This window comes from Vibrio ziniensis, from assembly GCF_011064285.1.
Classification (GTDB): domain Bacteria; phylum Pseudomonadota; class Gammaproteobacteria; order Enterobacterales; family Vibrionaceae; genus Vibrio; species Vibrio ziniensis.
Map to the genome: position 1 here is coordinate 57672 of NZ_CP049332.1, position 115343 is coordinate 173014.

The following is a 115343-nucleotide window of genomic DNA, read 5'->3' on the forward strand; positions in this document are numbered from 1 at the left end:
CACGAAGATCTTTATTGGTCGCGGCAATCACTCGGATATCCAGTTTGATCGCTTTATGGCTTCCCACTCGTTCCACTTCACGTTCCTGAAGAACACGCAGTAGCTTCGCTTGAACGGCTGGTGACATTTCACCGATTTCATCTAGCAAAATCGTGCCACCATTCGCTTCTTCAAATTTACCGCTTTGAGAAGCTAACGCTCCGGTAAAAGCTCCTTTGACATGACCAAATAACACAGCTTCTAACATCGACTCCGGAATTGCTGCACAGTTAACAGCAACAAATGGGCCGCTAGAGCGTTGAGATTGTTCGTGAACATAGCGAGCCAAAACTTCTTTACCCGTTCCAGATTCACCGGTAATTAGCACGCTAGCGCTAGTACACGCTGCGCGGTGAGCCAATTGCAGAACTTGTTTACTACGCCATGATTCCGCAACGATGTTAGCCATAGGCTTTTCAAGAGCTTCCACACGACGAATCAAATTTAATAGCTGGCTCGATTCAAAAGGACGTAATAAATAATCTGTTGCGCCAGCTTTCATTGTTTCTGCAGCGATAATGCCTTGGTCTTGCTCGACTATCGCAATAGCCACACCGGAACCAACCTGCTTTTGGTGACAAGCGACCCAATCGTGTACAGAAATATCACTCAAGTTTGAACTTACAATTGTAATCGCTGCTGGGCTCTGCAACAGAGCACTACGACCTGTGCGTTCATGGCGCACCTGATAACCAGCTATCGTCAAAACTTCAATGACAGATTGAGCTAACAGTTCATTAGGCTCTACTAATAAGATATCTAATCTAGACATTACTTGACCTTCACTGATTAATTGGTGCTGGAGGAGAAGCTTGAACAACACTTTCGTCATTTTTAACGATACGAATCACTACGCGGCGATTTTTTGAGCGTCCTTGCTCTGTGTCATTACTAGTCATCGGATATCGGGAACCATGTGCTCGAATCTGCATTTTATCTTTACCTATTCCTAGTTTATCCAAATATTGTGCCACTTCTTCAGCACGCTGCTTAGAAACGTTAATATTCATCAGCCTTGAACCAGTACTATCGGTGTGGCCATCAATTAATACTTGTGAGATTTGATCATCCCATCGGATGTAACTTACAAGATTATTTAAAATTAGAAGCTGGTCTGTACTCAGCGTTTTTTGACCACTTGCGTAATACACATAGGTGTCTTTTGCTTCAGCGTAAGTGATTGAAGGAAGCTTCTTCTTACATTCAAGAAACTCAGAGATCGCTTGTTGAACACGAATCGACGGTAATATCAAATCTACTGATTGAGAGCCCGAGCTATCTTTCAACGAAAGTTTGAGCCACTTACCTTCTTCAATAGATTTCAATAATTTGTCTATATTTGAACGAAATGAAAAATGCGTAGGCGAACTCGCGTAGCCCTGGCTCATTAAAGTGACTTGCTCTGGTTCAATCCAAGGGGGAGTCAACGTAGAAAGGCTTGCATATTTCCACGACTCCGATTTATTGGAAGACTTGAAGTCAAATGTAATCTGGTGATTTCGTTCAGAGCGGAAATAAAACTTCCCATGCGGAACTTCCGTATGGATTAAATTACAAGCAGCTCGTTCCTCTTTATAATTCCACGCAGACAAATCCATAGGCACATCTATTACTTCATCAGCATAAGATACAAAAGAAGAAGCCATCATCAGTAAAGAAAAAACGACAACAAACATTTTATTTACATTTAACAAGCTAAGCATCTCAACTTTTATTGACATTAATCTGACACAGGAAAATATCAGAAGAACAACATGAATAAAACGATTTATATATTTCAACACTGATTAAATATATAAATCAATACAAACTAATAGTTAGAATAAAAACACTATTAAAGGTATGTAATGCAAACAGCAATAGTTGAAGGTTAAAAACGAGATTTTCGTTCACAAACCATCACCAAAAGAAATTCAATTGAGCCACAAATAACCTAACACAATGAATCGGCATGAATCACAAAAACATTAGGGGACTCATTTAAAACCTGTATTAACAGCATGTTATAAAAATAAACACGACACGAGCCAGATTAAAATTCACTCAAACTGCATAAATTTTGCGCAATCATATCCAGTCTTACCCCACAAAAAAAGGTGAATTTGATCACAAATCTTATTTTGCGATCAGCTTCACATAATCAATTTTTTTGAGTAAAAATATATCTTTTTTAATGATTAGAATGCGCCATTAAACCACCCTGTTAAATTGTCATGGAACGGTAAAATATAAATGTCAAAAAAAAATCATAATATAAATTCAGAAGTAAAAACTCTAAATGTAGAATTATTAGGCAAACCAATTCATATCATTCGTGACAGGTTAGAAAAAATCATTAATGACTCTAGTAATGGATTAATATCTGAATTGCAAAATTGGCTTAATAGCCAATTTATTGATATCAATACTAAATCATTAGAAATATTTGAATTGCAAGCCACAAGCTTTAATATGAGAGCGGTTTCACAGTACAGTCATGAAGCAAGTGGCTCTTTATTTATTCATTTCGATGAAAAAACACTAATTAAATTTTCAGATCGTTTTTATGGCACGGATATTGTACGTAAACACAGCGTAATAACTAGCAGTGACAAACGTCTGCAAGATAGAGTTGGAAAACTCATATGTCAGTGGATTGCACCAAAAGAAATGTGGCAAGCCAAAGATGAGGACATTTCTTGTGGGATTGGACTAAAAGCTGAGCTGAATGTATCCATCGGCACGGAACATTGTGGTGAGTTGACACTTATTTTTGATAACCAACTGGTACAAACACTGATTGCTCAACTTGACTTACAGCCGAACGAAGATCTGAAACCTCAGTTTCAACGCTCACTAAAAAATACACCAGTAAAACTGAATGTGTTGTTAAGCAAGAAATCGATGCCTCTTAGTGACGTACTGAGTCTTTCACCACAAGACATTCTTCCAATTGAGCTACTGTCTACTGCCCCCGTCAGTATCGGTAACGCACCACTGTTTACAGGTAGAGTTGCTGAACAAGATGGTCAACTCGTTTTAATTTTGAACTAAGATAAGGACTCCTTAAATGAGCGACTCTTTAGACTCTTTGAACTTTGATGACGATGAACTGAACTTTGCTCAGTTTCACCTTGATGAATCCAACGAGGATATCGTGATCAAAGATGCCCCAAAAACAGAAAGAGACTTAAGCTTTTTCAAAAATATTCCTGTCACAGTAACACTTGAAGTTGCCAGTAAAGAACTTTCTCTGGGCGAGTTGATGAAGGCGGGTGAAGGTTCAGTAATTGAACTGGATAAGCTTAACGGTGAACCGCTAGATGTTAAGGTCAATGGTTCATTATTAGGCCATGCTGAAGTTGTTATCGTAAACGAAAAGTACGGTTTACGCCTGATTGACATTATCGACTCAGCTTTGACAACTGTCGGCTAATCACAGGTCTTCTCGATGAATAAGCCGCTTTCTTTATTTAGGTTAGGTGTACTGGCGTTAGTATTGTCGTTGTTTTCTCTACCAACACTGGCTGTAGAAAATGGTTTGACAATTTTCAGTGTTACTGACGGTAACACTCAGGAAGAGTACAGTGTAAAACTGCAAATACTGTTACTTATGACAGCATTAAGTTTTATACCTGCTTTTATTATGATGGCCACCAGTTTCACACGCATCATCGTAGTCCTCGCCATCCTTCGTCAGGCTCTTGGCCTTCAGCAAAGTCCACCAAACAGAGTATTGGTTGGTATCGCGCTTGCGCTTACGATTTTGATCATGCGCCCTGTATGGAGTGACGTATACGAACACTCTTTTAAGCCATACGATCAGGGTGAAATTACCTTAATGGAAGCGTTTTCAGTTGCAGAAAAGCCAGTACGTAACTTCATGCTTGCTCAAACTCATCAAAGTTCTCTTGAGCAAATGTTACGTATTGCTAACGAGCCTTTAGATCAGAATATAGAAGACATTTCATTTGCTGTTGTTCTACCGGCATTTGTGATCAGCGAATTGAAAACCGCCTTTCAAATCGGCTTTATGCTGTTTATCCCTTTTCTAGTAATCGATTTAGTGATTGCGAGTGTGCTCATGGCCATGGGGATGATGATGCTATCCCCGCTTATCGTTTCCTTGCCGTTCAAATTAATCATCTTTGTACTTGTAGATGGCTGGGCAATGACCGTCGGCACTCTTTCAGCTAGCTTTGCTCCATAAGCCAAGGATTATTGAATGACTCCTGAATACGTCGTCACCATTATCTCCCAGGCAGTTTGGTTAATTATTCTCATTGTTGCTGTGCTGGTCATACCGGGGCTTATTGTTGGTCTTAGTGTTGCTGTATTTCAGGCAGCAACGCAGATCAACGAACAAACGTTAAGCTTCTTACCTCGCCTTATCGTCACATTGTTGATGGTGATTTTTGCAGGACACTGGATGATCCGCCAGATTATGGAGTTATTTGAATACCTGTTTCTGAACATACCGGGAATGCTTGGCTGATGGAATTTACGTTCAGCGAGATATCTAGCTGGTTAGGTCAATTATGGTGGCCCTTTTTCCGTATTGGGGCGGCTTTTATATCAATGCCAATCTTTGGCGACTTACTTATCCCTGTCTGGATAAGAACTTTGCTTGCCCTCTCTATTACAGTGATCACCGCCCCACTGATGCCAGCTATGCCTGAAGTTGGGCTATTCTCTATGACATCGCTATTTCTTGCCTTTGAGCAAGCAGTTTGGGGATTGCTGTTTGGATTAATCATCCACATGTTGTTTACCGTATTCACAATGTTGGGGCAGATTGTTTCTTTGCAAATGGGTTTAGGCATGGCAATGATGAATGACCCTGTTAATGGATTATCAGTTCCCATTCTTGGGCGCATTTTCCTAATATTTACCACTTTATTATTCCTAGCTCTGGAAGGTCATCTATTAGTTATTGACGTATTGATTCAAAGCTTCGAAGTATGGCCGGTCGGTTCAGGAATCTCTGTATTGTCTATCAAAACGATTGTTGCAGTATTTGGTTGGATGTTTTCAGCGGCACTTGCTTTGGCTCTACCAGCCATTGTAGCAATGCTACTGGCTAACATTAGCTTTGGCGTCATGAACCGAGCAGCACCAAGCCTTAATGTGTATGCATTAGGTTTTCCTATGACCATGTTATTGGGACTATTAACTGTTTTACTTTCAATCAGTGGGATCCCCGGGAGCTACACCGAGCTAGTTCATGACGCTTTACGTTTTCTTAATCAATTTATGGTGGGGAATGCATGAGCGAATCAACATCTCAAGATAAAACCGAAAAGGCTTCCCCTCAGAAGATAAAAAAAGCCAGACAGCAAGGACAGATCCCCCGAGCGAAAGAATTTACTGCATCTGTTATTTTCCTTGCTGTCGCTTATTATTTTGCTTCACAGCTGCCTTCCATATGGAAAACCATCACTGGTATTTTTCGTTACAACATGGCACTCACACATCTGGAGCTGGAAAACCCTCTCATTATGGTTGAAAAGCTCGAACACAGTTTGGTCATTTTGGTCGAACTATTAGTCCCGATGTTTGTTGTAATCATGATTACGGCTGTGGGTGGCAGCATGATTCTAGGTGGTTGGTTTTTCCGTCCGGCCAATCTGTTACCTAAACTGAATAAACTGAGTCCGTTCGCAGGTTTTAAACGTATGTTTTCTACCCGTTCGTTAATTGAGTTACTCAAATCAACGCTAAAAGTTTCAGTGATCTCATTAGTATTGTACTGGTACATGAACAGCAATCTACAATCGTTACTATCGATGCAACAACTCCCACTTAATCAAGGAGTAGTGTTGATCATGAATATTCTATTTGATGGATTACTAATGATGGGTGGTGTTCTGCTTCTTTTTGGTCTGATAGATATTCCATACCAACGCTGGGAACATCTAAAAGAGCTAAAGATGACGAAGCAGGAGCTCAAAGAAGAGTATAAAAGTAACGAAGGTAGACCAGAAGTCAAACAACGTATTCGCCAGATTCAGCAGCAATTTGCCCGACGTCGTGTTGATAAGATGGTACCTAAGGCCGATGTAGTCATTGTGAACCCTACACATTACGCGGTCGCTTTAAAATACGACACATCGCTATCCGAAGCTCCCTTTGTGATCGCTAAAGGTGTCGATGAAACGGCTATGCACATTCAGCGAATTGCTCGGGAAAATAATGTAGAAATCATTAATTCACCTCCGCTAACGCGTTCAATTTACTATACAACCGCTATTGAACAGGCCATACCAAGCCAGCTTTATGTCGCGGTGGCACACATTTTAACGTATGTGCTGCAATTAAAATCATTCCGTAATGGAAAAGGTGAGCAACCAATGCCACTTCCCCATTTCTCAATACCTAAAAATTTGCAGCATTAATAAGTAACGATATAGGACTGTTCGGATGTTTGACCGGTTAAAACAATTACAAAGTACAAGTAAATCATATATTGGTATTCCAATTGTTTTACTTATGGTTCTGGCAATGGTCATACTTCCACTGCCGCCTTTGTTACTCGACTCTTTGTTCACGTTTAACATTGTACTCGCAATTCTGGTACTTTTAGTCAGTACTACCGCTAAACGTCCGCTGGATTTTTCGATCTTTCCTACCATTCTATTAGTAACAACCTTATTACGTCTGACACTGAACGTAGCTTCTACCCGTATTGTTCTTCTAGAAGGTCACAACGGTGGAGATGCTGCAGGTAAAGTTATTCAGGCATTTGGTGAAGTGGTTATTGGCGGTAACTACGTCGTTGGTATGGTGATATTCATCATTCTGATGATTATTAACTTCGTCGTTATTACCAAAGGTGGAGAGCGAATATCTGAAGTATCTGCTCGTTTCACCTTAGATGCTTTACCGGGCAAACAAATGGCGATTGATGCTGACTTAAATGCAGGCTTGATAGATCAAGAAGCAGCGCGTCTGCGTCGTCGTGAAGTCGCTAATGAAGCCGATTTCCATGGTTCAATGGACGGTGCCTCCAAATTTGTTCGTGGTGACGCCATCGCAGGTTTGATGATCCTGTTTATCAACATCATTGGCGGTGTCGCTATCGGTGTTTTTGAACACGGCATGGCAGCCTCTGAGGCATTTAAAACTTATGCATTACTGACCATCGGGGATGGGTTAGTCGCACAAATCCCTTCACTGCTTTTAGCAACCTCTGCTGCAATTATTGTTACTCGGATTAATGACAGCGACAATGACATGTCGCAGACAATGTACAAGCAGTTATTAGCAACACCTTCAACGCTTTATACTGTTGCTGCTATTATGGCTGTAATCGGCGTAGTGCCAGGGATGCCACATTTAGCCTTTTTCACATTTTCAGCGGTTGTTGCTTTTGCTGGTTGGCGTCAAACTAAGCGTCCGATTGAAGATACACAGCTTGAAGAAGTTTCTGCGCTATCTAGAGCAATGAAACAGAGTGAAGATATCACATTAAGCTGGGAAGATATCCCTCACGTTCAATCAATTAGCCTGTCGCTTGGTTACCGTTTAGTGCATTTGGTTAATAAAGAACAAGGTGCACCGTTGACACAACGTATCAGGGGGATACGCCGCAATCTTTCTGAGCAAGTCGGCTTTCTGTTACCTGAAGTTAGCATACGCGATAATCTCAACCTAAAGCCCAATCAATATACTATTTCGCTTAACGGTGAGATTGTAGAAGAAGGATTTATCGAACCTGAACGTTTGATGGCTATTGCCGTTGGCGAAACATATGGAGAAATTGATGGTATTCTCGGCAGTGACCCGGCCTATCAGTTACCTGCGGTATGGATTGAACATAACCAAAAAGCGCGAGCGCTTAACATGGGTTATCAGGTAGTCGACGATGCAACTGTTGTTGCAACACACATTAGTAAAGTGATGAAAACCAACCTAGCGGAGCTTTTTAATCATGATGATGTTAATGCAATGAACCAGCGTTTAACAGCTCAAGCACCTAAGTTGGCGGAGGCACTTGCAGCAGCATTACGCCCAGCTCAACAGCTTAAAGTTTACCGCCAACTTCTGCTCGATCAGGTACCACTCAAAGACATTAGAACCATAGCTAATACCATGCTTGAGTCATCTGAAAACACTAAAGATCCTATTTTACTCGCCGCAGATGTACGTTGCGCCCTACGCCGTACATTGATTAATCTGTTAGCCGGTCAAAAACAGGAAATAAAAGTCTACGCTCTATCCGATGAATTGGAGCAAATGCTAATGACTTCACTGCAACAAGCGCAGGCCAGTGGTGTAATTATGTTAGATAGTTTCCCTGTCGAACCGAATATTCTCGGACAATTTCAGCAAAACTTACCGCTACTCAGACAACAAATGAAACAACAAGGTATACCACCAATTCTGCTGGTGATGCCTCAACTTCGCCCTCTTGTTGCAAGATATGCACGAACTTTTGCACAAGGTTTGGCCGTTCTTTCATATAATGAAATTCCTGAAAACAAACAGATAAGTGTGGTAGGTAACCTTGGCTAAACTATTTTCTTTTCAGAGTCTGTACAACTATCTCAGTGATCTCATTGAAAAAAATGTCACCACTGACGATGATGCCATGGTGTTTGAAGCATTCAAACATAATGATATTCGTCATGCTTGTCAGGCGATTAGAGAAACCGCTATGGGAGAAGTCGAATATCAACATCTGACACTTCGTTTCGGTAGTCGGGGAGAGCAAAGCGTATATCAATTTGAACTGTCAGATAAAATGGCATATTGCTTAGATCTTTACAGCCTCTATCTGGCACTACGACAAACACGATTTCAGTTAGATACATTCCATCCTAGTTTAATCAGTAACGTCGTTGTCCCTTTAAGGGGCGATACTTTACTATGGCCACATGGGAAATTTTTCGTTGAGCAGCTCTTCGAGCATCATATGGAAACTTTTTCCCATATCGTTCCGTCAATACAGGTACAGTTCCCTTTATCGTCTGCCGATGAACTGAAGCTGTTTGTAGAGCAAATCCAAAAGGCGGCTTACGCGGTATGGTTTGAACTTTACGCACCGTGCGAGGATTTTGAGCAAGTGACTCTGTTCAAGCCTGATATGATTAAACTAGCTGTTACGTTGGAAAACAAAGAAGATCGGCAAGCATTTTTACCCATCGCTCGTTTTCTTCGTCAACGCCGATATAAATGGGTCGCGGGAAGAGTCGCGAGTAAAATTGAACTCAACCAGTATAGATTACTGGGTGCAAGTTACTACTTCGGCTATTTTAGTGACATCCCTACTTCGATGTCATTTCGAAACTTTGATGTTTCAGATAATGATTACTCATAAGCAGCTAACGTATATTTCTTACCAGCTACAACCATCAATTATTCGTTCCCAAACACCCTATGGGAACGAGTATTTATTCACTAACAAGCCCACTCGTCACCTCTCCTTTACCTGTACACATGATTAGTAAGTAAAAATTTAACTTACATAACATATTGAATTTAAATCAATTAAAAATTAATTGGCAAAAATCTTCATTTTTTAATTAATTTTCTCAGATAACCATCCGCCTCTAAGTAGTGAACAGGGAAGTATCCCGAACCAAACAACATATTGAAACCACTTGAGGAATCGAACATGGCTTTATCAATGCACACTAACTACGCTTCACTTGTTACTCAAAACACGTTGAACGGTACTAATGAGCTACTAAACACTGCGATGGAACGTCTAAGTACTGGTCTTCGCATTAACTCTGCAGCGGATGATGCTGCTGGTCTACAAATCTCTACTCGCCTTGAGCTAAACACTCGTGGTATGAGCGTAGCACAACGTAACGCACAAGATGGTCAGTCTATGCTACAGACAGCTGAGGGTGCGTTTGATGAAGCAACAAACATCCTATACCGTATGAACGACCTAGCTACACAAGCAGCTAACGGTACTAACAGTGCTGATGACCTAACAGCTCTTAACGCAGAATTCACTGAACTAAGTGCTGAATTAGTTAACATCATGGACAACACCACTTACGCAGGTGACACACTGCTAACTACTTCAGGTATTAAAACTGGTGGTTTGACTCTGCAAATCGGTTCTTCATCTGCTGAAACTTTAGACCTATCTACTACTGTTGATACTGGTGTTGGTGCAGCGTACGATAACCTTACTGCAGGTTACACTGGCCTGGGCACTCAAGCTGACGCATCAACTACAATGGATGAGATGGCTGATGCTCTAGCGGCTGTAGGTACAGCTCGTGCTGGACTAGGTGCAACAATGAACCGTCTTGACCACACTATTGCTAACTTAGGCAACATGATTGAAAACACTTCTGCTGCGAAAGGTCGTATCACTGACGCTGACTACGCTGTTGAATCTTCAAACATGACTAAGAACCAAATGTTGATGCAAGCTGGTACAACTATCTTGTCTCAAACTAACCAGATTCCAAGCATGGCAATTTCTTTACTTCGCTAATAAATAGCTGTAAATACTTCCTGTTAAAAACCTCCTCTCGTAGGAGGTTTTTTGTTAATGCTCTTTGCTCTTCTGTCCTTCCAAATAGAGAATTCAGGACTCCTTCTCTCGCCGAAATGCCCTTTTAAATTTAATCATCTTCCGAATCATGTCGCCTTACCTACTTAGATAGCCTATTTATCATAGTGGAAAAGGCGGAATTGCCCATTGGGAAGTATAACTTCCGCCTTTTGCCAAAAAATCATCTATCTAATTGTTTTTATATGCATTTATTGATGGCATGCATCTTGATATATGAAGTCTATTCATATCTGGTGTGTATTAGGCCGGAAATAAGTGGCACTCAGGCTGATATACAGGGAGCAACCAAATGAGTTCGATAGATCCAATAACTATGGCAACACAACTTGCTACGTATGACGTGCAATCATTTCAAACTCGTTATGATACGCAAAGTACAACGTATCAGTCGCAATTGACTGCGCTGGGTAAAATCGAAACGGCTCTTAAAGAATTTCGTACGGCTATCACTTCAATGAATAGCTCAACAAGCAGTATTGTTCAGAACAGCGCAACAGTATCAACCGAAGGTTATTTCTCTGCTACAGCGGATGCTACAGCACTTTCTGGTAGCTACCAGATCTTTGTTGAACAATTGGCGACTGCACACCAGGTATCTGCTGACATGCCTGTCGACCTAAACTCTACTACTGAAGTACCTTCCACAGGTACTCTAGATTTCACTATCAATGGTGAAACAATGTCATTGGATTTGTCTACTATCGACAGTAATGGCGACGGTCTATCAACCATGGCGGAACTGGTTACTGCTATCAATAACGATGCATCCAATCCAGGAGTGAACGCGACTTTAGTGCGTTCTAACGGACAAACCTATTTTATGCTTTCCAGTACAGAAACTGGCGTAGCTAACACCATTAACGTCAGTGCGTCAGGTACAGGACAGACCTGGTTTGAAGACGCATTCACCAACCTAACAGAAATATCAGCACCTCAAGATGCGGTTATCTGGCTTGGTGCACAAGGCACTGGTCTGCAATTAACCAGCAGTAGCAACACCTTTGAAGATGTTATTGACGGTGTAGATATTACGGTAACGAAGGCTCAAACCACTGGTGAAGCCGCACTGTCTATGGCTGTTGGTGCCGATAAGGAAGGTACAGAAGAGCAGATGACGACCATCATCAATGCCTATAACAGCCTGATGTCAACAATTGATAAATACACCGCTGTTGGTGATGAAGATACAAGCCGTGGCCCTCTAGCAAGTGATTCAACGGTGCGGTCAATTGAATCTCAGCTAAGAGCACTGGTCCGAAGTGAATTTGACGGTATGCGTTTGAGCAACCTTGGCATTGAAATCAGCCGCACTGGAACTATGAGTATTGATAGCGACAAGTTTGCTGAAGTTCAGGCAACAAATAGCGCAGGTCTGGAATCCTTCTTCAACGGTGACGGTAATCTGTTTGATTCAATTGATGACCTGTTAAATCCATACCTTAAATACGGTTCTGGCATGTTCTCATCACGCAAAGATGCCATTCGTCAGACCCTTGATCGTATTGACGATAAGCAAGAGGTTTTGGAGCGCAAGTTTGAAGCCTCATACAACCGCTATTTGAAACAATTTACTCAAATGAACCAAATTATTACCCAAATGAGCCAGACCATGTCGTTGTTCGGCTAAATCGGCTTCAGGAGAAAAATTTATGTTAATGGACTCTGGTTACGACTCATATCAGCAAGTTGATTTAAATGCACAGGCGGCGGCGGCAAGTCCTCACCAATTAGTCGTGATGCTTATTGATGGCTTATTGGATGAAATCGAGCGTGTACGTGGGCACCTAAGTGAAGGACGCTTGGCGGCTAAAGGTACTGGCATTAATAAATGCATGAATATTTTAATCGGCCTAGACAGTGCACTAGACATGAAAACCGGTGGTGAATTAGCAGAAAATCTCCACCAGTTATACGACTACTGTCAGGTTGAGCTTTATCAAGCAAGTGTTCAGAAAGATGTGGAGCGCCTTAGTAACGTTGAAACCGTTATGGCTAACATAAGAGAAGGATGGATCAATTTTGGCCAATATGCATAGCGTCTCTCCTGAGCGGTTTCGCTTTATCTCTCATCGGATAAAAATAGCGACCAAGATACAAGACTGGCGGGCTCTGCGCAGATGCGATGCCGAACTTAATGAGCTTTTGACGACCTGCCAGCAGTTCCTAAGTGACCCCCAAATAGCTCCGCATGTTACTGAAGTAAAAGCGGCGCATAAGGCTGCTTATGATGCCCTACGGTTGGCAACATCAGAGTTAGAATCGCAGATGTCGACGGTCAATGATCAACAAGAACGGGCTGTGGCCTATCAGGCGACCATGTCTGCGGAGGGATAAAGATGCAAGGACTTTCCGTCCCTCAACAAGGGGCAATGCCAAATATAGAAAATGGTACTTTTAGCGGTGTTGTTACTCGAGCTCGTGGCTTTAGTACTAATGAGGAAGGTGCTGTAGAAGTATTCAGCCTTGGCCAGCCTTCATTGTTGATATCTGCTACACCAGTGCAGCATGAAGATCAAACAGTATCTAAATATAAGACTGATGAACAAACTGCTAGCGAAGACACCGAGCAAACTGCTCAAGCGACAGTAGTGAATTCTCTGACAGTTTCGGTTCAACACGTGCCTTTAACCGCACACGAGAAACCAACGGCTCAAATGAGCTTGGTGCAGACAATATTGCCGGCACAATCACAGGTTGCAGAGATACATACGGTAAATAAGGGGTCGGCTCTATTAGACAATAACCTGCTTAGCACTGTAAGTAGTGAACTAGTTAGTTCAACAACAACTCAAGCATCACCGAGCATACAGTCTGTACCAAACCAACCTGCCACTTATGGTACCAGCGTATCCATGGTAGATAGTCGACCAGAATGGGCGTCAGTAAAAGTCGATACTCAAGCTGGCAAATGGGGTGAGCAGATGCTTCAGGTACTACATGATCGAGTAACCCTACAAGCTCAACAAAATCTGCAAGAAGCCAAGATACGTCTTGACCCACCCGATCTTGGCAAACTGGATTTAGTTGTGCGTGTAGAAGGTGATCGCCTCAGTGTTCAAATCAACGCAAGTACTGCTGCGACACGAGAAGCACTAATGCAAGTCTCCGAGCGCTTACGCGCCGAGTTACAGGAACAAAACTTCGTTCATGTTGATGTGAATGTCGGTTCAGGTCAACGCGAGCGACAACAAGAACAGCGGTTTGATGACCAAAGTAACATTATTTTTGCCGCTAAAGAAAGCTCTTTAGAACCAAGCTATACCCCAATGGCTGAGCATTGGCTCAACACACAGGCCTAACAAGCTATTACGAGGAAACGGTTATGTCCGCCAAACAATTTATTCCTATGTTTATCATGATTTTGCTCACCAACATCCTCGTCACTGGCGGTATTGTTTTCGGTGGAATTATGTATTTAAAGTCCAATAGCAGTAGTGAACCGAATGGTTTGTTAACTAAAACGCCATTGGCATTTTTGGTTAGTAAATCCAATGGGCAAGTTCAGATGCCGAGCTTTCGCTCATTGGAAAAAGTGGTACTGAGTATCAAAGGCGCTAAACAGAACCATTTTCTAATGTTAGAAATTGCAGTGGAAACTCGTTACCCAGAAGCGATAGAAAACATCAACGATTACATGCCCGTTGTGCACAATTCGATGATCAAATTATTTAGCGATAAAACCTACGAAGATATTCAACAAGAAGGCGTTATCGACCAATTACAACAGGAAGTTAAGCAATCTGTTCTTGCAGCGTTTGATAAAACAGACATTCTTAAGAACATTGATGATGTACTTCTTACTAAGTTTGTCGTCCAGTAAGGTCAAAAATCATGTTGGATATGCAGTATCAAGATGCCTACAGCAGTTCTGATGAGATTTGCACCCCCACAGTTGCAATCGATGAAAACCGCTTACTTAGCCAATATCAACATCTAGTTAAACGTATTTCAAACCAACTTAGAGTCCATGCCAATACTCACTGCAGCGTGGAAGATATGCAGCAGATCGGATTAATTGGCTTACTCGAAGCTGGGCGTCGTTACGGCAATATTGATGACCCAAACTTCCCTGCATTTGCCGTGTGCCGTATCCGAGGGGCGATTCTTGATGAACTACGTAGACTCGACTGGCGATCTAGAAAAACACGTCAAGATGCACATGAACTCAACGATGTCACTCGTGATTTAACTCGTAAGCTCGGCCGTCAGCCGTCAGAAAGTGAGATAATTGAAGCTCTGGGAACTGACGGGAAAGATTACCACTCTCGACTAAATGCCTTAGTTGCAGGTGAAATGCAGAGCCTGGATCAACTGATTGAAAACGGTATAGAAAACTATTCCGAAGATAGCCACGACAGTATCGCTCATGAGCATACACGTCGCAGCTTAGAACACGCTGTTGAGCAACTAAACAAACGAGATCAACTGATGCTGAATCTGTTTTATCAACACGAACTTAACTTAAACGAAATCGCGCTCGTACTCGATTTAACACCAGCCCGTGTTTGTCAGTTACACAAACAGGCACTCAACCAACTCAATCATCATTTGTCTTCTTAGGAGTCACTTATGCAAAAGTTTCTTGGAGCCGTCATAATTTTATTATGTGTATTTGGCGGTTATGTATGGGCCGGCGGTAGTTTGCTTGCTATCTGGCAACCCGCAGAGTTCCTGATTATTATCGGTGCAGCGTTAGGTTCCATTATTATTGGTAACCCACCGCACGTGATAAAAGAAATGCGCCTCCAATTCCGTATGACTTTACGCCAACCCAAAGAAGAACAGCGTTATTACATGGAGCTGATGGCAGTACTGCAGATTCTTTTGGAAACGGTGCGTGTCAGTGGCTTTAAGTCTCTAGACCAGCATATTGAAAATCCTGACGAAAGTAGCATCTTCACTCGTTACCCACGTATTGCGAAAGATTATCGTATCGTCGCATTTATCGCAGATAATTTACGGTTGATGGCTATGGGACAGATGTCTCCGCATGAACTTGAAGGGTTGCTCGAACAGGAAATTGAAGCCGTTCAAGCCGATTTGATGGTGCCATCACGTTCAATCCAGCGCACTGCCGAAGCGTTACCTGGCTTTGGTATTCTGGCCGCTGTAGGAGGCATCATTATTACCATGCAGTCAATCGATGGTTCTATTGCTCTAATCGGTCACCACGTTGCAGCAGCACTTGTCGGGACTTTTATCGGCATTTTTGGTTGTTACTGCTGCTTAGATCCTCTAAGCAATGCAATGGCACAACGTGTGAAGCGCAATATGTCTGCATTCGAATGTATCCGTGCCAGTTTAGTCGCCTATGTAGCTAAGAAGCCAACCTTACTCGCTATTGACGCTGGTCGTAAGCATATTCAGCTCGATATTAAGCCTACTTTTAGCGAAATGGAAAAATGGTTGATTGAGCAGGAGGCATAATGCAAAAAGAACATATAGTGTTTAAGCGAGCCAAAGCTAGCGAACACGATGAATATCATGGTGGAGCATGGAAAGTTGCGTTTGCGGATTTCATGATCGCTCTTATGGCTTTGTTCCTTGTATTGTGGATTATGCAAGTATCAAATGAAAAAGAGCGTCAGGCCATCGTAGCCCAAATCGCCAAAGCCAGTATATTTGATAGCGCTGGTAACCCTTTTGATACATCACAGAGCTTGTCACCTATCGATCTTGAAACCAATTCGTCTACCGTCCCGAGCAAGGCGGATTCTAACCATACTGTAACTTCTTTTTATAGTGGGGACGGCGAAGGTCCTGAATCTGATTCTTTAATTGATGGTACATTTGATACACAAGAAGAGCTTGCTGTTTTAGCTAAAGTTATCGAAGACATGATTAAACAGATTAACGCTCAGGGAAATGTGTTTGTTTCAGTAACGCCACAAGGATTACGTATCGTTCTACAAGATGATTTTAAACAACACATGTTTGGTCGCGGAGATACCGAACTCACGCCCTACTTCGAAGATCTTCTTTTGGCGCTTGCACCGATTTTCCAACGAGTAAAAAATTCATTGATCATCAGTGGGCACACCGATTCAGTCGCTTTCAAGAAGGCTTTTAGTAGTAAAACGAACTGGGAGCTGTCTGCTAATAGGGCAAATGTGGCTCGTCAAACCTTGGTTGCGGGTGGCATGCCTGACGATCGAGTTATGCAGGTAACGGGAATGTCAGACAGAGCGTTACTCAACCCAGAGAAACCGACTGGCAGTGAAAACCGTCGAATTGAACTGTTTGTTCTAACAACCGCTGCTTCGGAAGTTTTAGAAGCATTATTTAGAAGCGAAGATAGTGAGCTAGAAAAAGCTAAAGAGAAAGCGGACTTCAATCAACCAGTATTACGTCAGGAAACAATTGGTTATCCTACGGTAGTCGAAGATACAGAGAAACCACTACAAAACTCATGAAACCTCACCTTCACTATCTTGAATGCGTTTAGTGAAGGTGATAATTTCAGCGTCCATTAAAAATTAGCAACAAACCTGATAAGATATTTTTCCAGCATGCATACACACCTTACCTAAGCTTGAACTTATGGTTTGGATTGCTTGCTTCAGATGAATGATAAGCGGCAGTACCCGGTATAAATGCTGCATAAAGGGTTCGGTTAAAATAGTTTAGCTCGAACAAAACTAAACATTAAAGGGCAAGACGCCCTTTTTTCAGAGCGCATCATGTATCAACAAGTCAACGAAACCAGTGCCAAAGACAAGCTAAAAAAAGCACTTTTATGGTTAATCGTTGTTGATTATTTCCTACTGACTCTGGTTTTATTTCAACTAACCAGCCTGACACTTAACAGCGGTGTTTCCATTAGCTTGTTGCTGGTTATTTATAATGTACTGCTGACCACTCTTTGCTATCAACGTACCAATGAAGGCGAGTCGTATATTATCTACCCAACGATAACAGCAACATTACTGTCATTCATTTATCTTCTCTATTTTTTCTTTCTGGTTTGAAATAGAAAGCAAGCGACCTTCAATCAAGACATTACCCACTATCCATGACTGATTTGTATATCAAGTTAAGCGGATTCACGCGCAATGATAAAAATGCTAAAATACTCAGCATATAAGCTGTTGTGATTAGGATTTACTTAGTGTGGTCATTCTGCATACTTTTGTCCCCCAGCAACTAAAAAAAATTCAAAGGCAATAAATTCAAATGGTTAACAACAATATTCAGTGGTTTCCTGGGCATATGCATAAAGCACGCAAGGAGATCGAAGAAGTTATCCCACAAGTCGATGTGATCATCGAAGTGTTGGACGCGCGCATTCCTTTTAGCAGTGAAAACCCGATTATTTCAAAACTTCGCAAAGAAAAACCTTGTGTGAAAGTGCTGAACAAGCGTGATCTGGCTGATCCAGAAATGACTCAGCTATGGATAGAGCACTTAGAAAAAGAGCAAGGCGTTAAAGCAATTGCGATTACCACGTCTAACCAACAAGAAGTTATGCAGATCATGGAATTGTGCCGTAAGTTAGCACCAAACCGTGAGGCGTTAGGTAAAAATGTTCGCACTATGATTATGGGTATCCCTAACGTAGGTAAATCCACCATCATCAACTGTTTAGCGGGTCGTGCGATTGCTCAAACCGGTAACCAGCCTGCGGTCACTCGTCGTCAGCAACGTATTAATCTACAAAACGGTATTGTACTATCAGATACCCCTGGGATCTTATGGCCGAAAGTGGAAAACCCGCACAGTGGTTTTCGTTTAGCGGCGACAGGCGCAATTAAAGATACAGCGATGGAGTACGAAGAAGTGGCATTCTACACCGTAGAATACCTAGCTGAGCGTTACCCAAGACTGTTGAAAGCACGTTACAACATCGACGAAGCACCAGAGTCTGATCTTGAGTGGATGGAAGAGATTGGTCGTAAGCGCGGTGCACTGCGTGCAGGTGGTCGTGTTGATTTACACAAAGCATCTGAAATTTTGCTGCATGAGTTACGCCAAGGTATCATAGGTCAGATCACTCTTGAACACCCTGAGATGATTACTCAAGAGCTCATTGAAGTGGAAGTCGAAGAAGCTCGTAAAGCAGAAGAAAAAGCGAAAAACAAAGAAGAGCGTCGTAAACGCTATCTGCGTAATAAGCGCTAAGATTCTAACGAGTTTTAAGCAAGAAAGGGCGACTGTTATGTCGCCCTTTCTATACCTATCGAGTTATTCCAGCTAATTTCAGCAAAATACTCTCTAGTTGATCCCAAGGCATAAGCTGTGAATCAATCACTTCAAGACGAGACTCAAAACCTTCTAAGCTAAGCTGATTCACCGATACAACACCGTTTGCCGAGTTAAATGCAAAACAGCCTTGATCTGTATTTACGACGGCTTTTACACGCTCTGCCTTTAGATCGCTGATCAATGAGAAAAGCTCATCAAAGTTAAAACGGTACTCTGCACCAAACAACCAACCACAGCTGAAATACCCCTGCCCTTTGTTCTCTTTACGAGCGAAGGGCTGGTTTGGATCTAGCTGAAACTCAGGTTCCATTTCTGCGTGGTGATGATGGTGAGATTCGATATGTGAAGAAGCTCCACCGTGAACACGTTCAATATCCAGAACTTCAATCGGTAGTTGACCGCGAGTAACCAGCTTATGGAATACTTTTGCTGGTGTTTGATCTGTCACCCAATCATTGAATGCATCAATATCATGAGCCGTACACTCATCCACCTTGTTACCAATAATGACATCTGCCGTTTGCAATTGATCATTGAAGTTTTGGTTTCCGGTGTATTTCTCGTTGCTTAAATTACGTGGGTCAACTAGCCCAATCGTCGCTTTAAGATCAACATACGGTGTGTATTGGTCAGAAGTTAATGTCGCAATCACCTGTTTTGGATGCCCAAGCCCCGTTGGTTCAATAATTAAACGGTCTGGCTTCTGACGCAGCAGAGCGTTAATACCAACAGACATAGGCACGCCTGCCGTACAACACATACAGCCGCCCGGTACTTCTTTAATTAGCGCACCTTGATCAGACATCATTGCGCCGTCAATGCCAATTTCACCAAATTCATTAACAAGAACCGCCCACTTCTCGTTTTCCGGCTTATTCTTTAAAAGATTCAATATCGTGGTTGTTTTCCCTACGCCGAGAAAACCCGTAATGATATTGGTTGGAACTTTATTCGTCATCGCGGTACTCCTTTTCCAAGGAGTATACATAGGTGGATACAAGCTTGCTATACGCGCTTTGTGGAGTTACAGATGACAACGTGAATTGCGGTAGGCCAGAATGCACAAAGGCGCACTGCGGGAGCGCGCCTTATTCCTCGTTACTCAATCGTGAGTCTGCGGATTCTCTCATCTCTAGTTAGATGCACTTGAATCAATGACGAGGTCTATCGAATAGAATTTTGATTCCTTCCAAATTGTAAGTAAGGCTTTTTTTCACATCCTCCGTAAGAAATTTCGATAAACGCCTTACGATTTAAATATGGCTCATTTCCGCTGAAAAACAAGTTTCTCAGCGAATATTATCGGCAATTTTTTTACCTAAATCACCTTTTTGAAAGGTGATAACAATCATCTACTTTCATATAAAAATCATATATGAAAATCTAATTTGCAACTTTGCAGCTATAGTTGATTGTAATCGTAAGTATAATCTGACGTTCCTCACATAACGCCAACGATGAGACTCGTTTTAAATGACCAACAGAGAGAAATTTACGCAAAGTTTTCTAGCAAAAGTTCCAAAAGATGCTATCAACCAGTTTCTCTCTAAAGATAAAACGCCGATCTCAGTTCTGTTTTTGTCTCTTACAGTGGGAATATTGGCAGGTATTGTCGGTACTTACTTTGAAAAAGCCGTTCATTTCGTTTCAGAAACACGTACTGAATGGCTGATTAGTGAGATTGGCAACCTACTTCCTCTTTGGTTGGCTGCATTCATCATCAGTGCCGCGCTAGCATTTGTCGGTTATTATCTTGTTCACCGTTTCGCTCCGGAAGCGGCAGGTTCAGGTATTCCGGAAATTGAAGGTGCGATGGATGGTATTCGTCCTGTACGTTGGTGGCGCGTTATTCCAGTAAAATTTTTTGGCGGCATGGGTGCATTAGGTTCTGGTATGGTTTTAGGACGTGAAGGCCCTACTGTACAGATGGGCGGCGCAATCGGGCGTATGATTTCTGATGTGTTCCGAGTAAAGAGTGAGGACACTCGCCACTCTCTTCTCGCCTCTGGCGCCGCTGGCGGTCTGGCGGCGGCATTCAACGCTCCTCTTGCTGGCATCATGTTTGTCGTAGAAGAGATGCGTCCGCAATTTCGCTATTCGCTTATCTCTATTCGAGCAGTCATTATTTCTGCGGTGTCCGCCAATATCGTGTTCCGTTTGATCAACGGTCAGGAAGCGGTTATCACCATGCCCGAATACGATGCACCAGAACTGAAAGCGCTCGGTTTATTTCTGTTTTTGGGTATGTTGTTTGGCATTTTCGGCGTGATATTTAACCGTCTTATCACGTTGTCTCAGGACATCTTCGTTCGCATCCATCAAAACCAGCGCAAACGCTATCTGATCACAGGCTCACTACTTGGTGGCTTTTTTGGTTTAACACTACTTTACATTCCAGAATTAACAGGTGGTGGTATCAACTTTATTCCTGATGTGACCAACGGCAATTACAGTGCAACGGTTCTACTGCTGCTTTTCATCGGTCGTATTTTCACAACCGTGGTCTGTTTTGGTTCTGGTGCACCTGGCGGTATCTTTGCGCCTATGTTGGCACTCGGTACTCTGTTTGGATATGCCTTTGGTTTGATTGCAAAAAGCATTTTCCCTGAATTGGATATCGAGCCAGGAATGTTTGCCATTGCCGGTATGGGTGCGTTGTTCTGCGCGACAGTTCGTGCGCCGATTACTGGTATTTTACTGGTTATCGAAATGACAGGTAACTACAACCTGATTCTTCCTCTGATTATTACAGGTTTAGGTGCGGTGATATTCGCTCAGATGTTTGGCGGACAACCAATCTACAGCCAACTACTTAATCGTACGTTGAAGAACGAAAAACTTCGCCAGCAAGATCTACCGCAGCAAGAGTAAAAGAAGATTAATATTTAGTCATATCGGATAGATATGACTAGTCTGCTACGCATTTTGTGACAATTACACACAATATTGTCGTACAGAAGATGTGGAAACTTGTTAATATCGCCCCCCACAAAACAGTGGTAGCGGTGTTGCCTTATCTCGAATGCTCAAACTTCGTTACAACACTGTAGGACGTTGTTATGCGGAGTTTTCGTTGAACTGGAAAAGGTTTCTTCAAGTACAAGGGGTTCCCCCATCTCAAGCAGCCCTTGCTCTAGGCATGATTGGCTTGGGTCAAGCGTGGGCGCTATATTTCCCTATGGTCGGTCTTACTATCCGCCCTTATTTGGCTGCGATAGGCGCACTCTTGTTGCTGCCTGTTTTGGCTAAATATCTGACCAACTACAAAACCTTTCTCGCAGATATCAGCCATCCTCTTTCAGGAAGCCTTATGGCGCCAATGAGTATGGCATTATTGATACTCTGTGATTACTTAGCGGTTATCTCCCCACTCGTTGCCTATCCGATTTGGGCATTAGCTATGATGCTGCACTTTACGATGATGGTTTTGTTCTTCGGCTTTCAACTGATGAACTTCAAAATATCGAACATTGTACCTAGCTGGTTTTTATATCCGGTGGGAATGATCAGCAGCTCTCTGGCAGGAACACAGTTCGGACACAATGTTTTTTCAGAAACACTAGTACAAGTGTGTGTCGCAATCTACTTCGTCATGCTACCTGTTGTTTTGTACCGTTTAGTCTTCTTTGGTTCTCTACCTCGCAGGGCTAGACCAACACTTGCGATCATGGCCGCACCAATTAACTTAACGCTTGCTACTTATCTGGTGAACTTCCCGCACCCAGATCCGATTCTAACAGGTGCTTTAGCTGGCATAGCGATTGCCATGACGCTGCTAATCTACTTATGTTACATACGTTTGTTGCGGTTGAAGTTTCAACCTTCTATCGCTGCCGTCACTTTCCCCTCAGTGATCAGTGCTATCGCAATGCACCGATTAACCACCTTTTTTGAGTCAGATTACCCACACTGGCACTGGCTGCATAATTTTGGTTTCTTAGAATTGACGATTGCGACGGTGTTAGTGATTTGGGTTTCTACAGGTTATATTAGAATGTATTGGCCAGAGTTTTTCTCTAACAGAAGCGCTTCCAAATAAACCAAAACCAACTATTTTTTTTCTGCACTGATATACGCGACACCATTTTTACCACTGTGTTTGACCTGATACATGGCTTTATCAGCAAGCTCGTACAGCTCTTCGAATGTGTAATTGGACGTTGTAAAGTCGCAAACACCAATACTAAAACCGATATGCGCTAAACCGCTGTCTAACTTGAGAGGCTCACTGACATTGGTCAGCAATTGGTCGATGTAACGGCTAATAACATCTCTTGAGTGATCAACACACAGCACCACGAACTCATCGCCGCCAAGACGAGCGATAATTGACTCACTCGGCGCACACTGTTTTAGCCAATCCGTTACTTTCATTAAGACCGCATCACCCGCTTTATGCCCTAGGTGATCGTTGACTGTCTTGAAGTTGTCTAAATCAATAAAAATCAGAGATGCTGGTTGTTCTAAAATGCCGCTGCAAATTTCATCGCACTTTTCGACAAGCACTTTGCGGTTAAGTAGGTTGGTTAAAGGATCTAACGTTGCCAACCTTGCAAGTTCAAGTTCGTAACGCTTTTCCTTTGTGATATCGATATGAGTCCCCATCATTCGCAGAGGCTTGCCTTGTTCATCGTATTCAACAATACGTCCACGATCAGATACCCAGCTTGTACTGCCATCATTGTGAATCATTCGATGAATCACCTGATACGTGTCCACCTTGCCATTAACATGGTCTTCAAATGCACCGACAGCTAAATCATAATCATCAGGATGTAAACGGCTCTTCCAGATTTCCACTGTCGCTTCCAACTCTTGCGGTTGAAAGCCAAGCATCTTACCCCACTCCATATTAAAGATGGTGAGTTTGCCAGTGGGTAAATGATTTTCCCACAAGCAGAGGCCATTTCCGTCAAGTGCAGCGTTAAGCTTTTCATCCAAGCGCTGATTTTCACGAGTCAGTTTTTCAACTTGCTGCTCTAGTTGATTAATTCGCTTTAAATAATCGTCCATGAATTCCAGTACTTGTATTGCGTCTAACATTTATAGGCGTTTAGTTTAGCACCATATCAATACGCTTAAATTATAATTTGGTAGCAATTAATCATTTCCATTTGTTTGAGAAACATGCCAAATGGAAATTATCGGTTGCCACCGTAATGCGAAAGCCTCAGAATGTCGCACTTTTCGCCAGCGGTGATCTTTTATCCGTGGTGAGTGTTATTAAGTAAATTACTGAGAATTAAATATGGGTTTTACCTCGCTAGGTCTTTCTGCGCCAATCCTTAAAGCTATTGAAGAAAAAGGATACACCATTCCTTCACCTATCCAAATGCAGGCGATTCCGGCTGTATTAGAAGGCAAAGATGTCATGGCAGCGGCACAGACAGGTACAGGTAAAACTGCGGGCTTTACGCTGCCAATTCTGGAGCTACTTTCAGGTGGCCAAAAAGTGCGTGGTAATCAAGTTCGCGCTCTGGTTTTAACACCAACTCGCGAGCTTGCAGCTCAAGTTGAAGAGAACGTCAATACCTATAGCCGTCACCTGCCACTTTCTAGCGCGGTAGTGTTCGGTGGAGTAAAGATTAACCCGCAAATGCTACGCCTGCGCAAAGGCGCTGACGTATTGGTTGCAACACCCGGTCGTCTACTGGATTTATACAACCAAAATGCAGTGAAATTCGACCAACTGGAAGTTTTAGTTCTAGACGAAGCTGACCGTATGCTTGATATGGGCTTCATCCGTGATATTCGCAAGATCCTAGAGTTATTGCCAAAGCGTCGCCAAAACTTGTTGTTTTCGGCAACCTTCTCTGACGAAATTCGCGCACTTGCTAAGACCATGGTGAATAACCCTGTTGAGATCTCAGTAAGCCCTGCGAACTCAACAGCAAGGACGGTAGAACAATGCATCTACCCGGCAGACGTGAAGAAGAAAGCGCCTATGCTGGTCAAACTGATCAAAGATGACAACTGGCAACAAGTACTGGTGTTTACTAAAACTAAGCACGGCGCAAACAAACTGTCGGCTTTCTTAAATGATGAAGGCATTACTGCAGCACCGATTCACGGTAACAAAAGTCAAAGCGCTCGTACCAAAGCCCTAGCCGATTTCAAAACTGGTGAAGTACGTGTTTTAGTTGCGACTGATATTGCAGCACGCGGTATCGACATCCCTCAGCTACCGCAAGTGGTTAACTTTGAATTACCAAAAGTAGCTGAAGATTACGTTCACCGTATTGGTCGTACAGGACGTGCTGGTGAAGTGGGTAAAGCCATTACGTTAGTGTCGGCACTTGAAGCATCAGAGCTGTTTGCTATTGAACGTCTAATTCAACAAGTGCTGCCACGTATGGAACTTGCAGGTTTTGCACCGTCAAATAAAGTGCCTGAGTCTGTTTTAGACACGCGCCCAATTAAGCCGAAAAAGCCTAAGAAACCGAAGAAGCCTAAAGCGCCAAATACAGAAGGTGCTTACTCTGCTCAAAGTTCTTCAAAAGCGGGCAAACCTGCGGCTAAGCCACACGCTAAACCAACGCAGCACACTAACCCAAAAGAGCACGCTAAATCGAAAGAACACGGTAAGCCAAAAGCGAATGGTGAAAACAAACAACGCGCTAAGGGAGTTGCAGATAAAGCAAAATCTGACCAGAAACCAACGGCTAACAAGTCCGGTGGCAACGGTAAACTAAACAGAAATGGTAAACAGGGCTCAAATGGCAAACCGACTATAAGCAGTAAGCCAAGTGCAAACAGCAAGCCAAGCGGTAACAGAAAACCGAATCACGGTTCAAACCAAAACCGCAGTCAAAACAATAGTAAGCCATCGGCATAATATCGATTCCTAAAAAAAGAGTGTGACCCCAAAGTCACACTCTTTTTCATTCCGCGTCCTTACTCTTCAATCCTATCTTATCGTTCTCACCCTAAGAGTTGAGTTAACGCTAGCTTGAACCATTAAGATTCCATCGGTACGACTAAAATATCAATCGATGACTTGTTGATAAGACCTCGAGAGTAAGAAACCATATTGCTCCAAAAGTCATGATGATGTCCGCAGATCAGTAAATCGTAATCATGCTGTTCAATGACTTTTTTAAGCTTGTTACCCAAGCTGCCAGTCCCTACCCAGAAATGTTTGATCGGAAAATCAGGAAATTGCTCTTTGGTGTATTTCTGGAAGCTTTGAAGAAGCTCATTGGAATGCTGATTAAGAGGCTTTTGAGTTGGGTCTTGTTGAATATCAATTAACTGGGTATACACCTCACCAACCGCACCCGCGACATGAATAAATGAGACGTCAGCGTCGAAAGTATTCGCCATTGAAACCGCTTTATTGATTAATGCTTTGTTCTCTTCGGTCAGCTCTAGTGCGACTAAGATATGTTGGTATTTCATAACTGTGCCCTTATGCCTATATGACTGATGAGAGCATAGTCTTTATTGAGAAAAAAGGTGTCACTGAGATCACACGATTAAAAGTTAATTTACCTGAAAGTTCAAAAACTTAATAGGTCACTTTTCCTCGGAGTGACTTGTTTGCACCGTTTCTTTTCTTTGCTTCAACACGTCGCACTTGAGAAGCGCGAGTTGGCCTAGTCGGTCGGCGTTTCTTCTCCACAACCATGGTGTTGGCAATCAATTCTCGCAGTCGGTTTAAAGCATCTTCGCGGTTTTGTTCTTGAGTACGGAAGGTCTGCGCTTTAATGATGATCACCCCTTCTTTGGTGATTCTGCTATCTGAGAGAGCAAGTAACTTTTCTTTGTAGATCGCAGGAAGTGTTGAACGCTGGATATCAAAACGAAGGTGGATAGCACTGGAAACCTTATTCACATTCTGCCCACCGCTGCCCATTGCGCGGATCGCAGAAAGCTCAATTTCCCAATCGGCAAGTTCAACGGTGTTGGAGATTTTCAGCATGACAGTACATTGAAAGATTAAAGCGAGCGGGCATTCTAAAGAACTTCTGCTCTTATTTCTACGAATTGAGTTGCTTGATCTAGTCAACTAAGTAGCGAGTTAGTTTGATTCAGAACCAGACTGAAGTGATGAGCAAAAGATTTCACTGATCGATTCAATGGTTAAAGGAGGGGCAAAATAATATCCCTGTACAACATCGCAACCATGTTCTGAAAGCGCATTAAATTGCTCCATGGTTTCAACACCTTCTGCAACCACAGTCATTTTACAGGAACTTCCTATAGCAATAATCGCTTTCACCAGTGTACGAGTTTGTTCGCTCACTAAGATTTTATCGGTAAAGGAGCGATCAATCTTGATCTCGGTGATGGGTAGCGTATTTAAATAGCTTAACGAAGAATAGCCTGTGCCAAAATCATCCAATGAGAGTCCAAAACCATATGCTTTCATGCTGTTTAAGCGTTCCGCAACCATATTAAGATCTTCTAATAACACGTTTTCAGTAATTTCTAATGTCACTCGAGAAATATCAATTCCGATCTTTTGCGTAACTTCAAGTAAGGTTTCAGGGAAACTTGGCTCCATAAGCTGCTTGGGTGAAATGTTGATAGATACCCCCATCGCGTCATGACCATTAGGGCTGATGGAAAGGATATCTTCACATGCTTTACGAAATACGAAATAACCCAGTTCGTGGATAACACCAATATCCTCTGCTGCTGCGATAAACTTGATTGGCGAAATAGGGCCCAGACGTTTACTGTTCCAGCGAGCGAGCGCCTCAACACCAATATTCTTTCCACTCTGAACATCAATTTGAGGTTGATAAAGCACTTTGATTTCTTCTTCCTTAAGCGCTTTTCTCAACTCTTCTTCAATCATGTAGTCAAGTTGTATCTCCTCATTGACATCATTGCTGTAAAACATCGCACTTCCTTTATGGTGCGCTTTTGATTTATATAAAACGACATCAGCTTTACGAATTAAAGCCTCAGGATCAGTGTCATCGCTAGGGAACATGGCAACACCTATACTACAGTTGGTAGTTAAAACTTTGCCATCAATAATGAATTTGTCTTCAAACACCCGCTGTATTGCCAAGACTTTCTCTCTAGCCGCCCTGTCATCGGATAAATCAGGGAAGCAAAAGATAAACTCATCACCACCAAACCGTGAAACGGTATCATGAGGACCAAGGATACTCTCAAATTTTCGGCTCACGGTTTTAAGTAATTTGTCACCTGCGGAATGTCCATAGAGGTCATTAATTTTCTTAAAATCATCCACATCAAGCAGCATTACAGCACCAAAGCAGCGATTATGATGAGCATAGTCAATTCCGCTGTGGATGATTCCATTCAGCAGCAGTCGATTGGGTAAGTCTGTTAGCGAATCATGCTCAGCAAGATATTTCAGTTTGTCTTTGATCTGTTTGAGTTCATTGAAATCTTTACCTATTCGTTCCTGAAAACGATTGAAGCGGTCACCAATGGCTCGTCCAAGTTTCAACGAAAGTGCAATGATAATAAGCGTCGAAACTAGACTTGCTAACACAACTCTCTTTAATTCGGCCCTATTGCTTTCTTCTAAAGCACTAACATTATCAGCAAGATATGCTTCAAAACGCTGCACGTAAAAGCCGGTTCCAATTGTCCAGTCCCACCCATCAATCATTTTTAGATAACTGATTTTTTCACCGCCATTAGGAGCACCTGGCATGTATTTAGCCATATAGTGTGTAAAACCAGAACGGTCACCATCTTTTTTAGCACGGATCTCTGCTAATTGAGAACCAAGCTCATCGGATACATGAGTATTAACCATTGATGGCTCTGGGTGTGAAACAATGGTGCCTTCTTCATCAATGATAAAAACGTAATCATTGTCGCCATAACGAAAGAATTGAAGCCACTCAACAACTTGCATCTTGATATCCGATTCAACATCAACAATGTAATCGCCCGTACCTACGTACCAACCATAGGGTTCGAACAACTTACCAAAACCAATTTTCTCAAACTGTTCTTTCGCATCCACATCTGGTTTGCTGTACCACCAACGATAAAAAGCTTCCCCACCTGCCGCTTGCATTCTAGCGATGTGCTCCTGAACAATAAGAGTTCCGCGAACATCTTTAGTATTCCATACGGAATGCCCCTCTAACTGAGGGAACAAACTGTGCATCACATTGATACCATTGGAGTCATAAATGAAGAAATATCCGCGCCCATGATTAAAACGGATTGGTCGTAGTGCCTCCGTAATCATTTTCATCACTTCTTCTGTTGGCTTATTCCGGTTGCGCTCGTAGATATTAGAGGCAATCTTATGCGCTTCGTACACTCGGTCATAAATTTGCTTTTGCAGCGTTTTTTCTGTCTGGCTTTTTTGCCTATCAATTTGATCGGCAATTTGTTTTATTTGGTCTTGAATAACTTGTTTCTGCTGCTCAATCAGGTTTTCACGGATGAACTCTATTTTTTCTTCCGACTCGATTCGGTTGCTTTGAATAAGGATAACATTAACCACAACTGCAAATAGAGTGATGAACACTGCTGGCGCATATCGAATAATATTCAGCAATTTTCTATCGTTTAATGGCGTCATCGCTTCCTACTTGAGCATGTGGTTACTCAATAAGAATAGACAATTTTGACTAGTTTCAAATGACGAAAAGCCTAAAGTGGTAGTTCAAGCAAAAAGATCAGCATTTTGATGATTATGAAGACTTTATATACTCAAACTAATTGGAGTTGCAGGTAGGCGGCAAGTAAGTGAATCCCCTGAGCATAGATAAACTATGTGATTGGGGTGAATGAACGTAGCCCCCATACCAAAACACAAAGCGCTGCAGCTTCAAGTAGGAAGAGTATAAATGCAAAAAAGCGAGCCAATTGAACTCAGCTCGCTTTTCTTTGAGTTGCTTATTATTAAGCAACCAACTTTATCGAACTGCCCGTTCTAGACGCTTCCACATCTAACCGTAGTGAAATCTGTTCTTTAAGTTCACTAACGTGGGAAATGATGCCTATGGTTCGCCCGCCCTGCTGTAGATCTATAAGAGTTTGTATAGCTAAATCGAGTGACTCAGGATCTAAGCTACCAAAGCCTTCATCAATAAACAGCGTATCGAGACGAATACCCCCACTGTACGACTGCACTACATCTGACAATCCCAGAGCAAGAGAAAGCGCCGCCATAAACGACTCACCGCCTGATAGGGTTGCGACATCACGCCATTTCCCTGTGTAGCCATCTTCCACCATAAGATCCAGCCCTGAACCACTATTGCCTTTTGCACGTTCTTCTTTGCGCTTGAGTAAGTAGCGCCCTTTGCTCATCAGTTGTAATCGCTGCGACGCCTGAATCAACACATCGTCCAGAAGTACACCCAGCACAAAACGATGCAGACTTACTCTGGCTCCCGTTTTACCCGTAGCAATATCACTCAATGTGCCAAACACCTGATAGGCTTTTTCCAGTTCCTCATTTTTGGCATAGAGAGCGGTAAGTTTCTGCTGAACCTGAGTAAGACTATCCGTTCGAGAGCGGAGATGAGTATAAGTTTGCAATGCTTGGTCAACTTCTTGTTGTTTGGTCGCCAATACCTGCTCTAGCGGTTCCAAATCAGGTAGCGGCTGATCTTTTAGTTCGTTATTGATCGACTCAAGCTGAGTTTTGAGCGATGCGCCTTTGTCTTCGAACTGACGAATGGAAGACTCAAGCTCAGCGATGGCGGATTCAACCAACTTAGCATTTAAATAAGCTTCTTGATTTTCAAACTCACTCGCCGACAAAGCATCCAACCATTCTTTTTCGGTAACTTGCTTCTCTTGTGACCATTGCTTTTGTAGAGTGAGTGCATCACTCAATGATGATTCAATCGCTGAAAGCTGCTTTTGGACTTCAGCAAACTGTTGCTGGGCAGTCTGTTCCGCTTTTTGCACATCCTCGATTTGCTTTTTAACCGCTACGTATTGGCTCCTAACCTGTTCAACGTTTTCGAACCCAGACGAGATACCTTCACGCAAAGTAGCTACTTCGGTTTCTAGCACTGTCACCGCATGTTTGCTTTCTGCGGTGCTCACAATGAATTTTTCAAGGTTAGCCTTGGTTTGTAGCAGACGTCCTTCCAGCGTTTCTAACTGAGATTTCAATACTTGTGGCTGCATTAGCGAAAGGGTTTGGATCTCTTTTTCCAACGCGACCTTGGTTTGCTCAAGCTGCGCGAGTTCAGGTATCGCTTGCTCTGCAATCTTAGCAAGCAACTGACTCAGTTCACGTTCAAGCTGAGCAAGATTGGATAGCGATAACTGCTGATTCTTCAGAGCTTCCAGCTCATTTGTCGCACGGCGTTGCTGTTCGTCGCGGGCATTTTTCACATCAGCGCGAGTAACCACATCACCGGTAAAGCTTGCTAAATGCGGGTGTTCTAGGCTTCCACATACGGGACAAGCATCACCTTCGCTTAATGATTTAGCCAACTCCGCCGCTTGGTTGGTGTGCCAAATCATTTCTAGCTTATCAGCTTCTCTCTTAGCGTTGGCTGTCATTTGCTGGGCTTCTTTATAAGCGTTTTCAGCCACCACCACATTCTGTTTGAGCTTGATTTGCTGCTCACTTAATTGGTCACTGCTTTGGCGAATCTTAATCTGTTCAGCAATGTTCCCCAGAGAAAGACGTTTTGCATCTAAGCTCGACACCGCGTGCGAGGTTTGCTCGTATTCCGCTCGTTTGGCTTGAATCTCACCATCTAATGCCTTTAGCTGTTTCTCTAGTTCCTCTTCCTCTGCTTTCGTTTTGGTAAAAGTTTGCTGAGCAACGATAAGTGCCTTTTGTTTATCATCTAAGGCGCGGTACTTTTTGCCGACTTCTTCAAGTTGATAAAGCTGTTGAGACAGTTCTGGGACAATCTGCGCATTGTGAACTGCTTGCTTCCAAACCGCTTCGTTTTGTTCAAACTGAAGCTTGATTTGCGAAGTTTGCTGCTGCTTTTCTGCAACGCTTTTTATCGTTTGTTCAAACTGCTTTGTCGCACTTACCCACTGATTGAAAGGCAAATCCAACGCTAGCGCTTTTCTCGCTTTTACTCTTTTCTGGCGCAATAATTCAACGCCAGCCAGTTGTGACTGATGTTCAGCAACGGCTTTTTCAATCTCAGCTTTTTGCGCAAATTTCTGCTTCAGCTCCAACGCCAAGTTGCGCAGTTTCTTCGCTTCATCCAGTTGCTGTTGCAATGTTTGATAAGCCTGCTCACCTTGTTTCAACTCTGGTTCTAACTTGGTTTGTTCTTCTTTTAACTCTTCTTCAGAGGCGACAGAAACGACATTCAATGCACCTTTTATCTGGTTATCAAACTCGTCTTTCTCTTTTCGAATACCCGCAGCTTTATCAAACAGCGCACGTTCAATTTGTGTATAAATCTGCGTTTGGAATAGCTGACCAAAGATTTGTTCACGTTCTTTAGAGTTCGCAACCAAGAGCTCTCGAAACTTACCCTGTGGAATCACCATAACCTGACGGAACTGCTTCACATCCAAGCCAATCAAATCAACCATAGCCTTGGCAACTGGATTCGGTCTGTTAGCTAGCAACTTCTGCTCACCATTAACGAGTTCCACCAGCGTGGCTGAGTGAGTTTTCTTGGTTGTGCCTTCTCCACGCTTTTTCAGCGTTTCTTGATCTGGAATGCGAGTGACGAGATAACCTCGACCTGCCAATTCAAACTCGAACTCAATTTCAGTGAGCAGTTCTGCATCCGCGTAATCACAACGCATCTGATCGCCAGTACGTTCGCTGCCCGTCGTTTCTCCGTACAAGGCAAAACAAATCGCATCTAGAATCGAGCTTTTTCCAGCCCCTGTTGGACCATTAATTAGAAACAATGGTGAAGCACCAAGGCTGGTGAAATCTACCACCTCTTTGCCAGCAAAAGGACCAAATGCCTGAATCGATAATCGGACTGGGCGCATCTTATTCCCCTTGCTTCAATGACTGGATAACCACACTCACGGCTTGTTCTTGTGCTTCGGTTAATGCTTCTTGCTTAGCTTCAAGGAAGAAATCTTTGAACATGTCCATTTCTCCGCGAGCCAGACGTGCTTTGCCCATTTCCTGATCCACACCAATCAGCATGCCCGGCTTTTCAAGATGCAGAACATTTGGGTAAACCTTTCGCAGCTTTTCCATTGGGTCGAGAATGGCATGTTTATCTTGCAGGCGAACCAGTAAATAGTCGTGGCTGTTTGGGTCTGTTTTGCCCTGTTGCAGAATCTGCTCTAACTTGCCTTCCACAATGCGCATATTATGAGGAGCATCAAGCGGAACTTGAGTTGCCGATACAAAGCCATCTTTGTTCAGTTCAACCAACGTCATTGCTTTCTTATGATGCTGTTCACTGAAGCTGTACTTCATCAATGAACCTGAATAACGGATGTAATCAGTGCCTTTCATCTGAGGCTGATGCAAATGACCAAGGGCAACATAATCGAAGGATAAAAAGTGTTCGTGGCTGACTCTGTCTGAGCCCCCGATGGAAAGTGGACGTTCTGACTCAGATTCAATCGCACCATCAACGAAACAGTGGCTCACAAGCACGTTGCGTTGCGACGATTTAAATTCCTCGACAATTAAGCCACAAAGATGTTGATGTGCTTCATCGTGAGTGCTGACGACTGTCTGATAATAGTGGCGCACAAGTTCAGGATCGTTATAAGGCATACCATAAAAAGCAACTTCACCCGCCAGTTCACTAGTCAGCACAACGGGCTCGAGCATCTGCTTAAAGTCAGCAATGATGTGCAAGCCAGACTGCTTCATCTGCTTAGCAGCAAAGCCTAATCGCTTGGCTCCGTCGTGGTTGCCCGGTATCACAATCATAGGCACACCAAGCTCACCGCAAATTTGCGTGACAACTTCATCTAACAATTCAATAGCCATCGTCGGTGGTATGGAGCGATCGTAAACATCACCCGCCAGCACAAGAGCATCCACTGGATTCTGTTTGATGTAATCAACAATTTGAGAGAGAACGTGTCTTTGATCTTCAAGTAGCGACACGTTATGAAACTGACGGCCAAGGTGCCAATCTGAGGTGTGAAGAAACTTCATGCCTTTCCTGTGCAACGAACACTTTTATAATAGTTGCCAAATATGATACCCGTTTTATGAGTAAATGCGACGCTGAAAAGGCAAAGAGTGAGTGCTGATACAGGATTCGTTGCCCTTTGTGTTCAATAAGTAACACCTAAGGGCAACAAGCCAACTGATTTGTTTGTTAAGCTCTGTTTAATGAGCTTGTTTGTTTTGCGTTTAAGCTCTGACTTTTAAACGACGAGGAACCAACTCAACACCCGCCTGATAACGCTTCGCTGACGCATTAAGTGCAAGCGCTAAAGCGCTATCAGCAATCACTTCAAATTGTTGCGGTAATGAATTGATTTTGATTGGCAAGAAATCCAACAAGCGGTTGTCACCAAACGTTGCTAAACGAATGTTCTTTAAAAGATCAGGATGTTCCATCAGCACATCTAAAATACCTTCCAACAAGGTATAAGAGGTTGCCACAATCGCATCTGGCAGACGTTCCTTTTTCACCCACTGTTCAAACACACGGCGGCCTTCTTCACGGTTAAAGTGTTCGCCGTAACCCAGCATAAATTGGCGTTGGTTTGATTTCGCAGCAGACTCAAAACCAAGTTGACGCTCTTGAGAAATGTTCAGCTCAGGTAATGCACCAATCAACCCTACCGTTTTCACATCTTCTGTTAATAGCGAGGACGTGAGGTCATAAGCTGCCCCGTAATCTTCACTGATCACGCAGGCAAAATATTCGTCATCTAACGGACGGTCAATCGCAATAACCGGAGTACCTAAGTTTTGCATTTTTAGGTAATACTCACTGGCATTTGGAATCGAGCTCGCTACAAAAAGCGCATCGATACGACGTGACACTAGTGCCTCTGCTGCACTGATTTCAGTTTCAGGATCATCATCAGAACAGGCAATCAAAATCTGGTAACCCGCTTGTCGAGAATTTTGCTCGATAAGCTTAGCTAATCTGGCGTAACTGGTGTTCTCTAAATCTGGAATGATCAAACCAAACGAACGACTATTCCCCGCTCTTAATGCCGATGCCGCATGATCTGGTCGATAGTTGTATTCATTGACCACAGCCATGACTTTCTGCTGAGTCTTTTCGCTAATGCGGTACTTTTGGGCTTTTCCATTGATCACATAGCTTGCAGTCGTTTTCGAAACTCCAGCTAATTTCGCGATTTCATCTAGTGTCATATCAACTGCTCTATTTATGTGCGTCGGATCATAGAAACAATTTTTCGATCCTCATTGGAGTTGAATTATACGCTGAATCGATTCAGTATAAAAGCTGAAAGGATTCAGCAAAGTTGGGAATTGATACCAATGTCAATGTTTACGGTAATTTCTCAATAATCAGTAGACGTTACAAGTGACTATTTGAAAACCATTTGGCAACTTTGCTGAATTTTTTTGGACTAAACGCTGAATCGTTTCAGCTAATGTTAGATAAAAGTTAACTACAATAAAAAAGAATTAAAAATAATCTTGTCGAACTACGACAAAAGAAGGGGCAAACAATGCTGCAATTAACTACTCAAAACATTCAACTTGCTCAAGCTCACGCTAATAAGTTGGACGCTATTCGCGCTATCGCTGCCGACCTCACTCAAAAAGGCTTAGTCGATAGTGGCTATGTTGAAGGAATGCTGAACCGTGAAGCTCAAAACTCTACGTTTTTGGGTAACGGTATCGCAATTCCTCATGGCACCACAGACACACGCGATCTCGTTAAACAAACAGGCGTTGCGGTTCACCACTTCCCTAACGGTGTGAACTGGGGCGACGACACCACGGTTTATGTTGCGATAGGTATCGCGGCGAAATCTGATGAGCACCTTGGCATTCTAAAGCAACTGACAAAAGTGCTTTCTGCTGATGGTGTAGAAGAGAAACTGAAACAAGCTAAATCGGCGAATGACATCATTGCTCTGCTCAATGGTGAAGTTCAGTTCGAAGCGGATTTCGATGCTTCACTTATCCAACTGCTATTCCCTGCAAGTGACATGGTGCAAATGAGCGCTGTTGCTGGGGGTCTATTAAAAAATACAGGCTGTGCGGATTCTGAATTCGTTGCGGATTTAGTCACTAAAAAACCTACTCATCTAGGCAAAGGCCTATGGGTAGTGAGCAGCGATAAAGCAGTGAAACGTACAGGCATGTCTTTCGTTTCAACAGCAAATCATTGTGAATACGAAGGTCTGCCAGTGAAAGCACTTGTTGCCTTTGCTGCTTGCAACAATGCACACCAAAACATGCTTAACACGCTGTCGCAAAAAGTATTCGCTGGCGAACAAGAAGCATTTTTGAAAGCTAATGTGGATCAACTGCTTGCTCTATTCAGTAACGAAGTGCAAGAAGAAGCGCCTGCTGAATCTGCGGGTGAAAATGTTGCGGTATTTAAGATCAAAAACTCTCACGGTTTGCATGCTCGTCCAGGCGCTATGTTGGTTGCTGAAGCGAAGAAATTTGAATCAGCTATTAAGGTTTCAAACCTTGATGGTGATGGAAAATCTGTCAACGCTAAGAGCTTGATGAAAGTGATCGCATTAGGCGTTAAGCACGGTCATCAGCTTCAGTTCACTGCCGAAGGTCCTGACGCTGCAAAAGCACTGGAATCTATCGGCGCTGCGATCAACGCAGGTCTAGGTGAAGGTTAAGGAGCGACTTATGACAACCAAAAAAGTCGTTACCGTAACTCTGAATCCGGCGCTCGATTTAACTGGCAGCTTAGAGACGCTGAACGTGGGTACTGTGAGCCTTGTTAAGAAAGGTTCACTTCATGCAGCGGGTAAAGGTGTCAACGTAGCAAAAGTGCTGAGCGACCTTGGCGCAGAGGTGACTGTTACGGGCTTCCTTGGTAAAGACAACCAAGAGATGTTCTGCCAACTGTTTGAAGAGATGGGTGCGCGCGATGAGTTCATCCGCATTCAGGGTTCAACCCGCATCAACGTTAAACTTGTTGAAGCTAACGGTGAAGTAAGTGACATCAATTTCCCTGGAATCAATGTTACTGAGCAAGATATTGCTGCGTTTGAAGCGACACTACTTCGTCTTGCGCAAGACCATGATTATTTCGTGCTAGCTGGAAGCTTACCAACGGGTGTTTCTCCAAGCTTATGCGCGTCTTGGATAGAAAAGCTGCATTCACTTGGTAAACGCGTTCTGTTTGATAGCAGCCGCGATGCCCTTGCAGCAGGCTTAAATGCTCATCCTTGGCTGATTAAGCCAAACGATGAAGAACTATCTCAGTTTGTTGGTCGTGAGTTAGCAACGCCTCAAGAGTGTCGTTCAGCTGCGGCGCAACTGGCTGAGAAAGGTATCGAGAACATCGTTGTCTCAATGGGAGCCAACGGAACCATGTGGCTAAACCAAGGCCAATGGCTTCATGCAAAACCACCGCGTATGGAAGTTGTTAGTACCGTCGGTGCTGGTGACACCCTAGTTGCTGGTCTTTGCTGGGGACATATGCAAAACATGGACAAAGAATCTTTAATCACATTCGCAACAGCCCTGTCTGCCCTAGCGGTGACTCAGGTTGGTGTGGGTGTGACTTCAGAAACTCAATTAACCACCCTACAAAAAGAAATCCAATTACAACCAGTTGATACTTTTACAGTATCTAACGATTAAGGACAGAAGGTCGTACTATGAATATTGCTATTATCACTGCATGCCCTAGCGGCGTTGCAAACAGCATTATCGCTGCCGGACTACTTGAACAAGCGGCTAAATCGCTGAACTGGACTTCCGTTGTGGAATGTCACTCTTCTGTGATTGAAGGCTACACGCTGACTGATTCAGACATCAGCGGTGCTGAGGTAGTTATCGTTGCAGCCAATACACCTGTTGATACCACTCGCTTTGTGGGCAAAAAAGTTTACCAAAGCGACATTTCGGCTTGCACAAGTAACCCAACAGCGTACTTGAAAGCTGCTGTTGAACAAGCATCAGAGCTTAGTGCAAACGCAGCAACCACTTACCAAGCACCAGCGGCTCCAGTAGCTAGCGCGAAGAAGATCGTTGCGATTACTGCTTGCCCAACAGGTGTTGCACACACTTTCATGGCAGCTGAAGCGTTGGAAGAAACCGGTGCTCGTCTTGGTCACAAAGTAAAAGTAGAAACTCGTGGCTCTGTTGGTGCTAAAAACCAACTGACTGCTCAAGAAATTGCTGATGCAGATCTTGTCATCATCGCTGCTGATATCGACGTTCCACTTGATCGTTTCAACGGCAAAAAACTGTACAAAACCAGTACGGGTCTTGCGCTGAAGAAAACAGAACAAGAGATCAACAACGCATTCGAGAAAGCAACGGTTTACACCCAAGCCGAAGCTTCGAAGAGCGCAGAAACCACTGGCGAGAAAAAAGGTGTGTACAAGCACCTAATGACGGGTGTTTCACACATGCTTCCAGTGGTGGTTGCAGGTGGTTTAATCATCGCACTTTCTTTCGTATTCGGTATCGAAGCGTTTAAAGAACAAGGCACTCTAGCGGCTGCGTTGATGACTATCGGTGGTGGCTCAGCATTCGCTCTTATGATCCCTGTTCTTGCTGGCTTTATCGCGTTCTCAATCGCTGACCGTCCTGGACTTGCACCGGGCTTAATCGGCGGTATGTTAGCAAGCTCTACTGGCGCAGGTTTCCTTGGTGGTATCGTTGCGGGTTTCTTAGCGGGTTACAGCGCAAAATTCCTTGCAGATAAAGTATCGTTGCCTCAGTCAATGGAAGCACTGAAACCGATTCTTATCATTCCATTCTTTGCTAGTTTAATCACTGGATTAGTGATGATCTACATCGTGGGTGGTCCTGTATCAAGCATCATGACTGCGATGACAACATTCCTTAATGACATGGGTTCAGCAAACGCAGTACTGCTTGGTATCATTCTAGGCGCAATGATGTGTTTCGACCTTGGTGGCCCTGTAAACAAAGCAGCATATACATTCGGTGTTGGTCTATTAGCTTCTCAAACTTACGCTCCAATGGCAGCTATCATGGCAGCAGGTATGGTTCCAGCTCTAGGTATGGGTCTAGCAACTTTCCTTGCTAAAGATAAGTTTGAACCAAATGAGCGTGAAGCAGGTAAAGCATCATTCGTTCTTGGTCTATGCTTCATCTCTGAAGGTGCAATCCCATTTGCTGCGAAAGATCCAATGCGTGTTATCCCAGCATGTATGGCAGGTGGTGCTTTAACTGGTGCTCTATCCATGCTGTTCGGTGCGAAACTAATGGCTCCACACGGCGGTCTGTTTGTACTAGCAATCCCAGGAGCTATTACTCCAGTATTTATGTACCTAGTAGCTATCGCAGCAGGTACAGCGGTAACTGGTTTCGGCTACGCATTCTTTAAAGCACGCGCAACTGCGAAATCTGCGGTTACTGCATCTTAAGATAAAAAAAGAGGAGCTAAGCCTTTACTTGGCTCCTTTCTAATTCCAAGTCTTTGCCCCCCTTAGGCTATTGCCAGTGACACCTCTCACTGGCTTTTTTATTTTGGCTTAAACGAGAAAAACGTTAAGTTTATGTCTGCCCATTGACCAACTATTTTTGTTGGCTAATCATGGGGTTAAAGCTTTGCCCAAAATGCGCCAATACATCGAGGATTATATGGATATAGCTGTACTCACGTTTGATGGATTCAATGAATTGGATTCGTTTATCGCTTCAAGCATCCTGAACCGAATGAAACAATATGGTTGGAATGTTCAAATTACCTGCCCCTCAGGATTTGTTACTTCAATGAATGGCGTTCGAATTGAAGCACAACAGCCGTTAGAATTTGCTAATCGAGCGGATGCAGTGCTCTTCGGCAGTGGCATATTCACACGAGATATCGCTAAGGACCAATCCATTTTGTCTCGCCTTTCACTCGATCCAAACACTCAAATTATTGGCGCTCAATGCTCTGGAACATTACTACTTTCGGCTTTAGATTTGATTAACGATGTTCCAGCCTGTACGGATTTAACCACTAAACCTTGGGTGCAGGAAATGGGAGTTGAAGTTCTCGAACAGCCATTTTTTGCAAAAGGTAATGTTGCTACCTCTGGTGGATGTTTATCCTCTCAATATCTAGCAGCTTGGGTAATCTGGAAATTGTCCGGTCGAGATCATGCAGAAAAAGCCATTCACTACGTTGCTCCCGTTGGAGAGAAAGAGTTGACGGTGGAGCACTGCATGTCAGTACTTAAGAACTATATTTAGGCCGTTCATTTTTTACAGGATTGATAACGTTATAAGCCGCAGATAGACAAGGAGTCACTTTTGTTCAAGCTTTATTACTACCCGAACAACGCAAGCCTAGCGCCTCATTTTTTGCTCCACCACCTGAAAGCTGATTATGAGTTAATCTTGGTAGACAAAAAGGCGAATTCTCAGAAATCAGCTGAGTATCTCAAGTTGAACCCTGCTGGTCGTATTCCAACATTGGTTGTTGATGGCCAATCTATATTCGAGAGCCCAGCGATATGCATGCATATCTGCGAATTACATCCTCAATCTGGTTTAATGCCAGTAATAGGAGATCCCAAACGCCCATTGTTTTTTCAGTGGCTCGCTTACTTAAACAACACACTTCAAGCTGAATTGATGGTTCGTTATTATCCACAACGACATACCAATGAAGAATCGACCATTCCGAATGTGGTCGCAGCGCAAGATGAACGAATTGCTGAAGCGCTCTCCATCATTAATGACCAACTTAAACACAACAAGTATTTGCTAGGCAATACACTTTCAGCGTGTGATTACTTCTTGTTTATGCTTGCTGAATGGTCACTACCAATAGAAAAATCACCACTAACTTTCAAGCATTTAGCTGCATATTTAAAGCGCCTATGCGACAACCCAACGGTTAAAGATGTGTGTGAAATTGAAGGTATGGATCTCGCACCCTTTAAAACGTATGTGCAAAATTAGCTGTTCACTATAACCGTACTAAACACGGCCAGTGCCCCCCAAAAGAAAAGCCAGCGGATGCTGGCTTTTTCTATTAACTAATCAAGATTATTCATGCTTCGGCTGAATATACTTACGACTTACATCCACAAGAGCCACATCTTTGAAGAAACTACGACCTAACAACACAGGGAAAGTTAAGTGGCTTCTGTCTGTAAGGGTAAATTCGGTCTTCTCTTTCAAATCGCCAATTTGAATCCATGCCATAACCACAGCACGACGTTGAGTACCTTCCGCACTTGACTGACGAATATCAACCCAACGTTCAACTGGAAGAGCATACTCTTTGCTTTTCACATCATCGTGTGCAATTTTGAACTTAACCCAGTCTTTGCCATCACGCTCAAATGGAACGACATCCACTGCGCTCACGGAGGAGGTAGTTGCTCCAGTATCAATACGTGCACGGAAGCTCTCTTTAAGACCCGGAACGTAGACCCATTCTTGTTCACCAAGAATCAAGCGACCATCGGCTGTTTTCTTCACATCAACTACTACTGGAGGCTTAGATGTGGGCTTTGACTGTTGTTCTGGTTTCACTTCTGCTTTAGGTTCAGCAATCGGCTCGACCTTTGGTGTTAGGGTTTCATATTTACTGAGGTCTCTTTCTGTTTGAGAAACCTCTTGTTTAGGTTCCTCAACTTGAACAGCTTGATCCTTTGCGTCACCTTCGCCAGACGTTGTTGAACAAGCAATTAAACCGCCACTGAGCATCAAAGGAATTATAAATTTCCACTGTTGTTTCATTCGTTCACCTACTCAAACTGAAAAATGTATTTATAAAACTTTCATTATTGCATCCGCCACATAAGGGATGTCTTTTTCCGTTAATCCAGCAATGTTAATTCGACTATCTGCAACACCATAAATGCCAAAATCTTCGCGCAGACGTAACATTTGCTCTGCTGTTAAGCCTAGCATAGTAAACATACCTTTGTGACTTTCTATGAAATCAAATTGTGAAGTATTGTGTTGATTTCTCAACTGGTTACATAAGCTTTGACGAAGAGTTAACAGACGCTGTTGCATTTCTACTAATTCATTTTTCCAAATTATGGTTAATGCATCACTTTGCAATACCGTTTTAACCAGAGCTGCGCCATGATCAGGTGGCATCGTATATGTTGTACGAGCCAATGTAAGTAGCTTACCTTTCGCATTTGCCGCTTCCGTGGCATTTTTTCCCAGCACCATAGCTGCTCCAGTACGTTCACGGTAAAGCCCGAAGTTTTTCGAACATGACGTAGTAATCAACATCTCTTCTACACGCTCCACCATGTAGCGAATACCTTTTGCATCCTCTTGCAAACCTTCACCAAAACCTTGGTAAGCGATGTCGACAAATGGGGTGAACCCATTCTTCTGAGCCAGATCAGTAATCGCCTGCCATGCAGAGAAATCAATATCTGCGCCAGTTGGGTTATGGCAGCAACCATGAACCACCACAACATCTTTAGGACCTGCTTGTGCTAGATCTGTCAGCATACGCTCAGCATCAACCATTTTGGTGTGTTGGCTAAAGTAGCTGTAAAACTTCACTTTCAAGCCAGCCGCTTCCATAATCGGTTTATGGTTCACATAGCTCGGATCGGTTAGCCACACCGTGGTTTCTGGCTGAGCAAACCTAATTAAATCAGCAAGCATACGTAAAGCACCACTTGCTCCCGGAGTTTGAATTACGGAGATGCGGTCACGTACAGGCGTATCAGCCAGCACTAAATTCACCATGCACTGATTGAACTCCTCACATCCTGCAAGGCCAACATAGGATTTTGATTTTTGCGTTTTTGCCACAATCTCTTGGGCTTGTATAATCGCTTGCATGATAGGCGTTTCGCCTAAGCTATTTTTGTAAACACCAATACCTAGATCGACCTTTTGCGCACGAGGATCGTTACGAAAAGCCGCTGTTAGAGAAATAATTGGGTCAAGAGTAGGTGCAGTTAAATGAGAGAACATGAAAGTCATAGCCTTTTGAAATTCAAGTGATGAGTTTCAAAGTAACACTATCGCAGTGCTGTCTCAAGATACTTGTTTGGTAAGAGTTTATTAGCCTCAACGACCGAAGCTAATAAACCAAATCAGGATTGAGATGTGAGGTAATGAACGACCTGATTACTGCTGCCCCGCCAATCTAAACTTGGGTCTGCAAGATCCTTTACGAATTTTCCATCCACTAATACATCGATATATCCCAGTACTTGCTTTTGCGCTTCACTGAGGTCAGCCAACACATAGCCAGTCCACAGCCAGATATCTTTACCACTGCATTCTTTCTTTACTCGTTTAACCAACTGAAGAACGGTAGACACGTTTTGTGGATGAAGAGGGTCACCACCAGAGAGTGACAAACCGCGTTTCGGTATCCGAATATCGTTTAAGTCAGCAATGATGCGATCTTCTAACTCTTGTGTATAGGGATGACCAGAACGTAAAGACCATGTGCTCTGGTTATAACAGCCTTTACAGTTGTGTTCACAACCGGAGACAAACAGTGCACTGCGTGTCCCCGGTCCATTGACCACATCAATAGGATGATATTGATGGTAGTTCATATCTAAATCGCATTTCGCCTATAGATGTTTTACACGGCGTTTAACTTCTTCTTGTTTACCGAAATTAAACGGACGAGCATCAGGACTACCCAAATAGCCACATACGCGACGGGTTACTGATACTTTAGACGAATCATGGTTGCCACATTTAGGGCACACAAACCCTTTACTAGTACAGTCAAATTCGCCAGTGAAGCCACAGCTGTAGCACTCGTCAATTGGAGTATTCGTGCCATAATAAGGCACACGAGAATAGCTGTAGTCCCAGACATTTTCTAACGCTTCAATGTTGCGCTGCATGTTCGGGAATTCACCGTAGCAGATAAAGCCACCGCTCGAAATTTCTGGGTAAGGCATCTCGAAATCAATCTTATCGTATGGATTTACTGTTTTTTGTACATCCAAGTGGAAACTGTTGGTGTAGTAACCTTTGTCAGTGACTCCTTCAATAACACCAAACTCTTTGGCATCAATTCGGCAGAAACGACTACATAAGTTTTCACTTGGCGTACCGTACAGGCTGAAAGCGTAACCTGTTTCTTCTTTCCATTGATCGACTGCATCACGTAAGCGTTGAATAATGTCAATCGCGTGCTGACGCAGTACCGCGTCATCGTAAACATGTTCTTCGGCACCAAACAGAGCGGTAATGGTTTCGTGTACACCAATGTAACCAAGAGAGATAGAAGCGCGGCCGTTTTTGAAAATCTCAGTGATTGAATCGTCTGCTTTCAAGCGAACGCCACATGCACCTTCCATGTATAGGATCGGAGCGACACGAGCCTTCACTTTTTCCAAGCGACTAATACGAGTTTCAAGCGCACGGCGAGCCAACTTCAGTTTGCTATCTAACAATTCGTAGAACTTGTTCAAATCGCCTTTCGCTTTCAAAGCGATACGCGGTAGGTTCAAACTCACTACACCAAGGTTATTACGACCTTCATGAACAAGTTCACCGTTTTCTTCATAAGTGTTCAGGAAGCTACGACAGCCCATTGGTGTTTTGAAAGAACCAGTTACTTCAACCACTTTGTCGTAGTTAAGAATGTCTGGGTACATACGTTTTGATGCACACTCCAGAGCAAGCTGTTTGATATCGTAGTTTGGATCCACCTTCTTGTGGTTCAAGCCATCTTTAATTGCGAATACCAATTTAGGGAAAACTGCCGTTTTGCGGTTTTTACCTAAGCCTGCAATGCGGTTTTTCAAAATAGACTTTTGAATAAGTCTTGATTCCCAAGAGGTACCCAAACCAAAACCGAACGTCACAAATGGCGTTTGTCCGTTAGCTGTGTGCAGTGTATTTACTTCGTACTCTAGAGATTGGAATGCGTCATAACACTCTTTTTCAGTGCGAGCTTTAGCAAATTCTTCTGGACTGTGAATATCCCACTCTTTAGCGATTTCTAAATGTTTTTCATAGCTCGCTGCGACATACGGAGCAAGGATTTCATCAATACGGTTGATTGTAGTACCACCGTAGATATGACTTGCAACCTGAGCAATGATTTGAGCCGTTACAGCAGTCGCAGTAGAAATGGATTTCGGCGTATCAATTTCCGCGTTACCCATTTTAAAACCGTGCGTCAACATGCCCTGCAAATCGATGAGCATACAGTTAAACATCGGGAAGAATGGTGCGTAGTCAAGGTCATGATAATGAATATCACCTTCTTCATGCGCTTGAACGATGTCACGAGGAAGAATACGTGTTTTCGCATAGTGCTTAGCAACGATGCCCGCTAGCAAGTCACGCTGTGTTGGGATTACTTTGCCATCTTTGTTGGCATTCTCGTTAAGAAGATCAGCGTTACTTTCTTGAATTAAGCCTTCGATTTCTTTGGTCAACGCGCTTTGCTTTTCACGAGAAATATCGCGGTCGTGGCGATATTCAATGTATGAACGAGCTAATGCTTTGTACGGACCTTGCATTAGCTCGTTCTCTACCATCGTCTGAATTTCAGCGATATGAACTTCTTCGTAATCTTTCAATTTGAGTTCGACAGCAAGTGCAACATTCAGAGCGTAAATAGCCAACTCTTTATCCACATGTTCTGCGGCACTTTCAACTGCAGATTGAATACGATCCCTGTTAAACGGGGCTTTAGAGCCATCACGTTTGATCACGATAGGTTTCAAAATTTCTCCTTACCCCAGCATACTCACAGACTTATCCACAAACACACTATATAGGGCTTCTTATTATCCAACTGACACTATATGTTGTGTCGTATTTAACCTCCGACATCACCTAAGAGTATTGATATAGATCAATGGATTTAGACCACCGAACAGAATTGATTCAATCTTACGGCTCGAGATCTCAAACTTGTAAGAAATGCTGCAAACCGCAAAAATTGTGATACCAGTTGTTGATTTTTCACGAAGCCTGATAGATTAAGCGCTGCCAAAAAATGGACTAAAGATGCAATGGAAGGATTGAAAAAATGCGTCGATTTCAAGCTTTATTTGCCACGATTTTCTTTGCCATACCCGTTACCTCACATGCCGAAAAATTAACCATAAGCACCTGGAATATGGAATGGCTTACGGTTAACCCAAATCACCATGTTTATGAGGGCAAACGAAATGACCAAGACTTTTCCGTATTAAGTTCATACTTTGCCAAGCTCAATGCCGATGTGATTGCCTTTCAAGAGGTAGACAGTATAGAAGCATTCAAGCGGGTGAGCTCACCTGAGTATTCGATAGTGCTTTCAGACAGAAATTTACCGCAATACCGCAATCATCAGTTTTCCGATATTAACCAGTACACCGGATTTGCGATTCGTAAAGGCGTTCCTTTTGCGGATCCAAAAGATGTCGATCTGTACGGTAAAGGAAATCATAAACTCCGATTTGCCTCTTATGTGGTTCTCTATCCTGACAGTGCAGCACCCGTTCATACATTGTCCGTGCATTTAAAAGCAGGGTGCACTGGGAAATTTTATTCGCAAAAAGAGACCTGCCAGACACTTTTAAACCAAGGACAGAATCTCAACTTCTGGATAAAAGAACGTGAGAAACTTGGGCAAGAATACGTGATTACGGGTGATTTCAACCATAACTTGAGCTTTAAGCAAGATTGGCTTTGGACAACTCTTACTCAAGGTTTAAAACAAGCACCAAATCTCGCGACTAAGAACACACAGGCAGAGTGTAAAGTTCGAAAACGTAACGAGGGCAAACAACTGCATCAATTTCGTTCTGTGATTGACCACATGATTGTCAGCCCAAAACTCAATGCGTCTAACGCTAAACAAGTGGTTTATAAAGACCAAGATGCGCTCAACTATCACTTGAGTGATCACTGCCCAATTGTCTCTTCGTTTAATTGGTAATCAATCTACACATCAAGACTTAATGTAGCGGATCAAAAAATGCCTCACTGCGTATTGGCTTACACGGTGAGGCATTGATACAAAGTCACTAACTACACATCCCTATTCTAAATAGGATCTATCTCAAAACGTCTTTTCATCACCACATAGTATAGGACAGGGATAACCAACAGAGTCAGGATTGTTGATACAAAAATCCCGAAAATCAAACTTATAGCCAAGCCGTTAAAGATTGGGTCATCTAAAATGAATACCGCTCCTATCATCGCGGCAAGTGCCGTCAGCATAATAGGCTTCGCACGCACCGCTGCCGACTGAATCACTGCTTCAGAAAACGCAGCACCCGCTTCGACTTGCTGATTGATAAAATCCACCAGCAGAATCGAGTTTCGTACGATAATGCCTGCTAGCGCAATCATCCCAATCATTGAAGTCGCGGTAAACTGCGCCCCTAACAGCGCATGCCCCGGCATAACACCAATGATGGTCAATGGAATAGGCGCCATAATGATTAACGGCACTAAATACGACTTAAACTGAGCCACAACAAGCAGGTAAATTAGGATCATACCGACCGCATAAGCGATGCCCATATCACGGAAGGTTTCGTAAGTAATGGTCCACTCACCATCCCATAAAATAGATATGCCATTAAGCCCATCCGGCTGATTGATATAGTACTGATCAACCGTCATCGCTTTATCCAGTTCACCAATCACATTGAACATTCCGTAAAGTGGACTATCCACACTGCCTGTCATGTCACCTACTACCATCACCATAGGAACAAGGTTTTTATGGACGATGTAATTTTCCATTGGCGTTTGACGAACCGTTACCAAATCAGATAGCGGATACGCATTACCCGTCATGCTGCCCACTTTCATATTCAGAACTTGTTCTAAACGTACTTTCGCTGTTTCACTTGCCTGAATCTGAATTGGGATCGGATATTTGCTGTGCTCGCTGTGCAAATACGTAACCGCCTTACCTCCAATAGAAGTCGCTAGTGCATCAACAATCGACGCATAAGGCACTTGGTAGTGTGATGCTTTGCTTCTATCAATCACAACTTGCCATTTCTGATGAAGCTCTGGCAAATACATATCCACATCAACAATGTCAGGAGTTGTTCGGAACACTTCACGCACTTGTCTCGCAGCTTCATTACGAATTTCAGGCGTTGGACCATACACTTCCGCCAGAATTGGCGACCAAACCGGAGGCCCAGGTGGCACTTCTACCACTTTGACTTTACCGTCAAACTTATCCGCGACACCTTTTAAGATCGGGCGAATTGAACTCGCAATTTCATGGCTGTCTCGGTCACGCTCTTTACGTCCGGCAAGGTTGACCTGAATGTCGCCCTGATTTGCCTGATTGCGCATAAAGTAATGGCGAACCAAACCGTTGAAGTTAATCGGCGCTGCCGTGCCCACGTAGATTTGATAGCTTTCCATCTCTGGAACTTTGTTTAACTCTGCGCCCATTTCAAACAGCACTCGCTGAGTTCTTTCTAGCGACGTGCCTTCGGGCATATCCAGTACAACTTGAAACTCAGACTTGTTATCAAAAGGCAGCATCTTCAACACAACGGCTTGGAAAACCGGAAGTAGTACCGAGCCAGCAATTAAAGCAAGAATAGCCAAAAGCAACATAAAGCGATTGCGACCTTGGTTTTTCGCCGTCACAAATGGAGCCATGATGCGATGGAAAACCGAATTCGTTGCGCCGCCCTCTTGATGACCATGCGCCGCTGGTTTTAAGAAATGTCCAGCAAGCCATGGCGATACTACGAATGCTACCGCCAACGAAATGAGCATACCCATAGACGCATTGATTGGAATTGGGCTCATATATGGCCCCATCAAACCAGAGACAAATGCCATAGGTAATAGTGCAGCAATAACCGTTAATGTCGCCAGAATGGTTGGTCCACCCACTTCATCAACGGCAGGAGGAATAAGCTCACTCAGTTTTTGCTTACCCATCGCCATGTGTCGATGAATGTTTTCCACCACCACAATTGCGTCATCAACCAGAATACCTATTGAGAAAATCAGTGCGAATAGCGATACCCGGTTGAGGGTAAAACCCCACGCCCAGGATGCAAATAGTGTGATCATCAAGGTGACGACAATTGCTAAGCCTACGACCGCAGCCTCTCGCCAGCCCATGGTTAACACCACTAAGATGACAACCGCCGTGGTTGCAAACGCAAGCTTACCTATCAGCGTGTTACTCTTGTCTGCGGCGGTTTTACCGTAGTCACGAGTGATTTCAACATTAATTCCTTGAGGTATAAGCTGGTTTTCTAACTCGACCAAACGTGATTCGATTGCGTTCGCCACGTTTACCGCGTTCTCACCACCTTTTTTGGCTATGGCTAATGTCACAGCTGGATAGATGCCTTGCTTGTCGCTAGTCCATACATTTTGTGTTGGCGTATTCACACCAAACTTCACGGTCGCAATATCTTCCAGATATACAGGCGTATTGTTATGTAAGCCAACAACCAGTTGTTTGACTTCTTCTACACGAGTCAGGAATTGCCCCACTTGCACCGGGAACTCTTGGTTGTCATGAGTCAGCGACAACATAGTTGAACTGGAGTTAGCCGAAGGCAAATGCTGATTCAGTTGATCAAGGGTGATACCGAAGCTGTTCATCTTCACCGGGTCAAGACGCACATCAACGATGGTGTTATGACCACCCACAGTGTAAATGTCACGTGTACCATCAATGCGTTTTAGCTCAGTTTCCAATCCGTGAGCAACCTGAGTTAACTGCTGCTGGTCAAACTCGCCCGTCTTGTCAGCCAAAGTGATAGTAACAATAGGTACGTCTTCGATACCTTTGGGCTTGATAATAGGTTCACCCACGCCCACGCCTTGAGGCATCCAATCCTTATTGGAATAGAGCTTGTTATAGATGCGAACCACAGCATCATTTCGAGTTACACCCACATCAAAGATAGCAACAATCATTGCACCATCAGGTTGTGAGAAAGAGTAAAGCTTATCTATACCCTGAATCTCAGAGATGACTTGTTCTGCAGGCGTAGTCACCAAGCTTTCCACTTCGGCAGGTGAAGCGCCGGGGAATGGGATATAGACATCTGCGAATGTCACATCAATTTGAGGCTCTTCTTCTTTTGGCGTCACGATAACCGCGAAAAGCCCCATTAATAGCCCGACTAAAGCAAGCAATGGTGTCATAGCAGAGTTTTGGAAGGCCGCGGCAATGCGACCCGAAATGCCGAGTCGTTTGTCCATAATCACTTACCTTCTGCATTAAGAGCCATAGTAGAAATGACATCGCCCTCTTCAAGACCCGACAGCACTTCCGTATAGTCACCATAGGTTTGGCCTAAACGAACTGGATTAAGCACGCGGCTTTCACCTTGAATTCGAAACACAGAGCTAAGTTCTGCTCTACGCACAACCGAACTGTTCGGAATGAGGATAGTGTCTCTGTCACCATAGTGGAACTCGGTTTTCACCCACATACCCGGAACAAAAGAAGTGATTTGTTCAGGCAGATTCAGACGGATTTTGAAGGTATGAGATTGAGGATCCGCATAGCTAAACAAGCTGTATTGAGTTGGAAGAATGCGTTCACCCTGCGGTGACACCACTTCAAACTGGGCAACATCCAATACAGCGGGTTGATAACGTTGTGGGATCTCCGTTTCTACACGGAGTTTATCGGTAGAAAAACCACTTATCAGCGGCGTTCCCGGAGCAACTGTCTCGCCCAGTTCGACATGTCTTTGCGTAACCACGCCTTCATATGGCGCTGTTACACTTGTATAACCAAGGGATTCTTTGGCTTGAGCAACTGAGGCTTGAGCTGATTTCACGGCTGCGGCTGCGCTGCGAGCTCTTGCTTCTGCCGAGTCCATGACATCTTGTGAAATTGCACCTTTAGGGAAAAGTTGACGATAGCGCTTCACTTGCGCTTGGGCTTCTCTGTCTTGAGCAATAGCACTTGCCAGTTGCGCTTGGGCGGCATCTAACGAAGCGGATTGTTGAACAGCGCTGATTTCCAACAGCACTGTTCCTTTTTTCACGTAGTCGTTCACATCAACATTCAAGCCGACGATTCGGCCAGAAGTTTGTGAAGCAACGGTACCTTGATTAATGGGTTGAACAACGCCATCAAGTTGCACTACTTGCGAGAGCGACTCACTCTTTACGATGTAACGTTCACTGATCTGTTCTGCACTTACGTAACCTGAAGAGGCTAGCGCCGCAGCAATACTCAAAGTTAACCATCTCATAAGTCACTCTCCTTAGTGCTTAGATACCGCTAGCTACTTAGTTTGTATAAGTCGTTACCTATACTCGATTCCTATACATCTAATAGCATAGTATGACTAAGCTGTTTGTGATTGAGCTTGTTTACTATTCTTAATACAGATCAATAAGTTTGTTGCGCCAAGGCCAACCATCATACAAGCGAAGAAAATCCAAGCGCCTGAGTTACCCAAGGCAAGGCTTGAAACCACAGGTCCTGGACAAATACCTGCAATACCCCAACCCAAACCGAAAATTGCTGCACCGCCCAGTAAACGATTATCTACTGTTTTGTTTGTTGCCAAACAGAATTCTTCAGCGTTAACTGGCTTTTGTTTTGGTTTGATAAGGAAGAAGTACGCTGGCATAAACACCATCAGAGCTCCGCCCATTACGAACATCAAACTTGGATCCCAGTTTCCGGCTACATCTAGAAAACCCAATACTTTTGCAGGGTTTGCCATACCAGAAATGATCATACCAATACCAAACAACACGCCCGCCAACAGAGACGTTAATCGAAACAACATATTATTCATTTGAATGCACCTATTAGTTTAAAACTTAAGCTTATGTTTTAACTATAAAAGCTAAAATTAAAGAACATGGAAACGGACGAAAACCGTTACTGCTGCTACTGCCATAAATACGCAGGTAGCGACAATAGAACGCTTAGATAAACGTCCAATGCCACAGATGCCATGTCCGCTAGTACAACCGTTACCTAAACGTGTACCAACGCCAACTAATAGACCCGCAATTGCGAGCATTGCACTACTTGTTTCGAACTGAACTGGAGCTTCACCACCTAGCATCAACACAGCCAGCACGCCGCCAGAAATCATTCCCAGAGCGAACAGTAGTCGCCATGCAAAATCCTTCGTTTTTGGTGTCATCAAGCCCGTTAAAATACCGCTGATACCCGCTACTTTTCCGTTCATTAGCAACATCAATGTTGCTGAAATACCTAATAAGATGCCTCCGGCCAAAGATTCCCATGGAATGGAAAAAGCCATAACTACCTCTATAAATTAAAGTTTTAAATTAAAAAATATTACCCACAAAACGTCGTTTGCAGGCTTTGAATCAGTTGAGTTACACGGTTGTCTGCGAGCGAATAAAACACTTGTTGAGACTCTTTACGAGCCTTAATAAGACCATGTTTACGTAACACGGTTAAGTGTTGAGAAAAAGCAGACTGGCTCAAAGCTGAGCCTTGTTGCAACATACCCACACCAACTTCACCTTTGGTTAGTTGGCATAAAACCATTAAGCGCTCAGGATGCGCCATAATTCTTAGCAGTTCAGAGACTTCCGCTGCATTTTTCTTCATTGTATTAATGTTGACAGCTTCCATCGTCTAACCCTCATTTAAATCGTTGAATTAGATTCTACTAATAAATAAACATTAGTCAACGCTTATTTAGTATTTATAAAATTAGATGAATTAACATTAGACATTTCTAATTTAAGGTTCTATAGTGATTGCATTAATCCAGCGGAGGGTAACAAAATGACTATTGAAAACGGTGTAAGAGTATTAGCTGGCAGTATGATACTGATCTCAGTAATTTTGACTGCATTCGTCCACCCTAACTTTGTTTGGTTGACGGTTTTTGTTGGTGCCAACCTGATTCAGAGTGCCTTCACAGGGATATGTCCAGCAGTTTATTTTCTGAAAAAATTAGGCTTACGTTAGTAGCTCGTAACAAAGCTATCAAACAACTTTGATAGCTTTGCGAGCCAAAACAAAACTTGGAGTAAATTATGACTAAGATCGTGATCATTGGTGGTGTTGCAGGTGGTGCTTCTGCCGCGGCTCGTGCTCGTCGTTTAAGCGAAGATGCACAAATCATTATGTTTGAACGTGGGCCGTTCGTTTCGTTTGCCAACTGTGGGTTGCCATATCACATCGGTGGAGACATCAAAGAACGCGGTAATCTTCTACTACAAACGCCGGAAAGCTTCCTTGCGCGTTTTAATGTAGACGTACGTGTGATGAATGAAGTACTCCGCATTAACCGCGAAGAAAAAACCATCACAGTTCGTAATCTATTAGACCAAAGTGAATACACAGAAAGCTATGATTTTCTACTTCTAAGCCCAGGCGCTGGCCCAGTAGTTCCACCGATCCCAGGTTTAGATAACCCATTGACGCATTCACTGCGCAACATTCCAGATATGGATAAGATTATCCAAACCATTAATACCAACCAAGTTGACCACGCAACGGTTGTGGGTGGTGGTTTTATCGGTTTGGAAATGATGGAAGCGTTCCACCAGCTTGGTATTAAAACCACTCTGTTAGAGATGGCTGACCAAGTGATGACGCCAGTAGACCGTGAAATGGCGGGCTTTGCTCACGCAGAAATCAAAGCAAAAGGCATCGACTTACGCTTATCTACCGCTCTGAAATCGGTAGAGTTCAAGCCAACAACATCACTCGCAAGTATGGATTCTGGTCAAGCAGAGCACCAACATGTGAATGGCGAACTTGAGCTAACGCTAAGCAATGGCGACACACTTACCACTGATATTCTTATCATGGCCATTGGTGTGCGTCCTGAAACCAAATTGGCGTCAGAAGCAGGTCTGCAAATTGGTGAACTTGGCGGTATTTATACTAACGATTACATGCAAACCAGCGATCCATCCATCTATGCGGTTGGTGATGCTATTGAAGAAAAAGATTTCGTAACGGGCAAGCAAACATTGGTGCCTCTTGCTGGTCCTGCAAACCGTCAAGGCCGTATGGCAGCAGACAACATGTTAGGCCGCAAAGAAACTTACCAAGGTACTCAAGGTACTGCGATTTGTAAGATCTTCGATTTAGCTGTCGCTTCAACTGGTAAGAACGAGAAGCAGCTAAAACGTGAAGGCGTTGAGTACGAAAAAGTGTATGTACACACGGCTAGCCACGCGAGCTACTACCCAGGTGCTGAAGTAGTTTCGTTCAAAATGCTGTTCGATCCTAAGTCAGGCAAAATCTTCGGTGCGCAAGCAGTGGGTAAAGATGGTATCGACAAGCGTATCGACGTGATGGCGGTCGCTCAACGTGCAGGTATGACTGTTGAGCAGTTACAGCACCTTGAGCTGACTTACGCGCCACCATTCGGCAGTGCGAAAGACGTGATCAACCAAGCGGCATTCGTAGCGAACAACCTCATCAAAGGCGATTCAACTGTAATTCACTTTGACGAGATTGATAACCTAACTGAGGACCAACTACTGCTTGATGTACGTAACCCAGGTGAGCTGAAAAATGGACACCTACCAGGTGCAGTAAACATCCCAGTAGACCAGTTACGTCAACGTATGAATGAACTGCCAAAAGACAAAGAGATTGTGATCTACTGTCAGGTGGGTCTGCGCGGAAACGTGGCATACCGTCAGCTAGTAAACAACGGTTATAAAGCACGTAACCTACTAGGTGGTTACCGCACTTACCTGTTTGCTAAAGCATAAGGTTTAAATTTAATAATTACCACCGCCCTAGGCGGTTGTTTAAGCCTGATAAAAAAGAAATAGCCAGCACAAATTGTGCTGGCTATTGACTTATAAGGCCATGAATAAATAACTCATTCATACATAAAAACGGGTTACACAGAATATGAGATTTGAAGTGTTAATCTACAAACAGAGAATGAAAGATCGCTTTACATTCAGAAGACCCGTTGCATTTTGACTACTAGAAAATCAGATAACTCTTCTAATTATTTGGGAAATAAACAACTAAACTATTTATATCTTTTTGCTACTTCCCAACTATTTAGACACTTAAGTTATCAATGTAGATTACCGTCTATTTCATTAAGCTTTCTGAGTTGTCAGATCTTCATCTGAGACTGCTTCACCTAGGATTCGGCTTGTAATGGTACCTGCAGTCATCGCACCAGACACATTTAATGCGGTACGCGCCATATCAATTAGAGGTTCAATAGAGATAAGCAATGCAGCAATTGTTACAGGTAAGCCCATCGCTGGCAGAACAATCAATGCAGCAAACGTCGCACCACCACCCACTCCAGCAATACCGAATGAACTAATAGTGATCATAGCAACTAGAGAAACAATGAAATGGATGCTTAACGGGTCGATCCCTACACTTGGCGCAACCATCACTGCAAGCATTGCTGGGTAGATACCAGCACAACCATTCTGACCGATTGTCGCACCGAAAGAAGCCGATAGATTTGCAATTGCTGGCGGAACACGCAATTTCTCTATTTGTGCTTCTACGTTCAGTGGAATTGTTGCTGCAGAGCTACGAGAAGTAAAGGCAAAAGCTAGAACAGGTAAAATCTTAGTGAAGTACTCTTTAGGGCTCACACCCACAAAAGAAACCAACACACCATGCACCACAAACATTAGAGCAATAGCAACATATGATGCAACTATAAAGCTAAGCAGATTTAAAATATCTGATGCGCTAGACGTTGCGACCACTTTCGCCATCAAAGCAGCAACACCGTATGGAGTTAGAGCCATGATCATTTTCACAAGGCGCATAACTACATATTGAGCATTTTCTACAAAGCTACGGATAGACGAAGCAGACTCTTCTTTTTCAATCATCACTTTACGCGCAGCAATGCCAGTAAGAACACCGAAAATGACTACTGCGATGATCGATGTAGAACGAGCGCCAGTCAAGTCAGCAAAAGGGTTAGTTGGAATGAAGCTGATTAACATTTGAGGAATGGTTAGGTCGCTTACGCTTGACGAGCGGCTTTCAAGTACTGCAATACGCGCGGTTTCACGAGCGCCTTCTGTTAGACCTTCAGCACTCAAACCAAATACATGAGCGATACCAATACCAATAATCGCAGAGATCGCTGTAGTGAAAAGAAGTACTCCAATAGTTAATCCTGAGATTTTGCCCAGAGAGCCACCTTTCTCCAGTTTAACTACCGCAGAAATCATAGAAACCAGAACTAAAGGCATGATGACCATTTTCAATAAGCCAACATAACCGCTGCCAACCACTTTTACCCAATCAAGAGTTTGACCAATAACTGGATTACCTTCACCAAAAATAAGCTGAAGACCAAGACCAAACAAGCTGCCTGAAATTAGTCCCAAAAGAACTAGGCGTGAAAGTGTGTTTTGTTTTTGCTGCTGTTTAAACAACAGAAAGAGAATACCAGCGAATACTGCTAAAGCTGCGATAACCGCGACTGACATACGACATTCCTCAGACAATGGAAAATGGGGGTTTCAGATATAACTCTGACAAAGGAGCGTAAAGTAGTGGTTTACCCTGAAATAATCCAATGCACATTTGTTCTTGGATATGCCAAATTGTTCTGATTAACCCAACCGATATGAAAAAAGGGAGCAAATGCTCCCTTTTTTCATATGGTATTAACTTAATTCATATAGAACAGAATGACTCCTACTACCAACATTCAACAGCTATAGACCAGCATTTATTCATATGACTTAAAGTTCTCTACATTTGGTTAACTATGTTTTTAGGCTTGCTGTTATGTACCAATAGTTCAATGATATTGTCTACCGCTTGGATACCTAACTCATTAATTGCACCATCAGTATACCCAGCGACATGAGAAGTCGCGACAAAGTTATCCAACGTAAATAGTCGGCTCTCTTTATTTGGTTCTACATCAAACACATCAAATGCAGCACCCGCCAATATACCTTTCGAGAGAGCTTGATACAAAGCGTCTTCATCAACTAAGCCGCCTCTTGAGCAGTTTACTAGGAAAGCCGTCTCTTTCATCATCGATAGCTTTTCTTCATTAATAATGGATTTCGTCGATTCAAGTAATGGTAAATGAAGAGAAACGAAGTCGGATTCTTTGAGCACCTCTTCAAGAGTACACAATTCGATATGATTCTGTTTTGCAAACTCTTGATTAGGGAATGGGTCATAGGCTTTGATCGTCATGTTGAAGCCTTTAGATCTCAATGCCACTTGCTGTCCAATACTTCCCAATCCAAGTATACCTAGCGTCTTACCATAAACATCTGTAGAGAATACTTTTGGCCATTCGCCTTTCTTCGTTTTTTCATTAGCAAATGAAATTTTACGTGCCACATCGATCAACATGCCGAAAGAATGGTCTGCGACAGCATGTTTGTTAGCATTTGGAACATTTGTAATGTAAACGTGATGTGCAGATGCCTGAAGCAAGTCGATATTGTCTACACCAACGCCATGCTTACAAATGATTTTCATATCCGGCGCATGTTTAAAGAAATCTTCATCAGTAGGCGTAAACGCTGTAATCATAGCCACAGCACCTTTTAATTCAGCAAATAATGCCTCACCACTTAACGTACTGTCGATTCTCACCAACTCGAAACCATGCTGCTCTAATTTTTTGACCGGAGCATCTGAATATTTTGCGAATGAATCTGAGCTACATAAAACTTTCATCATCAATTTTCCTTAAATTTTCCGTTTAAATTATGCGCTGCTTTTTTTGCTGATTTTTTATATTTTCTATAAACAGGTAATACAATCGATATTACAGACAGTAATACAAAGGCTAGACTAATTGGCCTAGTAAAGAATACACTCCAATCACCTTCATACATTGTCATTCCACGTCTAAAGTTTGATTCAACCATATAGCCAAGAATCATACCCAATACGATTGGTGCACTACTAAATCCGTATCTATTTAAGAAGAAACCTAACACACCGAAAATAAGCAATATCCATGCAGAGGTAAGAGTACCGCTAATGCCAAACGCACCAAGAATACACATTACCAATATGAAAGAAAGCAAATATGAACGAGGAATTTGAAGAACTCGCACAAATAACTTAATGCCTATTGATTGGAATACAAACATTAATATATTAGCAACTAAAAATGCGATAATGATTCCATAAGCGATATCTGGTGTATCAGTAAATAATGTTGGTCCAGGTTGGAGACCATGAATTAACAATCCACCCATAAGTATTGCAGCTGAAGCGTCACCCGGAATACCCAATGTCATCATAGGAATTAATGCACCACCAGTCATACCATTATTTGCTGACTCACAAGAAATAACACCTTCATTATGTCCAGTGCCGAATTTCTCTGGTGTTTTGGATAAGTTTTTTGCCTGATCATAAGCCAAGAAAGAAGCAATGCTACCACCAGCTCCCGGTATTGCACCTATGATTGCACCAATCAAAGAACTCAAGCTCCATACTTTCCATTGAGACAATGTCTCTTTTATCCTTGGATAAGCATTGTTAACCTTTATATTGCCTACGGATCCACCACTTGCCTTAGAAATGGCGTCATTGAGTATCTGTGATAACGCGAACAAACCAATCAGAGCGGGCATGAACTCAATGCCACCAATTAGCTCAGGAACACCACCTGTTAAGCGAATCACCCCTGTTAATGAGTCAATTCCGACCAAAGAGAAAAGTACACCCAGCAGGCCTGCAACCAATCCTTTGATAATAGATTTCCCCGATACAGACGCAATAATCGTTAAACCAAAAAGTCCAAGTGAAAAATACTCTATAGCACTAAATTTTAGAGCAATATTAGCGATAATCGGTGAAGCAAAAGCGAAGATAACGACACTCACTAGTCCGCCAATTAATGATGAAACAATCGCAAGCCCCAGCGCTCGTCCGGGCTCACCATTCTTTGCCATCGGATAGGCATCTAACGTTGTTGCAACTGAAGATGGTGTACCCGGAATATTCAACAATGCGGCAGGAATACTTCCCCCGGAAATAGCACCGCAGTATACACCTAACAACATCCCCATGCCGGTTACGGCTTCCATACTGAAAGTTAACGGTAGTAATAAAGCAATACCCATTGTTGCCGTTAATCCAGGTAATGAACCAAAGATTAACCCTAAGAATACACCGCCTGATATAGCAATGAATATTGTTGGGTTTAAGAACAAATCTGCTGCTGATATAAAATTCGATAACATGATTCCATACCTATATTATTTACGGTAAAGACAACTTAAACAAAACACCGAATATCACATAAATCGCGGTAGTTGAAGCACCAGAAAATACCATTGAAATAGCAATGCTCGAACGACTTGGCTTGATATCATTGATCATATAATCTGCCAAAAGTTTATATATAAATAAGAAAACAACTGTACTGACTACAAATCCGATATATGAAAGTGACAATAAGTAAGAAACAACCAAAAACACCGTGATCGATAACGAAAATATTTCATGCTTTGATAAACTTACATTCTTAGCATCATCTTTATGCAAAAAAACTTCTGTCACAAGTAAATATACCAACAAAACTTCAGCTATTAAGCTAAACCAGAATGGAATAAAACCAGGACCAGGATCACCGACAACTCCATATAGTTCCGGTATTTGTAATGACATATGAGTAAAATAGCCTAAACCCATAATAAGCAGCATATAAAATATATGCTTTTCATGTACACGAACCATAATCACCTCCCATTATTGTATATAAGGGCCATAGGCCCTTATATACCAGTCCATCACTTTTTAAGTTTCTGAGCAGTCTCAATAAAGGAAAGGGCAGTTTCTTTCATTCTAGTATTCAATGCGTCACCACTTGGTTGGTAATCCAGTACACTACCTTGGTTAGTAATCATCTCGATAAACTTAGGATCTGAAGCAGCAGCTTTAATTGCTTTATTCCAAGCTTGTTTCACTTCATCAGAGACACCAACAGGAGCAACAATACCTCGCCAGTTGGATAGTGAAATATCGTAACCAAGCTCTTTCAACGTTGGTACGTCTGGATAATTTTCCAAACGCTCATTACCCATCGTCGCTAGAAGTCTTAGTTTTCCAGATTTCAGACCTGATGCTAAATCACCCATATTCAGTGTTAGTGCATCAACATGACCACCCATTGCAGCAAGCACAGCTTTAGATGAACCGTCGTAAGGAATTTGTTTAACTTTGTAGTTCACTTTCGCTGCCAAGATTTCACTCGCTACATGCGTTGAACCGCCATATCCTGAAAAGCCAAACTTAATCTTATTTGGATTGGCTTTCATGTCTGCTTCGAACTCTTTCCAAGTTTGCCAAGGTCCATCAGCACGAACAGCGACGAGGTAGTCTTCTGTAATGATATTTCCCAAATAATCAAAATCACTGTACTTGTATGTTGCGTTACCCATACCTTGGTTGGCAAAAATTACGTTATTCGGGATAGTGACTGTATAACCATCTGATTTTGAATTCGCAGCTTTCGTGAAACCAAGAATACCACCGCCACCAGGCATATTTGATACCACGATAGTTTGTCCTAGAGACTTCTCTAGAGCTGGTTGTAAAGCCCGAGCTAAAACATCAGTACCACCACCAGCGTTGTAAGGGATAATCATGGTAATTGGTCGATCTGGATAGTTTGCCGCTTGTGCAACACAGCTAGTTGCTAGCATCAAAGTTACACCAAACGATTTGTAGGATAATTTAGTCACGTTCATTTCAGGTCCTTTTGTTATGTTGGATTATGCTGCTGACTTTATAGAGCCAGTCTACTAACTTAGAATTCAGGTACCCTAGAGCATATTTAGCTTGAGTACCTGTATGCTTTTATGAGTTATAAATTTCTAGTAACTTCTCTTCTTCTTCCTTGGTGAAAAAAACTGGATAACGGCTATCACCAACTTTCTCTCCAAGTAAATTCACCATTTTCTTCACGACTGCAGGGGCAAACGCAATCGGGTAAAGGTTGGCTCTCAGATAGTTGATTCTGTTCTGAGCTGTTTGCGCGAGTTCTTGATCATCGGAAATGAAACCTTGGTAAACCTGATTTACAAGATCTGGAACAATATTAGCGATACCAGAGATACATCCTACAGCACCTAATTGATAACCAGTCAAAATGAGTGAATCTGGTCCAGTTAATACATCAAAGTTTTCAGCTTGCTCGCTGACTGCCAAAAAGCCCTGAAGGCTTTCCAGAGAACCAGCACTATCTTTAATGCCGTAGATATTTGGATGCTTAGCTAGTTCAGCGGCAATTTCAGGTGTGATGGTATTGCCGGTACGAGCCGGAATGTTGTAGAGATAAATAGGAATCGGTAAAGCATCAGCGACATCTTGGTAGTATTTGATCAACTCTTTTGCACGAAGTGCAGAGAACCACGGTGTGATAACTGACACGGCTTTAATACCCATAGCTGCAACATCTAAACCATGTTGAATCGTCTGTTCTAGAGAAGTCTCACCGATATGAGTAACAACCAAGTCCGCGCTACCCGCCTGATCCAGACAAATCTCTGTCACTCGACGTTTTTCAGCATCAGTGAGTACGAAGAACTCACCATTCGTTCCGTTACAAAAGATTTTGTTTCCATTTTTTAGCTGGCGAGAAACTTGCTGACGTAATGCTTGCTCATCAAGCTTACCTTCTGAGTCAAACGGGGTAACAATGGCTACATGTGGCCCTACGATAGGATTACTCATGCTATTTCCTTATTTAGTAATACTTTGATAAATAGATAAGACTGATTCTTCATTCACGGCTACAGGCGAATGATTAATAAGACGGGTAACATTCATGGCATTACGTGCGAGTTCCGGCAGATCGTCTCGCGTAATACCGATTTCATTTAAATAAGTCGGAAGCGCCAGTTTGCTGACGAGTTGCTCTATATATGCAACCAAAGCTAAAGACATTTCTTCACTATTTAGAGTTAAATCAGCGTGTGGTAACAAACGATATACGTCAGCTAACTTATCAACACAATGCGGCTGAACAAATTTAAAGACTGGTACAAGCAGTAATGAGTTCGCTAAACCATGTGGGATCTTATACTTGCCCCCCAACGGATAAGAGAGCGCATGTACCAAATGCGTTCCAGAGTGAGAGATTGAAGCGCCACCGTAGTACGAAGCCCAAAGCAGGTTTAAACGCACCATTAAGTCTTGTGGTTTCTCAATCACTTGCTCAATATTCGAGAAGAATTTCTGCATACCAATCAAGGCATAATTATCCCCAACAGGATTCGCAACACTTGCTGTATAACATTCGATGAGATGGCAAAGTGCGTCAATTCCAGTAGAAGCCGTAATATGCGGCGGCATTGATGTCGTTAATTCTGGGGCTAAAACTACGTAGTCCGGCAACATCACAGGGGAAATAATGCCAACTTTAGTAGCTTTTTCTGGAAGCGCGATAATTGAGTTCGGAGTTGCTTCAGCGCCTGTCCCTGCGGTTGTTGGAACAAGTACTAGAGGAATTCTTGCAGCAGGCTTTTCACCTTCTAATAGACGATTGAAATTATCTAAGTGATCAGTGTTTGAAGCGTAAAGTACTGAGATGAGTTTTGATATATCCAATACACTTCCGCCACCAATCCCGACAACGACGTCAACCGCTGCCGGTAACTTATCAATCAAGCTTTCCACATCATGGTTGGTTGGCTCTGCAGGCAAATCGCTGATTAGCGTATATTGATAACCTTGCTTTTCCAGTGATGAAACAAGTGACTGAACCTTATCGAGCTTGATGACATTGCTATCAGTCATAACCAATAAGTGCTGCTCATTAGACAAAACTTGGTACATCTGTTCGATGCCGCCACTAATCACTGTTGTAAAGATATTCATTCCTTTCCCCTACTTTGATTGATTAATTTCAATCACCATCGTCATTAAACAATCATATTTATACATAAATGCCAGATTAAAATGCGGGATTTAGCTCACAAATAATCATAATGATTAAATTCAATCAAATACTGCTTTATTTTAATGATTTTTTGATTAGAATAACTGAAGTCGATAAATCTTGGAGTACAGATGTCGCTATGAAGGAAGGAATTAACATACCTCGCTATATAGTTGCCGATGATTTTACAGGGGCAAACGATATAGGTGTCGCACTTGCGTCATCTGGTATTGTTACGCAGGTATTACTTACGGATAAGATCAGTCATGACAACAGCTCAAGTGTTGGTGTCATCTGTACCAATTCCCGAGATTTGGCAAGCAACGAAGCTCAAGATAAATTAGCCAACACGTCCATCAATCTTCAGCTTGCACAGAAACAACCTTTATTAATAAAGAAAGTTGACTCAACGCTACGTGGAAACATCGGAAGCGAAATTCAAGCGCTATTGGCAACAGGTTATGCACTATCCATTGTTGCGATTGCCGCTCCCTATGCGAAAAGAAAGACCGTTGGTGGGCTATGCTACGTCAACGATGTTCCACTGTCTGAAACAGAGTTTGCATCCGATCCTAAATCACCGATTCGCTCTTCAAGAATCAAAGATATCATTGAGCTTCAAACTAACGCTGCTACGGTCGAATATCTGCAAGCAGACGCCAATAGTGAGCAACATGAACAAAATTTTGCTCAACTTTATGATTCAGGTGCCAAAATTATCGTATGTGATGCGCAATCTCATACCGATCTCTTTGATCTCTACCATGCTGCAAGTCAACTCAATGTTCCTACGGTATTCGTGACTACCGGTGAGTTAACTTATTCACTTGTCGCTCAGGAATCCTCTCCTCTGACAGAGCTTATACATAGCCCTGCACCAGTACTGGCCGTGATTGGTTCGATGAGTGAAATGACGTTAAAGCAGTCTCAATATTTGCTTGATAACAAAGACGCCGAAGTCATCGACCTAGAGCTTGAGGAACTGCTATCACCTGATTGGACAAGCTATCTTGAGACAAAGTCTGACCAAGCCATTGAAGTATTAAAGCAAGGTTCGAACTGTGTGGTTCGCAGCTGTAAGAATGCCGAACTGAGACACGAGCTAAAAGCCATTGCTGAGCAACATGAACTTAGCCAACAACAGCTTGCAGAACATGTTCGTGAATGCCTTGCCTCCTTTGCTTCTCAAATCATCAGAACATCGAACGCATATATCGGTGGAATGATTCTATGTGGTGGCGATATTGCTATCGCAACCGCTCAACAATTAGGAGCTTCCTCTTATCAGATAGGAGGCAGAGTTGCAGGTTGTGTCCCTTGGGGAACATTGAACAGCACTTTCACTCCGTTCCCCATTTTTACGAAAGCTGGTGGCTTTGGCGAACCCGCTACTTTTTCCCAAGTTATTCAACAATTACATAAAGAGGTCAGACAATGAAAGGTGTCATTGGTATCACAATGGGCGATCCTGCAGGGATAGGGCCTGAAATCATTCTTAAAGCACTCGAAACAGATTCTCTGTCCGGAACCAATTGCGTTGTAATTGGCAGTGCAGAAATTCTTCAAATGGTGATCGATAAAAAATTGGCTAAGCCACAAAAAATCAACATCATCAACAAAGTCAGCGAAGCTCAGTTTGAATCAGGAATCGTGAACGTTCTTGATACGCCTTTAGCTGACCTAGAAAATTTTGAGTTCGGTAAAGTACAAGCTCAAGCGGGTGATCTTGCATACCGCTGTATAGAAACAGCGACTGCGCTTGCGTTAAAAGGAGAAATTAGTGCTATTGCAACTGCTCCACTGAACAAAGAAGCGCTGCATTTGGCGGGGCATCACTACCCTGGTCATACTGAGCTACTTGCAAAACTTACTGACACCAAAGATTACGCTATGGTTCTTTACACGGACACTCTGCGTGTAATCCACGTTACGACGCACATCGCATTACTTAAATTTTTACAGACACTCAATAAAACTCGAGTAAATACTGTTATTAAAATCGCCGACGAGTTCATGAAAAAAGCAGGTTTTGCTAAACCCAAAATCGCTGTTGCAGGCGTGAACCCACATGCTGGTGAAAATGGTCTATTTGGCCATGAAGAGATCGAAATTTTAAACCCTTGTATCGAAACCATGAAGCAAGAAGGTTTGGATGTTTATGGCCCTTGTCCGCCAGATACCGTGTTCTTACAGGCCTCTCAAGGTCAGTACGATATCGTAGTCGCTATGTACCACGACCAAGGTCACATCCCGTTGAAATTGATGGGCTTTTACGATGGTGTTAACATCACGGCCGGGTTACCGTTTTTCCGTACCTCAGCAGACCATGGCACTGCGTTTGACATTGCATGGTTAGGTAAGGCGAACCCAGAAAGTATGGTTAAATCCGTTGAGTTGGCGGTCAAATTGAGCAATGTATGAAAAATCACCGCGTTGAGCAGATAATTGAATACCTTAAACACCATAACTTGGTGACAGTCGATGACTTAGTGAAAGTTGTGGCGGCATCTCCCGCCACTATTCGCCGCGACTTGATCAAACTTGATGAACAAGGTGTCATCACTCGAACTCATGGCGGTGTTTCATTAAACCGATTCGTTGCGAATCAGCCAACCACCAATGAAAAAATGCTGCGCAGTATGCGTGAGAAACAGAACATTGCAGAAACGGCAGCAGCATTCGTTCAGGCTGGAGACTCGGTGGTACTCGATGCGGGTACAACCTCAATGGCACTGGTTAAGCACCTTATTCATTTGCCGATCAGAGTGATTACGGTTGACCTGCATATTGCACTATTCTTGTCTGAATTTAAGCAGATTGAAGTTATCGTCACCGGTGGTACTGTCGACCACAGCAGCCAATCAACGATTGGTGAACACGGTAGGCAATTATTACGTTCAATTAATCCAGATATCGCATTTCTGACATGCAATAGCTGGAGTCTAGAAAAGGGTGTAACAACACCTACAGCTGAGAAAGCAGCGTTAAAGCGCGACATTATTCTTAATGCTAGCAAAAAAATCCTTATTGCGGACAGCTCTAAATACGGTGCTTATTCTCTGTATAAGGCATGTGATTTGGTTGATACCACCCAAATAATCACAGACACTAACCTCGATGACGAAATCCAATCAAAAATTCGTTCAAAAAATATTGAGTTAATCACCGTATAAAAAAGTATCCACCGGCATAGCCGGTGGTTTTTCATATGCGCCTATAAGGCTCTCCTACTGGCAGCGCCCTAGCAGGCGCGTAGTGATCTGACATTTGCATATGACTATTTCCTGCGGCCCGCAAACGGGCTACCTGAATACGGGAGCGACAATTGCTCTCCCATTTTATCCTGCTCTAGTTGGTGCTTTATGTAATTCTGTATCTTGCTCGTATTCTTACCTACCGTATCTACATAATAACCTCGGCACCAAAACTCACGATTCCGATATTTAAACTTCAAATCCCCGAATCGTTCATAAAGCATTAGGCTACTTTTACCTTTCAAATACCCCATAAACGCTGAAACACTCATTTTGGGCGGTATTTCTAAAAGCATGTGGATATGATCCGAGCAACATTCCGCTTCAAGAATGTTCACATTTTTCCATTCACATAGTTTCCTCAATATTTCACCTATTGCTCTACGTTTTTCTCCGTAGAACACTTGTCTTCTATATTTCGGTGCAAAGACTATGTGGTATTTACAGTTCCAGCGCGTGTGCGCTAAGCTCTTTTCGTCCCCCATTGGGACCCCCTTTCAATTCTTAATTAACTCTTGTAGTTGCCAGACCACAAGACGTTTTTATCAAATTGAAAGGGGTTATATAACTGATTTATAGCTGTAAGCTTTACGGAACCCCCAGCCTAGCTGGGGGTTTTCTCTATACAAAAAAAGCCGCAATCTCTTAAATTGCGGCTTCTTATTTATTTCTATTACTGCACATCTTTACTAGCAGGTGCGATCAGTTTGTATAGCAGTAGCTTGGATAGAATTAGTTTGGATAAACAGTTTTCCACTCTTTCGCCATATCCACGACAGTCCAACCTTTCGCTTTTGCTTCGTCTAAACCTTTGTCCAAACGACCAATATGCGACTCGCGATCGTATTTGTATTCGCGTTTCTCATCGGTATGGTGAATGTACATAGGGAAACGCAGACCTTTTCCTGCGTACGTCCATTGCAGCATAGCTAAATCACCGTCTGAGTTACCAAAAGCAGCAATCGGTTGACGACCAATGCGCTCGTAAATTTCCAGCGCTTTCATTTCTTTATCATCATTAACCAAGATTTCCGGCAATCGCTTGATCTCTGGTACGCCGTTATTCATAACAAACTCAGTTTTGAAGGTTGTACCAACCACCTGCTCCGGCGGAATACCGTACACAGATTCAACCCAAGCGCGCATGAAGCCCGTACCGCCACCTGAAACGATGAACGTTTTAAAGTCATTTGCACGCAGGTAATCAAGCAGTTCAAGCATTGGTTGGAAAACCATATTTGTGTATTTCTTACCTGTGGTTGGGTGTTTAGCTGTCGCAATCCACTCTTTAGCAATTGCATCGAACTCTTCTGTATTCATACCAGTATGAGTGGCATACAACACTTTCATAAGATCTTCGGTATGCAGATTCTTGATATCACCTTTCAACACACTAGCGAATGGCTCTTCGGTCTGCCAATCAGGGTGTGAAGGTGCTAATGCTTTTACGCGATCCAGTGCAAACTGCACTTGGAAATACATAGGTTGTTCAGACCACAGAGTTCCGTCGTTATCGAACGTAGCTATACGTTCCGCGACAGGAACAAAATCCGGTGAGTCTTCTTTTGTTACCGAGTCAACAAACTTAATAATCGCTGTTTTCGATGGTCCTGAGTTCCAAGACGGCAATGGATCTGCAGCTGCCCAAGCAAGATTGAGAGAAGCCAAGCTTAACAATATAGCTAGAGCATATTTTTTTAAGTGAGCCATTTTCACGACGTTCTCCTTACTGATAATTATTATTCCACCAGCACTTTGGACTAGTGATTACCACAATAGCACCGATTGCCATATTGTATATACAACCAATTGCGTTTAACTGTTTGACCTAGTAGCTCCAATTAGAATAAGGAGTAGGTTTTCCAAAGAAATTTCCCTATCCAAGCTGTCTATTCAGAGATTAATTCATCAACATCAATGTTACTTATTGATGCTGTCTAATTCAGGTAATGCTTTAGAAATAAAATTCTCTCGTTTTGCTTTACGCTTTATATTTCGCCAAAGTTGGGTCATTAGTCTGCGGTTCGGTTCCTGTTTCTGCATCAGCAATGCTTTGTCTTGTAACTTTTTGCTTTGCAGAGTTTCGTTCATCACTATGTTCCCTGTCGTTGAGCGAACCTTTTTGTACAATAGAGTACGCGCAACTGGCCACCGTCCTTTTAAAACGGCTAAGTAATAGCTTACCCACTGAGGTGAAGGATGAGTACGGTAATAGCGGCGCGTAGCAAATACGATAAATACAAGCACAAGTGCAGAAATCAGTGAACTGATTAATACGTAGCGATAGTCTTTTAGCCATGAGGCGATAGTGTGTTTCACATGCACGCTGTAACCTTCGATGGTTATCTTTTCCAAACTTTGCGCTTTGGTATTCCACCACCAGATTTCTATGCTTGGCCAATGAATATCGCCACCCTGTTGAAATACATAGGTGAGGCTGTCTTTACGCTTTGAAATGTAGCCGTCACGACTCTGCGTATCAACCAGTTCGGGAGGATTCAAGTAGCCCTGCCAAGCATCATTGACAGAGTTTGTCATCATAGTCGGCAGTAATACCGACAGTGAATCTTGTGCCTGAATCTCTATTACACGGGTGATAGCGTCTCCTACTTTTGGGTTTTCAGATGACGCCTGCCACTCTTGTTTCACCGTCACATCACTTGCAGCGAACCAAGATTGTGTTCCACCCAATTCAGCGCTCGGGATCTCAACTCGAAATTTCTGTGGCGGCGTTGCCAATTTCACCTGCTGTTTTTCGCCATTGCTACCCGAAACTTGTACGTCTAAAGACACTGCTGGAACAGTAAAATCACCACTCTTCTGCGGGTAGAGAACTACCTCCCACAGTTGTCGAGACCACGTTTGCCCTTTTTCTCGCACTGTCGAGTTCACAGCAAATGGGTTGCGGCGCTTAACTAGCACATCCGGTATCTCTAACGCTGAAATCTTTGTCCCAGCGGTATACCAAGTGTTAGTGGACACTTCGATATTAAGAATAATTTGCTGAGTCGGCGCGAAAACTTGCAACTCATCTGTTGGCTTACTACCAAGTGAGTTGCTTCCAAGCCAGCTACGCACGGTCACTTGAGTGGGTTGCGATTCGTCCGCATGTGCTACTCCGCTTGGTGCTAATAAGACTCCACTTAGTGCCATTATGAAAGTAAGAAAAATAGCGCGAACAAAGGCAAGTAAACGTATTTGAGCAGAGTTAATCATTGTTTCGTTTCCTCGACTCCCGGTGCAAATGATCCCGCTTGGTTATATTGAATCTGAAATTTAGACTGCAAGAAGCGACTAGGGTCTGCCTCTACTCGTTTTAACCATACTTCAGCCAATTTGGGGTCACCTAAAATTTGATCCGCACTGAGCTGCTGCTTTTTCATTTGCTCTTCAGAGGTATTTTCATCCGCGCCATCAGCCGTTTGTGGCTGGTTATCCGGCAACTCAATCGAGACTTCCTGATCCATATCCATACTGTTGGCTTGGGATTTACTCATGTCATTGATTTCATCAATAAGCGCAGTAATCACTTTGAGGTTATAAGCGATATTCTCTTTTAGAGTGCTTTCAAGCTCAGGCAATTCGTTCAACTGCCTTAATAGAGCACGAGCAGCCACATACTCACGCTGTCTGGCTAACGCACTGGCAGCATAATAAAAACCTTGCGGTGTGTTATCTTGCATAAAGGCAGAATGAGCCAGTTTGAATTCCCCAGCATAGTAGTAAGCAATGCCTTTATTTAACGGCTTTTGATAATGTGCAGCCGCTTGCTTGTAATCACCACGATTAAACAGTCTCTGCGCTTGTTGATCGGGCGTTAACCACAAATCCACCCACCACTGTTCTGTTTTGTCCCAAATCGTTGGTTGCTCTATGGTAACAGCCGATTCTGACTTACTCGTTACCATACCCGCTGCATTGGCAGATTCGGGCATAAGTAAGGGCATACTCACTACCAACACTAGGCTCCACTTAACCAGCCAGCCTTTTCTAAACCACAGCAACATCAGTAAGACCAAAGGATATAACAAGCGATATCCTTCATCCTGCCAAGGCATTGAAGAATCACTGTTGATCAACATGAAACGCTCAATTTGGCTATTGAGTTGCATTACATCCGCATCTTCAATACTCATTTCAATCAGTTTTCCATCGGTCTTGGCAGCTAAGGTTTGCAACGAAGCGATATCCATCGGTGAGTCTGTTGCAACGTCAGGGTTCCCTACCGCAAGAATCAGCAATTGATATGGACGAGCTTGATGAGGACGATCTTTAAAATAACTCGTAAAGTCATTTACTGTGTTGGAATCCACACCATCGGTCACCAAAAGAATGGTGTTTCCTTTATTTGCTTCAATCTGTTGCGCTAACAAAGGCAACGCTGTTTGAGGCGCTTTACCTGCGAGTGGCATAATATCGGGGCTCAAAGCAGACAAGTAAGGGAAAATAACCTCATTATCTTTGGTTAACGGCATTGCTACATGTGAACTGCCCGCGTACACCATCAGACCCGTTTTTCCACCAGCGCGAAGCTGTGTTAAATCGGTAATTTTATGTTTAGCACGTTCGAGTCGGCTTGGTGCTACATCTTTCTGCTGCATGCTTTCGCTGTTGTCGAGCAAAATCATTAATGATGCAGAATCTTCACCAAACGGGGATGCTTGCCTTTGCCATGCCGGTCCTGCACAAATCAAAACCGACAGGATGAGTAACAAGCTCAGCATTTTAAGCGGCAGTTGATTGGTCCACCCTGAGCTCTGTACTGTCAATGCATTACGTAAATGAGCAGGGAAAAAGGCAAAGCGATTTTCGTCCGCACTCACTTTCCAACGTAGATAAAAAATGATCGCCAATGGTATTAACGTTAATAACCACCAAGGGCGTAAAAAATGAAACTGCAAAACATATTGCCATTCAAGCTGCCAATCACTCATTTGGCACCTCTCGTAGTCGTTTTATAGTGAGAGCACCAAACACCAGCAGATGTAGAACAACCAAAACAACTATCAGATAATGATGCAGGCTGATCTTAGGTCGATACGTCGCCATGCTGTAAGTTTGCGGCTCTAACTCATCAATCAGCTTGTAAGCATCGCTCAGCGCTTGTTGGTCTATCGCTGTAAATGAGCGGGCTTTGGTGAGAGCAGAGACTCGCTCAATCACGTTCATATCAAGCGGCTGCTCACCCACACTTTCAGGGTCACCCATCGCAATCATATAAATTTTGATGCCCTTTGCTGCGGCAATTTTGGCAGCATCAATTGGTTCAACAAAACTGCCTGTATCATTACCGTCTGTCAGAACAATCATCACTTTTTGCTGATCGGGGTCTAGGTTCTGTTCGAATACTTTGATGCCAAGCCCCATTGCATCACCGAGGTTCGTGCTCTGCCCTGCCATCGCTACATCAGACTCGTTAAGCAAACTCAGCCACACATTTCGATCGGCAGTAAATGGCGTTTGCACAAAGGCTGAATCGCCAAACAAAATCAATCCAAAGCGGTCACCTTCACGGTTAGCCACAAACTGCTCTAATACCTGTTTAGCCGCTTGCAGACGCGTTAAACTTTTTCCATCCACAGTGAAGTCTTGCTCTGCCATTGAGCCTGATAAATCGACTACCACCATCACATCACGCCCAAACTCTTCTCTGGTTTGCACTTCACCCAACACGCTCGGGTGCGCCAAAGCGGTCACTATCAGTAGCCATGAAAGAAGTAACGTAACTTTTTGCCACCATTGTGAAGTCAATAAACCTGCGGCTTCTTTTGGTGATTCGTTTAATGCTGCAAGGATCTGAGAGAAAAAAGGCACTTTGATTGCGCTTTCTCGGCTGTGGTAAGCAGGCACTAGCCAGTAAACCAACAGAGGTAGTGGCAGTATTAAAAAATACCAAGGATGCGCAAATTCAATACTACTCATGCTCACCTTCAGCTATCGTTTGATGCGTTTTAACCCAGACAACGAGGCGATCACGCATATAGTCAAAATCTGGGTAGTCCAGTTTGCCGTTCTCAGTACACGCCAGCCATTGTTGAATGGCTTGATCATGACGAAAATCAGAATCTGCAGCAGTTGAGTGATTTGAAATAGAGAAAGAATCCATTTTTGATAACAAGTTAACGCCATACAAAGCTGCATTGCGTTTGTCCAGATACACCAACACAGCCTTAACTACCTTAACCATTTTATAAGGCCAGTTAACGTCGTCCGATTGAAGAGATTGCAAAGCGGCGATCGCTTCTTGTCGGTAACGGTTGTTCCACCAATGTTTGGCGTAGCGATAACCTCGATATGCTGCGTACAGCACTATCAAGATAAAGACAATTTGCCACCCGATCGTTTGAGGAAACCAACTGAACACTTCAGGCACTTCCACATCACGAAGGTTTCTCAGCATGTAACTGTCTGGCGGTTTAGGGATCACTTCATCACCTCCAGATACTTAGCGAGTTCAACAAAATGGTCACCCTGAGTGCCAATTTCGATGCAAGGCAGTTTCTGTGCAGCCATCAGCTTCTTCAGTTGGTCACGTTTTTCTTCATGGCGTTGTTGCAAAGTTTCGTATGCCTTCTCGCTCTGCTTACCTTGCTGCAAAGAGAACTGAAATTCGCCATCGCCAATAACCCAAGGAGTATTTAGATTCTGTGACGGCAACGTCGATTCGAGCGGATCTGAAACGAAAACGCTGATCACGTCATTGTGCTGATGTAAATACTGAAGCTGGCGCAGCGTCTGTTCATCAGCATCAATAAAATCACTGATGATAATAATTGTCGCCGATTTAAGCTTTTTCGCCTGTAACGCTTTAAGCCAGTGACTCATACCCACACTAGCGGCATTTTGCGCTTTAACATTAAGCTTTTGGTTAGCTTGAACCAGCTCGTTCAGCCCAAGCAGGTAAGATTTTCCACCACGCTTAGCAGAGCGCCAGTGGAATCTTTGGTAGTCACAAATAAGAAAACCGACTCGATCATTTTGCGCCAGTGCCATCCAGCCCATCAATGCAGCTATTTCAGCAGCCACGACGGACTTCATGTGACTAACCGAACCAAAGTACATCGCACTGCGTTGATCAACACACAGGATAATTTGGCGATCTTTTTCTTCGGTGTAGCTGCGAACGTGCGGTTTACCGGTTCGTTGCGTCACTTTCCAATCCATCTGACGAATATCATCGCCTTTTTGATAATGGCGTAACTCTTCGAAGTTTAAACCTCGACCTCGCGCATGAGATTGATAACGACCGGACATTTGGGCGCGGGAATAACGAGCACCCAATAAGTTAATGCTGGATACGTGGCTTTGCGTACGGTTGAGCTGTTTGATGTCAACGTATATACGGGGATCTAAGCAATCTTGCCTATCAATCATAGTGATCACCCAATATTGACGACATCCAGAAGTTCCATCACCAAATCTTGCTGGCTAATACCGTCGGCAAGAGCTTCGTAGGAGAGACTTAATCGATGCCCCATAACCATAGGTGCAACAGTGCGTACATCATCGACAATCACATGGTCACGCCCTTCTAGCCACGCCAATGCACGCGAACATTTGTCTAATGCAATTGAAGCTCGTGGGCTAGCACCAATCGCAAGCCAGTTAGCTAGTTTTGATTCTGGGTATAGCTCAGGTTCGCGAGTCGCCATCACTAAATTGATGACGTAAGTTTCAACCAATTCAGACAGCTCAATTTTGGTGATTTCTTTTCTCGCTTGGGAAATACAAGCAGGATCAATGGTGACGCGTTCGCTGCTTGTTGAAAATAACTCACCAGCTTCTTCCTGACGAACTAAGCGAATGATGTCTCTTTCGGCACAGTGAGTAGGATAGTCAACACAGACTTTGAGAAGGAATCGGTCCATCTGCGCTTCTGGCAAAGGATAGGTACCTTCTTGCTCAATCGGGTTTTGCGTTGCCATAACCATGAACAGCTCCGGCAAATTGTGTGTCTGCCCCGCAACAGTAATTGTGCCTTCTGCCATCGCTTCTAAAAGCGCAGCTTGTACTTTCGCTGGCGCTCGGTTGATTTCATCGGCTAGAACAATTTGGTTAAACACGGGACCCGGTTGAAAGTGCAGTGATGACTTACCCTCAGATTCCTGAAGCACCTCTGTACCTGTAACGTCTGACGGAAGCAAATCCGGCGTAAACTGAATTCGACCAAACGAGATGGTTAATGCATTCGCCAATGCTTTTACCGAACGAGTTTTCGCTGTGCCCGGTAAACCTTCCAACAGCACATGACCACTACTGAGCAAGCCAAGCAGGATGCCTTTCACAACCGAGTGTTGCCCTACCACTTGTGAATCTAAATAGTTTAATAACTTGACCACATCTGCGTGGGCTTGATTATTCATAGCGTCAACTGTCATCTCTGTTTCCTAACGGATAGTAGTTTCTTTAACGGATCGTCTTTTCCTAGCAAATCGAAGTTTTGTTTATAGATCGCTTTACCCAAGCTATTCGTTTACCCAAGCTACTGATTTTGTCCAAGCAATACAGAAATACCCGTTAAGATCGGTAGCGAGTAATCGAAAAATGCTTTAATGCCAGGGCACAGGTAGTTAAGCCCTTCTTCGCCGTCAGGCGTTTTTAGTAGTCGGTTCTTCGGACATTCGCCCCAACACAGTTTGAGGTATGGACACTCGCTGCAGTACTTAGGTAAGGAGTCTCGTTTTGCCGTGCCAAAGGCTTGTTGTCTAATAGAAAAAGCCATCTCGTTTAATGGACGGTCTTTAACGTTGGCAAGTTTGTATTCTGGATACACGTAATGGTCACAGCTAAACACATCACCATTGTGTTCTATCGCGAGCCCTTTACCGCAAAACTCAGCAGTAATACATAGTTGAGAAGGCTTGCCCATGACCTGAGCAACTGCCGTTTCAAACAAGTTAACCAACACGCGCCCTAGATCGTTGTTCACCCACTCTTCAAACGTCGCAATCAAGAACTGTCCCCAGTCGTCAGCATCAACAGACCAATCTGTTACCACCGACATAGGATGCCCCGGCTTAGCCAGTTCACTGCCTACGGTTGGGATCATGCTGTCATTCCAAAACTGTGGTGCCGTTGTTTTGAAATCACTTGGCTCAACCACTGGATTGTACTGAATGTAAGTGACACCAAGCTCCTGAGTCAGGAATCGATACACTTCGAGTGGATGTTTAACGTTGTGGTTGTTGACAGTTACCAAAGCATTGAAGCGCACACCGTGCTTTTTCATTGTCTCGACAGCGTTCATTACCAAATGGAACGTTGGTTTGCCGCTGCGGGTAACACGATATTTATTGTGGATCTCTTCGGGACCATCGATCGACAGACCGACAAGGAAATTGTTTTGTGCTAGGAACTCACACCATTCGTCATTAAGCAAAATACCATTGGTTTGCAGATCATTCTCGATACGAACGCCTGCTGGCTGATATTTCTTTTGCAAAGTGACGATTTGTCGGAAATAGTCCAAGCCAAGCAACGTTGGTTCACCGCCTTGCCATGAAAAAACGACTTCGTCGCCATCTTGACTCTCAATATAACTCTTAACAAAAGCTTCTAAGGTTTCATCATCCATTTTGGGTTGTTTCGGTTGATGAAGAAGATCTTCTTTATGCAAGTAAAAGCAATATTGGCAGTCAATGTTACATTTAGCGCCACCGGGCTTTGCCATAACGTGAAAGCGGCGTTGATATTGAGGTTTATCACTGAGATCTTTATATGCAGACTTTAACGCTACTACATCCAGCATTGTTGAAGCGCGCATTGAAGTTTTCGTCATTTATACATCCTTATTTCAAAATATGGCGCTCCGAAGAGCGCCATCATTACACTACAGCCAATATCGTTATTTTGGAACGAAAGAACCCGCTTCCATACGAGGTGGGAATTCTTTAAATGTTTCCATCATCTCAGCCACTTTTGCAGCTGCAGGACCCATTAAGAATGAGCGCTCATACATCCATTGACCGTAACCAATACCCGTATCACCACGTTCAAATGGATCAATACTTAGGTCGTACATAAATGGAACACGTAGCTTAGTCAGCGGTTTACGCCAAATATCTAATCCAGTTTCATTCTCTTGGATGTTGAAGTGGAACTTCATCTTGCCTTGGCGTAAAGCGAATAAATCACCGTCATCACTCCAGTAGAAGAATTCGTTACGTGCTGATTCTTCAGATTTACCTGTCCAGTAAGGAAGTTGGTTGTAGCCATCTAGGTGAACCTTGTATGACTTACCATCGGCTTTCTTACCTTTTAGAAGCTCATCTTTCACTTTATCGTTACCTGCCGCAGCAACCAACGTCGGGAAGAAGTCTTCTAGCGAAGTAATACCATTTAGAGTCTTACCAGCTTCAATATGACCAGGCCATTTGACCATCATAGGAACGCGGAAACCACCTTCCCAGCCAGTGTTTTTCTCACTGCGGAATGGGCTCATACCCGCTTCTGGCCAAAGGTTAATCATAGGACCGTTATCCGTGGTGTAAACAATGATAGTGTTATCTTCGATACCAAGATCTTTCACTTTTTGCAAGATTTGACCAATTTGGTCATCATGCTGTTTCACACCATCAGCATAGAAGCCATGACCTGTAGCACCTTTGTACTCATCAGGAAGGTGAGTGAAGTTGTGCATACGGGTAGTGTTAAACCATGTAAAGAATGGTTTCTTCGCTTTTACCTGTTTCTCCATAAAGCCTTCAGCCGCTTCAAGGAACTCACCATCCACCGTTTCCATACGTTTACGCGTTAACGCACCCGTATCTTCAATCTTGCCATCAGCGTATGAATGAATTACGCCACGAGGACCAAATTTCTTCTTGAACTCAGGATCTTGCGGGTAATCAACGTTTTCTGGCTCTTCTTCCGCATTAAGGTGGTAAAGGTTACCAAAGAACTCATCGAAACCATGATTAGTAGGAAGGTGTTCATCGCGGTCACCTAAATGGTTTTTACCAAATTGTCCTGTTGCGTAACCCATATCTCTTAGAATGGTTGCGATTGTTGGATCTTTCTCTGAAATGCCCTCTTTCGCACCAGGCATGCCAACTTTACTTAAGCCTGTGCGCTTAGGCATTTGACCTGTAATGAAAGCACTACGACCCGCAGTAGAGCTTTGTTGAGCATAAAAGTTTGTAAATTTAGTACCTTCTTTTGCGATGCTATCGATATTTGGTGTGCTATACCCCAACATGCCTTGGTTGTACGCACTTAAGTTCCAGTAGCCAACATCATCACCAAAGATAACCAGAATATTCGGCTTGTCAGCCGCGTAGGCGGTCATCGAGGCTGCACCCATCGCAAGTGTGCACGCGTTTAGCAGCAGCTTGCTTGAGCGCTTGTTATCACTTGTACTCATAAAGACTCCATTTGACGGTTAGTGATTAGAAATATCTATTCAAACATACACATATCAAAAATAGACTAATCCTTATTTAAACGAGAAACAATCCATCATTTGTTTTATCATACATAAATTGAATTTATGTATGGTGGTTTTATGGACCTTAATCTAGTACGTACATTTTTAGTTGTTGCTGAAAATCTGTCCTATACGAAAGCTGCGGATCAGATGAATCTGACACAACCCGCAGTGAGCTCAGCAATTAAAAGACTTGAGAAAGAGTACGGTCAGACACTGTTTGTAAAAAGCGGTAGAGGGATAGAGCTGACAACGAAAGGTTACCAACTGTTACCTTTTTTCCGACAGGCCTTAGATATCATCGAAAATGCCATGCACATGCGTGAGCATTTCAACGTCTACTGTAATGAAGCTGTGTTGCATAGTCTTTGGCCGATGGAAAACATTACTTTTACCGAGTCACCACAGGACAAAAGTGCGTTATTCGAATATATGAGACAACAAAAGACCGATCTCATCATCGATACGATACTGACAAAAGACAGCTCATTTGTAATTGAAGAAGTGCATCGAGAACCGTTAGTCGTGGTGTGTAGAAAAAATCACCCCAGAATCAAAGGCAAAATCACCAAGCAAGAGTATTATCAGGAGCATCATGTACTCAACTCTGCGACTTGGGAAAACCTGCGTGGTTTTGAACAAATCGCTCAAGAACCGATTGAAGAGCGAAAAGCAGATATTGTAAGCGGCTCTATGGCTGGTTTGGTCCTACACGTTTCACAAAGCGATTCACTTGCGTTTGTTAATCAGTCTTTTGCTCAAAAATGGGCGAAAACGTTAGACTTACAAGTTTTAGAGTGCCCGATAAAAACCGATATGGCACCCTATCATTTGGTTTATCACAAACGAGAACTACAAAACCCTGCCCACAAGACTTTGCGAGAGAATATCAAACAAAAGCTCACTAACTATACGATCTAGTGATTAACTATAATTGACTTGCTTAATGACGTAGCGATCACGACCTTGTGTCTTGGCTTGATACAAGGCTTGATCAACAACTTCATAGACACTAGATAAAGTTTCCTTACCCGTTGGTGTAACAGTGACAACACCTTGTGAAACCGTCACAAAGTTGGAAATAGAACTAAATGCGTGCGGGTAACAAAGCTCGTGAATGGCATTTTGAATTCGCTCTGCGGCAGTTTCGCAATCCTCATTGTGAGAAAGCATAACCACAAATTCCTCACCTCCATAGCGACCAACATATTCACCACTGCGACCAAACAACTTATTGGTCACTTGCGCTAATGTGTATAGGCAGTGGTCACCTTCTATGTGACCGTAATTGTCGTTAAATAGCTTAAATTGGTCGACATCAAACAAGATCACCGTGAAAGAACCACCGTGACGACCATGCCAAGAGATCATTTCTTTAAGCTTTTCATCCATGAAGCGGCGGTTGAATACTTGAGTCAAACCGTCTTCGTTAGCTTGATGCTGCAAAACCCGGTTAAGTTCCTCTAACTTCGCACTGGTGCGTTTGAGTTCCCTTCTCATATTAGCAATGCGCTGCATTGCGAGAAGCTTTGAGTTCAGAACAAGTTTATCGACCGGCTTAATCAAATAATCGTCGCCACCCGCTTCTATCGCTTGCGCGATAATCGCAGGCTCATCATGACCACTTAAAAAAATAATAGGAATCCAATCTTCGGGATAACGAGAGCGGATTTCCTGCGTGAGTTGAAAACCGTTCATCTCAGGCATTGAGATGTCTAGCAGCACAAGCTCAGGATCAAATTGCGGGTAGAGCAGTAATGCCTCGCGCCCACTAGAAACAGCCTCGACATTATGACCCAATTGTTTTAAACGAATCGCCAATTGCATTCTGTCTAGTTGAACATCATCAACCAACAAAATTCGCATCGAGGAACCGGAAGCTACCATGCTAATCTCTTTCCATTACAATCATATAGTTACGTATAGCATAACTTTCACGACCTTTCATAGCTTAATAATGGAAAGCTTATGTTGACATTTCACTTAAAATTTCTAGCATTACAGTTTTTCTTATCGAGAATTTTTTATGTCTGATACAACTCAAAACGAAACAATAACAGTGGACTTAGAAGCCATTTCTCCGGAGTTACGCCAAGTAATCGAATTCGACCAAGTACCTGAAGAGATGTTCCACATGGTAACGTCTATCCACGAAGTGTCTGAAGAAGCGGTTCGTGAAGCGTGGGATGAACTGCCAGCAAGCGCGCAAAACATCTTGGATAATTTTGAGCAGTTTCACGCACTTATTTCTGTAAGCCAAGCGTTTGCAGGTATCAATGTGATGGAAGAGTTTCCAAGCATTCAATTACCAAAAGACATGACAGAACAAGACAAAGAAGAATACCGAGCTCAACTGTTAGACAAAGTCTTATACGACTGTGTGAAAGATATGGCTAAACAGCTTAAAAAAGCTCGCCGTGATCCAATTCTGAAGCGCGATTTTAAAGACGTATTCACAAAATAAGTTTAGCGTTATGAAGACAAAAGCCCGCATTTTCTCGCGGGCTTTTTCGTATTCAGAAAAACTCAATCTAAATAACTATTGCTGCTCTCTAAGTTGTTCTAATCGATTTTTCAATACCACTGGCAAGGTATAGAGCAACAATAAGCGAATTGCATGATTCACCATAACAAAGGCAGGCTCCAGTCCAAGCAGCAACGCAACCGCAGTCATCGCTTCCACACTTCCCGGCACCCAAGCTAGCAGCACGACCACCCAACTCAAACCTAAAAGGTGAGACGCCACGTAAGACGTTACCACAGCGACAAGTAGACCGATCACTGTCACAAAGACGCCTGCTTTAGAATAGGACATTGCCTCTCGCAGTGTCGTTTCAGCTAAACGTGCACCAATCAATGAACCAAGCAACCCTGTAGCAAAGATGACAATAAACGAAGGCACCGATAAATCTATCATCGTGATATAGCTGTTACAGAATGCTGCAATCACTAGTGACGCAATCATATATGGTGCAGGTATACCAAATCGAAGCGAGAGCTTACCGCAAATCATACTGACAGCAATAACACTTAAGAGCAGCGCCCACTGCTGCCAACTAAGCACTGTGTGCTCCATCGTTACGTCTGCTGTGGTGTTTGAGATAAAGCCGGCGAGAACAATCAAAATGATCAGACGAACAGAATGAGAGTAAACGACTTTTGGGGATGGCTTATTACCCGATTCACTAATCACCAAGATGGCAGCCATGGCTCCAGGAACTGCGCCCAGCAAGGATTCAAACGGATTCCATTTTTCTCTGTAGTGCAGCCACCAGAAACTGCAACTTGTTTGCAGTATTAGGCAGAGAACCAAACCTAAGATCACCGCTGGATTTAATGTCTGAGAAAGCTCGCCTAACGAAATCGTAGAGCCAACACTGATGCCCAATATCACTTGGATAAACATTAACAAAGAATTCGGGATAGCGACTCTAACACTAAAGCGCTTTCTTAAGGTGATAACGGCAGCCGCTGACATAAAAAGCTCGGCAAGAGGTATAGACGACATCAATCCAACTGACGCCGATCCGAGTGCGATGGCGATCATAATAGGCAAGCTATACCGAGAAGAACTTTCCAACATAGTATCGATTTACATCCTTTCCGCTCAAGACTAACTCTCATTAGGACATATTAATATGTCCTAATGAGAGTTTTTTAGTTGGCAAGGGCGAGCATTACTGCTTGTTCTGCATGAATTTTTGTTGTGTCGTAAAGCTTTACTTGAGTGTGTTCTTGTTCAACCAACAAAGCGATTTCCGTACAACCTAGAATGACCGCCTCAGCACCTCGACGACGTAAGCTATCGATAATGTTGATGTATTTTTCTCTGGATTCAGCAAGGATCTGCCCCTGGCACAACTCATCATAAATCACTCGATGTATCACTTCACGTTCTTGATGTTCTGGGACAATCACTTCAATACCAAAGTTCTCGCTAATTCTGCACTTATAGAAATCCTGCTCCATGGTAAAAGCAGTACCAATTAATCCCACTTTCGAAATACCATCTTCCAGTAGCTTGTTCGCCGTAGCATCAGCAATATGCAGTACAGGGATATCAATGTATTGTTCTATTTGTGGCAAAACTTTGTGCATAGTATTGGTACAGATAAGTAAGAAGTCAGCGCCACCAGCTTGTATTGATTTGGCCGCTTCACCTAAAACAACGCCCGCTTGCTCCCAATCACCAACTCTTTGTAATTTCTCGATTTCATCGAAATTCACACTGTAAAGTGCAATCTTCGCCGAGTGTAAACCGCCCAAAGACTGTTTGACGCCTTCATTAATCGCTTTGTAATAACTCACCGTCGATTCCCAAGACATCCCACCTAACATTCCAATGGTTTTCATTGTTGGCTCCTTTGATTGCGCGCGGTTTATAAATGAATAAGTTCAACTAAAGAATTGATGGTTTTATAAGTGTGATGCTTTTCACCTGAGTGGCTAAACCAAACGGCGTTCAATCCCGCTTTAAGTGCATTTTCAACGTCATTGATTTGGCTATCTCCAACCATAGTGACACACTCTGGAGACACACCAAGCTTACTAACTATCTTTGAATAAAATGCAGGGTCTTTCTTACTTAATCCAATATTTTCAAAGCAAAAATACCCTTTGATAAATGGCGATAACTTAACTCGTTGAAAAGCAGATTTTATGTCCTGTTCACATGAATCTGCTGCATTAGTCGCAATGTAAATATCATGCTTTTGCGATAGCGTTTGCAGTGTTTCAAGCGCACCCTCAACGGCTTCGACTTTCAACCAGTCACACATTTTTCCTTGTGCATCGGCAAAGTCGACCATCAATGTATCACCCCAATCGAACAAATAGATCAAAGGCATCTCATTTCCTTTTGCTGTTGCCAAACAAACCCACTCTCGATTACCCTAAAAAGAATATGGAATATCCTCAACGGTGTAACGAGAAGAGAAGTGTCAAAAAAGCCTGATAGAATTACAGCCATGCAGCAAATCATTGACGATGTAAAGGCGCAGTTCCCACTATACAGCGAAGATACCTTCAAATGTGGTACCGACAATACATGTATAGGCTGCCCAAAGAAGCTTATGGAGCTTGTGGATTCCGAATTAAGCTATTGGCAACACCAAATTAATCGAGGCAATGAACCAGGGTTCGATGACATCCGCCGTTTTGGAAAAATGTGTAAAAACGTACATCGTTCTTTAATAAGGAACAATCGTATTCCTTCCTAAAGCGGACTTCAACCATACACTTTTCGAGACTTTATTCTCTACTCAAAAAACTCGCTTCCACTCCAAATTCATTGCGTTACTGTACGGAACTCTCTTTACGTAGCCTCCGTATGCTGCCACTATCAGGTCATCACTTACCTTGTCTATGAAAGCGAATAGCTATGAATATCTTAATCACCGGAGCGACTAGCGGCATCGGCTATGAACTCACTAAATTGCTGGCAGTAAAAGGTCATAAGATTGTTGCTACAGGCAGAAATACTGAAAAACTGGCAGAGCTAGAAGCTGAAACGCAATGTTTCACTATCGAAGCGGACTTAAGCTGTGCGGCTCAAACTGTCGACATGTTTAACAAGGCTTATCACAAGTTAGGCAAATTGGATGTGTTAATCAACAACGCAGGTATGAACTCTCGAAAGTGTGCCATTGAAGAGTTTACTTTGGAAGAATTCGACCATCAGTACGCGGTAAATCTGCGCGCACCAGCACTTCTTAGCCGTGAAGCACTGACTGTCATGAAACCACTAAAGAAAGGATTCATCATTAACGTCGTGAGTACCGTTGCCAAACGTGCCAACGAAACCATGAGCGTCTATACAGCAATGAAGCAGGGTTTTGCCGGATTCAGTTCCATATTGATGAAAGAAGCTCAACCTCACGGTATCAAAGTAACTACGTTATTTCCGGGCGGTACTGACACCAATTTTCGCGAAGTTGAGCGTCCTCAATATATGAGCGCGAAAAGCGTTGCTTACACCATCAACCAGATTTTGGAACTTCCAGAAGATGTGGTTATGCATGAGATGGTCTTCCGTCCACCAGTTGAACTGGAATAACTTTCAATGCATAAAAAGGGGCTAAGAGTAAGCCCCTATAGTTCATTGTTCTACTTGATAGCGTAACGTCACTAAGCTCACTGCCTGATAACTATTTTCTCTGCCAGAGAAAACCTCTAGAATTCGCTCGTCTAATTCCGCTCTAGGTACGCCCGTTGAAACTCAGCAAACGACTCAAACAAATCGACCAAATGATCACTGCAAATTATGACCATATTTGGGACTGTTGTTGTGACCACGGATTTCTCGGCGCTTCGTTGCTTAACAGAAAAGCGGCTGCCAATATCCATTTTGTCGATATAGTGCCAAGCCTTATGACAGAATTAGAAAGTAAACTACAACGCTTTTATGCCAATTCTGAGTCTACGTGGCATACTCACTGTCTAGATGTCGCTCAACTACCTTTGGGTCAATACTCAGGTAAACATCTGGTCATAATAGCGGGTGTGGGTGGCGATTTAATGATGCATTTCATTGAGCAAATCCATAAGCAGCATCCGTCGCTCAATATCGACTTTCTGCTCTGCCCTGTGCATCACCAGTTTGCCTTACGCCAAAAACTGATTGAATTGAATTTTGGTCTAATCGGTGAAGTACTGCTTGAAGAAAACTGCCGCTTCTATGAAGTCATACTCGTTTCTACTCTCGCCAATAGCCGAAAGCCTATAGATACCACTGGCAACGAACTTTGGTGTTACCACAGTGATAAACAAGCCGCCACAGCACACAAATATCTTTCGGTGACCTTAAACCACTATCAACGCATTCAAAATGGTAATACAACAGACGTACAACACATCATCAATGCCTATTCTGAAGTGGTTCTGAAGCCTATCATCTGAGATAAAAAGACTAAGAACAAGTGCCTAAAGTAACGCAGTGAGACGAGTGGCTGTGTATTTTGCAGCAGCCACTAATGTCAAACAGAGTGAACTAATTAAGCGTTTTTTCATAGCAGGCAAGAGTCAGTGTTTTGCCATTGAGCACGAAGGCATTCTTCTCTTGTCCAACTCGAACAAACTCTGCTTTTTCAAGCACACGCATAGAAGCAGGGTTATTGGTAGCGGCTTTGGCGGTAAGCAAACGAAGATCTAACTCATCGCGGGCAATCTCACTCAGCTCATTCACGGCAAAACTGGCCACACCTTTACCACTCCAGTTCTGGCAAACTCGATAACCAATCTCACACTCATCGTCAATCACATCAATGATGTTTGCACGAGCGATAACCTCATCGCCTTCAACGACAACATAAAAGTATCCAGTTCCTTCTTCGTGCTGTTCAATCAAGCTATTGGTGATATCACGAAAGCTAGCAAAGCTGTCATAGCTTGATGGTCTTGGGGGCACAAATTGCTCAAACCAGTCACGGTTGTTTTTCTCAAACTCAAATAGTGATTGGAAATGTTTTTCTTCTAATAACTCTAATTCCATATCTCAGATCCACGTGGAAATTTATTAAATGGTAGGAGCCAAAATTCGAATATAACGCCCTGAGCAATGACTCGCAATGCATAAATATCACATCTCTAACAATAAGATGAGCTATCAGAAAGCGACTACATTCACCAATGTTCGTGGCAAATGTCATCAATGTAAGTCGGTGCTTTATTTGCTTTGCCTGAGCCGCTAAAATGGCACAAATTTGAGAAACTGGACAAATCGATGGCAAAGCTAACACTCCAAGAACAGATGCTAAAAGCTGGCTTGGTTAACGAAAAAAAATTAAAGAAAGCACAAAAGGGCTCGAAAAAATCTCGTGTACAGGCTCGCGAAGTGAAGGCAGCCGTTGAAGAAAACAAACGAGCTCAGCAAGAACGAGACAAAGAACTGAGCCTACAACAGAACGAACAACGTCTAAGCAAAGAGATCAGTGCTCAAATTAAGCAGTTAGTAGCAATGAATAAAATTGATATTGCTGATGGCGATATCAAATACAACTTCACCGATGGAACTTTAGTTAAGTCGCTCTACGTAACATCACTAATCCGCGATCAGTTGATCAAAGGTATAGTGGCAATTGCTCGTTACGAAGAGAGCTATGCGGTGATTCCAAGTGGCGTGGCAAACAAAATAAAGATGCGCGATGACAAGACAGTTATTGAGCAAAAAGCACTAGAAGCCGATATTCCAGCAGAAGATGATCCGTACGCAGATTTCGTCGTACCTGATGATCTAATGTGGTAATCAAAACGTCGGTAACAGATGTTCGATGATGAAAAAACGGCGCTTTGAGCGCCGTTTTTTCATCATCGAATGTGGGTGCTACAGTAAAGCTACACTTCTAGACATTGAGATTATCTGAACTGTTAAAAGAGTACATGGTGACTTCGTTGCGAGGATACCAGCCAAGCTTGTCGTAAAATCCTTTTGCGCTGTGATTTTCGTTGAGTACAAATAAATGGGTTTTTGAGATCCCAATCTCTGCCAATGCACGCACAGACATATCAACCAAAGAGTGCCCGATTTTCTGACCACGATAACGCTCATCAACGGCTAGGTGCTGTAAATATCCACGGCGACCATCTGTTCCAACAAGCACTGCCCCAATCACAATCTCATCAGCAAGAACAACGTAGCTCAGCCCAGGATTGCGCTGTAAATACGCTGCGATGTTTTGCTCGGAATCGGCATCCCTAAGCGATAGGTTATCCGTTTGTCCCCACAATGTAATCACTGCCTGATAATCTGAAATATCCATTTCTCGTATGGTTATCATCATACATCCTCTTAATTAATCGATAACTCGCGCCATATGGTAAGCAGAGACATATTCCCCATTTCTAAATGCATAGGCTTTCGATTCGCCTTCAATAGCGAAGCCAAACTTCTTGTAAAGGTTAATGGCTCTGTCATTGTCACTGTAAACCGTCAATTCAATACGCTTTAGATTCAACCAGTTGTCAGCGAGATCAACCACGGTTGAAAGTAATGCACTACCGACACCGCGACCTTGAACATCATCTTTGACACCCATACCAAAAGATGCGACATGGCGTCGACGTGGGCTGGTGCAAACTTCGAAGCCTAAGTTGCCTACGATTTCTCCATCAACAAGAGCAACGTAGACATACACATTATCAGGTACATCCGTCGTGCGTTTTTCCCAGAGTGTTAACGATGGATGAGGGAGTTGGAGCGTGCTCGAATAAGCATTCTTGCATTCATAAATCTTTTTAATTGCTTTCGCATCTGAAGGTTCTGCCCTTCGAATCTCAACTGTCATAACAACTCCAACACTCTCATTAGTTAGCAACGTTTACGTTGCACTTTTCTTTCTTTACATCGTTCTATTATTTGAATTTTTTCTGCGTTCGAAGACGCACTCCAATGGATTATTTCGTTTATGGTTCGAAAACAGCCAACACAGATATCTTGCTCATCCAAACAACACTGACGAATACAAGGTGAAGCGGGGGTATTGTCCACTGTGTCTAATTTCGAACTCATTATTACATCCAAACTCTGTTAGCTATTGCTAAGACGACTAAATATAAATTGTTCCGCGTGAATACAGTACACCAAAACCAGAGACAAGCACGCGATCGTTCATCACCTGACAAAAAAGCACTCCGCCTCTTTTGGATGCTTGGTATGCCGTAAGATCTAACTTGCCAAGTTGCTCAGCCCAATATGGTGCTAGACCAGAATGAATTGAACCCGTAACAGGATCTTCATCTCCACCATTTGCGGGCCAAAAATATCGAGACACAAAATCAAACTCATTTGCGTGAGCCGTTACAACTGCATCGTAAGGCGCTAACAATTTGAGTTTATCACTGTAATATTGGACGTTTCGGACATCTTGCTCACTAGACAACACTGCAAAATATGCTTGCCGATTTCTGAGTACTTTAACTGGACTAATGGACAAACCTTCAAGCAGAGCGTCAGGGATATCTTCTACGATTTCAGGCAACTGATTGGGAAAGCTCATTTCAATGCGTCCATCTCTAAGCTGATTGACTTGAAGCTCACCGACCTTTGATGTGACGAATTCGATTTGCCCTTTACATCCTAAAAAATGTAACAGCACATAGGAGGCCGCGAGGGTCGCGTGACCACAAAAATCTATTTCTGTAATTGGCGAAAACCAGCGAATCGCGTATCTATTCAGCGCGATGGCTTTAATAAATGCAGTCTCTGAAAGGTTGTTTTCTGCGGCGATATTTTGCATCAACTCGTCAGATAACCACTCAAGAACAGGTACGACTGCCGCTGAATTTCCCTGAAACTTTTTATCAGTGAAGGCATCCACCACAAATACTTCTAATTCCATTTACAGCGCTCCAACGGCTTTTTAAAAAGGATACTTTAAACTTAATCGATACACACTAATCGCTACAAAACGTACTGCATGATGTGTTGTGGTCCCACAGGACCGCCCAAATACAGTTCACCCGTATCGGCAAAGCCGCATTTCAAATAACATTCGTAAGCAGGTTTGTTACGGCAATTGACTGTGAGCTGCATGACTTCAAAATCAGGATAATGTTTCGCCACATAGCTTGGCAGAGCTTTGATGACTTTTGTCGCAATGCCTTTACCTTGATAATGCTGATCAACCAATAATGCACGGATCCCTATCGCTTTTTGGCTACCAAATTGATATTTGGTCGAGTAGTCCAAATCTAGTAAGAAGAACCCCACGGGTTTATCTTCAAAAATAATCAGATGAGGATGTTCAGTCTCTTTTAACTGCTCAACAACTTGCGGAATATTGCCGATCGTAAATTGCGCTTGCTCTTCACGAACACTCAGATAACTCGCTTCTTGTTGCCAAATAGGGCTGTATTTCTCGATGAATACCACAACTATCCTTAGTTCAATTGCGTTATGCGTTTCTCACTTTAGAGAGTGAAATTGCGTTGTTCAGTGAACGTAATATTTATGCAACAAACAATCAACAGCAAAAACAAATAACATACTGAATAGTCAGAAATAACTGCAAATATTCAATAAAGAACCACCATGTCGAGCTTCAAATAAATAAAGAAAATCATCAATTAGCAACATCTAAATAACCTGATCTTTATCAAACTCTAATCAATTTACTCCTTTTTTAGTATTGCCTTATATAGTTTGTGGTTATGATTTTTGTGTCGGTTTGGCAAAAATCAGGTGGCTATATGTTTAAAGATCTAAAGTTGGGAAAAAAGCTGGGGCTCGGCTTCGGCGCTGTGTTGGCGTTACTTTCCATTGTTTTGGCCATTGGTGTTATTGCTCTAAAAAACACCGATGATGGATTAATGCAATATCGGGGATTAGCACGGGAAACAAACTTAGCCGGTAACATTCAAGCAAGTATGTTAATGGCTCGGATGAACGTGAAAGATTACCTACTCACAAAAAACGACTTAGATATTCAAGAATACAAAGAGTACGTAAACAAAATGCACGGCCTGCTTGACCAAGCGAAAGACCGCGTTACTAATCCAGAAAGAATCAAACTTGCTCAATCCGTTGTTTCCTCTCTCACTACCTACGAAAGCACCTTCTCTCAAGTCGTTGAACTTGTAAATCAGAGAAATGACGTTCACGACAAGCAGCTGGTTCCAAACGGTGATGCGATGAAAGTGGCGATAGAAGCCATCATTAAGTCGGCCTACGAAGATGGCAACACCGACGCTGTGTATGAGGCAGGAGATACCCAAAAAGCTATGTTGATGGGCAGACTATTCGTCGCCAAGTTCTTACAGACCAACCGAAAAGAAGACTACGACGTTGCTGTGCAAAACATGGATGTTTCGATGAAGAAAGAGATAGATGATCTCACCAATACGCTGCAAGATCCTGAACGTAAACGTCTGTTCTCCGAGTTTAGCCACGCACATTCTCAATACGTTGCTGCAATGCAAGAGATTTACCGTTTAATTGAAAAGCGCAATGAGCTCATTGAGAACACCCTTGACGTACTCGGCCCTAAAATAGCGGCTGACATTGAAAGCGCTAAAGCTTCCGTCATGAAGGAACAAGATACTCTCGGTCCTGCATTAGAAGCAAACACCGACCGCAGTATTCAAATGACGATCATCCTCTCAGTCGTAGCCGTTATCGTTGGTATGGTCGCAGCGTATATTTTGACTACCGTGATAACCACACCAATTCATAAAGCCGTCGATGCTGCAAACCAACTCGCTGCAGGTGACTTAACCGTCAATGTTGGTGAAACAAGTAAAGATGAAACGGGAATGTTACTTGCCGCGATTCAAAATACCGCTAATCGCTTAAAACAAATGATAGGCACGATTAGTGGTGCGAGTGACGAACTGGCTTCTGCTTCTGAAGAACTTGCTGTGGTGACAGACCAGACCTCTCAAGGCATTCAGCAGCAGGAAAGCGAGACAGAAATGGTGGCAACAGCAATGAACGAGATGACAGCTACCGTTCACGATGTAGCCAACAACGCAGCAAAAGCGGCCGAAGCCGCGAATGAAGCAGACAGAGAAGCCACTTCCGGTTCTGCTGTTGTTACTCAGACCATTCAGTCCATAAACACCTTGTCACAAAGCGTCAATCTCTCATCTGAAAAACTTTCAGGGGTTCAGCAAGATGTCGTCAATATCAGTTCTATCCTAGATGTAATAAGAGGTATTGCAGACCAGACTAACCTGCTCGCTCTTAATGCAGCTATTGAAGCGGCTAGAGCAGGAGAACAAGGACGAGGCTTCGCTGTCGTCGCTGATGAGGTACGCTCGCTTGCCTCACGCACTCAAGGCTCAACATCTGAAATACAAAACATTATTGAGAAACTCCAATCAGGCACTCAAAGCACTGTTGAAGTGATGAATCAAGGTAAACAATTGGCAGACAACTGCGTGGAACAAGCCAGTAAGACAGGCAATGCACTGGACTCTATCACCCATGCGATAAGTGTAATCAACGATATGAACATGCAAATCGCCAGTGCTTCCGAGCAGCAAAGCTCCGTTGCAGAAACTATTAACGAAAATGTCGTGAACGTAAAAAGGATTGCTGAACAAAACGCAGTAGCGTCGAATCAAACCCGTAGCTCAAGTTCTGAGATAGCAAGGCTTGCAGAACAACTCAATGAAATGGTTTCGCAGTTCAAGCTATAGCATTGAAAGTTTAGAAAGCATGATGTTGCTTAAACATAATATATTGCTAAAGTAATAGATATTGCTTAGGTACAAAAGGCACGTACGGTTTGAGGTAGGACAGACAATACGTGCCTTTATATTTGGGGCTAATCTACATAGATTTTTTTGTTTGGGTCTTTGTAATGTTCAAACATCAACTCAATGTCGCAAGGTAAAACGCGCCCTTCCGATAATTTCGGTAGCTCATTCAAACCAAAAAAACCGATATCCGAAATTTCGATGTTAATCGCCGCCTCGCCAGATTCAAACTCACACAGGAAAAACATCTTATAGATATGATAGGGAAACTTAGGAAAATATGGATGGATGTCTCTGTCTTTGATGGCCACCAAACGCGGTGAGCTGACTACGTAGCCAGACTCCTCCAAAACCTCACGAACAATACCTTGGGAAGCCGTTTCACACACATCAGCCCATCCACCCGGAAGTGACCAACAATCATCTTCTCTTTCACGTACCAGCAAGATCTTGTTGTCTTTGATAACGGCAGCTCTTAAATCTACTTTTGGTGTAGGGTAGCCAGTTTCAGGGATGAATAGCTCTGCAACACGCTGTACAGGTGAGTCTGACAATTCTGCAAACATCTGATGGGAAATATCAGAGATTTGCTCGAAGCGCTCTAAATCGAACTTATCTTTAGAATATGTTTTACCCGCCTGACCAATCGCTTGTATCTGTTTTGCCCACGCTAACCACTTACTCATTACTTCACTCCGCCACTCGAAACTTATTGTTCAGCCAAACCTTCAGACCAAACAGCAAACTCATTACCACTAGGCTCGGTAAAATGAAAACGGCAACCGCCAGGAAACTCAAAGATAGGTCGAACTATCTCTCCGCCATTGAGTATTACCTTTTCTAAAGTTTGCTCAATGTCGGCGCTGTAAAAAATGAGCAGAGCACCACCGTTAGCGCTTTGGCTGCAAGCATCGGCTTTATAAAAACCACCATCAATACCCTGATCAGCAAACGCTGCATAGTCTGGTCCGTAGTCAATAAACTCCCAACCAAAAACCATAGAGAAAAAAGATTTCGTCGCCACCAAATCTTTGGCGGCATATTCAACATAGTTAATTTTTTCATGCTGTTTCATTGCGATCCCTTCCTTAAATAGCCACCTGTTTTACAATAAATAATTGTCAAACAGATAGCCATAGCTTGGCTATTACAGTTTGTTTAAGCCTAGCACCCTATTGGATTTCAGGGAATTCTAGGAAGGGAAACTCTCGGTAAATTTGCCGTTAAAGATACTCCGTCTGTGGAACCATTCAACCTTTCTTTCGAGTACACCTAATGAACTCTATTTTCATCAAAATGACACCAACAAAGACGGTTATTGAGGCAAGGGCGAGAACTGGGTCAAGCACCTCCAACGCCACAAATTGACCATAGAGGAGGAACAAGCCTATCAGTAACACAACTGACCCAACTTGATGAATATAGAACTGTAGAATGGACAATTTTGTCTGAGAATTATTAAGCCACAATTTGTGGCATAAGCCATAGATAAACGAGAGAACAAACCCCACCAGCATGATGTGCGCATGAGTAACAAATTGCCCGTGGTTCTTTGATGCAGCCATGTGTATACCAAGTGCTAATCCCAAAATGGCGTAACCAAATGCAGTAAGAATGAACTTGCGATCCATAAACAATCCCTCTTAGTTTAGATTGCTTCAATGAGTTTAGACTACAAACGGAAAATTCATTCTAAAGGTGTAGATCAACACAGCGTGACATCATCACTTGAATCTATACAGCAAGAGCTTGGATTAGGTGTGATAAATGAATCTAAGAGAAAACTAGCAAGAGAAGATACATAGAGAATACACTCTATGTATCAGTTCAGATAGCGACTACAGATAAGAGCGACTTATTTGTAGAAAGCTTCTACTGCACCTTTTAAAGTGATTAGCATTGGGTTGCCCCAACGATCTTTTGCTTTAGGTGAAGGAATTTTTACCCAACCTTCACTGATACAGTACTCTTCAACATCAGTACGCTCTTTACCGTTAAGACGAATACCAATATGGTGTTCAAAGCACTCAGCAACAAAGTGTGGGCTGCGAGGATTGCCTGATAGATGATCTGGTAAAGCTGGTTTTGAGTTATTTTCGCTCATTTTTATGACCTGATATAAAAAAAGTAGGCCATTTTAAACAATGAGAGCCACAGGCTCAACAATTAACACCCTGCTAGGCATAGTGGCTAATGACCCTCGACTAAATCGCCCCTAATATCCGTTATTAAGTTCTAACTGCCAATAGCCTACTGATATCTGATGATCAAACTTGAAGCCGATGTTGTTAAACTCGCCAACTTTCTTGAATCCCATACGTTCATGCAAAGCGACACTAGGTTGATTGGGAAGCGCAATTGACCCAACAGCGTTTTTGTATCCGGCGCGTTTCAGTATTTCTAACAATTCTCCGTATAGAGCCTTACCCAAACCTTTGCCTTTCGCATCTGCATCAACATATATGGATGGTTCTACAGTAAAGCGATAAGCGCTGCGAGCCTTCCACTGATTGGCGTATGCATAGCCTTTTACTTCACCATATTGTTCCAACACAATCCAAGGAAACCCTAAACTCAGTACCTGTTCAACTCGCTTTTCCATCTCTTTTATCGTTACTGGAATTTCTTCAAAGGAAATTGTAGTCGTAGCAATATAGTGGTTATAGATTTGAACAATTGATGGAATATCTGAACTCGTTACATTTCGAATGACCATACGCCCTCCATGACGCTCTACAGTTGCGGTTTAGGCACTCACTGATAAGAAAACTTCCGCTAATTTAAAACATATTTGATATTTTTTACACACTCTTGACAGTTCCTCATTGAGTAATAACTCTAGCCTCAACTATGCTTTTATTAGGTAGGGCTTGAGGGTTAATCTCATGGTGGAAAAACTAAAAGTACCTTACATCACAGATACTGTTTTAGTAGGTGGAATCTATCTGGCCGAGCGCCGGATCTTCACTGAACGACGCCTCAACCAAAAATACCCGGTGTACTATGAACGCAGAAGTAGTAGAGACCCGCGATTATCTGCTTCAAAGTCGGTTAACGAGCTGATATAGGTTCAGATTTGCAGTATTTGTGCCATCACTAACATTTAATTTTGTTCACCAATTTTCTGAGTAGCTCAATTTCATCGCCTTCAAACAGTGAAAACGCGGCTTCACAGCAGTGTTCGAAAGAAACAGAGGCATCTTTGTAAAGCTGTTCACCAACAGGCGTCAGCCCTACAAGACTTTGTCGAGCGTCTCGTGGATTCGCGACTTTAAGCACTATGTTGTTCTTTTCCATCGGTGCAAGTAAACGTGTAATTCCAGAAGCCGTTAACCCTACTGAATCCGCTAGGGCAATACGGCTTAGCGAACCACCCGTACTGGTATTGAGTCGGTGAATAATGACGAATTCGGTGTAACTCACTCCATGAGCACTTAAACTTGTATCAATTTTCTTAGTAAGCAAGGTGCTCACTAATGTGTGCTCCAACATCAGTGAAGTTAAATTCGTTTTCATAGTCATAAACCTTATTGATTAAATCTTGAAACATAATTGAGTATTCAAGTATATTTCAATAAAGAGAATAATCAACTAGAAAATCGCCTAGCGTGTATCTCACTCAGCTGTGAATTAACAAAAGGTTTGAATATAAAGTGCTTCTACTTTGTCTCGCGCCCATTGGGTACGGCGTAAAAATTTTAGTGAAGACTTGATCGATGGGTTGTTATAAAAACAATTTAATTGAATTTGAGCATCTAAACCTTCCCAGCCGTAATGTTCAACCAACTGAGTAAGGATTTTCTCTAAGGTAAGACCGTGCAGTGGGTTTTTCGGTTGCTCTTGGCTCATTCAGCGCATCTCTATAACAAAATAGTTGGTAGGTGTAGTGTAACAGATAGCGTTAACAACACCTCATCCATCTGACGCTAGCTCAGCAAATTACTCTACGATTTCATAATGACGCTCGACATTTCGCGTCACTTCTCCCCAATAGGAAGCTTTTACTCGCTGTTGATGTTGCTCAAATGAAGCTTTGTCAGTGAACTCTTCGTACACATCAAACCTACACGGATCGTCTGAATCTTGTGTTACTTCAAACACCAAGCATCCCGACTCTTCAAGCGTCAGCCCCTTATGAGTAACAAGTTCTTGCTTTACCACTTCTAGGTCAGATTCAGGCACTAATATAAAGCCCCGCAAAATCACTTTCGACACAAACATACCTCTTTGAACAATCTTTGATTAAACCAAACACTTTGAATAACTACTTCTGTCCATATCCACGATTTCCACCGTTAGAGATGCTTGAGAGAGTGGCAAAGTCTTAAGCTGGCCGAGCACAGATTGAGAAAGCTTTTTCTTATTTTCATCGCTACGCCCAGACAAAATACGAACTGTGACATGAATGAAATCCTCATGCTTTGTACCCGTTTGGTAATGTTGGTACGAAATGCTACGAACCTTGATATCACTGCCATCAGCTTCAAACAGTTGCGACTCAAGCGCCCCCTTAAAAACTTTCTGATTTAATTCTTCATTAGGGATAGTAGAAGAGTGTTCAACAATACAATGAGGCAAAGTCTGCTCCTTTATTCTTTGGATGTTGATTATCACAAGAGATCGGTTTACGTCTTATGTTCGAGTCAGTGTTATTGAAAATGTTGTCCTTTCACATAAGACACAATATTTTCAAAGGCGATACTGAAATAGAGCTCATAGCTATTTTTCTCTACATACCCTAAATGAGGCGACGCCACTACGTTAGTTAGTGTTAATAGTGGTTCATTTTCTATTGTCGCTGGCTCATTCTGAAACACATCTATGGCTGCACGCTTTGTTGAAACCGCAACCAGTTCGTTAAACAAAGCGGTATCTTCTACCAATTCCGCACGACTGATATTCACAAAAAGAGAACTAGGTTTCATCAGTTTGAGATCGTCAGCAGTGACACAATAACGAGTTGCATCATTAAGCCGCAAATGAAGCGAGACGATATCAGAATCAGCGAAGAATGACTGTTTAGATTGCGCAGCTTCAAAGCCATGTTCTAATGCTAACTGGCGTGATTTCTCACTACCCCAAACTTGCACCGACATCTCAAATACCTTCGCATATTGAGCGATTCTCTGCCCAATATTGCCATAACCCCAAATCCCTAGCTTCAGTCCTTTCAACGTTCTGCCTAAGCCCAGACTTCCAGAACTTTGCCACACGTCATTTTTCAAATTACTGGTATAAGCGGGTATGTGCCGAGAAGCTGCCATCATTAGAGCCCAGCACAGCTCAGATGGAGCGATAGGTGAACCTCTTCCTTCCAATACTTGTACGCCAAAATTTGCACACATCTTTGGATCTATATGGCTACTCACCTTGCCCGTCTGACTGATCACTTTTAGATTAGGTAACTGACTGAGCAAAGATTCGGTGATGACGGTGCGTTCACGAATCAGAACGATAGCGTCAAACTCGACCAGCCTTGCTACCAGTTCCTCTTCCGAGTAGGTTTCCGTAAATACAGTTACTTGGTGCTCATCTAGCAACGTGAAGCAATCCAGATCTTTTACGACGTTTTGATAATCATCTAACACGGCTATTTTCACTGCGCATTCCTTATTTTTATGCAGATAACTTTCTACTCATGGTGGCAAAGAATGAGTTGAATTTGAACAATAGCAGTCAATGCAAAGCTGTCCATTAGCTAAGCCATTTTTTTATTTTCACCTTACAATTTTGTTGGGTAAACAACCTTGAATCGCTCCAAAACCAACAACATATCTTCCGTTGCTTCTATACCGAGCTGTTTGCATTCTAATGAGAAAAACCGCCAATGGGCATCACGCCACCACTCTAACGTTTTGTCTCCTTCCCCTTCTGCGGCGGCAAACTCTGCAGTGACATCTTTATATCGACTCTTTTCCACTGACGTAATTTCAATAATGCAGATAGGTTCGCCTTGCCAATTAGTGACTACCTGAAGATGAGCAACTTCGGGCATCGTTTCACCTTGATGGCTATACCAATAGTCCATGCTACAAGAGGCTCTCTTCTCACCTCTTAAAATTAATTCAGCACACAGGTTAGCGTTGTACTCGTCAGCACAAAAATAGTCCGCACTGAATGAGCGATATTGTTGTGCCACTTTCCCCGGTAATGATTTCAAATACCGTTCCAGAAATAACTGGCTTCTGCTTTCCATGATTTTCCTATTCAGTTAATTGGATAAATTGGTGGGGTAAGTCTCAATCAACCATTTTCACCATCAGGAAGTTAGTCAGAGTTTGACCTCTGACTTCCATCTATTGCTCTTTTTCCACCTTAAAACCCATGTGTTCATAAAAAGGGCGAGCGGTAATACTGACATGTGAATAGTAACGTTTGATATTACGTTGTTTGCCAATCTCGAACACATAGTTCATCAAAGCTTTACCAATTCCTTGTCCTTGATAGAGATGGTGACAAAAAAAGTGGTCGACCAAGCCGTCTGGTTGCAAATCCGTATACCCGACGACCACGCCATCACTCATCGCCACAAACGGATTTAAACCGTCCATTCGTTTTTGCCAAACATCTGGCTCCAAAGTATTTGGCGCCCAAGCTTCAACCTGAGCTTGAGAATAGTCACGAACATTAATGTTACGGATAGTGAAATGATGAATAGCCCAAAGTGTTTGAGCATCTTCTTTGACATAGCCACGAATGGTAATCACGCATCTCTCCTTACTTCTGTAACTTAATTAAATGTGTTTGCGAGGATGCTTTCATCCAAAAATTAGGAAGGCGTGTACTGCATTAAGTATTCAAAATCAGTTTCACCAACGCGTACAAATCCAAGTCGTTCATAGAGACGTTGCGCTGGGTTCGTTTTAACAACACTTAAACCAACGGTTGAACCCGTTGTTTTCGCTTTACTCATCAGCTGTGAAATAAGGCGGTTAGCGATACCTTTGTTTTGAAAATCGGGATGAAGTTGAACCTGAACCAGATACCACTCATTAATATCTTGGTTAAATTGAGCTTTGAACAAACCAGCAGAGGAATTATTAATAACGATGATTTCAGCTTGATCAAATGCGTAATAAACCCTTTCAAGGTAGGCTTCTCTCCCTGTTGGCATCCCTACTTCTCTTAGGTATTTACCCATAGTAGTTTCACGCAGTTCAACTAGGAACTCCACATCAGACTCGACCGCTTTTCTTAATGAATATTCCATTATTCTCTCCTGTCTTTACCTTTAGTCTGGTATTAGTAACCTATTCATCATATTTAATATACTAATAACACACTAAAAATTTGCTAGCTGTGCGCGCCATGGCTGTTAGGACGAAAAATTGGGCATAAAAAAAGGAGAGCTAATGCTCTCCTTTTTCAAAACTTGACTGCTAATTAAAGAGCAGCTTTCGCTTTTTCAACTAAAACAGTAAATGCTGCTTTGTCGAATACTGCGATGTCCGCAAGGATCTTACGGTCGATCTCGATAGATGCTTTCTTAAGACCGTTGATGAAACGGCTGTAAGATAGACCATTTTGACGAGATGCCGCATTGATACGTGCAATCCATAGTTGACGGAATTGACGTTTCTTAGCGCGACGGTCACGGTATGCGTATTGACCAGCTTTAGTAACAGCTTGGAAAGCTACGCGGTAAACACGTGAACGTGCACCATAGTAACCTTTAGCTTGTTTTAGAACTTTCTTATGACGTGCACGAGCTTGTACACCACGTTTTACGCGAGGCATTATGCTTCTCCTAAACTAAACGAATTAAAAACTAAAAACAAATTAAGCGTATGGTAAACAACGTACGATACCCGCAACTTCACATTTAGGAAGAATTGCGTTTGGACGTAGTTGACGCTTGTTCTTAGTAGTACGCTTAGTCAGGATGTGACGTTTTGTAGCGTGTTTGTATTTAAAGCCACCAGCTGTTTTCTTGAAACGCTTAGCAGCACCTTTGTTGTTTTTCATCTTAGGCATGATGAATAACTCCGCATTGTAGTAGTTTAATAAACAACGTAATTAGGGCGAATAAAACCCAGCCAAGTGCCTTTATTTAAAGGGACGCGGCTAGGTTCATTACTTGCAAGCCGTTAATTACTTCTTCTTAGGGGCAAGCACCATGATCATTTGGCGCCCTTCAATTCTCGTTGGGAAAGATTCCACTAGAGCGAACTCTTCAGTATCAGCTTTCAAACGATTTAGAACGTCAACACCGATCTCTTGGTGAGCCATTTCTCGGCCACGGAAGCGAATTGTTACCTTCACTTTGTTGCCTTCTTCAAGGAAACCAATCAGGTTGCGTAGTTTTACCTGATAGTCACCGATATCAGTCCCAGGACGGAATTTTAGTTCCTTAATCTGGATCTGTTTTTGCTTCTTCTTCTGCTCTTTCGCAGCTTTGCTCTTTTCGAAGAGGAACTTGCCATAGTCCATCACACGACAAACTGGTGGCTCGGCGTTAGGGCTGATCTCTACGAGATCCATACCAGCTTCTTCGGCTGCAGCTAATGCTTCTTGAATTGACACAACGCCAACTGATTCACCATCAGCGCCTGTTAAACGAACTTCACGTACGCCACGAATTTCACCGTTTAAACGGTGCTGGTTTTGTTTGGCCGGAACTTGGCCACGTCTTCCGCCTTTAATAGGTTATTCCTCCAGATTAAGCTTACGGCTTTCAACTTCGGCGTGGATGTATGAAATAAAGTCATCCAACTTAAATTTGCCTAGGTCTTTGCCCTTACGAGTACGTACTGCGATTTCTCCAGCTTCCATTTCTTGGTCGCCACAAACGAGCATATACGGTACACGCTTCAAAGTGTGTTCGCGGATTTTAAAGCCAATCTTCTCATTTCTCAAGTCCGCTTTTGCTCTAATACCACTTTTTTGTAGCTTTTGTGCTACTTCTTGAGCGTAATCAGCTTGTTTGTCAGTAATATTCATGACAACTGCCTGTTCTGGTGCCAACCAAGTTGGGAAGAAACCAGCATACTCTTCAATCAGAATACCGATGAAGCGCTCAAGAGAGCCTAAAATAGCGCGGTGAATCATTACAGGTACTAAACGCTCATTATTCTCACCTACATATGTCGCACCAAGGCGAGTTGGTAAGTTGAAGTCAAGCTGAACAGTACCACACTGCCACGCACGATCTAGGCAGTCGTGTAGCGTAAATTCAATTTTCGGGCCGTAGAATGCGCCTTCACCTTCTTGAATCTCATAAGCAATGCCCATAGCTTCAAGAGAAAGTTTTAGTGCTTCTTCAGAGCGATCCCAAATTTCATCGCTACCTACACGCTGTTCAGGACGTGTAGAAAGTTTTACTGCAATGTTATCGAAGCCAAAAGTAGTATATGTGTCATATACCATCTTAATGCACGATGTTACTTCTTGCTGAATTTGATCTTCAGTACAGAAGATGTGTGCATCGTCTTGAGTAAAGCCACGAACACGCATGATACCGTGTAGAGAACCCGATGGTTCGTTACGGTGACATGAACCGAACTCAGCCATACGTAATGGTAGATCACGGTAAGACTTCAAACCTTGGTTGAAGATTTGAACGTGACCCGGGCAGTTCATCGGTTTAATTGCGTATTCACGGTTCTCAGAAGACGTTGTGAACATTGCGTCTGCATATTTATCCCAGTGACCAGAGCGCTCCCAAAGAACGCGGTCCATCATTAGCGGACCTTTTACTTCTTGGTAACCGTACTCGTTCAGTTTTGAACGAATGAAAACTTCAAGATCGCGGAATACTGACCAACCATTGTGGTGCCAGAAAACCATACCCGGTGCTTCTTGCTGCATGTGGAACAGGTCAAGTTGCTTACCAAGTTTACGGTGGTCACGCTTCGCAGCTTCTTCAAGGCGAGTTAGGTGCGCACTAAGTGCTTTCTTATCATGGAAAGCAGTACCGTAGATACGTTGTAGCATCTTGTTGTCGCTGTTACCACGCCAGTATGCGCCTGCAACGTTCAACAATTTGAAATGTTGACAGAAACCCATGTGCGGTACGTGAGGACCACGACACATGTCGATGTATTCTTCATGGTGGTATAGACCTGGACGATCATCGCGAGATACGTTCACATCTAAGATTTCCATCTTGTATGGTTCTTGACGAGATTCAAATGTATCGCGAGCTTCCTGCCAGCTAACGTTCTTTTTCACAACTTGATATTTGGTTTTCGCCAACTCTAGCATGCGAGCTTCGATCTTCTCTAAATCTTCTTGAGATAGAGGTTGCTCTACATCGATGTCGTAATAGAAGCCGTTATCGATCGTAGGACCAATAGCCATTTTTGCTTCTGGGTATAGCTGCTTAAGAGCATGACCAAGCAAGTGTGCACAAGAGTGACGAACAATTTCTAGGCCATCAACTTCGTCTTTAACTGTGATGATTTCTAGACTTGCATCACTTTCAATCAAATCACAAGCATCAACACGAACACCATCAACGCGACCTGCGATCGTTGCTTTAGCAAGACCAGGACCGATAGATAGAGCGACATCCATTGTAGAAATTGGGTTATCAAATTGACGCTGACTGCCGTCAGGAAGAGTAATAATAGGCATGAATAGTCCTTACAGTGGTGTTGCACACCAAGCAACACATATAATCATTTTATTACCTTAGAAAACAATTAGTTATCAAGGATAAATTATTTCAGGAACCGGATTTGGTACAGCTTTGGTACAATTCAAAACATACATACCAAAAAGTTCAAGACGGCATAGAGTACAGCCTTTAGTGATTTCTATCAAACAAAATGACAATTCTTAAAAGTCTTTTGATACCAAAACTAGCCCCTCGATATAGATAGCCCACTACAAACTGATACCAGAACACCTTTACTCGAGAAACCGGCAACCCGATTTTTGATACCAACCTCCATTTCGACACCCGAGCTTTTACCGACATCTAACATTGACGACTGGAGTTCATAAGGTCAGAAGTATTCAATGTCCATCACTTGTACCAAATCGACGTACCAAAATGTGAGATATGAAAATGAGTCATAGAACTGAATTCGAAAAAACGTTTAAACACTTCGCGCCATACCATCACCGTCATAAAGTTTGGGATGACCTAATCACCTGTTTTGCAATTTCCATTAACAACGGAATCGCCAAGGATGAAGAATTAGAAAATAAGTATTTGGGTATTATTCGAAATTACGAAAGAAATGAGCAGCTAGAAATGCCTAAGTTGGTAGGAATGCTAGTTTGTGCCTTTGAAGAATCCGGTCATTGCGATTTGCTTGGTGAAATGTATATGGCGATGGAAATCAGCTCAAAAAATTTAGGTCAGTTTTTTACGCCCTACTCTCTATCTAAATTATGCGCAAAGCTGTCACTAGATAAGCAAACCATAGAAACGAAAAACTTCATTACGGCACATGAACCCGCATGTGGTTCAGGCGGGATGATCATAGCTCAAGCAGATGTGATGATAGAAGAAGGCTACAACCCACAAGAAAAACTTCTGGCTTATTGTGTAGATGTAGATCAGACCGCAGCAATGATGTGTTACATACAACTAGCTCTTTGGGGTATCCCCGCCAAGGTAACTATTGGCAACACACTAACAATGCAGTTTTCCAGAACGATGCTTACTCCTATGTATCATTTGGGTGGTTGGTCAATAAAGGAAATGATTGGGCAGCGTACCCAAGAACCCGAAACGAACTTACTTGTTAAACGCGCAACAACAATTATAAAGCACTGCTCAGAAGCTAGCACTGAAGTGATACGCTCTGAATTACTTGAACAGTTACAACGTGGAGCTAGCCATCAAAAAGTTAGCATTATTCAGAACGTCTCTCGTGTAATCATTAATGACAGTGTTTACGATTTAATGTGCGCATGATCGTAAAACTATGAATCAAAAAGCTTTATGACAAAACCATGATAAAAATGTCAAAAGCCATACTTAGTATCACTAGAACGTTAGCAAGTATTTTGAGGTTACTATGCTCACTGTCACTCTAGACAAGATTTACGCTTCTCGTCCTTGTAATAAATATTGGCGGGTAATCAAAGCGGCTTTCGCACCGACAAAGCTAAATATTGATTTTGAAAAGCCAATACCCGCCACAGCCATACTAGACAAAATCGGACTAGATGGATTCATAAAGGTGTTTATTGAAATCGAAGAATTTACAGAAATGCTGTCCGAGTTTGCATGTTGGTGTTCACTAAGAAACATCCATTTAATCAAGAGGTGCGTTCCTGAAAGGATCTACAACGAGACAGCCAAAGCCCTTCAAACAAATGATATTCACCAGTTAAACAAAAGGCTAATTCATCAAGCCTATTTAAGCACCCGAAAGTCCCCGCGTTTTAGCAAATCATCTCGACTACTTTATTCGATCTACTCAATAGGCTTAGATACTGCAGCAAGTATAAAAACGGCATCATATGCCGCTAACGACCAAACCAAAGAAGAACTGGAACAATTCACAAAGCTATATGAAATCCTTAGCTCTTAACTAGGTTCAAATTGAATGGTAACGCCAACCTCACTATTCATATTCGAGGTTAAAAAGGAATAAAAGTCAGCTGTGGTCGTAGGATCAAATACACATCCATATGTTCCGTCCAAAAAATAGTCCGGACTGTTTGATGTTGTACTAACTACCGTTCTAAATCCTTCGATAATAAAGGTCACAGTCCCCGCCTTAAAAGAGCCAGTAAATACAGCCCCTCCGAACTTAGTCCCCTCAACGTAAACAGTCTCACCAAAATATTCGCATTCATCCCCGAGGTCAGTCATCGTCGGTTGCAGGTTACCCGCAACATCACTTCCTTTTGAAAAACCAATAACATCATATAAAGCACCGTCTTTCATACCTATTGTTAATACGTGTGCAGATCCCGCAGCTTCAACTGTGACAGTAGCAGTGTCTGATTGAACGCTACCTCCAAAACCAGAAACTACACAATAAAAGCCAAAAACCCCTGTTTCATTAGCATTGAATGCATAACTAGGATCAGTAGCACCCGAAACGGGAGAACCGTCCGAATTATGCCACTGATATGCCATTGTCGAGCCTAGCCCATCTGCTACAACAGATAATGTAATCGAACCATCAGGGGCAATTGCCCCACCAATTGGCTGTGTGGTTATTACAGGCTTTCGGGCAACGGTGACATTATCAATGGTGATAGTCTCAACAACTGTCCCGTCTACGTTTAAGGTCAAGATCTCCTGACCATCTATAAAAAACGCCATATTTAACTCGTAAACAGATTTAGTGTCGTTCCCGATACGGTGTAACGGAATCCACCGAACCCCGCACCCGCAGTATCGCTGTTAACCGCAGCAGGTATATTCTTCGATGAAATTTGCTCAAACAGTTGTGACAAGTAACCGCGTTTTGTTCCTGTCGCATGTTCAAAAATTAGTTGAGGGTTTTCAGCTAGTTCTTCTGCTGAAGCTGCGGGTAAATCTGCAATCGCAACTGCGCCTGTCGGTTCGGTTGCGCTTCTAGTCATAGCTTGTTTCATAATATTTAAATCACGGGATAAAGCTTGAATCGTATCTTCGATTTGCTTGATCTGTTCTTCGTTCATCTTATTACCTTTAATTAGATGGGATCACGCTACTGGCAATGATGCCTTGAGATTCGCTAGTTGTTAGCCATTGGTTTTCGTAGGTTTTTAGCATGTATTGGGTGTCGCCAAATCTAACATCTAAGTATGTACCTGACGGATTGGCTAATATGCTCAAAACCTTGAGCAACTGATTGATCGTAAATTCTGAATTCGACTTAGTTGAGATAAGCCCTAGACCACTTGAGGCTGTCAGCCATAAGCCCAAGGTTGTAGTGAGTTTTAGTGTTGTGCGTTCAATATTAGCGATATTGATAACGAGGTGCCGTGGTTTAGGGGCTTCATACGTAATGGCTACTCCCGCGCCAAGCACTTGCTTAATGATAAAGGTGTAAGAATCATGTACTCCCGCCCTTTCCATTGCAGCCAATATAGACATGTAGTTTTCCGCAAAGAAATCTCTATCTATATTGCTCATTACTGGAAATGTCCCGTTGTCATAGAGGACATAGCCAAACACTTTTGAACCTATAACCTCCTTGTTCATTTTGACCAGTTCAGTAATCAAGGATTCTTGCTTTGCCGTGAGGGTAATCCCGTAAAACAAGTCATTCATTTCATCCGTTCTAAATAACTGCGTCATAGTGATTACTCGAAATTTACATTCGAAACATCAAGGTTCGGTAGGAACTTGGTGTTATACGGGGATATATGAGGATCTGTTTTCCATGTAACTCCATCATCAAATGAGTACTCCGTGACGATTTCAGCGGCATAAGGCGCATCGCGGTTTATTTCAAAATAGCGCTCCGGTTCAACATCCATCCCGACCCAATAGAACGAGTCGAAATTTGCTAGAAAGGTTGAAACCACAGTTTCTGGCGTATCGATGATTACGTTTGAATTTCTTGAGGTTTTGATTGTGACTTTGAAAAGGATGTCTTGTTCATCAGCTACGACCCAACGGTAAGTTTCAATCCCGCCTTCACTAAGAACAATGTCCTGTTCAATGTCGCCAACCATGTAGGTACTCGCAACAACACATGAGCTTTCCATGTACTGAGCTATTTCCAAATTGAGTTGTGCACTAGGTGTGTAATCAATCGCAACGTGCATCTTTCCTGAATCAGCTTCAATCATCTGCTTAACCGAAGAACGTAGCCCAAATTTCTCACGTAGCCCTGCAATCAGTGCGTTAGGAGTCGTTGTCGGATTTCCAATTTTTAAGTTCGTAGTTTGGATAAACTCCGACATCTTTAAAAACGTTTCAGCCATTATGGTGTCGGCATACATATCCACCTGTGCGGCAGCGTAATAAACCTTGTATTCATCACTAGCAACGAACGTGTTGAACGCTATGTTTTTGTATTCAGTTTTAGAATTAATAAAGGCGCTGTAATAGCGCCCAATATGAGTATCAAAGTCTTCGGGCGTTACCCCACTAGATGAATCCCACTTCATGTATATGCACCTATTACATTTTGAGTTTCAGCAGTACCCGCTAAGGTGTAATTCATCTTTAAAGTAAAACCTTGAACTGATACTGAGCTGCTGAGAATTATGATTGAACGTTTAACCGCTTCGTTAATGATCCAAGTATTAAATGAATCCGCGCTAAAATCGACGTTCGGGATAGACCAATACTGGAAATCGAAACCAATGTTAGGTGCGTAGTAGAGTGAACGCTGTGCCGTCTGAAAGTTATTCTCAAAACGAGCAACGTTGCGCCCACGCCCTAAATATCCGGTGAGTGATGTCATAGTTACCTCAGTTTCAATTCTTCTAGTTCTTGCTTCAGCTTTTCGAGTTCACTTGCTGCGCCCGAATCGAGAGGCTGTTTTGTACCAACAGCAGGAGAACCTGAACCGCCCGAAACAGAAACGACTACTTGTTGCCCCGCCATTGATATCGCCTGTTCAGCAATACCAATTGCCTTATCAACAATAAATTGAGTATCCAATTGGGTGTTAGTTATGTAGATCGAAAATTCTTTGCCCATTATCAAGAAACCATCGCTATCACTTTGACCGGACGAAACATTGATAACGTCATTAGGTGTTTGAGTTTTTCCTTCAATCTCAACTTCTAACTTTGTGTCCCTGATTCTTGCTTTCAATAATTTCATTTCGAGCCTTACGCTTTTAGCGTTCACGAGTTGGCGTTACCGTTAAAACTCCTGCCTCCGAATACACAATGTCTCCATTTGTTCCGGTTAGTACGGCTCTATATTGAAATCCAGATTGAGCTAACGTAGCTCGCCAGTTACCCAATGTTTCTGTTTGCCAATTTGGTAGAAAATCAGCGTCATACCAACATGGATCAGGCTCACAGCTTGATTCTTGCCAATACACAGAGACATAGTTTTCAGCCGTAATAGAAAAGGAAATGCTTGCCCCATCTGCTGCGGTTATGGATTGTGGTTGTGTGGTGACTATTGGGAGTGTGCTTGGTGCGCTTTCACCCGCTTGGGGAACGACAATGCCCTTTTGGTTCGGTTTGTGAAGGTAATAACTCATGAAGCATCAATCCTCACGGATGCTTGGTTGAATGCTTCGTGGGGTTTGTAAGCGGGCGTATGAAAAAGCTTTTCGCCACTTTTCATCGTAAAGGCAATCCAATCATTAACAAGGATTCCGTCAAAGTTCTCGGGAGCTTCCGCACCCGTATAGATATAAATTCCCATACCTAATGAACTCTGGTTTTGAACCAACACAGAAGCACCATCCGGTACACCCGCATCCGTCCATACTCCGTAGACTGATTCTTGCTTTGCTAAAGTAGTCATAGTTTCCTCTCTGGTATCAGAATGACATTTCCTGGTCGAGTTTATTCGCGTGTTTTGGTATCAAAACGGCATTGCTGCAGCGACCGGTAACGCGAAAATTGGTATCAGAAAACGCTACGCGAACGACAAAGCGCCTTTGAAAATTTGAGTAGTTAGGTCAAAGTCACCGTCAATGGCAACAATGCGCTTCCCTTTATATGGGTAATACAGTTGAGGAATGTGGTTACACACAAAACGATAAGCATCGGTTTCAATCGTTCTATTCGCTCGTTCTGGTAGGTTTTCAATCTTAATGAACTCACCAATGTTTACATCTAGCGTGTAGCCCAGTTCTTCCAGAAAATCAGTGGCGCAGTTAATAGCCCTAGTTCTAGGTTGAACTCCATCTAGAAACTTAGCCCCTTCAACCATCTGATTGGGAACCTCCGTATATTTGGCGAAGGTAAAACCAAACGATGTAGGGACAATTTCTGGAAGGGATAAGGCGTAAAAATGATTGCGTTCCCAGTACTCCATTGAGAGTAAATAATCATTTTTAAGCGTTGCTCTAACTCTCATTTCGTATCCCCAATAATGCGAATCCATCATTACGTTTAACCGTAGCTAACGAGCCGTCTGCTCTAACGTAGAACTCACCGCTTTCATAAACTGGTAAAAACGCACCTCTGAACATGAATGCAATCTTCATAGTTTGGTAATCAGGTACTTCATTCTCATTGATTACTGTTATAGATAGGGGTTCACCTTCAACGGCTAACTCATTCACAATTTGCGGTATTTGCCTTTCAACAAAACCGGTAACGTCGCCTGATTCAAACCAAGTAAAGTCATTAGTCGTCAGCCCCATCAATTCAAGGATATTGTTCATTTAACGATCTCTACTGTTTTAGGGATATTGGTTACGGCGTTGTTTGAGTAGCTACCTGTCAGCGAAGATTCACCCTTTTGCATTTCAAAAGTGAGTACCTTTTCCGTTGTATCCGCTTTTGTAGCGATAGTCATATTGAGTAGCGTACCGCCAATAATCACCATTTCAGGACTAAAGAAAGAAATGCGAGGAAGTGAATCTTGCTTTTGAAAAAGCCAACTAGCTAAACCGATCATCGCATTTATGAAGTCGTTGCTACCGCTTCTCAAAGTAATGGTCGATGTATTGATATTTCCTTTTAGAATTGGCACTCCGCCCGCAACATCAATCGCTTTTACAACAGCTTGCTTATAGCCTTCGGGAATCATTCCAATTAAATCACCGATCAACGGGACAGGAATTGGCGTTGTAGAACGTAGATCGTGGTATTTTTCGGTTAGCTTTTTAATCTCGTCTTTATCTTCTGGCGTTAAATCAGCTTTCGCATTTAGCTCGGATAGCTGCTTTTGCTCACTTTCGGATAGGGTGTCGTCTAGATAAATTAGAAATAATGGCGGTGCTTTCTGCGTAATCATTTCAATGCTCCTACATCACCGCGATTCTTATTGTTTTGAGATTCCTTATCGGCAATATCCACCATCATTTGATTGATAGATGCGCCTTTTGCATCCATGTAATCAGTTATGTTCCCGAAGATGCCTTTTCCTGTCGTTGCTTTAAGAGGGCTATAAGTTCCAAAGTCCCATAACTTGTCCATGAAGTTAGACCAAGCACCTAAGCTGTTTATTGGTTGATTGCCTGCTTCTACTAAAGCATTCCAACGCTGACTATTTCCTTGTGAATAACTTGCTGCTGAACCAATTAAGCCTCGTTCTGCATTAACGACTTTAATCTCCGCATTATCAGCGAGAATCTTCCCCTTAACCTTCAAATCCAAAACATCAATATTCGCCTGAATACGTCTTTCCTCAGAAGCATCTAGATCAACAATGTTCTTGGCTTGATTTTGAGTAATTCCATTAATGATTCGCTTTTGAAAAGCTTCTGCATCACCTTGCGAAAGAACGGCTGCTGCCCCTTCACCTCTATTTAATGCTTCACCCAAATCATTCGTTCTTACATTGCCACCCATCATCGTATCGACAAAGTTTTGAAAGGTTAGATCGCTGTTATTGGCAAGCATCTTCTTGAATGGAGACATAAACCGCGAAGCTAAAAGCGCATCTTCATCTCCAAATACTTGGTTCATGTATTGAGCAGCGACTTCCGGTGTCAGCTTTGCCATTGACCCGATAAAATCTAGAAATGAGCTTTCTATGCCGTTTTTCTCTGCACTGCTTTTATACGCTGCCATTTCCGGACGTTCCAATGCCCCGACGAAACCAGATAACAGACCACGCAGATCAGATTGATCTAAGCGAGCTGAAATACCAACCGCACTCAAAGCAGCATATCGCCCCCTGTTAATGCCTAGAGCGTCTGCGGTGTCACTTATGTCAGACATATCATTTAGGCGTTCTCGGGCAATCTGTGCGTATTCCTCAGCCCCTTGAAACGCTTTAGTTACAATATCTTTGGCTACACCCGCAGCAGCCATTACAGCTTCACTAGCTAAGTTAGCCCCCGTTAGCATCAGGAAGCCTTGAAGATGCTTTAGCTTGTTTTTGACTTTATCACCGCCAGTTTCCACACCGCGCTCAAAGCCTTTACCCATCCAGAAATCAAAATCGTCAGCAGCTTGTTTTGCCGTTCTGCGAAGTTCTATTTCCATCTTTTTGGATTCTTCGCGCATCTTGCGCTCATCGATGCGTGGGGCGAGGATAAATTCAGAACTGGTAGCCATCGCTATTCGCCTCCTGTTGTTTTAGCTGTCGATAAGCTTTGCGCAGTACTAGACCTATGAGATCAGCGCCTTCGATATTGGGAGAATTCTCGATAACATCTGCCGCAAACCCATCACCTACAATCCGGTACTGCGCCAATTCATCTACTTCTGAGGGACTTAAAAAAAAAGACCTGAGTCTTTTAGATTTGAACAATGTACCAATGATTCGAGAACCATTTCCCCTAATTCGGGTAACTGGTAGTTATCGATATTTGACACATCAATCGACATTCCATGCTTATTGCTGTGCACAGAAACAAGGGCAAGCATGTCGTAATAGTCAATTCGCTGAACTGCCATTAACTCAATCAATATTCGCTTGCGCCCATCTGGGTCTAAAGATAAGAAATGCTCTTTGCATTGTTCTTCTGAGACTAGCCCTTGTTGACGCATTGTCTTTGCTCGGTACATATGCAAAACGAAGCCACAATAAGCCATGTATGCATTCCAAGCTTTTGTTCCTTTGAAGTTATTTATCACTTAAGCCACCGATTTGAATTCGTCTTTAAAATTCTTAGGGGCGGTTTGGATTACTAAATTCACATCTAGTGTGGATTCAGATTCGTTAGCCGTACCATTGCGGGGATCGTTCTTGATGATGCTCTCTTTAGTCACAATAGTTCGACCGTTCTTCTTGTTGAAAGACGTAAAACTAAAGCGTTCCTCACCCTTATAAATCTTGGTGTAAAGCTCAAGGTGTTGCTGGCTAACATTACGAAGCTTCACATTTACTTCAATCGGCTGAGTTAAGCCCGAAGAGACAATCTCCCCGTTACCATAACCATTTGGGTCACAAAACATCTGGACTACCTTTTGGTTATTTCGCCCAAGTTCTAGCACTGAGATATAGCTGTACTCCTCACCGTCATAAACAACGGTGGTTTCCATTTCACCAATTCGAAAAGAACTTCCAGACATTATTGAGCCTCCGTTACTTCGATGTTTGCCCGCCAAATTGGCTCGGCATCTTTGATTGCCGCTTTGCCCGCAACAACGTACTGCTCATCAGACTTAGTTATGTTGATGAAGTTATCGACATCAGAATCTAGATAGAAAAATGGGTAGGATTCATATTCAGTGATCACAGCTGCTGCCGATTCTTCAATGTTAACTCGCTGAACTGAGGTGTTATTTGGCGTATTAACCTGAATGTATCCGGTGATCGCCTCTTGGGTTTTTAATCTGGCGAGTCGGTCAACATACGCTTTAGTAATTGCTGCATTGCCGTTACCGAAGAAACCTAACGTTGCACCATCTGAGCCATTAAGGAAAAACGAAATACGCTTATTGAATAGGTCGTCTGCCTCACCAACCGTTTTGATAGTTGTTGCGGTGTTTGTGCTATCCAGTACGTAATACTGACAATTTCGCCAAAATGGTAATGACAGCAAGCGCCCGAATGCTTCATAACAGCCTGTATATGACCCATATTCATCAAAGAAAACTGTATCCGTTTGGGCTAGCTCTTCGGCTTGTGCTTTATCAGTTGTTACGAATGCTCGTACACCGCTAAAGTCAGCAAAGCTAAGGTTTTGAGCATCAGCAATATCAACGTCAGTAGAAAAACAGAGAGTGAAGTAATCTGTCGGGTCGAAGTCGATTGCTTCTGCATTTTCCGGATCAACTTCTGAGGCCAACATCAGAAGATAAAATTTCTCTAACCCGCCTGTCATTAGGTAAGCGACTTCTTTGTTATCAGTATAATTTTCAACTGTCGTAGGGTCGTAAACCGGAACAACTTTGAACTGGCTAGGGTCAATAAGCTCTCGTGTTTTAGTCGTTGTTTTGCCCGTTCTACCGTCTACAACAGCAAACTTTTTCTGAACAGTTTTAAGCTGCTTATTTGTGATTTTAGGCGTTGGTTTAGTTTCGGATTTTTTACTTTTTGCCTCTTCATAGCTACCCGTTACAAGAACCAAGCATTTATTCAAAAAGCTATAGTCCACATTCGTAGCGTTTTGAGCTTCGCTAATGCTGACCGCATAGTCGAAAACAAGAGTATTACTCATAGTCCACCCACTTAAATTGTTTGATTGCTTCGCGCGTTTTATCGAACTCAATTTCACACGCAAAAGAGAACTCTTTTGATACGGCAAGAACGCCAACGGATAGCCAATCTGTACTAGCTTCCGTATTGATCGCCGCGAGGGAATTGTTGCTGTCACCACGTTTTTTGTACTTATCAAACCGACTACCTAAAACACCAAATACAGGCTTATCTCGCCCCATATCAGCTAGCGATAATCTGATAGTTCCAAAAAATCGAATGTGTGATTCTGAGAAATATTGCTCACGCACACTGAGGTATTCGACATACACGTTGTCAGCACCGTCATGTAATGCACCCGCCCAATCAACTGCCTTGAGTTTGAATATGTTCTGAATCTCCGCATGTAGAGCCTTTCTAAACATATTGAGCCTTTATTGAGTTGAAGAAAGTTCCGGTATCCACCATCGCCCAATCAAAACCCTTCCCCTCCGTTTTATGCCCGTTGTAACCAACGCCACCCTTAACGGTAGTTGGCGAATTACTGCCGTAGTCTTTACGCATAATCGGGTTTCGTATTAGAGCCCGCGCACCACTCTCGATGCGTCTGATCATTTCAGGACTTGAGCTTCCCGCATTAAATAAACCAACCAATTCATTAGTTACCCGAATTACATCTTGGTTTTGGAAATGATTCTCGGCTTTTGAGAACACTCCATAGCGGGCATCCATGTATTCAGCGAGTTTGGTTAACTTCAAAGGTGATTTTCCTTTGTTGCCAGCCTGAATTCGGGAAGCCTGTTTACCTTGAAATGATTTTAAGGGCTTATCCCTATCGGCTTTTCTGGCTGTTTTGTTTTTATCGAGAACACCGATCCGAATATGGTGAGAATTGAACTCCCTCACCTCCTCTTCTAAATCGGTAAAATCCAAATCTATATCCATCGTAAACATTACAGACCTCCACCAATAACGGGGATTCTTGCGGGTTTGATAATGGGCTTTTTGGTGGTATCCAATGAACAACCATTTGCCTCTGCTAACTTATCAAGACGTACAAGCGTAAATCGCTTATTACTATCCATAGACACGCGCTCTAACAGAACGGACTGCGCTACTTTGTAATAGTCGCAATCATTTTCTGGTGACACGTTTATAGCGTTGGCAAAGTCGATCTCTTCCTGCGTCATTGATTCAGAACCGGAGTTTCTAAGTATTGAATCAATTTGGTTTTGTGCATCTTCTGAAATCATCAACTACTCCCAAAAATCAGGGGCTATAAAGCCCCTAGTCGGTTGTTTTACTTTTTACTCGCTTTAGCCTTAGCTAATGCGCGTGAAGTAGGTGTGGTAACCGTTTGGTAAACATAAGTACCTTTTGATTCGATTTCGTTTGATGCCGATTCGTAGGTAAATAGCGTTTTCATTGAGATGCCATGATCGCCTTCCTGCTTGCTATAAATTCCCGGCAATGAAGAGTGGTGGTTTGTAATTGCAGGGCGGTAAGCTAGCGAAATATGAGAACCCGCCTGTAGTACGTTTGGCACCTCTTTCTGAACCATTCCACTATAAGCCGCGCCTAATTCACTACGACCCGTAGTCATGGATGAGCCACTTACTACGATAGGTTTTCGCAATAATGCCGCTACATCACTCGAATAGCTCAATGTGATATTTGGGTAATCCGCTTCGGTAATGCCAAGAACTGACATCTCCACATAAAGCGCTTCAATCACAGTAAACACATCAGCAAGGTTATTAATTTCAACCGCAGTAGTATCGACTTGAACCGACTTGTCATTGTTGAACATACCCGCATTGCCGTATGCACCATGAAATTGTTCATAGTCGTACTGCATTAACATGCGGTTAAGAATGCCCGCATTGATGTTCACATCGCTTACATCTTGTAGGTTAGAAAGTTGGAATTCTACATGCGTAGGTTGGCGGTGGTATTGGAACTCAATTGGTTTAGCGTGAGCTTGTGCCAGTTCAGTTGTAGCGGGAGTTAATGCCTCCGCGAATTTCTGTTCAGGGAAAGCACCGGTCACATCGTAGCTAATATGAATTACAGAACTTTGGCGTAACTTACCATCTGAATAGTCTTCTTCATTTGCAGCTAGGCTAGCTGTATACGGAGTGTAAGTTAGCTTATTGCTTCCCATAACTTTCGCGTTGTAGCGACGTTCTACTTTAGATTTGCACACTAAGTTAGTAGGCATTGAGATTTTCCTTTTTAAAATCTAGGTATCAAAAAAGGGCTAATCCGTTTTCCTGGAATAGCCCTTTTGGTATCAATTGTTGGGTTTCCGTCAGCTGACGGAGACTGGATTTGGTATCAGTTACTTTTTTGCACCTGATTTCGCGGCTGGAGTATCTTCGGTTGGTGGTACTGGAGCCGCAGCCGTTGCAGCTACCCATCCACCGTCTTGGCGTGAATATGGCGTTCCATCAATTGGGGCTTCTGGAATACCCGTTGAACCGCCTGAACCCGCAGGAGCCGCGCCACCGTATGCATTGACCAAAACACAGTTCTCAATCGAGCTACCGTCTGCATCAATGCCAAAAACATCAATAGCAGCGACATCACCCATGATTGTGGTAGAACCATCTGCGCCCGCTTCTACAACTTCACCCGTCACGTTATCAACCGCGAAAGCACCGCCTACAGTCAAAGCCGCACCTTCTTTCATGCGCAGACAAATACCGTCACCAGTTTTGATTACGCCCGTAACTTTACGAGCCGAATCTAAATCATGTACAGAGAAGCCGCCAAACGCTGAACCGTTATAGGTAGTCACAATTGGCTGACTACCGTCATAGTTACCTACAGATACGGCTACACCCGCTACCAAAGCACCTTCAAACTTACGTGGGTAAATAGTATCGCCGTTGCCACGATAACGAGGTGCGCCTAATGGAAATTCAAGACTCATAGTTTTTCTCCAACTTTGTTTTGTGATTACTCGTTTGCTGCTGATTGTTCAGCAGTGTGTTGTCCGGTCTTAAAACGAGCCTCAAAGGCAGCAATTGCGTTTTCGTCTTTAGTTCCCGAGAGAGGCTGACCTAAGTCTGCGATTTTGCCTTTGTTGAAAATGGCTCGTTCAAGTAGAGGCCAAGCAAACTTACGGTCTATTTCGTGAGACTTGATTCCATCTTTCAGAATCTTCTCTTTTACTGAGTTGCGGTCACGTTCTTCTAGAAGATCGAGCATTTCTTCATTTTTAAAGAACGCTCGAACAGTTGCGGCAGCTAAACCTTGAGCACGTTCAGCGGGGTTCTTAGCCCAACGGTCAACGTCTTCTTTTACTTCTGACATACTGAACCATGAGGGAAAAAGATCTTCGTTAGCTTCGGCAAACTTATCGAAGTCAAAACCAAACTTAATTGCATCGGCTAATTCAGCTTCGGTATCAGCTTGCTCATTGCTTTTCTCAAACTGCTTTTGGAGTCGGGTAACGATGTCGTCTTCACCCGTTTCATTCTTTTGATTGTTAGAAAGAAGCTCTTTTAGCTGTTCCTCAAAGGTCTTTTCTTTGGGCTTTTGATTACCGCCCTGCAGAATCTCAAGTAACTTAGTGGCATCCAATTCACTGTTGTTTTGCTTACCGGAAATTAGCTGTAAAAGCTGTGCTTCCGGTGATTGTTGCTGTTGTTGATTAACTCCACTTAGCAGTTGTAACAGCGCAGGGTTAATGGAGTTTTGCTGCTGCCCCGTTACACCGCCTAGCAAGGTGATCAATTGTTGGGTTACATCCGGTTGCTGATAGTTACCCAGTAATGCTAAAAGTGGGTTTTGTTGACTGCTAGAAAACTGATTTTGATTACCGCCCGC

Annotated in this window: 127 protein-coding genes (2 of these 127 cut by a window edge); 42 read left to right on the plus strand and 85 right to left on the minus strand. The window is 42.9% G+C overall.

The features are described 5' to 3' along the window. Both G5S32_RS15160 and G5S32_RS15165 read right to left on the minus strand, forming a co-directional pair. Positions 1-811: the 5' portion of a sigma-54-dependent transcriptional regulator gene (locus tag G5S32_RS15160; protein ID WP_165312877.1), read on the minus strand. The gene continues 521 nt to the left of window position 1, outside the view; 811 of the gene's 1332 nt are visible here — the first part of the coding sequence; the start codon lies at positions 809-811; its stop codon lies beyond the left edge, outside the window. A gap of 10 nt (positions 812-821) precedes the next feature. Beyond that, entirely contained in the window at positions 822-1715 is an 894-nt protein-coding gene (locus G5S32_RS15165) for a MotY family protein (protein ID WP_246201156.1), read from the minus strand. A 556-nt stretch (positions 1716-2271) separates the two neighbouring features. Here G5S32_RS15165 and G5S32_RS15170 point away from each other — a divergent pair. The 19 genes from G5S32_RS15170 to ylqF all read left to right on the plus strand — a co-directional run bounded on the left by G5S32_RS15170 (position 2272) and on the right by ylqF (position 18676). Next, positions 2272-3072 (plus strand): FliM/FliN family flagellar motor switch protein, encoded by an 801-nt coding sequence (locus G5S32_RS15170; RefSeq protein WP_165312878.1) that lies wholly within the window; start codon positions 2272-2274, stop codon positions 3070-3072. A gap of 16 nt (positions 3073-3088) precedes the next feature. Continuing rightward, positions 3089-3454, plus strand: a complete 366-nt coding sequence (fliN, locus tag G5S32_RS15175; protein ID WP_165312879.1) for a flagellar motor switch protein FliN — start codon at positions 3089-3091, stop codon at positions 3452-3454. A gap of 15 nt (positions 3455-3469) precedes the next feature. Further along, positions 3470-4228 carry a flagellar type III secretion system pore protein FliP gene (gene fliP, locus G5S32_RS15180; protein ID WP_165312880.1) on the plus strand — a complete coding sequence of 253 codons (759 nt, stop codon included), beginning with the start codon at positions 3470-3472 and terminating at the stop codon, positions 4226-4228. 15 nt (positions 4229-4243) lie between these two features. Continuing rightward, complete coding sequence (gene fliQ / locus G5S32_RS15185; RefSeq protein ID WP_165312881.1) at positions 4244-4513, plus strand: flagellar biosynthesis protein FliQ; 270 nt, start codon at positions 4244-4246, stop codon at positions 4511-4513. Next, positions 4513-5289 (plus strand): flagellar biosynthetic protein FliR, encoded by a 777-nt coding sequence (gene fliR, locus G5S32_RS15190; protein WP_165312882.1) that lies wholly within the window; start codon positions 4513-4515, stop codon positions 5287-5289. Before fliQ ends, fliR begins: the two co-directional genes overlap by 1 nt. Further along, complete coding sequence (gene flhB / locus G5S32_RS15195; protein WP_165312883.1) at positions 5286-6413, plus strand: flagellar biosynthesis protein FlhB; 1128 nt, start codon at positions 5286-5288, stop codon at positions 6411-6413. The genes fliR and flhB overlap by 4 nt, the downstream gene beginning before the upstream one ends. Positions 6414-6438: 25 nt before the next feature. After that, entirely contained in the window at positions 6439-8532 is a 2094-nt protein-coding gene (locus G5S32_RS15200) for a flagellar biosynthesis protein FlhA (protein WP_165312884.1), read from the plus strand. After that, on the plus strand, positions 8525-9337 hold the full coding sequence (locus G5S32_RS15205; RefSeq protein ID WP_165312885.1) for an EAL domain-containing protein: 813 nt from the start codon (positions 8525-8527) through the stop codon (positions 9335-9337). The genes G5S32_RS15200 and G5S32_RS15205 overlap by 8 nt, the downstream gene beginning before the upstream one ends. 297 nt (positions 9338-9634) lie before the next feature. Then, complete coding sequence (gene lafA / locus G5S32_RS15210) at positions 9635-10477, plus strand: lateral flagellin LafA (RefSeq protein ID WP_165312886.1); 843 nt, start codon at positions 9635-9637, stop codon at positions 10475-10477. 370 nt (positions 10478-10847) lie between these two features. Then, entirely contained in the window at positions 10848-12185 is a 1338-nt protein-coding gene (gene fliD / locus G5S32_RS15215; protein WP_165312887.1) for a flagellar filament capping protein FliD, read from the plus strand. Positions 12186-12207: 22 nt separating this feature from the next. Further along, on the plus strand, positions 12208-12594 hold the full coding sequence (gene fliS / locus G5S32_RS15220; RefSeq protein WP_165312888.1) for a flagellar export chaperone FliS: 387 nt from the start codon (positions 12208-12210) through the stop codon (positions 12592-12594). Then, the gene (locus G5S32_RS15225; RefSeq protein ID WP_165312889.1) at positions 12578-12892 is read left to right on the plus strand and encodes a LafD; all 315 of its coding nucleotides are present in this window, start codon (positions 12578-12580) and stop codon (positions 12890-12892) included. Before fliS ends, G5S32_RS15225 begins: the two co-directional genes overlap by 17 nt. Before the next feature lie 2 nt (positions 12893-12894). Beyond that, positions 12895-13857 carry a flagellar hook-length control protein FliK gene (locus G5S32_RS21525; RefSeq protein WP_246201157.1) on the plus strand — a complete coding sequence of 321 codons (963 nt, stop codon included), beginning with the start codon at positions 12895-12897 and terminating at the stop codon, positions 13855-13857. A 23-nt stretch (positions 13858-13880) separates the two neighbouring features. Further along, positions 13881-14378: a flagellar basal body-associated FliL family protein gene (locus G5S32_RS15235; protein WP_165312890.1), complete on the plus strand. Its 498-nt coding sequence runs from the start codon at positions 13881-13883 to the stop codon at positions 14376-14378. Positions 14379-14389: 11 nt separating this feature from the next. Next, positions 14390-15118 carry a FliA/WhiG family RNA polymerase sigma factor gene (locus tag G5S32_RS15240; RefSeq protein ID WP_165312891.1) on the plus strand — a complete coding sequence of 243 codons (729 nt, stop codon included), beginning with the start codon at positions 14390-14392 and terminating at the stop codon, positions 15116-15118. A gap of 9 nt (positions 15119-15127) precedes the next feature. Beyond that, a complete protein-coding gene (motA, locus tag G5S32_RS15245; protein WP_165312892.1) occupies positions 15128-15985 on the plus strand; it encodes a flagellar motor stator protein MotA in 858 nt (285 codons plus the stop codon). Then, positions 15985-16971, plus strand: coding sequence for a flagellar motor protein MotB (locus tag G5S32_RS15250; protein ID WP_165312893.1), 987 nt, complete (start codon positions 15985-15987; stop codon positions 16969-16971). The genes motA and G5S32_RS15250 overlap by 1 nt, the downstream gene beginning before the upstream one ends. A 267-nt stretch (positions 16972-17238) precedes the next feature. Further along, positions 17239-17526, plus strand: a complete 288-nt coding sequence (locus tag G5S32_RS15255) for a hypothetical protein (protein ID WP_165312894.1) — start codon at positions 17239-17241, stop codon at positions 17524-17526. A gap of 205 nt (positions 17527-17731) precedes the next feature. Continuing rightward, positions 17732-18676: a ribosome biogenesis GTPase YlqF gene (gene ylqF / locus G5S32_RS15260; protein WP_165312895.1), complete on the plus strand. Its 945-nt coding sequence runs from the start codon at positions 17732-17734 to the stop codon at positions 18674-18676. Between the two features lie 55 nt (positions 18677-18731). Here the strand turns inward: ylqF and G5S32_RS15265 are convergent, their stop codons facing one another. Beyond that, the gene (locus tag G5S32_RS15265) at positions 18732-19718 is read right to left on the minus strand and encodes a CobW family GTP-binding protein (protein WP_165312896.1); all 987 of its coding nucleotides are present in this window, start codon (positions 19716-19718) and stop codon (positions 18732-18734) included. Between the two features lie 515 nt (positions 19719-20233). Here G5S32_RS15265 and clcA point away from each other — a divergent pair. Together clcA and G5S32_RS15275 are read left to right on the plus strand one after the other, a co-directional pair. Next, the gene (gene clcA / locus G5S32_RS15270; protein ID WP_165312897.1) at positions 20234-21631 is read left to right on the plus strand and encodes a H(+)/Cl(-) exchange transporter ClcA; all 1398 of its coding nucleotides are present in this window, start codon (positions 20234-20236) and stop codon (positions 21629-21631) included. A gap of 202 nt (positions 21632-21833) precedes the next feature. After that, the gene (locus G5S32_RS15275; RefSeq protein WP_484606995.1) at positions 21834-22799 is read left to right on the plus strand and encodes a TDT family transporter; all 966 of its coding nucleotides are present in this window, start codon (positions 21834-21836) and stop codon (positions 22797-22799) included. A gap of 11 nt (positions 22800-22810) precedes the next feature. Here the strand turns inward: G5S32_RS15275 and G5S32_RS15280 are convergent, their stop codons facing one another. Then, positions 22811-23773: a sensor domain-containing diguanylate cyclase gene (locus G5S32_RS15280; protein ID WP_165314165.1), complete on the minus strand. Its 963-nt coding sequence runs from the start codon at positions 23771-23773 to the stop codon at positions 22811-22813. Positions 23774-24008: 235 nt separating this feature from the next. On the opposite strand from G5S32_RS15280, the gene G5S32_RS15285 reads away from it, so the two are divergent. Then, the gene (locus G5S32_RS15285; protein ID WP_165312899.1) at positions 24009-25595 is read left to right on the plus strand and encodes a DEAD/DEAH box helicase; all 1587 of its coding nucleotides are present in this window, start codon (positions 24009-24011) and stop codon (positions 25593-25595) included. 122 nt (positions 25596-25717) lie between these two features. On the opposite strand, the gene G5S32_RS15290 is transcribed toward G5S32_RS15285, so the two are convergent. From G5S32_RS15290 to cra, 6 genes are all read right to left on the minus strand, one after another. Continuing rightward, entirely contained in the window at positions 25718-26158 is a 441-nt protein-coding gene (locus G5S32_RS15290; protein ID WP_165312900.1) for a universal stress protein, read from the minus strand. 109 nt (positions 26159-26267) lie between these two features. Next, the gene (gene arfB / locus G5S32_RS15295) at positions 26268-26681 is read right to left on the minus strand and encodes an alternative ribosome rescue aminoacyl-tRNA hydrolase ArfB (RefSeq protein ID WP_165312901.1); all 414 of its coding nucleotides are present in this window, start codon (positions 26679-26681) and stop codon (positions 26268-26270) included. 99 nt (positions 26682-26780) lie between these two features. Next, positions 26781-29288, minus strand: coding sequence for a bifunctional diguanylate cyclase/phosphodiesterase (locus tag G5S32_RS15300; protein WP_165312902.1), 2508 nt, complete (start codon positions 29286-29288; stop codon positions 26781-26783). Positions 29289-29611: 323 nt separating this feature from the next. Then, positions 29612-32653 carry an AAA family ATPase gene (locus G5S32_RS15305; RefSeq protein WP_165312903.1) on the minus strand — a complete coding sequence of 1014 codons (3042 nt, stop codon included), beginning with the start codon at positions 32651-32653 and terminating at the stop codon, positions 29612-29614. Between the two features lies 1 nt (position 32654). Further along, on the minus strand, positions 32655-33791 hold the full coding sequence (locus tag G5S32_RS15310) for an exonuclease SbcCD subunit D (protein ID WP_165312904.1): 1137 nt from the start codon (positions 33789-33791) through the stop codon (positions 32655-32657). Between the two features lie 201 nt (positions 33792-33992). Further along, positions 33993-34973 (minus strand): catabolite repressor/activator, encoded by a 981-nt coding sequence (gene cra / locus G5S32_RS15315; RefSeq protein WP_165312905.1) that lies wholly within the window; start codon positions 34971-34973, stop codon positions 33993-33995. Positions 34974-35296: 323 nt separating this feature from the next. Here cra and fruB point away from each other — a divergent pair, with 323 nt between their 5' ends. The 5 genes from fruB (at position 35297) to G5S32_RS15340 (ending at position 40697) form a co-directional block, all read left to right on the plus strand. After that, on the plus strand, positions 35297-36436 hold the full coding sequence (gene fruB, locus G5S32_RS15320) for a fused PTS fructose transporter subunit IIA/HPr protein (protein ID WP_165312906.1): 1140 nt from the start codon (positions 35297-35299) through the stop codon (positions 36434-36436). 10 nt (positions 36437-36446) lie between these two features. Beyond that, the gene (gene pfkB / locus G5S32_RS15325) at positions 36447-37409 is read left to right on the plus strand and encodes a 1-phosphofructokinase (RefSeq protein WP_165312907.1); all 963 of its coding nucleotides are present in this window, start codon (positions 36447-36449) and stop codon (positions 37407-37409) included. Positions 37410-37426: 17 nt separating this feature from the next. Beyond that, positions 37427-39169, plus strand: a complete 1743-nt coding sequence (fruA, locus tag G5S32_RS15330; RefSeq protein WP_165312908.1) for a PTS fructose transporter subunit IIBC — start codon at positions 37427-37429, stop codon at positions 39167-39169. A gap of 217 nt (positions 39170-39386) precedes the next feature. Next, positions 39387-39983, plus strand: coding sequence for a DJ-1/PfpI family protein (locus tag G5S32_RS15335; protein WP_165312909.1), 597 nt, complete (start codon positions 39387-39389; stop codon positions 39981-39983). 60 nt (positions 39984-40043) lie between these two features. Next, positions 40044-40697, plus strand: coding sequence for a glutathione S-transferase family protein (locus G5S32_RS15340; protein WP_165312910.1), 654 nt, complete (start codon positions 40044-40046; stop codon positions 40695-40697). Between the two features lie 87 nt (positions 40698-40784). On the opposite strand, the gene G5S32_RS15345 is transcribed toward G5S32_RS15340, so the two are convergent. From G5S32_RS15345 to nrdD, 4 genes are all read right to left on the minus strand, one after another. Then, a complete protein-coding gene (locus tag G5S32_RS15345) occupies positions 40785-41483 on the minus strand; it encodes an ATP-dependent zinc protease family protein (protein ID WP_165312911.1) in 699 nt (232 codons plus the stop codon). A gap of 30 nt (positions 41484-41513) precedes the next feature. Continuing rightward, positions 41514-42695, minus strand: coding sequence for an amino acid aminotransferase (locus tag G5S32_RS15350; protein WP_165312912.1), 1182 nt, complete (start codon positions 42693-42695; stop codon positions 41514-41516). A 122-nt stretch (positions 42696-42817) separates the two neighbouring features. After that, positions 42818-43291 carry an anaerobic ribonucleoside-triphosphate reductase-activating protein gene (gene nrdG / locus G5S32_RS15355; RefSeq protein WP_165312913.1) on the minus strand — a complete coding sequence of 158 codons (474 nt, stop codon included), beginning with the start codon at positions 43289-43291 and terminating at the stop codon, positions 42818-42820. Positions 43292-43309: 18 nt separating this feature from the next. After that, positions 43310-45430 carry an anaerobic ribonucleoside-triphosphate reductase gene (gene nrdD, locus G5S32_RS15360; RefSeq protein ID WP_165312914.1) on the minus strand — a complete coding sequence of 707 codons (2121 nt, stop codon included), beginning with the start codon at positions 45428-45430 and terminating at the stop codon, positions 43310-43312. A gap of 308 nt (positions 45431-45738) precedes the next feature. On the opposite strand from nrdD, the gene G5S32_RS15365 reads away from it, so the two are divergent. Further along, on the plus strand, positions 45739-46632 hold the full coding sequence (locus G5S32_RS15365) for an endonuclease/exonuclease/phosphatase family protein (RefSeq protein WP_207621648.1): 894 nt from the start codon (positions 45739-45741) through the stop codon (positions 46630-46632). A gap of 107 nt (positions 46633-46739) precedes the next feature. Here the strand turns inward: G5S32_RS15365 and G5S32_RS15370 are convergent, their stop codons facing one another. The 5 genes from G5S32_RS15370 to G5S32_RS15390 all read right to left on the minus strand — a co-directional run bounded on the left by G5S32_RS15370 (position 46740) and on the right by G5S32_RS15390 (position 52287). Further along, positions 46740-49907 carry an efflux RND transporter permease subunit gene (locus G5S32_RS15370; RefSeq protein ID WP_165312915.1) on the minus strand — a complete coding sequence of 1056 codons (3168 nt, stop codon included), beginning with the start codon at positions 49905-49907 and terminating at the stop codon, positions 46740-46742. Positions 49908-49909: 2 nt separating this feature from the next. Then, positions 49910-50914, minus strand: a complete 1005-nt coding sequence (locus G5S32_RS15375; protein ID WP_165312916.1) for an efflux RND transporter periplasmic adaptor subunit — start codon at positions 50912-50914, stop codon at positions 49910-49912. A gap of 96 nt (positions 50915-51010) precedes the next feature. Beyond that, positions 51011-51469, minus strand: coding sequence for a YeeE/YedE family protein (locus G5S32_RS15380; protein WP_165312917.1), 459 nt, complete (start codon positions 51467-51469; stop codon positions 51011-51013). Positions 51470-51526: 57 nt separating this feature from the next. After that, positions 51527-51946 carry a YeeE/YedE family protein gene (locus G5S32_RS15385; protein ID WP_165312918.1) on the minus strand — a complete coding sequence of 140 codons (420 nt, stop codon included), beginning with the start codon at positions 51944-51946 and terminating at the stop codon, positions 51527-51529. A gap of 38 nt (positions 51947-51984) precedes the next feature. After that, entirely contained in the window at positions 51985-52287 is a 303-nt protein-coding gene (locus G5S32_RS15390) for an ArsR/SmtB family transcription factor (protein WP_165312919.1), read from the minus strand. Positions 52288-52443: 156 nt separating this feature from the next. On the opposite strand from G5S32_RS15390, the gene G5S32_RS15395 reads away from it, so the two are divergent. Together G5S32_RS15395 and G5S32_RS15400 are read left to right on the plus strand one after the other, a co-directional pair. Then, complete coding sequence (locus G5S32_RS15395) at positions 52444-52629, plus strand: YgaP family membrane protein (protein ID WP_102942180.1); 186 nt, start codon at positions 52444-52446, stop codon at positions 52627-52629. Positions 52630-52697: 68 nt separating this feature from the next. Next, on the plus strand, positions 52698-54395 hold the full coding sequence (locus G5S32_RS15400) for an FAD-dependent oxidoreductase (protein ID WP_165312920.1): 1698 nt from the start codon (positions 52698-52700) through the stop codon (positions 54393-54395). A 345-nt stretch (positions 54396-54740) separates the two neighbouring features. On the opposite strand, the gene G5S32_RS15405 is transcribed toward G5S32_RS15400, so the two are convergent. From G5S32_RS15405 to G5S32_RS15435, 7 genes are all read right to left on the minus strand, one after another. Beyond that, positions 54741-56114, minus strand: a complete 1374-nt coding sequence (locus G5S32_RS15405; protein ID WP_165312921.1) for an L-cystine transporter — start codon at positions 56112-56114, stop codon at positions 54741-54743. A 268-nt stretch (positions 56115-56382) separates the two neighbouring features. Further along, on the minus strand, positions 56383-57336 hold the full coding sequence (locus G5S32_RS15410) for a phosphoglycerate dehydrogenase (RefSeq protein WP_207621649.1): 954 nt from the start codon (positions 57334-57336) through the stop codon (positions 56383-56385). After that, complete coding sequence (locus G5S32_RS15415; protein ID WP_165312922.1) at positions 57336-58856, minus strand: tripartite tricarboxylate transporter permease; 1521 nt, start codon at positions 58854-58856, stop codon at positions 57336-57338. Before G5S32_RS15415 ends, G5S32_RS15410 begins: the two co-directional genes overlap by 1 nt. A 19-nt stretch (positions 58857-58875) precedes the next feature. Then, entirely contained in the window at positions 58876-59352 is a 477-nt protein-coding gene (locus G5S32_RS15420; RefSeq protein ID WP_165312923.1) for a tripartite tricarboxylate transporter TctB family protein, read from the minus strand. A 53-nt stretch (positions 59353-59405) separates the two neighbouring features. Continuing rightward, positions 59406-60365: a tripartite tricarboxylate transporter substrate binding protein gene (locus G5S32_RS15425; protein ID WP_165312924.1), complete on the minus strand. Its 960-nt coding sequence runs from the start codon at positions 60363-60365 to the stop codon at positions 59406-59408. 109 nt (positions 60366-60474) lie between these two features. Continuing rightward, positions 60475-61350: a dihydrodipicolinate synthase family protein gene (locus G5S32_RS15430; protein WP_165312925.1), complete on the minus strand. Its 876-nt coding sequence runs from the start codon at positions 61348-61350 to the stop codon at positions 60475-60477. Positions 61351-61359: 9 nt separating this feature from the next. Continuing rightward, on the minus strand, positions 61360-62496 hold the full coding sequence (locus tag G5S32_RS15435) for an iron-containing alcohol dehydrogenase (protein ID WP_165312926.1): 1137 nt from the start codon (positions 62494-62496) through the stop codon (positions 61360-61362). Between the two features lie 200 nt (positions 62497-62696). Between G5S32_RS15435 and G5S32_RS15440 the strand changes: the two genes are divergently transcribed. The 3 genes from G5S32_RS15440 to G5S32_RS15450 are packed head-to-tail and all read left to right on the plus strand — an operon-like array spanning position 62697 to position 65730. Beyond that, entirely contained in the window at positions 62697-63995 is a 1299-nt protein-coding gene (locus G5S32_RS15440; protein WP_165312927.1) for a four-carbon acid sugar kinase family protein, read from the plus strand. Further along, positions 63992-64978 carry a 4-hydroxythreonine-4-phosphate dehydrogenase PdxA gene (gene pdxA, locus G5S32_RS15445; RefSeq protein WP_165312928.1) on the plus strand — a complete coding sequence of 329 codons (987 nt, stop codon included), beginning with the start codon at positions 63992-63994 and terminating at the stop codon, positions 64976-64978. Before G5S32_RS15440 ends, pdxA begins: the two co-directional genes overlap by 4 nt. After that, positions 64975-65730, plus strand: coding sequence for a DeoR/GlpR family DNA-binding transcription regulator (locus G5S32_RS15450; protein ID WP_165312929.1), 756 nt, complete (start codon positions 64975-64977; stop codon positions 65728-65730). The genes pdxA and G5S32_RS15450 overlap by 4 nt, the downstream gene beginning before the upstream one ends. Before the next feature lie 104 nt (positions 65731-65834). Here the strand turns inward: G5S32_RS15450 and tnpA are convergent, their stop codons facing one another. The 10 genes from tnpA to G5S32_RS15500 all read right to left on the minus strand — a co-directional run bounded on the left by tnpA (position 65835) and on the right by G5S32_RS15500 (position 77173). Beyond that, positions 65835-66296, minus strand: a complete 462-nt coding sequence (gene tnpA, locus G5S32_RS15455) for an IS200/IS605 family transposase (RefSeq protein WP_165310119.1) — start codon at positions 66294-66296, stop codon at positions 65835-65837. Between the two features lie 247 nt (positions 66297-66543). Continuing rightward, positions 66544-67521 (minus strand): HAD family hydrolase, encoded by a 978-nt coding sequence (locus G5S32_RS15460; RefSeq protein ID WP_207621650.1) that lies wholly within the window; start codon positions 67519-67521, stop codon positions 66544-66546. A 210-nt stretch (positions 67522-67731) separates the two neighbouring features. Next, a complete protein-coding gene (locus G5S32_RS15465) occupies positions 67732-69027 on the minus strand; it encodes a BatD family protein (protein ID WP_165312931.1) in 1296 nt (431 codons plus the stop codon). Next, positions 69024-70745 (minus strand): vWA domain-containing protein, encoded by a 1722-nt coding sequence (locus G5S32_RS15470; RefSeq protein ID WP_165312932.1) that lies wholly within the window; start codon positions 70743-70745, stop codon positions 69024-69026. The genes G5S32_RS15465 and G5S32_RS15470 overlap by 4 nt, the downstream gene beginning before the upstream one ends. Beyond that, a complete protein-coding gene (locus G5S32_RS15475) occupies positions 70738-71733 on the minus strand; it encodes a VWA domain-containing protein (protein WP_165312933.1) in 996 nt (331 codons plus the stop codon). Before G5S32_RS15475 ends, G5S32_RS15470 begins: the two co-directional genes overlap by 8 nt. Then, positions 71726-72238, minus strand: coding sequence for a DUF4381 domain-containing protein (locus G5S32_RS15480; protein ID WP_165312934.1), 513 nt, complete (start codon positions 72236-72238; stop codon positions 71726-71728). Before G5S32_RS15480 ends, G5S32_RS15475 begins: the two co-directional genes overlap by 8 nt. Next, entirely contained in the window at positions 72235-73185 is a 951-nt protein-coding gene (locus tag G5S32_RS15485; RefSeq protein WP_165312935.1) for a DUF58 domain-containing protein, read from the minus strand. The genes G5S32_RS15480 and G5S32_RS15485 overlap by 4 nt, the downstream gene beginning before the upstream one ends. Before the next feature lie 5 nt (positions 73186-73190). Continuing rightward, the gene (locus G5S32_RS15490; protein WP_165314168.1) at positions 73191-74174 is read right to left on the minus strand and encodes an AAA family ATPase; all 984 of its coding nucleotides are present in this window, start codon (positions 74172-74174) and stop codon (positions 73191-73193) included. A 119-nt stretch (positions 74175-74293) separates the two neighbouring features. Next, positions 74294-75589, minus strand: coding sequence for an anaerobic sulfatase maturase (locus G5S32_RS15495; RefSeq protein WP_165312936.1), 1296 nt, complete (start codon positions 75587-75589; stop codon positions 74294-74296). Positions 75590-75655: 66 nt separating this feature from the next. Beyond that, on the minus strand, positions 75656-77173 hold the full coding sequence (locus G5S32_RS15500) for an arylsulfatase (RefSeq protein WP_165312937.1): 1518 nt from the start codon (positions 77171-77173) through the stop codon (positions 75656-75658). A 141-nt stretch (positions 77174-77314) separates the two neighbouring features. Here G5S32_RS15500 and G5S32_RS15505 point away from each other — a divergent pair, with 141 nt between their 5' ends. Continuing rightward, the gene (locus G5S32_RS15505) at positions 77315-78157 is read left to right on the plus strand and encodes a LysR family transcriptional regulator (protein WP_165312938.1); all 843 of its coding nucleotides are present in this window, start codon (positions 77315-77317) and stop codon (positions 78155-78157) included. 3 nt (positions 78158-78160) lie between these two features. Here the strand turns inward: G5S32_RS15505 and G5S32_RS15510 are convergent, their stop codons facing one another. Continuing rightward, positions 78161-79123: a GGDEF domain-containing response regulator gene (locus G5S32_RS15510; protein ID WP_165312939.1), complete on the minus strand. Its 963-nt coding sequence runs from the start codon at positions 79121-79123 to the stop codon at positions 78161-78163. A gap of 139 nt (positions 79124-79262) precedes the next feature. On the opposite strand from G5S32_RS15510, the gene G5S32_RS15515 reads away from it, so the two are divergent. Continuing rightward, positions 79263-79700, plus strand: a complete 438-nt coding sequence (locus G5S32_RS15515; protein WP_165312940.1) for a DUF3069 domain-containing protein — start codon at positions 79263-79265, stop codon at positions 79698-79700. Between the two features lie 75 nt (positions 79701-79775). Here G5S32_RS15515 and G5S32_RS15520 read toward each other — a convergent pair whose 3' ends face one another. The 3 genes from G5S32_RS15520 to G5S32_RS15530 all read right to left on the minus strand — a co-directional run bounded on the left by G5S32_RS15520 (position 79776) and on the right by G5S32_RS15530 (position 82083). Then, a complete protein-coding gene (locus tag G5S32_RS15520) occupies positions 79776-80819 on the minus strand; it encodes an AbrB family transcriptional regulator (protein WP_165312941.1) in 1044 nt (347 codons plus the stop codon). 74 nt (positions 80820-80893) lie between these two features. Continuing rightward, a complete protein-coding gene (locus G5S32_RS15525; RefSeq protein WP_165312942.1) occupies positions 80894-81589 on the minus strand; it encodes an aspartate/glutamate racemase family protein in 696 nt (231 codons plus the stop codon). A gap of 26 nt (positions 81590-81615) precedes the next feature. Beyond that, entirely contained in the window at positions 81616-82083 is a 468-nt protein-coding gene (locus tag G5S32_RS15530; protein ID WP_165312943.1) for an HAD family hydrolase, read from the minus strand. Between the two features lie 90 nt (positions 82084-82173). Between G5S32_RS15530 and G5S32_RS21530 the strand changes: the two genes are divergently transcribed. The 3 genes from G5S32_RS21530 (at position 82174) to G5S32_RS15545 (ending at position 84133) form a co-directional block, all read left to right on the plus strand. Next, positions 82174-82455 carry a DOMON domain-containing protein gene (locus G5S32_RS21530; RefSeq protein WP_165312944.1) on the plus strand — a complete coding sequence of 94 codons (282 nt, stop codon included), beginning with the start codon at positions 82174-82176 and terminating at the stop codon, positions 82453-82455. Positions 82456-82616: 161 nt separating this feature from the next. Continuing rightward, positions 82617-83291 carry an SDR family oxidoreductase gene (locus G5S32_RS15540; RefSeq protein WP_165312945.1) on the plus strand — a complete coding sequence of 225 codons (675 nt, stop codon included), beginning with the start codon at positions 82617-82619 and terminating at the stop codon, positions 83289-83291. A gap of 155 nt (positions 83292-83446) precedes the next feature. Beyond that, the gene (locus G5S32_RS15545) at positions 83447-84133 is read left to right on the plus strand and encodes a tRNA (adenine(22)-N(1))-methyltransferase (RefSeq protein ID WP_165312946.1); all 687 of its coding nucleotides are present in this window, start codon (positions 83447-83449) and stop codon (positions 84131-84133) included. Positions 84134-84224: 91 nt separating this feature from the next. Here the strand turns inward: G5S32_RS15545 and G5S32_RS15550 are convergent, their stop codons facing one another. Beyond that, positions 84225-84725, minus strand: coding sequence for a GNAT family N-acetyltransferase (locus tag G5S32_RS15550; protein ID WP_165312947.1), 501 nt, complete (start codon positions 84723-84725; stop codon positions 84225-84227). 231 nt (positions 84726-84956) lie between these two features. Here G5S32_RS15550 and G5S32_RS15555 point away from each other — a divergent pair, with 231 nt between their 5' ends. Further along, on the plus strand, positions 84957-85478 hold the full coding sequence (locus G5S32_RS15555) for a DUF2058 domain-containing protein (protein WP_165312948.1): 522 nt from the start codon (positions 84957-84959) through the stop codon (positions 85476-85478). A gap of 97 nt (positions 85479-85575) precedes the next feature. Here the strand turns inward: G5S32_RS15555 and G5S32_RS15560 are convergent, their stop codons facing one another. From G5S32_RS15560 to G5S32_RS15580, 5 genes are all read right to left on the minus strand, one after another. Beyond that, positions 85576-86010 carry a GNAT family N-acetyltransferase gene (locus tag G5S32_RS15560; RefSeq protein WP_165314169.1) on the minus strand — a complete coding sequence of 145 codons (435 nt, stop codon included), beginning with the start codon at positions 86008-86010 and terminating at the stop codon, positions 85576-85578. A 15-nt stretch (positions 86011-86025) separates the two neighbouring features. Further along, the gene (locus tag G5S32_RS15565) at positions 86026-86517 is read right to left on the minus strand and encodes a GNAT family N-acetyltransferase (protein ID WP_165312949.1); all 492 of its coding nucleotides are present in this window, start codon (positions 86515-86517) and stop codon (positions 86026-86028) included. A 23-nt stretch (positions 86518-86540) separates the two neighbouring features. After that, positions 86541-86741, minus strand: a complete 201-nt coding sequence (locus G5S32_RS15570; RefSeq protein ID WP_165312950.1) for a DUF1289 domain-containing protein — start codon at positions 86739-86741, stop codon at positions 86541-86543. Between the two features lie 37 nt (positions 86742-86778). Then, the gene (locus tag G5S32_RS15575) at positions 86779-87570 is read right to left on the minus strand and encodes a PhzF family phenazine biosynthesis protein (RefSeq protein ID WP_165312951.1); all 792 of its coding nucleotides are present in this window, start codon (positions 87568-87570) and stop codon (positions 86779-86781) included. A gap of 62 nt (positions 87571-87632) precedes the next feature. After that, positions 87633-88103 carry a GNAT family N-acetyltransferase gene (locus G5S32_RS15580; RefSeq protein WP_165312952.1) on the minus strand — a complete coding sequence of 157 codons (471 nt, stop codon included), beginning with the start codon at positions 88101-88103 and terminating at the stop codon, positions 87633-87635. Positions 88104-88420: 317 nt separating this feature from the next. Between G5S32_RS15580 and G5S32_RS15585 the strand changes: the two genes are divergently transcribed. Next, positions 88421-90370 carry a methyl-accepting chemotaxis protein gene (locus G5S32_RS15585; RefSeq protein WP_165312953.1) on the plus strand — a complete coding sequence of 650 codons (1950 nt, stop codon included), beginning with the start codon at positions 88421-88423 and terminating at the stop codon, positions 90368-90370. A 128-nt stretch (positions 90371-90498) separates the two neighbouring features. Here the strand turns inward: G5S32_RS15585 and G5S32_RS15590 are convergent, their stop codons facing one another. The 17 genes from G5S32_RS15590 to thrS form a co-directional block, all read right to left on the minus strand. Further along, positions 90499-91116, minus strand: coding sequence for an NUDIX hydrolase (locus tag G5S32_RS15590; RefSeq protein WP_165312954.1), 618 nt, complete (start codon positions 91114-91116; stop codon positions 90499-90501). Positions 91117-91139: 23 nt separating this feature from the next. Continuing rightward, complete coding sequence (locus G5S32_RS15595) at positions 91140-91505, minus strand: VOC family protein (protein WP_165312955.1); 366 nt, start codon at positions 91503-91505, stop codon at positions 91140-91142. A gap of 175 nt (positions 91506-91680) precedes the next feature. Then, complete coding sequence (locus G5S32_RS15600; RefSeq protein ID WP_165312956.1) at positions 91681-92061, minus strand: TonB-dependent receptor; 381 nt, start codon at positions 92059-92061, stop codon at positions 91681-91683. Positions 92062-92285: 224 nt separating this feature from the next. Next, positions 92286-92534 (minus strand): DUF3297 family protein, encoded by a 249-nt coding sequence (locus G5S32_RS15605; RefSeq protein WP_165312957.1) that lies wholly within the window; start codon positions 92532-92534, stop codon positions 92286-92288. Between the two features lie 111 nt (positions 92535-92645). Beyond that, positions 92646-93146, minus strand: a complete 501-nt coding sequence (locus G5S32_RS15610) for an arsinothricin resistance N-acetyltransferase ArsN1 family B (RefSeq protein ID WP_165312958.1) — start codon at positions 93144-93146, stop codon at positions 92646-92648. Between the two features lie 380 nt (positions 93147-93526). Continuing rightward, positions 93527-93946, minus strand: coding sequence for a MarR family winged helix-turn-helix transcriptional regulator (locus G5S32_RS15615; RefSeq protein WP_165312959.1), 420 nt, complete (start codon positions 93944-93946; stop codon positions 93527-93529). Positions 93947-94060: 114 nt separating this feature from the next. Further along, entirely contained in the window at positions 94061-94279 is a 219-nt protein-coding gene (locus tag G5S32_RS15620) for a VF530 family protein (protein ID WP_165312960.1), read from the minus strand. Between the two features lie 90 nt (positions 94280-94369). Beyond that, positions 94370-94645 carry a putative quinol monooxygenase gene (locus G5S32_RS15625; RefSeq protein ID WP_165312961.1) on the minus strand — a complete coding sequence of 92 codons (276 nt, stop codon included), beginning with the start codon at positions 94643-94645 and terminating at the stop codon, positions 94370-94372. Positions 94646-94672: 27 nt separating this feature from the next. Next, positions 94673-95008 carry a 5-carboxymethyl-2-hydroxymuconate Delta-isomerase gene (locus G5S32_RS15630; RefSeq protein ID WP_165312962.1) on the minus strand — a complete coding sequence of 112 codons (336 nt, stop codon included), beginning with the start codon at positions 95006-95008 and terminating at the stop codon, positions 94673-94675. Positions 95009-95079: 71 nt separating this feature from the next. Further along, entirely contained in the window at positions 95080-96030 is a 951-nt protein-coding gene (locus tag G5S32_RS15635) for a D-2-hydroxyacid dehydrogenase family protein (protein WP_165312963.1), read from the minus strand. Positions 96031-96152: 122 nt separating this feature from the next. Further along, a complete protein-coding gene (locus G5S32_RS15640) occupies positions 96153-96626 on the minus strand; it encodes an ASCH domain-containing protein (protein ID WP_165312964.1) in 474 nt (157 codons plus the stop codon). Between the two features lie 100 nt (positions 96627-96726). Continuing rightward, positions 96727-97137, minus strand: coding sequence for a GNAT family N-acetyltransferase (locus G5S32_RS15645; protein ID WP_165312965.1), 411 nt, complete (start codon positions 97135-97137; stop codon positions 96727-96729). 62 nt (positions 97138-97199) lie between these two features. Beyond that, on the minus strand, positions 97200-97640 hold the full coding sequence (locus G5S32_RS15650; RefSeq protein ID WP_165312966.1) for a GNAT family N-acetyltransferase: 441 nt from the start codon (positions 97638-97640) through the stop codon (positions 97200-97202). 173 nt (positions 97641-97813) lie between these two features. Then, complete coding sequence (gene rplT / locus G5S32_RS15655; RefSeq protein WP_102939616.1) at positions 97814-98167, minus strand: 50S ribosomal protein L20; 354 nt, start codon at positions 98165-98167, stop codon at positions 97814-97816. A 42-nt stretch (positions 98168-98209) separates the two neighbouring features. Then, a complete protein-coding gene (gene rpmI / locus G5S32_RS15660; RefSeq protein WP_165312967.1) occupies positions 98210-98404 on the minus strand; it encodes a 50S ribosomal protein L35 in 195 nt (64 codons plus the stop codon). A 117-nt stretch (positions 98405-98521) separates the two neighbouring features. Continuing rightward, positions 98522-99073, minus strand: a complete 552-nt coding sequence (gene infC, locus G5S32_RS15665) for a translation initiation factor IF-3 (RefSeq protein WP_165314170.1) — start codon at positions 99071-99073, stop codon at positions 98522-98524. A gap of 3 nt (positions 99074-99076) precedes the next feature. After that, a complete protein-coding gene (gene thrS / locus G5S32_RS15670; RefSeq protein WP_165312968.1) occupies positions 99077-101005 on the minus strand; it encodes a threonine--tRNA ligase in 1929 nt (642 codons plus the stop codon). A gap of 436 nt (positions 101006-101441) precedes the next feature. Here thrS and G5S32_RS15675 point away from each other — a divergent pair, with 436 nt between their 5' ends. Beyond that, positions 101442-102299 (plus strand): N-6 DNA methylase, encoded by an 858-nt coding sequence (locus G5S32_RS15675; RefSeq protein ID WP_165312969.1) that lies wholly within the window; start codon positions 101442-101444, stop codon positions 102297-102299. Positions 102300-102402: 103 nt separating this feature from the next. After that, the gene (locus G5S32_RS15680) at positions 102403-102921 is read left to right on the plus strand and encodes a hypothetical protein (protein WP_165312970.1); all 519 of its coding nucleotides are present in this window, start codon (positions 102403-102405) and stop codon (positions 102919-102921) included. Here G5S32_RS15680 and G5S32_RS15685 read toward each other — a convergent pair. The 22 genes from G5S32_RS15685 to G5S32_RS15790 form a co-directional block, all read right to left on the minus strand. Then, positions 102918-103664, minus strand: coding sequence for a hypothetical protein (locus G5S32_RS15685; RefSeq protein WP_165312971.1), 747 nt, complete (start codon positions 103662-103664; stop codon positions 102918-102920). The two genes, G5S32_RS15680 and G5S32_RS15685, sit on opposite strands and share 4 nt — an antisense overlap. Before the next feature lie 2 nt (positions 103665-103666). After that, positions 103667-104005, minus strand: a complete 339-nt coding sequence (locus G5S32_RS15690; RefSeq protein WP_165312972.1) for a hypothetical protein — start codon at positions 104003-104005, stop codon at positions 103667-103669. 10 nt (positions 104006-104015) lie between these two features. Further along, positions 104016-104627: a hypothetical protein gene (locus tag G5S32_RS15695; protein ID WP_165312973.1), complete on the minus strand. Its 612-nt coding sequence runs from the start codon at positions 104625-104627 to the stop codon at positions 104016-104018. Between the two features lie 5 nt (positions 104628-104632). After that, complete coding sequence (locus G5S32_RS15700; protein WP_165312974.1) at positions 104633-105445, minus strand: hypothetical protein; 813 nt, start codon at positions 105443-105445, stop codon at positions 104633-104635. Next, complete coding sequence (locus G5S32_RS15705; protein ID WP_165312975.1) at positions 105442-105744, minus strand: hypothetical protein; 303 nt, start codon at positions 105742-105744, stop codon at positions 105442-105444. The genes G5S32_RS15700 and G5S32_RS15705 overlap by 4 nt, the downstream gene beginning before the upstream one ends. Before the next feature lie 2 nt (positions 105745-105746). Then, on the minus strand, positions 105747-106109 hold the full coding sequence (locus G5S32_RS15710) for a hypothetical protein (RefSeq protein ID WP_165312976.1): 363 nt from the start codon (positions 106107-106109) through the stop codon (positions 105747-105749). A gap of 16 nt (positions 106110-106125) precedes the next feature. After that, complete coding sequence (locus G5S32_RS15715; RefSeq protein ID WP_165312977.1) at positions 106126-106500, minus strand: hypothetical protein; 375 nt, start codon at positions 106498-106500, stop codon at positions 106126-106128. Further along, complete coding sequence (locus tag G5S32_RS15720) at positions 106497-106769, minus strand: hypothetical protein (protein ID WP_165312978.1); 273 nt, start codon at positions 106767-106769, stop codon at positions 106497-106499. The genes G5S32_RS15715 and G5S32_RS15720 overlap by 4 nt, the downstream gene beginning before the upstream one ends. A gap of 114 nt (positions 106770-106883) precedes the next feature. Next, positions 106884-107327, minus strand: coding sequence for a hypothetical protein (locus tag G5S32_RS15725; protein ID WP_165312979.1), 444 nt, complete (start codon positions 107325-107327; stop codon positions 106884-106886). Continuing rightward, a complete protein-coding gene (locus G5S32_RS15730) occupies positions 107317-107637 on the minus strand; it encodes a hypothetical protein (RefSeq protein WP_165312980.1) in 321 nt (106 codons plus the stop codon). Before G5S32_RS15730 ends, G5S32_RS15725 begins: the two co-directional genes overlap by 11 nt. Continuing rightward, the gene (locus tag G5S32_RS15735) at positions 107634-108212 is read right to left on the minus strand and encodes a hypothetical protein (RefSeq protein ID WP_165312981.1); all 579 of its coding nucleotides are present in this window, start codon (positions 108210-108212) and stop codon (positions 107634-107636) included. The genes G5S32_RS15730 and G5S32_RS15735 overlap by 4 nt, the downstream gene beginning before the upstream one ends. After that, on the minus strand, positions 108209-109480 hold the full coding sequence (locus tag G5S32_RS15740) for a hypothetical protein (protein ID WP_165312982.1): 1272 nt from the start codon (positions 109478-109480) through the stop codon (positions 108209-108211). The genes G5S32_RS15735 and G5S32_RS15740 overlap by 4 nt, the downstream gene beginning before the upstream one ends. Beyond that, positions 109464-109619, minus strand: a complete 156-nt coding sequence (locus G5S32_RS15745; RefSeq protein ID WP_165312983.1) for a hypothetical protein — start codon at positions 109617-109619, stop codon at positions 109464-109466. The genes G5S32_RS15740 and G5S32_RS15745 overlap by 17 nt, the downstream gene beginning before the upstream one ends. Before the next feature lie 20 nt (positions 109620-109639). Then, positions 109640-110002, minus strand: a complete 363-nt coding sequence (locus G5S32_RS15750; RefSeq protein ID WP_165312984.1) for a hypothetical protein — start codon at positions 110000-110002, stop codon at positions 109640-109642. Beyond that, positions 110003-110440 (minus strand): hypothetical protein, encoded by a 438-nt coding sequence (locus G5S32_RS15755; RefSeq protein WP_165312985.1) that lies wholly within the window; start codon positions 110438-110440, stop codon positions 110003-110005. Continuing rightward, on the minus strand, positions 110440-111531 hold the full coding sequence (locus tag G5S32_RS15760; protein ID WP_165312986.1) for a hypothetical protein: 1092 nt from the start codon (positions 111529-111531) through the stop codon (positions 110440-110442). Before G5S32_RS15760 ends, G5S32_RS15755 begins: the two co-directional genes overlap by 1 nt. Continuing rightward, complete coding sequence (locus G5S32_RS15765; protein ID WP_165312987.1) at positions 111524-111934, minus strand: hypothetical protein; 411 nt, start codon at positions 111932-111934, stop codon at positions 111524-111526. Before G5S32_RS15765 ends, G5S32_RS15760 begins: the two co-directional genes overlap by 8 nt. Beyond that, entirely contained in the window at positions 111927-112463 is a 537-nt protein-coding gene (locus G5S32_RS15770; protein ID WP_165312988.1) for a hypothetical protein, read from the minus strand. Before G5S32_RS15770 ends, G5S32_RS15765 begins: the two co-directional genes overlap by 8 nt. Further along, positions 112463-112762 carry a hypothetical protein gene (locus G5S32_RS15775; protein WP_165312989.1) on the minus strand — a complete coding sequence of 100 codons (300 nt, stop codon included), beginning with the start codon at positions 112760-112762 and terminating at the stop codon, positions 112463-112465. The genes G5S32_RS15770 and G5S32_RS15775 overlap by 1 nt, the downstream gene beginning before the upstream one ends. Positions 112763-112809: 47 nt before the next feature. Beyond that, positions 112810-113730 carry a hypothetical protein gene (locus G5S32_RS15780; RefSeq protein ID WP_165312990.1) on the minus strand — a complete coding sequence of 307 codons (921 nt, stop codon included), beginning with the start codon at positions 113728-113730 and terminating at the stop codon, positions 112810-112812. A gap of 120 nt (positions 113731-113850) precedes the next feature. Continuing rightward, entirely contained in the window at positions 113851-114444 is a 594-nt protein-coding gene (locus G5S32_RS15785) for a hypothetical protein (protein ID WP_165312991.1), read from the minus strand. Positions 114445-114470: 26 nt separating this feature from the next. Beyond that, positions 114471-115343, minus strand: the 3' portion of a protein-coding gene (locus G5S32_RS15790) for a hypothetical protein (RefSeq protein WP_165312992.1). The gene runs 30 nt beyond the window's last position; only the last 873 of its 903 coding nucleotides appear in the window; the start codon falls outside the window, past its right edge; the stop codon is at positions 114471-114473.

What these genes read in the sequence shown, in the direction of transcription:
- G5S32_RS15495 (WP_165312936.1), bottom strand. Translation starts at nt 75,589, where the DNA reads ATGACGAAAACTTCAATGCGCGCTTCAACAATGCTGGATGTAGTAGCG.
- G5S32_RS15200 (WP_165312884.1), top strand. Translation starts at nt 6,439, where the DNA reads ATGTTTGACCGGTTAAAACAATTACAAAGTACAAGTAAATCATATATT.
- G5S32_RS15705 (WP_165312975.1), bottom strand. Translation starts at nt 105,744, where the DNA reads ATGACATCACTCACCGGATATTTAGGGCGTGGGCGCAACGTTGCTCGT.
- G5S32_RS15680 (WP_165312970.1), top strand. Translation starts at nt 102,403, where the DNA reads ATGCTCACTGTCACTCTAGACAAGATTTACGCTTCTCGTCCTTGTAAT.
- G5S32_RS15250 (WP_165312893.1), top strand. Translation starts at nt 15,985, where the DNA reads ATGCAAAAAGAACATATAGTGTTTAAGCGAGCCAAAGCTAGCGAACAC.
- G5S32_RS15300 (WP_165312902.1), bottom strand. Translation starts at nt 29,288, where the DNA reads ATGACGCCATTAAACGATAGAAAATTGCTGAATATTATTCGATATGCG.
- G5S32_RS15700 (WP_165312974.1), bottom strand. Translation starts at nt 105,445, where the DNA reads ATGAAGTGGGATTCATCTAGTGGGGTAACGCCCGAAGACTTTGATACT.
- fliR (WP_165312882.1), top strand. Translation starts at nt 4,513, where the DNA reads ATGGAATTTACGTTCAGCGAGATATCTAGCTGGTTAGGTCAATTATGG.
- G5S32_RS15420 (WP_165312923.1), bottom strand. Translation starts at nt 59,352, where the DNA reads ATGGTTCGTGTACATGAAAAGCATATATTTTATATGCTGCTTATTATG.
- G5S32_RS21525 (WP_246201157.1), top strand. Translation starts at nt 12,895, where the DNA reads ATGCAAGGACTTTCCGTCCCTCAACAAGGGGCAATGCCAAATATAGAA.
- G5S32_RS15725 (WP_165312979.1), bottom strand. Translation starts at nt 107,327, where the DNA reads ATGAGAGTTAGAGCAACGCTTAAAAATGATTATTTACTCTCAATGGAG.
- G5S32_RS15710 (WP_165312976.1), bottom strand. Translation starts at nt 106,109, where the DNA reads ATGAAATTATTGAAAGCAAGAATCAGGGACACAAAGTTAGAAGTTGAG.
- G5S32_RS15425 (WP_165312924.1), bottom strand. Translation starts at nt 60,365, where the DNA reads ATGAACGTGACTAAATTATCCTACAAATCGTTTGGTGTAACTTTGATG.
- cra (WP_165312905.1), bottom strand. Translation starts at nt 34,973, where the DNA reads ATGACACTAGATGAAATCGCGAAATTAGCTGGAGTTTCGAAAACGACT.
- G5S32_RS15595 (WP_165312955.1), bottom strand. Translation starts at nt 91,505, where the DNA reads ATGAAACAGCATGAAAAAATTAACTATGTTGAATATGCCGCCAAAGAT.
- G5S32_RS15505 (WP_165312938.1), top strand. Translation starts at nt 77,315, where the DNA reads ATGGACCTTAATCTAGTACGTACATTTTTAGTTGTTGCTGAAAATCTG.
- G5S32_RS15775 (WP_165312989.1), bottom strand. Translation starts at nt 112,762, where the DNA reads ATGATTTCAGAAGATGCACAAAACCAAATTGATTCAATACTTAGAAAC.
- G5S32_RS15365 (WP_207621648.1), top strand. Translation starts at nt 45,739, where the DNA reads ATGCGTCGATTTCAAGCTTTATTTGCCACGATTTTCTTTGCCATACCC.
- G5S32_RS15375 (WP_165312916.1), bottom strand. Translation starts at nt 50,914, where the DNA reads ATGAGATGGTTAACTTTGAGTATTGCTGCGGCGCTAGCCTCTTCAGGT.
- G5S32_RS15385 (WP_165312918.1), bottom strand. Translation starts at nt 51,946, where the DNA reads ATGGCTTTTTCCATTCCATGGGAATCTTTGGCCGGAGGCATCTTATTA.
- G5S32_RS15735 (WP_165312981.1), bottom strand. Translation starts at nt 108,212, where the DNA reads ATGATTACGCAGAAAGCACCGCCATTATTTCTAATTTATCTAGACGAC.
- G5S32_RS15560 (WP_165314169.1), bottom strand. Translation starts at nt 86,010, where the DNA reads ATGATAACCATACGAGAAATGGATATTTCAGATTATCAGGCAGTGATT.
- rpmI (WP_165312967.1), bottom strand. Translation starts at nt 98,404, where the DNA reads ATGCCTAAGATGAAAAACAACAAAGGTGCTGCTAAGCGTTTCAAGAAA.
- G5S32_RS15620 (WP_165312960.1), bottom strand. Translation starts at nt 94,279, where the DNA reads ATGAGCCAAGAGCAACCGAAAAACCCACTGCACGGTCTTACCTTAGAG.
- G5S32_RS15690 (WP_165312972.1), bottom strand. Translation starts at nt 104,005, where the DNA reads ATGAACGAAGAACAGATCAAGCAAATCGAAGATACGATTCAAGCTTTA.
- G5S32_RS15240 (WP_165312891.1), top strand. Translation starts at nt 14,390, where the DNA reads ATGTTGGATATGCAGTATCAAGATGCCTACAGCAGTTCTGATGAGATT.
- G5S32_RS15415 (WP_165312922.1), bottom strand. Translation starts at nt 58,856, where the DNA reads ATGTTATCGAATTTTATATCAGCAGCAGATTTGTTCTTAAACCCAACA.
- nrdG (WP_165312913.1), bottom strand. Translation starts at nt 43,291, where the DNA reads ATGAACTACCATCAATATCATCCTATTGATGTGGTCAATGGACCGGGG.
- G5S32_RS15585 (WP_165312953.1), top strand. Translation starts at nt 88,421, where the DNA reads ATGTTTAAAGATCTAAAGTTGGGAAAAAAGCTGGGGCTCGGCTTCGGC.
- G5S32_RS15265 (WP_165312896.1), bottom strand. Translation starts at nt 19,718, where the DNA reads ATGACGAATAAAGTTCCAACCAATATCATTACGGGTTTTCTCGGCGTA.
- fliP (WP_165312880.1), top strand. Translation starts at nt 3,470, where the DNA reads ATGAATAAGCCGCTTTCTTTATTTAGGTTAGGTGTACTGGCGTTAGTA.
- G5S32_RS15720 (WP_165312978.1), bottom strand. Translation starts at nt 106,769, where the DNA reads ATGACTACTTTAGCAAAGCAAGAATCAGTCTACGGAGTATGGACGGAT.
- G5S32_RS15170 (WP_165312878.1), top strand. Translation starts at nt 2,272, where the DNA reads ATGTCAAAAAAAAATCATAATATAAATTCAGAAGTAAAAACTCTAAAT.
- G5S32_RS15390 (WP_165312919.1), bottom strand. Translation starts at nt 52,287, where the DNA reads ATGGAAGCTGTCAACATTAATACAATGAAGAAAAATGCAGCGGAAGTC.
- G5S32_RS15485 (WP_165312935.1), bottom strand. Translation starts at nt 73,185, where the DNA reads ATGATTGATAGGCAAGATTGCTTAGATCCCCGTATATACGTTGACATC.
- G5S32_RS15405 (WP_165312921.1), bottom strand. Translation starts at nt 56,114, where the DNA reads ATGTCAGTCGCGGTTATCGCAGCTTTAGCAGTATTCGCTGGTATTCTC.
- G5S32_RS15685 (WP_165312971.1), bottom strand. Translation starts at nt 103,664, where the DNA reads ATGGCGTTTTTTATAGATGGTCAGGAGATCTTGACCTTAAACGTAGAC.
- G5S32_RS15755 (WP_165312985.1), bottom strand. Translation starts at nt 110,440, where the DNA reads ATGTCTGGAAGTTCTTTTCGAATTGGTGAAATGGAAACCACCGTTGTT.
- G5S32_RS15530 (WP_165312943.1), bottom strand. Translation starts at nt 82,083, where the DNA reads ATGCCTTTGATCTATTTGTTCGATTGGGGTGATACATTGATGGTCGAC.
- G5S32_RS15765 (WP_165312987.1), bottom strand. Translation starts at nt 111,934, where the DNA reads ATGTTTAGAAAGGCTCTACATGCGGAGATTCAGAACATATTCAAACTC.
- pfkB (WP_165312907.1), top strand. Translation starts at nt 36,447, where the DNA reads ATGACAACCAAAAAAGTCGTTACCGTAACTCTGAATCCGGCGCTCGAT.
- tnpA (WP_165310119.1), bottom strand. Translation starts at nt 66,296, where the DNA reads ATGGGGGACGAAAAGAGCTTAGCGCACACGCGCTGGAACTGTAAATAC.
- G5S32_RS15460 (WP_207621650.1), bottom strand. Translation starts at nt 67,521, where the DNA reads ATGGCTCACTTAAAAAAATATGCTCTAGCTATATTGTTAAGCTTGGCT.
- G5S32_RS15525 (WP_165312942.1), bottom strand. Translation starts at nt 81,589, where the DNA reads ATGAAAACCATTGGAATGTTAGGTGGGATGTCTTGGGAATCGACGGTG.
- G5S32_RS15785 (WP_165312991.1), bottom strand. Translation starts at nt 114,444, where the DNA reads ATGAGTCTTGAATTTCCATTAGGCGCACCTCGTTATCGTGGCAACGGC.
- G5S32_RS15640 (WP_165312964.1), bottom strand. Translation starts at nt 96,626, where the DNA reads ATGGAAAGCAGAAGCCAGTTATTTCTGGAACGGTATTTGAAATCATTA.
- G5S32_RS15430 (WP_165312925.1), bottom strand. Translation starts at nt 61,350, where the DNA reads ATGAGTAATCCTATCGTAGGGCCACATGTAGCCATTGTTACCCCGTTT.
- G5S32_RS15410 (WP_207621649.1), bottom strand. Translation starts at nt 57,336, where the DNA reads ATGATGAAAGTTTTATGTAGCTCAGATTCATTCGCAAAATATTCAGAT.
- G5S32_RS15470 (WP_165312932.1), bottom strand. Translation starts at nt 70,745, where the DNA reads ATGAGTGATTGGCAGCTTGAATGGCAATATGTTTTGCAGTTTCATTTT.
- G5S32_RS15515 (WP_165312940.1), top strand. Translation starts at nt 79,263, where the DNA reads ATGTCTGATACAACTCAAAACGAAACAATAACAGTGGACTTAGAAGCC.
- G5S32_RS15465 (WP_165312931.1), bottom strand. Translation starts at nt 69,027, where the DNA reads ATGATTAACTCTGCTCAAATACGTTTACTTGCCTTTGTTCGCGCTATT.
- G5S32_RS15675 (WP_165312969.1), top strand. Translation starts at nt 101,442, where the DNA reads ATGAGTCATAGAACTGAATTCGAAAAAACGTTTAAACACTTCGCGCCA.
- clcA (WP_165312897.1), top strand. Translation starts at nt 20,234, where the DNA reads ATGACCAACAGAGAGAAATTTACGCAAAGTTTTCTAGCAAAAGTTCCA.
- arfB (WP_165312901.1), bottom strand. Translation starts at nt 26,681, where the DNA reads ATGCTGAAAATCTCCAACACCGTTGAACTTGCCGATTGGGAAATTGAG.
- fruA (WP_165312908.1), top strand. Translation starts at nt 37,427, where the DNA reads ATGAATATTGCTATTATCACTGCATGCCCTAGCGGCGTTGCAAACAGC.
- G5S32_RS15605 (WP_165312957.1), bottom strand. Translation starts at nt 92,534, where the DNA reads ATGAGCGAAAATAACTCAAAACCAGCTTTACCAGATCATCTATCAGGC.
- G5S32_RS15520 (WP_165312941.1), bottom strand. Translation starts at nt 80,819, where the DNA reads ATGTTGGAAAGTTCTTCTCGGTATAGCTTGCCTATTATGATCGCCATC.
- G5S32_RS15600 (WP_165312956.1), bottom strand. Translation starts at nt 92,061, where the DNA reads ATGGATCGCAAGTTCATTCTTACTGCATTTGGTTACGCCATTTTGGGA.
- G5S32_RS15255 (WP_165312894.1), top strand. Translation starts at nt 17,239, where the DNA reads ATGTATCAACAAGTCAACGAAACCAGTGCCAAAGACAAGCTAAAAAAA.
- fruB (WP_165312906.1), top strand. Translation starts at nt 35,297, where the DNA reads ATGCTGCAATTAACTACTCAAAACATTCAACTTGCTCAAGCTCACGCT.
- G5S32_RS15760 (WP_165312986.1), bottom strand. Translation starts at nt 111,531, where the DNA reads ATGAGTAATACTCTTGTTTTCGACTATGCGGTCAGCATTAGCGAAGCT.
- G5S32_RS15550 (WP_165312947.1), bottom strand. Translation starts at nt 84,725, where the DNA reads ATGGAATTAGAGTTATTAGAAGAAAAACATTTCCAATCACTATTTGAG.
- G5S32_RS15335 (WP_165312909.1), top strand. Translation starts at nt 39,387, where the DNA reads ATGGATATAGCTGTACTCACGTTTGATGGATTCAATGAATTGGATTCG.
- G5S32_RS15555 (WP_165312948.1), top strand. Translation starts at nt 84,957, where the DNA reads ATGGCAAAGCTAACACTCCAAGAACAGATGCTAAAAGCTGGCTTGGTT.
- motA (WP_165312892.1), top strand. Translation starts at nt 15,128, where the DNA reads ATGCAAAAGTTTCTTGGAGCCGTCATAATTTTATTATGTGTATTTGGC.
- G5S32_RS15500 (WP_165312937.1), bottom strand. Translation starts at nt 77,173, where the DNA reads ATGAGTACAAGTGATAACAAGCGCTCAAGCAAGCTGCTGCTAAACGCG.
- G5S32_RS15590 (WP_165312954.1), bottom strand. Translation starts at nt 91,116, where the DNA reads ATGAGTAAGTGGTTAGCGTGGGCAAAACAGATACAAGCGATTGGTCAG.
- fliQ (WP_165312881.1), top strand. Translation starts at nt 4,244, where the DNA reads ATGACTCCTGAATACGTCGTCACCATTATCTCCCAGGCAGTTTGGTTA.
- fliD (WP_165312887.1), top strand. Translation starts at nt 10,848, where the DNA reads ATGAGTTCGATAGATCCAATAACTATGGCAACACAACTTGCTACGTAT.
- G5S32_RS15570 (WP_165312950.1), bottom strand. Translation starts at nt 86,741, where the DNA reads ATGAGTTCGAAATTAGACACAGTGGACAATACCCCCGCTTCACCTTGT.
- G5S32_RS15350 (WP_165312912.1), bottom strand. Translation starts at nt 42,695, where the DNA reads ATGTTCTCTCATTTAACTGCACCTACTCTTGACCCAATTATTTCTCTA.
- flhB (WP_165312883.1), top strand. Translation starts at nt 5,286, where the DNA reads ATGAGCGAATCAACATCTCAAGATAAAACCGAAAAGGCTTCCCCTCAG.
- lafA (WP_165312886.1), top strand. Translation starts at nt 9,635, where the DNA reads ATGGCTTTATCAATGCACACTAACTACGCTTCACTTGTTACTCAAAAC.
- G5S32_RS15290 (WP_165312900.1), bottom strand. Translation starts at nt 26,158, where the DNA reads ATGAAATACCAACATATCTTAGTCGCACTAGAGCTGACCGAAGAGAAC.
- G5S32_RS15280 (WP_165314165.1), bottom strand. Translation starts at nt 23,773, where the DNA reads ATGGACGATTATTTAAAGCGAATTAATCAACTAGAGCAGCAAGTTGAA.
- G5S32_RS15490 (WP_165314168.1), bottom strand. Translation starts at nt 74,174, where the DNA reads ATGAATAATCAAGCCCACGCAGATGTGGTCAAGTTATTAAACTATTTA.
- thrS (WP_165312968.1), bottom strand. Translation starts at nt 101,005, where the DNA reads ATGCCTATTATTACTCTTCCTGACGGCAGTCAGCGTCAATTTGATAAC.
- rplT (WP_102939616.1), bottom strand. Translation starts at nt 98,167, where the DNA reads ATGCCTCGCGTAAAACGTGGTGTACAAGCTCGTGCACGTCATAAGAAA.
- G5S32_RS15370 (WP_165312915.1), bottom strand. Translation starts at nt 49,907, where the DNA reads ATGGACAAACGACTCGGCATTTCGGGTCGCATTGCCGCGGCCTTCCAA.
- G5S32_RS15345 (WP_165312911.1), bottom strand. Translation starts at nt 41,483, where the DNA reads ATGAAACAACAGTGGAAATTTATAATTCCTTTGATGCTCAGTGGCGGT.
- G5S32_RS15780 (WP_165312990.1), bottom strand. Translation starts at nt 113,730, where the DNA reads ATGCCTACTAACTTAGTGTGCAAATCTAAAGTAGAACGTCGCTACAAC.
- G5S32_RS15770 (WP_165312988.1), bottom strand. Translation starts at nt 112,463, where the DNA reads ATGTTTACGATGGATATAGATTTGGATTTTACCGATTTAGAAGAGGAG.
- pdxA (WP_165312928.1), top strand. Translation starts at nt 63,992, where the DNA reads ATGAAAGGTGTCATTGGTATCACAATGGGCGATCCTGCAGGGATAGGG.
- G5S32_RS15450 (WP_165312929.1), top strand. Translation starts at nt 64,975, where the DNA reads ATGAAAAATCACCGCGTTGAGCAGATAATTGAATACCTTAAACACCAT.
- G5S32_RS15435 (WP_165312926.1), bottom strand. Translation starts at nt 62,496, where the DNA reads ATGAATATCTTTACAACAGTGATTAGTGGCGGCATCGAACAGATGTAC.
- G5S32_RS15285 (WP_165312899.1), top strand. Translation starts at nt 24,009, where the DNA reads ATGGGTTTTACCTCGCTAGGTCTTTCTGCGCCAATCCTTAAAGCTATT.
- G5S32_RS15475 (WP_165312933.1), bottom strand. Translation starts at nt 71,733, where the DNA reads ATGAGTAGTATTGAATTTGCGCATCCTTGGTATTTTTTAATACTGCCA.
- G5S32_RS15380 (WP_165312917.1), bottom strand. Translation starts at nt 51,469, where the DNA reads ATGAATAATATGTTGTTTCGATTAACGTCTCTGTTGGCGGGCGTGTTG.
- G5S32_RS15235 (WP_165312890.1), top strand. Translation starts at nt 13,881, where the DNA reads ATGTCCGCCAAACAATTTATTCCTATGTTTATCATGATTTTGCTCACC.
- G5S32_RS15305 (WP_165312903.1), bottom strand. Translation starts at nt 32,653, where the DNA reads ATGCGCCCAGTCCGATTATCGATTCAGGCATTTGGTCCTTTTGCTGGC.
- G5S32_RS15440 (WP_165312927.1), top strand. Translation starts at nt 62,697, where the DNA reads ATGAAGGAAGGAATTAACATACCTCGCTATATAGTTGCCGATGATTTT.
- G5S32_RS15715 (WP_165312977.1), bottom strand. Translation starts at nt 106,500, where the DNA reads ATGAGTTATTACCTTCACAAACCGAACCAAAAGGGCATTGTCGTTCCC.
- G5S32_RS15610 (WP_165312958.1), bottom strand. Translation starts at nt 93,146, where the DNA reads ATGGTCATTCGAAATGTAACGAGTTCAGATATTCCATCAATTGTTCAA.
- fliS (WP_165312888.1), top strand. Translation starts at nt 12,208, where the DNA reads ATGTTAATGGACTCTGGTTACGACTCATATCAGCAAGTTGATTTAAAT.
- G5S32_RS15565 (WP_165312949.1), bottom strand. Translation starts at nt 86,517, where the DNA reads ATGACAGTTGAGATTCGAAGGGCAGAACCTTCAGATGCGAAAGCAATT.
- G5S32_RS15695 (WP_165312973.1), bottom strand. Translation starts at nt 104,627, where the DNA reads ATGACGCAGTTATTTAGAACGGATGAAATGAATGACTTGTTTTACGGG.
- G5S32_RS15615 (WP_165312959.1), bottom strand. Translation starts at nt 93,946, where the DNA reads ATGAAAACGAATTTAACTTCACTGATGTTGGAGCACACATTAGTGAGC.
- ylqF (WP_165312895.1), top strand. Translation starts at nt 17,732, where the DNA reads ATGGTTAACAACAATATTCAGTGGTTTCCTGGGCATATGCATAAAGCA.
- G5S32_RS15740 (WP_165312982.1), bottom strand. Translation starts at nt 109,480, where the DNA reads ATGGCTACCAGTTCTGAATTTATCCTCGCCCCACGCATCGATGAGCGC.
- G5S32_RS15650 (WP_165312966.1), bottom strand. Translation starts at nt 97,640, where the DNA reads ATGGAATATTCATTAAGAAAAGCGGTCGAGTCTGATGTGGAGTTCCTA.
- G5S32_RS15540 (WP_165312945.1), top strand. Translation starts at nt 82,617, where the DNA reads ATGAATATCTTAATCACCGGAGCGACTAGCGGCATCGGCTATGAACTC.
- G5S32_RS15310 (WP_165312904.1), bottom strand. Translation starts at nt 33,791, where the DNA reads ATGAAGTTTCTTCACACCTCAGATTGGCACCTTGGCCGTCAGTTTCAT.
- fliN (WP_165312879.1), top strand. Translation starts at nt 3,089, where the DNA reads ATGAGCGACTCTTTAGACTCTTTGAACTTTGATGACGATGAACTGAAC.
- G5S32_RS15165 (WP_246201156.1), bottom strand. Translation starts at nt 1,715, where the DNA reads ATGTTTGTTGTCGTTTTTTCTTTACTGATGATGGCTTCTTCTTTTGTA.
- G5S32_RS15575 (WP_165312951.1), bottom strand. Translation starts at nt 87,570, where the DNA reads ATGGAATTAGAAGTATTTGTGGTGGATGCCTTCACTGATAAAAAGTTT.
- G5S32_RS15395 (WP_102942180.1), top strand. Translation starts at nt 52,444, where the DNA reads ATGACTATTGAAAACGGTGTAAGAGTATTAGCTGGCAGTATGATACTG.
- G5S32_RS15510 (WP_165312939.1), bottom strand. Translation starts at nt 79,123, where the DNA reads ATGGTAGCTTCCGGTTCCTCGATGCGAATTTTGTTGGTTGATGATGTT.
- G5S32_RS15400 (WP_165312920.1), top strand. Translation starts at nt 52,698, where the DNA reads ATGACTAAGATCGTGATCATTGGTGGTGTTGCAGGTGGTGCTTCTGCC.
- G5S32_RS15730 (WP_165312980.1), bottom strand. Translation starts at nt 107,637, where the DNA reads ATGAACAATATCCTTGAATTGATGGGGCTGACGACTAATGACTTTACT.